98 protein-coding genes (2 of these 98 running past the window's edge) are annotated in these 115,343 nt (G+C 70.7%); 28 read left to right on the top strand and 70 right to left on the bottom strand.

What is annotated here, in order from left to right; genetic code table 11:
• The 14 genes from FB561_RS16625 to FB561_RS16560 all read right to left on the bottom strand — a co-directional run.
• Positions 1 to 2,298 carry the 5' end (the start) of an NAD-glutamate dehydrogenase gene (locus FB561_RS16625; protein ID WP_145807687.1) on the bottom strand. It extends 2,568 nt beyond the left edge of the window, so 2,298 of the gene's 4,866 nt are visible here — the first part of the coding sequence; it begins with the start codon at positions 2,296 to 2,298; the stop codon falls past the left edge of the window.
• A 132-nt stretch (positions 2,299 to 2,430) separates the two neighbouring features.
• Positions 2,431 to 2,634, bottom strand: coding sequence for a ferredoxin (locus FB561_RS16620; protein ID WP_145807686.1), 204 nt, complete (start codon positions 2,632 to 2,634; stop codon positions 2,431 to 2,433).
• A complete protein-coding gene (locus tag FB561_RS16615; RefSeq protein ID WP_145807683.1) occupies positions 2,627 to 3,859 on the bottom strand; it encodes an NADH-ubiquinone oxidoreductase-F iron-sulfur binding region domain-containing protein in 1,233 nt (410 codons plus the stop codon). The genes FB561_RS16620 and FB561_RS16615 overlap by 8 nt, the downstream gene beginning before the upstream one ends.
• Positions 3,856 to 4,428, bottom strand: coding sequence for a ferric reductase-like transmembrane domain-containing protein (locus FB561_RS16610; RefSeq protein ID WP_145807679.1), 573 nt, complete (start codon positions 4,426 to 4,428; stop codon positions 3,856 to 3,858). The genes FB561_RS16615 and FB561_RS16610 overlap by 4 nt, the downstream gene beginning before the upstream one ends.
• On the bottom strand, positions 4,428 to 5,336 hold the full coding sequence (locus FB561_RS16605; protein WP_145807677.1) for an FAD:protein FMN transferase: 909 nt from the start codon (positions 5,334 to 5,336) through the stop codon (positions 4,428 to 4,430). The genes FB561_RS16610 and FB561_RS16605 overlap by 1 nt, the downstream gene beginning before the upstream one ends.
• The gene (locus FB561_RS16600; RefSeq protein ID WP_145807675.1) at positions 5,333 to 5,653 is read right to left on the bottom strand and encodes a hypothetical protein; all 321 of its coding nucleotides are present in this window, start codon (positions 5,651 to 5,653) and stop codon (positions 5,333 to 5,335) included. Before FB561_RS16600 ends, FB561_RS16605 begins: the two co-directional genes overlap by 4 nt.
• Positions 5,654 to 5,744: 91 nt before the next feature.
• A complete protein-coding gene (locus FB561_RS16595; protein WP_145807673.1) occupies positions 5,745 to 6,236 on the bottom strand; it encodes a MarR family winged helix-turn-helix transcriptional regulator in 492 nt (163 codons plus the stop codon).
• A 53-nt stretch (positions 6,237 to 6,289) separates the two neighbouring features.
• Positions 6,290 to 12,145, bottom strand: a complete 5,856-nt coding sequence (locus FB561_RS16590; RefSeq protein ID WP_145807671.1) for a DUF7507 domain-containing protein — start codon at positions 12,143 to 12,145, stop codon at positions 6,290 to 6,292.
• 124 nt (positions 12,146 to 12,269) lie between these two features.
• Positions 12,270 to 13,577: a sensor histidine kinase gene (locus tag FB561_RS16585; RefSeq protein WP_145807669.1), complete on the bottom strand. Its 1,308-nt coding sequence runs from the start codon at positions 13,575 to 13,577 to the stop codon at positions 12,270 to 12,272.
• 1 nt (position 13,578) lies between these two features.
• A complete protein-coding gene (locus tag FB561_RS16580; RefSeq protein ID WP_145807667.1) occupies positions 13,579 to 14,265 on the bottom strand; it encodes a response regulator transcription factor in 687 nt (228 codons plus the stop codon).
• Between the two features lie 28 nt (positions 14,266 to 14,293).
• A complete protein-coding gene (locus tag FB561_RS16575; RefSeq protein ID WP_145807665.1) occupies positions 14,294 to 14,914 on the bottom strand; it encodes a hypothetical protein in 621 nt (206 codons plus the stop codon).
• Between the two features lie 55 nt (positions 14,915 to 14,969).
• Positions 14,970 to 15,890 (bottom strand): hypothetical protein, encoded by a 921-nt coding sequence (locus tag FB561_RS16570; protein ID WP_145807663.1) that lies wholly within the window; start codon positions 15,888 to 15,890, stop codon positions 14,970 to 14,972.
• Positions 15,877 to 16,461: a hypothetical protein gene (locus FB561_RS16565; RefSeq protein WP_145807661.1), complete on the bottom strand. Its 585-nt coding sequence runs from the start codon at positions 16,459 to 16,461 to the stop codon at positions 15,877 to 15,879. The genes FB561_RS16570 and FB561_RS16565 overlap by 14 nt, the downstream gene beginning before the upstream one ends.
• A 117-nt stretch (positions 16,462 to 16,578) precedes the next feature.
• The gene (locus tag FB561_RS16560; protein WP_238334852.1) at positions 16,579 to 17,424 is read right to left on the bottom strand and encodes a tryptophan 2,3-dioxygenase; all 846 of its coding nucleotides are present in this window, start codon (positions 17,422 to 17,424) and stop codon (positions 16,579 to 16,581) included.
• A gap of 140 nt (positions 17,425 to 17,564) precedes the next feature.
• Between FB561_RS16560 and FB561_RS16555 the strand changes: the two genes are divergently transcribed.
• Positions 17,565 to 19,409, top strand: a complete 1,845-nt coding sequence (locus tag FB561_RS16555; RefSeq protein WP_145807659.1) for a hypothetical protein — start codon at positions 17,565 to 17,567, stop codon at positions 19,407 to 19,409.
• Here the strand turns inward: FB561_RS16555 and FB561_RS16550 are convergent, their stop codons facing one another.
• On the bottom strand, positions 19,410 to 23,108 hold the full coding sequence (locus tag FB561_RS16550; protein WP_145807657.1) for a glycoside hydrolase family 2 TIM barrel-domain containing protein: 3,699 nt from the start codon (positions 23,106 to 23,108) through the stop codon (positions 19,410 to 19,412). It abuts the gene before it with no gap.
• 148 nt (positions 23,109 to 23,256) lie between these two features.
• Here FB561_RS16550 and FB561_RS16545 point away from each other — a divergent pair, with 148 nt between their 5' ends.
• Positions 23,257 to 24,639, top strand: a complete 1,383-nt coding sequence (locus tag FB561_RS16545; RefSeq protein ID WP_145807655.1) for a glycoside hydrolase family 76 protein — start codon at positions 23,257 to 23,259, stop codon at positions 24,637 to 24,639.
• Here the strand turns inward: FB561_RS16545 and FB561_RS16540 are convergent.
• From FB561_RS16540 to FB561_RS16520, 5 genes are read right to left on the bottom strand one after another with little or no spacing between them, the layout of a single operon-like run.
• Entirely contained in the window at positions 24,619 to 25,299 is a 681-nt protein-coding gene (locus FB561_RS16540) for a hypothetical protein (protein WP_145807653.1), read from the bottom strand. The two genes, FB561_RS16545 and FB561_RS16540, sit on opposite strands and share 21 nt — an antisense overlap.
• Complete coding sequence (locus FB561_RS16535; protein ID WP_145807651.1) at positions 25,299 to 26,189, bottom strand: carbohydrate ABC transporter permease; 891 nt, start codon at positions 26,187 to 26,189, stop codon at positions 25,299 to 25,301. Before FB561_RS16535 ends, FB561_RS16540 begins: the two co-directional genes overlap by 1 nt.
• Entirely contained in the window at positions 26,186 to 27,121 is a 936-nt protein-coding gene (locus FB561_RS16530; RefSeq protein WP_238334851.1) for a carbohydrate ABC transporter permease, read from the bottom strand. The genes FB561_RS16535 and FB561_RS16530 overlap by 4 nt, the downstream gene beginning before the upstream one ends.
• Positions 27,122 to 27,124: 3 nt before the next feature.
• The gene (locus FB561_RS16525) at positions 27,125 to 28,396 is read right to left on the bottom strand and encodes an ABC transporter substrate-binding protein (RefSeq protein ID WP_145807649.1); all 1,272 of its coding nucleotides are present in this window, start codon (positions 28,394 to 28,396) and stop codon (positions 27,125 to 27,127) included.
• A gap of 58 nt (positions 28,397 to 28,454) precedes the next feature.
• Complete coding sequence (locus FB561_RS16520) at positions 28,455 to 29,468, bottom strand: hydroxyacid dehydrogenase (protein ID WP_145807647.1); 1,014 nt, start codon at positions 29,466 to 29,468, stop codon at positions 28,455 to 28,457.
• A gap of 147 nt (positions 29,469 to 29,615) precedes the next feature.
• Between FB561_RS16520 and FB561_RS16515 the strand changes: the two genes are divergently transcribed.
• Positions 29,616 to 30,719, top strand: a complete 1,104-nt coding sequence (locus FB561_RS16515) for a LacI family DNA-binding transcriptional regulator (RefSeq protein WP_145807645.1) — start codon at positions 29,616 to 29,618, stop codon at positions 30,717 to 30,719.
• On the opposite strand, the gene FB561_RS16510 is transcribed toward FB561_RS16515, so the two are convergent.
• On the bottom strand, positions 30,716 to 31,309 hold the full coding sequence (locus tag FB561_RS16510) for a TetR/AcrR family transcriptional regulator (protein WP_145807643.1): 594 nt from the start codon (positions 31,307 to 31,309) through the stop codon (positions 30,716 to 30,718). The two genes, FB561_RS16515 and FB561_RS16510, sit on opposite strands and share 4 nt — an antisense overlap.
• Before the next feature lie 71 nt (positions 31,310 to 31,380).
• On the opposite strand from FB561_RS16510, the gene FB561_RS16505 reads away from it, so the two are divergent.
• Complete coding sequence (locus FB561_RS16505; RefSeq protein ID WP_145807641.1) at positions 31,381 to 32,181, top strand: SDR family NAD(P)-dependent oxidoreductase; 801 nt, start codon at positions 31,381 to 31,383, stop codon at positions 32,179 to 32,181.
• Here FB561_RS16505 and FB561_RS16500 read toward each other — a convergent pair whose 3' ends face one another.
• Positions 32,182 to 34,068: a DUF2264 domain-containing protein gene (locus tag FB561_RS16500; RefSeq protein ID WP_145807639.1), complete on the bottom strand. Its 1,887-nt coding sequence runs from the start codon at positions 34,066 to 34,068 to the stop codon at positions 32,182 to 32,184.
• Positions 34,061 to 35,905: a heparinase II/III domain-containing protein gene (locus tag FB561_RS16495; protein WP_145807637.1), complete on the bottom strand. Its 1,845-nt coding sequence runs from the start codon at positions 35,903 to 35,905 to the stop codon at positions 34,061 to 34,063. The genes FB561_RS16500 and FB561_RS16495 overlap by 8 nt, the downstream gene beginning before the upstream one ends.
• Positions 35,906 to 36,007: 102 nt before the next feature.
• On the opposite strand from FB561_RS16495, the gene FB561_RS16490 reads away from it, so the two are divergent.
• Positions 36,008 to 36,415, top strand: a complete 408-nt coding sequence (locus tag FB561_RS16490) for a hypothetical protein (RefSeq protein ID WP_145807635.1) — start codon at positions 36,008 to 36,010, stop codon at positions 36,413 to 36,415.
• Positions 36,416 to 36,487: 72 nt separating this feature from the next.
• Here FB561_RS16490 and FB561_RS16485 read toward each other — a convergent pair whose 3' ends face one another.
• A complete protein-coding gene (locus FB561_RS16485; protein ID WP_145807633.1) occupies positions 36,488 to 40,267 on the bottom strand; it encodes a S8 family peptidase in 3,780 nt (1,259 codons plus the stop codon).
• Positions 40,268 to 40,552: 285 nt separating this feature from the next.
• Between FB561_RS16485 and FB561_RS16480 the strand changes: the two genes are divergently transcribed.
• The 5 genes from FB561_RS16480 to FB561_RS16460 all read left to right on the top strand — a co-directional run bounded on the left by FB561_RS16480 (position 40,553) and on the right by FB561_RS16460 (position 43,769).
• Complete coding sequence (locus FB561_RS16480; RefSeq protein ID WP_145807631.1) at positions 40,553 to 41,023, top strand: hypothetical protein; 471 nt, start codon at positions 40,553 to 40,555, stop codon at positions 41,021 to 41,023.
• Between the two features lie 36 nt (positions 41,024 to 41,059).
• On the top strand, positions 41,060 to 42,202 hold the full coding sequence (locus FB561_RS16475) for a sensor histidine kinase (RefSeq protein WP_145807629.1): 1,143 nt from the start codon (positions 41,060 to 41,062) through the stop codon (positions 42,200 to 42,202).
• Positions 42,199 to 42,849, top strand: coding sequence for a response regulator (locus FB561_RS16470; RefSeq protein WP_145807627.1), 651 nt, complete (start codon positions 42,199 to 42,201; stop codon positions 42,847 to 42,849). The genes FB561_RS16475 and FB561_RS16470 overlap by 4 nt, the downstream gene beginning before the upstream one ends.
• 84 nt (positions 42,850 to 42,933) lie before the next feature.
• Complete coding sequence (locus FB561_RS16465; protein WP_238334850.1) at positions 42,934 to 43,431, top strand: DUF2505 domain-containing protein; 498 nt, start codon at positions 42,934 to 42,936, stop codon at positions 43,429 to 43,431.
• 137 nt (positions 43,432 to 43,568) lie between these two features.
• Positions 43,569 to 43,769, top strand: coding sequence for a hypothetical protein (locus FB561_RS16460; RefSeq protein WP_145807623.1), 201 nt, complete (start codon positions 43,569 to 43,571; stop codon positions 43,767 to 43,769).
• Between the two features lie 199 nt (positions 43,770 to 43,968).
• On the opposite strand, the gene pruA is transcribed toward FB561_RS16460, so the two are convergent.
• The 6 genes from pruA to FB561_RS16430 form a co-directional block, all read right to left on the bottom strand.
• Positions 43,969 to 45,597 carry an L-glutamate gamma-semialdehyde dehydrogenase gene (pruA, locus tag FB561_RS16455; RefSeq protein ID WP_145807622.1) on the bottom strand — a complete coding sequence of 543 codons (1,629 nt, stop codon included), beginning with the start codon at positions 45,595 to 45,597 and terminating at the stop codon, positions 43,969 to 43,971.
• Positions 45,598 to 45,826: 229 nt separating this feature from the next.
• On the bottom strand, positions 45,827 to 48,193 hold the full coding sequence (locus FB561_RS16450) for a FlgD immunoglobulin-like domain containing protein (protein ID WP_145807620.1): 2,367 nt from the start codon (positions 48,191 to 48,193) through the stop codon (positions 45,827 to 45,829).
• Positions 48,194 to 48,265: 72 nt separating this feature from the next.
• The gene (locus FB561_RS16445; RefSeq protein ID WP_238334849.1) at positions 48,266 to 48,766 is read right to left on the bottom strand and encodes a VOC family protein; all 501 of its coding nucleotides are present in this window, start codon (positions 48,764 to 48,766) and stop codon (positions 48,266 to 48,268) included.
• Positions 48,763 to 49,701 carry a non-homologous end joining protein Ku gene (gene ku, locus FB561_RS16440; protein WP_145807615.1) on the bottom strand — a complete coding sequence of 313 codons (939 nt, stop codon included), beginning with the start codon at positions 49,699 to 49,701 and terminating at the stop codon, positions 48,763 to 48,765. Before ku ends, FB561_RS16445 begins: the two co-directional genes overlap by 4 nt.
• Positions 49,702 to 49,727: 26 nt before the next feature.
• Positions 49,728 to 50,252: a DUF6912 family protein gene (locus FB561_RS16435; protein ID WP_145807613.1), complete on the bottom strand. Its 525-nt coding sequence runs from the start codon at positions 50,250 to 50,252 to the stop codon at positions 49,728 to 49,730.
• A complete protein-coding gene (locus FB561_RS16430) occupies positions 50,249 to 51,712 on the bottom strand; it encodes a WS/DGAT/MGAT family O-acyltransferase (RefSeq protein WP_145807611.1) in 1,464 nt (487 codons plus the stop codon). Before FB561_RS16430 ends, FB561_RS16435 begins: the two co-directional genes overlap by 4 nt.
• Positions 51,713 to 51,939: 227 nt before the next feature.
• Here FB561_RS16430 and FB561_RS16425 point away from each other — a divergent pair, with 227 nt between their 5' ends.
• Together FB561_RS16425 and FB561_RS16420 are read left to right on the top strand one after the other, a co-directional pair.
• On the top strand, positions 51,940 to 52,434 hold the full coding sequence (locus tag FB561_RS16425; protein ID WP_145807610.1) for a cupredoxin domain-containing protein: 495 nt from the start codon (positions 51,940 to 51,942) through the stop codon (positions 52,432 to 52,434).
• Between the two features lie 4 nt (positions 52,435 to 52,438).
• A complete protein-coding gene (locus FB561_RS16420; RefSeq protein WP_145807608.1) occupies positions 52,439 to 53,767 on the top strand; it encodes a hypothetical protein in 1,329 nt (442 codons plus the stop codon).
• A 24-nt stretch (positions 53,768 to 53,791) separates the two neighbouring features.
• Here the strand turns inward: FB561_RS16420 and FB561_RS16415 are convergent, their stop codons facing one another.
• Complete coding sequence (locus tag FB561_RS16415) at positions 53,792 to 54,262, bottom strand: MarR family winged helix-turn-helix transcriptional regulator (RefSeq protein WP_238334848.1); 471 nt, start codon at positions 54,260 to 54,262, stop codon at positions 53,792 to 53,794.
• Between the two features lie 126 nt (positions 54,263 to 54,388).
• On the opposite strand from FB561_RS16415, the gene FB561_RS16410 reads away from it, so the two are divergent.
• Positions 54,389 to 54,814, top strand: coding sequence for a Rid family hydrolase (locus FB561_RS16410; protein WP_145807604.1), 426 nt, complete (start codon positions 54,389 to 54,391; stop codon positions 54,812 to 54,814).
• 6 nt (positions 54,815 to 54,820) lie between these two features.
• Here FB561_RS16410 and FB561_RS16405 read toward each other — a convergent pair whose 3' ends face one another.
• The 5 genes from FB561_RS16405 to FB561_RS16385 form a co-directional block, all read right to left on the bottom strand.
• Positions 54,821 to 56,041, bottom strand: a complete 1,221-nt coding sequence (locus tag FB561_RS16405) for a glycosyltransferase 87 family protein (protein ID WP_145807602.1) — start codon at positions 56,039 to 56,041, stop codon at positions 54,821 to 54,823.
• Positions 56,038 to 56,694 carry an HAD family hydrolase gene (locus FB561_RS16400; RefSeq protein WP_145807600.1) on the bottom strand — a complete coding sequence of 219 codons (657 nt, stop codon included), beginning with the start codon at positions 56,692 to 56,694 and terminating at the stop codon, positions 56,038 to 56,040. The genes FB561_RS16405 and FB561_RS16400 overlap by 4 nt, the downstream gene beginning before the upstream one ends.
• Before the next feature lie 99 nt (positions 56,695 to 56,793).
• Positions 56,794 to 57,582: a DUF4097 family beta strand repeat-containing protein gene (locus FB561_RS16395; RefSeq protein WP_145807598.1), complete on the bottom strand. Its 789-nt coding sequence runs from the start codon at positions 57,580 to 57,582 to the stop codon at positions 56,794 to 56,796.
• Positions 57,583 to 57,660: 78 nt separating this feature from the next.
• The gene (locus tag FB561_RS16390) at positions 57,661 to 58,929 is read right to left on the bottom strand and encodes a CpaE/TadZ family protein (protein WP_145807596.1); all 1,269 of its coding nucleotides are present in this window, start codon (positions 58,927 to 58,929) and stop codon (positions 57,661 to 57,663) included.
• Positions 58,929 to 59,585 carry an SAF domain-containing protein gene (locus FB561_RS16385; protein WP_238334847.1) on the bottom strand — a complete coding sequence of 219 codons (657 nt, stop codon included), beginning with the start codon at positions 59,583 to 59,585 and terminating at the stop codon, positions 58,929 to 58,931. The genes FB561_RS16390 and FB561_RS16385 overlap by 1 nt, the downstream gene beginning before the upstream one ends.
• A gap of 223 nt (positions 59,586 to 59,808) precedes the next feature.
• Here FB561_RS16385 and FB561_RS16380 point away from each other — a divergent pair, with 223 nt between their 5' ends.
• Positions 59,809 to 60,057, top strand: coding sequence for a helix-turn-helix domain-containing protein (locus FB561_RS16380; RefSeq protein WP_145807595.1), 249 nt, complete (start codon positions 59,809 to 59,811; stop codon positions 60,055 to 60,057).
• A 269-nt stretch (positions 60,058 to 60,326) separates the two neighbouring features.
• On the opposite strand, the gene FB561_RS16375 is transcribed toward FB561_RS16380, so the two are convergent.
• Positions 60,327 to 60,881 (bottom strand): hypothetical protein, encoded by a 555-nt coding sequence (locus FB561_RS16375; protein ID WP_145807593.1) that lies wholly within the window; start codon positions 60,879 to 60,881, stop codon positions 60,327 to 60,329.
• 188 nt (positions 60,882 to 61,069) lie between these two features.
• On the opposite strand from FB561_RS16375, the gene FB561_RS16370 reads away from it, so the two are divergent.
• The 4 genes from FB561_RS16370 to FB561_RS16355 all read left to right on the top strand — a co-directional run bounded on the left by FB561_RS16370 (position 61,070) and on the right by FB561_RS16355 (position 64,752).
• The gene (locus FB561_RS16370) at positions 61,070 to 62,092 is read left to right on the top strand and encodes a LysM peptidoglycan-binding domain-containing protein (protein WP_145807591.1); all 1,023 of its coding nucleotides are present in this window, start codon (positions 61,070 to 61,072) and stop codon (positions 62,090 to 62,092) included.
• A 1-nt stretch (position 62,093) separates the two neighbouring features.
• Entirely contained in the window at positions 62,094 to 62,825 is a 732-nt protein-coding gene (locus FB561_RS16365; RefSeq protein WP_145807589.1) for an Rv3235 family protein, read from the top strand.
• A gap of 188 nt (positions 62,826 to 63,013) precedes the next feature.
• The gene (locus FB561_RS16360) at positions 63,014 to 63,703 is read left to right on the top strand and encodes a helix-turn-helix transcriptional regulator (RefSeq protein WP_238334846.1); all 690 of its coding nucleotides are present in this window, start codon (positions 63,014 to 63,016) and stop codon (positions 63,701 to 63,703) included.
• A gap of 77 nt (positions 63,704 to 63,780) precedes the next feature.
• Entirely contained in the window at positions 63,781 to 64,752 is a 972-nt protein-coding gene (locus FB561_RS16355) for an aminoglycoside phosphotransferase family protein (RefSeq protein WP_238334845.1), read from the top strand.
• Here FB561_RS16355 and FB561_RS16350 read toward each other — a convergent pair.
• From FB561_RS16350 to FB561_RS16290, 13 genes are all read right to left on the bottom strand, one after another.
• On the bottom strand, positions 64,733 to 66,757 hold the full coding sequence (locus tag FB561_RS16350; protein ID WP_145807585.1) for a hypothetical protein: 2,025 nt from the start codon (positions 66,755 to 66,757) through the stop codon (positions 64,733 to 64,735). The two genes, FB561_RS16355 and FB561_RS16350, sit on opposite strands and share 20 nt — an antisense overlap.
• On the bottom strand, positions 66,754 to 67,812 hold the full coding sequence (locus FB561_RS16345) for a glycoside hydrolase family 130 protein (RefSeq protein ID WP_238334844.1): 1,059 nt from the start codon (positions 67,810 to 67,812) through the stop codon (positions 66,754 to 66,756). Before FB561_RS16345 ends, FB561_RS16350 begins: the two co-directional genes overlap by 4 nt.
• 30 nt (positions 67,813 to 67,842) lie before the next feature.
• Positions 67,843 to 68,667: a carbohydrate ABC transporter permease gene (locus tag FB561_RS16340; RefSeq protein ID WP_145807583.1), complete on the bottom strand. Its 825-nt coding sequence runs from the start codon at positions 68,665 to 68,667 to the stop codon at positions 67,843 to 67,845.
• Positions 68,667 to 69,545 (bottom strand): carbohydrate ABC transporter permease, encoded by an 879-nt coding sequence (locus FB561_RS16335; RefSeq protein ID WP_145807581.1) that lies wholly within the window; start codon positions 69,543 to 69,545, stop codon positions 68,667 to 68,669. The genes FB561_RS16340 and FB561_RS16335 overlap by 1 nt, the downstream gene beginning before the upstream one ends.
• Entirely contained in the window at positions 69,542 to 70,834 is a 1,293-nt protein-coding gene (locus tag FB561_RS16330) for an extracellular solute-binding protein (RefSeq protein ID WP_145807579.1), read from the bottom strand. Before FB561_RS16330 ends, FB561_RS16335 begins: the two co-directional genes overlap by 4 nt.
• Positions 70,831 to 71,859, bottom strand: a complete 1,029-nt coding sequence (locus tag FB561_RS16325) for a LacI family DNA-binding transcriptional regulator (protein WP_145807577.1) — start codon at positions 71,857 to 71,859, stop codon at positions 70,831 to 70,833. Before FB561_RS16325 ends, FB561_RS16330 begins: the two co-directional genes overlap by 4 nt.
• Positions 71,860 to 71,961: 102 nt before the next feature.
• Positions 71,962 to 75,003, bottom strand: a complete 3,042-nt coding sequence (locus FB561_RS16320) for an ATP-binding protein (protein WP_145807575.1) — start codon at positions 75,001 to 75,003, stop codon at positions 71,962 to 71,964.
• A 33-nt stretch (positions 75,004 to 75,036) separates the two neighbouring features.
• Positions 75,037 to 76,224 (bottom strand): NAD(P)/FAD-dependent oxidoreductase, encoded by a 1,188-nt coding sequence (locus tag FB561_RS16315; protein ID WP_145807573.1) that lies wholly within the window; start codon positions 76,222 to 76,224, stop codon positions 75,037 to 75,039.
• Positions 76,221 to 77,471, bottom strand: coding sequence for an NAD(P)-binding domain-containing protein (locus FB561_RS16310; protein WP_145807571.1), 1,251 nt, complete (start codon positions 77,469 to 77,471; stop codon positions 76,221 to 76,223). The genes FB561_RS16315 and FB561_RS16310 overlap by 4 nt, the downstream gene beginning before the upstream one ends.
• Positions 77,472 to 77,545: 74 nt before the next feature.
• Positions 77,546 to 78,118: an OsmC family protein gene (locus FB561_RS16305; protein ID WP_145807569.1), complete on the bottom strand. Its 573-nt coding sequence runs from the start codon at positions 78,116 to 78,118 to the stop codon at positions 77,546 to 77,548.
• A 199-nt stretch (positions 78,119 to 78,317) separates the two neighbouring features.
• Positions 78,318 to 81,206: a preprotein translocase subunit SecA gene (gene secA, locus FB561_RS16300; RefSeq protein ID WP_145807567.1), complete on the bottom strand. Its 2,889-nt coding sequence runs from the start codon at positions 81,204 to 81,206 to the stop codon at positions 78,318 to 78,320.
• Positions 81,207 to 81,459: 253 nt separating this feature from the next.
• A complete protein-coding gene (locus FB561_RS16295) occupies positions 81,460 to 82,608 on the bottom strand; it encodes a winged helix-turn-helix domain-containing protein (RefSeq protein ID WP_420371358.1) in 1,149 nt (382 codons plus the stop codon).
• A 129-nt stretch (positions 82,609 to 82,737) separates the two neighbouring features.
• Positions 82,738 to 83,364 carry a ComEA family DNA-binding protein gene (locus FB561_RS16290; RefSeq protein WP_170284686.1) on the bottom strand — a complete coding sequence of 209 codons (627 nt, stop codon included), beginning with the start codon at positions 83,362 to 83,364 and terminating at the stop codon, positions 82,738 to 82,740.
• A 362-nt stretch (positions 83,365 to 83,726) separates the two neighbouring features.
• Here FB561_RS16290 and FB561_RS16285 point away from each other — a divergent pair, with 362 nt between their 5' ends.
• Positions 83,727 to 84,533 carry a S1 family peptidase gene (locus FB561_RS16285; RefSeq protein WP_145807561.1) on the top strand — a complete coding sequence of 269 codons (807 nt, stop codon included), beginning with the start codon at positions 83,727 to 83,729 and terminating at the stop codon, positions 84,531 to 84,533.
• A 69-nt stretch (positions 84,534 to 84,602) separates the two neighbouring features.
• Here FB561_RS16285 and hpf read toward each other — a convergent pair whose 3' ends face one another.
• From hpf to mtrA, 5 genes are all read right to left on the bottom strand, one after another.
• Positions 84,603 to 85,232, bottom strand: coding sequence for a ribosome hibernation-promoting factor, HPF/YfiA family (hpf, locus tag FB561_RS16280; RefSeq protein ID WP_202880633.1), 630 nt, complete (start codon positions 85,230 to 85,232; stop codon positions 84,603 to 84,605).
• A gap of 215 nt (positions 85,233 to 85,447) precedes the next feature.
• Positions 85,448 to 86,137 (bottom strand): ComF family protein, encoded by a 690-nt coding sequence (locus FB561_RS16275; RefSeq protein WP_145807557.1) that lies wholly within the window; start codon positions 86,135 to 86,137, stop codon positions 85,448 to 85,450.
• An 85-nt stretch (positions 86,138 to 86,222) separates the two neighbouring features.
• Positions 86,223 to 87,980, bottom strand: coding sequence for an LpqB family beta-propeller domain-containing protein (locus FB561_RS16270; protein ID WP_145807555.1), 1,758 nt, complete (start codon positions 87,978 to 87,980; stop codon positions 86,223 to 86,225).
• Positions 87,977 to 89,614 (bottom strand): MtrAB system histidine kinase MtrB, encoded by a 1,638-nt coding sequence (mtrB, locus tag FB561_RS16265; protein WP_145807553.1) that lies wholly within the window; start codon positions 89,612 to 89,614, stop codon positions 87,977 to 87,979. Before mtrB ends, FB561_RS16270 begins: the two co-directional genes overlap by 4 nt.
• 92 nt (positions 89,615 to 89,706) lie before the next feature.
• The gene (gene mtrA / locus FB561_RS16260; protein ID WP_130445425.1) at positions 89,707 to 90,384 is read right to left on the bottom strand and encodes an MtrAB system response regulator MtrA; all 678 of its coding nucleotides are present in this window, start codon (positions 90,382 to 90,384) and stop codon (positions 89,707 to 89,709) included.
• A gap of 217 nt (positions 90,385 to 90,601) precedes the next feature.
• On the opposite strand from mtrA, the gene FB561_RS16255 reads away from it, so the two are divergent.
• The 5 genes from FB561_RS16255 to FB561_RS16235 are packed head-to-tail and all read left to right on the top strand — an operon-like array spanning position 90,602 to position 95,697.
• The gene (locus tag FB561_RS16255; RefSeq protein WP_145807551.1) at positions 90,602 to 91,642 is read left to right on the top strand and encodes a hypothetical protein; all 1,041 of its coding nucleotides are present in this window, start codon (positions 90,602 to 90,604) and stop codon (positions 91,640 to 91,642) included.
• 5 nt (positions 91,643 to 91,647) lie between these two features.
• On the top strand, positions 91,648 to 92,286 hold the full coding sequence (locus FB561_RS16250; protein WP_145807549.1) for a DUF4129 domain-containing protein: 639 nt from the start codon (positions 91,648 to 91,650) through the stop codon (positions 92,284 to 92,286).
• Positions 92,283 to 93,431 carry a DUF4350 domain-containing protein gene (locus tag FB561_RS16245; protein ID WP_145807547.1) on the top strand — a complete coding sequence of 383 codons (1,149 nt, stop codon included), beginning with the start codon at positions 92,283 to 92,285 and terminating at the stop codon, positions 93,429 to 93,431. Before FB561_RS16250 ends, FB561_RS16245 begins: the two co-directional genes overlap by 4 nt.
• Entirely contained in the window at positions 93,428 to 94,405 is a 978-nt protein-coding gene (locus FB561_RS16240; RefSeq protein ID WP_145807545.1) for an AAA family ATPase, read from the top strand. The genes FB561_RS16245 and FB561_RS16240 overlap by 4 nt, the downstream gene beginning before the upstream one ends.
• Positions 94,405 to 95,697, top strand: coding sequence for a DUF58 domain-containing protein (locus tag FB561_RS16235; RefSeq protein ID WP_145807543.1), 1,293 nt, complete (start codon positions 94,405 to 94,407; stop codon positions 95,695 to 95,697). Before FB561_RS16240 ends, FB561_RS16235 begins: the two co-directional genes overlap by 1 nt.
• On the opposite strand, the gene FB561_RS16230 is transcribed toward FB561_RS16235, so the two are convergent.
• Positions 95,675 to 96,403 (bottom strand): ANTAR domain-containing protein, encoded by a 729-nt coding sequence (locus FB561_RS16230; protein WP_145807541.1) that lies wholly within the window; start codon positions 96,401 to 96,403, stop codon positions 95,675 to 95,677. The genes FB561_RS16235 and FB561_RS16230 overlap by 23 nt on opposite strands.
• Complete coding sequence (locus FB561_RS16225; protein ID WP_145807539.1) at positions 96,400 to 97,080, bottom strand: GAF and ANTAR domain-containing protein; 681 nt, start codon at positions 97,078 to 97,080, stop codon at positions 96,400 to 96,402. The genes FB561_RS16230 and FB561_RS16225 overlap by 4 nt, the downstream gene beginning before the upstream one ends.
• Before the next feature lie 157 nt (positions 97,081 to 97,237).
• Here FB561_RS16225 and FB561_RS16220 point away from each other — a divergent pair, with 157 nt between their 5' ends.
• Positions 97,238 to 99,658: an ATP-binding protein gene (locus FB561_RS16220; RefSeq protein ID WP_202880632.1), complete on the top strand. Its 2,421-nt coding sequence runs from the start codon at positions 97,238 to 97,240 to the stop codon at positions 99,656 to 99,658.
• Here the strand turns inward: FB561_RS16220 and FB561_RS16215 are convergent.
• From FB561_RS16215 to FB561_RS16185, 7 genes are all read right to left on the bottom strand, one after another.
• Positions 99,619 to 100,587, bottom strand: coding sequence for an ABC transporter ATP-binding protein (locus tag FB561_RS16215; RefSeq protein ID WP_145807535.1), 969 nt, complete (start codon positions 100,585 to 100,587; stop codon positions 99,619 to 99,621). The two genes, FB561_RS16220 and FB561_RS16215, sit on opposite strands and share 40 nt — an antisense overlap.
• Entirely contained in the window at positions 100,588 to 101,541 is a 954-nt protein-coding gene (locus FB561_RS16210) for an ABC transporter ATP-binding protein (protein ID WP_145807533.1), read from the bottom strand.
• Complete coding sequence (locus FB561_RS16205; protein ID WP_145807531.1) at positions 101,538 to 102,419, bottom strand: ABC transporter permease; 882 nt, start codon at positions 102,417 to 102,419, stop codon at positions 101,538 to 101,540. Before FB561_RS16205 ends, FB561_RS16210 begins: the two co-directional genes overlap by 4 nt.
• A complete protein-coding gene (locus FB561_RS16200) occupies positions 102,416 to 103,447 on the bottom strand; it encodes an ABC transporter permease (protein WP_145807529.1) in 1,032 nt (343 codons plus the stop codon). Before FB561_RS16200 ends, FB561_RS16205 begins: the two co-directional genes overlap by 4 nt.
• Before the next feature lie 25 nt (positions 103,448 to 103,472).
• The gene (locus FB561_RS16195) at positions 103,473 to 105,263 is read right to left on the bottom strand and encodes an ABC transporter substrate-binding protein (RefSeq protein ID WP_145807527.1); all 1,791 of its coding nucleotides are present in this window, start codon (positions 105,261 to 105,263) and stop codon (positions 103,473 to 103,475) included.
• A gap of 146 nt (positions 105,264 to 105,409) precedes the next feature.
• Positions 105,410 to 106,180, bottom strand: coding sequence for a DUF1206 domain-containing protein (locus FB561_RS16190; RefSeq protein ID WP_145807525.1), 771 nt, complete (start codon positions 106,178 to 106,180; stop codon positions 105,410 to 105,412).
• A 75-nt stretch (positions 106,181 to 106,255) separates the two neighbouring features.
• Positions 106,256 to 107,254 (bottom strand): stage II sporulation protein M, encoded by a 999-nt coding sequence (locus FB561_RS16185; RefSeq protein WP_145807523.1) that lies wholly within the window; start codon positions 107,252 to 107,254, stop codon positions 106,256 to 106,258.
• 135 nt (positions 107,255 to 107,389) lie between these two features.
• On the opposite strand from FB561_RS16185, the gene FB561_RS16180 reads away from it, so the two are divergent.
• Both FB561_RS16180 and FB561_RS16175 read left to right on the top strand, forming a co-directional pair.
• A complete protein-coding gene (locus FB561_RS16180) occupies positions 107,390 to 108,397 on the top strand; it encodes an RDD family protein (protein WP_238334842.1) in 1,008 nt (335 codons plus the stop codon).
• Positions 108,398 to 108,517: 120 nt separating this feature from the next.
• On the top strand, positions 108,518 to 109,270 hold the full coding sequence (locus FB561_RS16175) for a class I SAM-dependent methyltransferase (RefSeq protein WP_145807521.1): 753 nt from the start codon (positions 108,518 to 108,520) through the stop codon (positions 109,268 to 109,270).
• A gap of 83 nt (positions 109,271 to 109,353) precedes the next feature.
• Here the strand turns inward: FB561_RS16175 and ahcY are convergent, their stop codons facing one another.
• The gene (gene ahcY / locus FB561_RS16170) at positions 109,354 to 110,790 is read right to left on the bottom strand and encodes an adenosylhomocysteinase (protein ID WP_145807519.1); all 1,437 of its coding nucleotides are present in this window, start codon (positions 110,788 to 110,790) and stop codon (positions 109,354 to 109,356) included.
• Positions 110,791 to 110,911: 121 nt separating this feature from the next.
• Between ahcY and FB561_RS16165 the strand changes: the two genes are divergently transcribed.
• A complete protein-coding gene (locus FB561_RS16165) occupies positions 110,912 to 111,280 on the top strand; it encodes a MerR family transcriptional regulator (protein WP_145807517.1) in 369 nt (122 codons plus the stop codon).
• Positions 111,281 to 111,529: 249 nt separating this feature from the next.
• Here FB561_RS16165 and FB561_RS16155 read toward each other — a convergent pair whose 3' ends face one another.
• The 5 genes in view from FB561_RS16155 to FB561_RS16135 are tightly spaced (at most 48 nt apart) and all read right to left on the bottom strand, a layout consistent with a single transcriptional unit that may run on beyond the window.
• On the bottom strand, positions 111,530 to 112,489 hold the full coding sequence (locus FB561_RS16155) for a cation diffusion facilitator family transporter (RefSeq protein WP_145807515.1): 960 nt from the start codon (positions 112,487 to 112,489) through the stop codon (positions 111,530 to 111,532).
• Between the two features lie 48 nt (positions 112,490 to 112,537).
• A complete protein-coding gene (gene manA / locus FB561_RS16150; RefSeq protein ID WP_145807513.1) occupies positions 112,538 to 113,710 on the bottom strand; it encodes a mannose-6-phosphate isomerase, class I in 1,173 nt (390 codons plus the stop codon).
• Positions 113,704 to 114,780, bottom strand: coding sequence for an SIS domain-containing protein (locus tag FB561_RS16145; protein WP_145807511.1), 1,077 nt, complete (start codon positions 114,778 to 114,780; stop codon positions 113,704 to 113,706). The genes manA and FB561_RS16145 overlap by 7 nt, the downstream gene beginning before the upstream one ends.
• The gene (locus tag FB561_RS16140) at positions 114,777 to 114,977 is read right to left on the bottom strand and encodes a Trm112 family protein (protein ID WP_145807509.1); all 201 of its coding nucleotides are present in this window, start codon (positions 114,975 to 114,977) and stop codon (positions 114,777 to 114,779) included. Before FB561_RS16140 ends, FB561_RS16145 begins: the two co-directional genes overlap by 4 nt.
• Positions 114,978 to 115,343, bottom strand: the end of a protein-coding gene (locus FB561_RS16135; RefSeq protein ID WP_145807507.1) for a phosphomannomutase/phosphoglucomutase. 1,020 nt of this gene lie beyond the right edge of the window; only the last 366 of its 1,386 coding nucleotides appear in the window; its start codon lies beyond the right edge, outside the window; its stop codon occupies positions 114,978 to 114,980.

Genomic DNA, 115,343 nt, shown 5'->3' with positions numbered 1-115,343 from the left:
GAAGTTCGTCCGCAGGGTCGCCTTCATCACGGTCAGGTAGGACCGCAGGATCCGGTCCTCGTCCAGGCTCTTCACCGTGTCCAGCGCGGCGACGATCTCCTTCTCCAACTGGGCCACCGCGCTCACCCGGGCCGGGTCGTCGGCGGCACCGCGAGCCGGGTCGAAGCTGGTCTCGAACAGCTGCACCAGCAGGCTCGCCACGTCCACGTGGTTGAGGAACGTGGTCTGGATGTAGTCCCGGCTGAACGGCGTCCCGCCCTGCCGGATGTACTTCTGGTACGCCCGCAGGATCGACACCTGCCGCCAGCTGAGGTTGCCCCGCAGGACCAGCGCGTTCAGCTTGTCCGACTCGGCCCGGCCCTCCCAGACGGCCTGGAACGTGTCGGAGAACAGCTTGCGCAGTTCCTCGCGTTCCTCGTACTCGACCGGGGCGCGCAACCCGAAGTCGTAGATGTACGCGGATCCCCCGGCGCGGCGGATCTCGTACGGCCGCTCGTCGATCACCTCGACCCCCATGTGGGTCAGGTGCGGCAGCACGTCGGACAGCGACAGCGCGGACCCGGTCCGGTACACCTTGAACCGGCGCTCGCCCTCCCACTGCTCGTCGATCGGCGTGTAGAGCGACATCGCCAGACCGTCCTCGGTCGGCAGGTCGTCCAGCACCATCACGTCCCGGACCGCGACCCGGGCGTCGAAGTCCTCCTTGTACGCCTCCGGGAAGCCGTCGGCGTACTGGCTGTTCAGCCGGGTCACCGCCCGGTCACCGCCGAGCGCGTGCAGCGCCGCGCCGAAGTCGTCCTGCCAGGAGCGGGCCGCCTCGACCACCTTCTGCTCGAGCAGGTCGGCGTCGTAGCTGCCGACCGTCTCCCCCGCCTTCATCCGGACGACGAAGTGCACGCGGGCCAGGACGGACTCGGACACGGCCGCGGTGTACTCCACCGAGTCGGCGCCGATCGCGTCCTTGAGCAACTGCTGCATCTTCAGCCGGACCGCGGTCGTGTAGCGGTCACGCGGCAGGTAGACCAGGCAGGACAGGTATCGGTTGTAGACGTCGCGCCGGACGAACAGCTTGACCGCGCGCCGCTCCTGCAGGTGCAGCACCGTCTGGACGATCGGCAGCAGGTCCTCCACCGGCGCCTGCAGCAGCTCGTCGCGCGGGTAGGTCTCCAGCACGTCCAGCAGGCCCTTGCCGCTGTGGCTGTTCGCCTCGAAGCCGGTCAGCTTGAACAGCTCGAGCGCCTTGCGCCGCAGCACCGGGACCTGCATGACGCTCTCGGTGTACGCCGTGGAGGAGAGCAGGCCGATGAACCGCCGCTCCCCGACCGGCTCGCCGTTCTCGTCGAACTGCTTCAGCCCGACGTAGTCGAGGTACGCCGACCGGTGCACGGTGGAGCGGGAGTTCGCCTTGGTCAGGATGAGCAGCTTCTTCTCCCGGGCCTTCGCGCTCACCTCGGGCGGGAGCAGGCCGGCGTTCTCGTCCTGCTTCGGGTCCGGCCGGAGGATGCCCAGCCCGGTCCCGGGGACGCCGCGCAGGACGCCCTGGTCACCGCGCATCGAGAACGCGTACTCGCGGTAGCCGAGGAAGGTGAAGTGCTCGTCGGCGAGCCACTCCAGCAGCTCCCGGGCCTCCTCCACCTCGGTCGCGCTGACCGGCAGCTTCGCCGCGTCCAGCTCCTCGGCGATGCCGACGGCCTTCTCGTGCATCTTCGGCCAGTCCTCGACCGCCTCGCGCACGTCGCTCAGCACCTGCTGCAGCGCGCGCTCCAGCTCGCGGTGCTCGGCGGGGTCGGCGATCCGCTCGACCTCCAGGTGCATCCAGCTCTCCCGGACCAGGTCGTGCCCGTCCGCGCTGGCCGCGTCGTCGAGCACCTCCTGCAGGGTGCCGGCCACGTCCCGGCGGACGACGAACTGCGGGTGCACCAGCAGCTGCAGCTCGAGCCCGTGCTCGGTGATCACCATGGCCGCGCTGTCGACCAGGAACGGCATGTCGTCGACGACGATCTCGACCACGGTCCGGCCGTTCGCCGACCAGCCGTGCTCCTCCAGGGTCGGGGTGAAGACGTGCACCTTGGCGGTGCCCTGGGGGCGGGCCATCGCGGATTTGTAGTGGTGCTTCGCGGCACCGAGGCAGTCGGTCGGCTGCCGCTCGGCGACGTCTTCGGCGGCCACGTACCGGTAGTACCGCTCGAGGAAGCTCCGCAGCTTCGCCGGGTCCACCGACTTGTCGTGCCCGTGTGACCCTGCGGCCACGGCCTTCGCGAGAACATCCGCCTTCTGGACGTCCAGCTTGCTCTGCATTCCCCACCGTCTCCACGCGTGACTACGGCGCCGGTTCGCGCCGGGCCGCACGCCCTTGTGCGGTCACTCAGAGACTAGTCCACCTTTGTCACTGGTGTGATGCCGGGACGGTCCTTGCGGGTGCCTGACGGATCACCCGCCGCCGCGACCCAGTCGCAACGCCAGCGCGGGACAGGCGAGCACGGCCCGGCGGGCGTTCGGCACCTCGTCGGCGTCGATCCCGCGGCCCCGCAGGACGGGGAATCCCCACTCGTCCAGCGCCACGTCGTCCGGCAGCAAGGTCGCGCAGAGCCCGTGCCCGTCGCACCTCGTCCAGTCGATCTCCAGCTTAGCCACGGGAAGCCTCCGGGGACGAAGTGACGGGCAGGACACCCAGTACCGGACGCCCGCAGCTCCCGGTCCGCAGGTGCAGGCGCAGGTCCTCGGCGAAGATCCCGAGCGCGGACGTCAGGAACCGGGCCGAGCCGTCGGGGTGTGCGCAAGCACCACGACCCGGTACCAGTCCGAGGTGGCGTTGTGCGTCGTGCCAGCCGGCCTGGTCGCCGCGCAACAGCCGGCCGAAGTCGTCGGCGAGTGACCCCAGTCCGAGGACACACGGGCCGCACTGCCCCGCCGACTGGGCCGCGAGCCACCCGGCCACGCGGTGGACCTCGCCGAGTGGGCAGGTCTCCGGCCCGAGGGCGAGGACGATGCCGGTCGAGCTCTCCGGCCGGTTCAGCAGGACGCCGTCGGTTCGCGGCAGCCAGCGGCCGTGGTAGCCACCGAGCAGGACCGGACCCGGCTCCGCACCCGCGAACCGCAGGACCGCGTCGAGCGGGATCCCGGTCGGGGTCTCGACGACGCCCGGGCGCTCGACCGCGCCGGAGACGGTCAGCAACTGCGTCCCCGGCTCGGACGCGATCCCGGTGGCCGCGAATGCGCGGGCCCCGAGACGCGCGAGGACGGCGAACTGGGCGAAGGTCTCCACGTTCGACAGGAACGTCGGGCGCTGCTGGTAGCCCTTCCGGGTCGGCAGGATCCGGCGGCCAGGCGGTACCGCGCGGCCGCCGTCGAGCGAGTTGAGGACGGCCCGGGCCTCGCCGGCGACGAAGCGCCCAGGAGTGTCGTGGACGTGGATCTCCAGAGTGGCGGGGCCCCGTTCGCCGATCGCGGCGCGGACGGAGGCGGCGGCGTGCGCGTCGTGGACCGCGATGAGCAGCCTGCGGGCACCGAGCGCGTTGGCGAGTGCGGTGGCGCCGTCGAGAACCAGGTGCGGCGACTGGATCAGGAGGAGCCGGTCCTTGAGACTCAGCGGCTCACTCTCCGAGCCGTTGACGACGACGGTCTCGGCACCGCTCGCCGGGAGGTCCGCCAGCTTGAGCGCGACCGGGAAGCCGGCGCCACCGCGTCCCCGCAGGCCGACGGCCTCGGCGAGTTCGGTACACGCCTCGCGATTGAGCTCCGGCTGCGGACCGTGGATCCACAGGTGCCGCTGGAGGTCCACGCGTCCGCCGTCGAGGCCGGCGAGCACCCTTGCTTCGCCGATGACGCGGACGTGGGGTTCTGCTTGCAGGGTGGTCATCGGCTTCTCCCGGCCCGGGCGAGGTTGAGCGGAGTACCGGATCGGTCCGCGTGGCGCTTGAGCCGGACCGAGGCGGAGGTGGCGACCGCGGCGAGGCAGCCGAGGGTGATGGCGAGCATCCACGGCGTACCGCGGTCCGTCCCGGCCAGCAGGCTGTGGCCGATGGACAGCAGCCAGCCGACGGCCGCGGCGACGTGGATCGTGCGCCAGTGCTTGGTGAACGCCTCGGACCGAGCCAGCCGGCCCCGTGCCGCACCGACGACGGCAGCGAGGACCACGCCGTACAGGGCGAGGACTCCGACGAAGACGGCGAACGGGCGGTACCCCGAGGTGAACGGGAGGACCAGGACCGAGGCGCCGATGTCCACGTGGCCGTCGGTGAGTACCGCGATGACGTGGGCGGCGAGCAGGACCAGGCCGGTGACCGACGCGGAGCGGTGGACGTACTGCAGCCAGAACCGTTGTTCCGGTCGCCGTCCACCGGCCGCGAGCAGGCCGAGGCAAGCCGCGAGGGTGAACAGCACCAACGCCATCACCCCGGCCGCGCGAGCCAGGTACCACAGGGTCATCAGGCGGCCCTGCTTGCCGCGGGCCAGCCGGCCAGCTCCTTGACCTCGCCGTCCTCACCGACGAGTCGCGCCGGGTAACCGGCCAGCGTGAGGCGGCCGACCGCGGCCTCCCCGGTGGCGACGAGCGCGGTACTGAAGGTGTTGGCGCGGACCGCGGTGGGCGCCCAGACGGAGGCGGTTCGGTACGGGCCTTCCGCGGGTCGTCCGGTCCGCGGGTCGATCACGTGGTGCGCGGAGCCGTCCACGGTCTCCCACCGACGGGCGAGCCGGGTGGAAGTGGTGAGGCCGCCGTGCGCGAGCGTCACGGCGACTGCGGGATCACCTTGGCGCTCGGCGACCTCGATGACCCAGGGCGCGGCCGGTTCGCCGGCGGCCCGGAGGTCGCCGCCGATCTCGACCAGGACCGCGCAGCCGTGCCGCTTGCTGAGCACCAGGGCGGCCCGGTCCGCGGTCCACGCCTTCGCCGTCGCTCCGAGGTCGAGCGCGGTCTCCGCCGGAACGCCGATCAGCGCGAGCTTGCGGTTGAGCTGGACCTGTTGCCAGCCGGGGATCACTGGCGGCGGCGCCGTCGGACGCGGCGCGCGCCGGCGGACCACGTCGATGTCCTGGTCGTAGCCCGCGGCAACGACCGCGGCCCCGACCGTCGGGTCAACGGCGCCGCCGCTCATCGAGGCGGCGACCAGGCTGACGTCGACGAGGTCGACGAGCAACCGGGAGACCGGCACCATCGCACCGGCCCGCTGGTTGACCGCGGACAGCTCGGAGTCGGGCCGGAACCGGCTGGCGGCCTTGTCGACGCGATCCATCAACGCCTTCAGCGCACCACAGGCGGCACCGAGGACGGCGGGGTCGTCGACCGTGAGGCGTACCGTGCAGCTCCACGCGGTCCACGTGCGGGAGGCGGTCATGAGCCGTGACTCCCGCCCTGCACCGGCGACCCCTGCTGGGCCTGACCGAGCCCGCTGCCCTGATCGCTGCCCTGGTTGCTGCTGGAACCGCCGTTGTCGTCACTCGTACCGCCCGAGCCGTCACTGCTCCAGCTGTCACCGCTGGAGCTGGTGCCGGACGAGCCGGAGCCGGTGGTGGGCTGGCGGGCGGACAGCACCGCGACGGCCAGGCCCGTGCTGCCGATGCCGAGCACCGCGGTGGCGACGCCTGCGGCCCCCGCGCGGCGCAGCCAGCGGGTGCGGTCCGGGTGAGGATCGAACGCATCTGAGGTGACCATGCCGGAAGCTTCCCGGTGACCGCCTCAGCCGCACGCCAAGAGAACGTCAAGCCACGGTCAAGTCCTGCTGAAACTCTGCTGAGAGCCGCTCTCAGCAGCTGCCGCGGACCTCCGGCGGGCAGTTGGTCCGCTCGTGCTCGGCGATCGCGTCGACCACCTCGTCGGACAGCTCACCGAGCACGGCCATCCGGTCCCGGCCGAGCACGTCGACGAACAGCTCGCGGACCCGGGCGGCGTGCACCGGCGCGCAGGACCGGATCACGTCCAGGCCCTGCTCGGTGATGGCGATCTCCGGGTACCGCGCGTCGCAGGCGACCTTGGCGATCAGGCCGCGCTTCTCCATCCGGCTGAGGTGGTGCGACATCCGGCTCTTCTCCCACTGGGTCGCCTCGCCCAGTTCGAACGCGCGCATCCGGCCGGTCTCGGACTCGGACAGGTTGACCAGGATCTCGAAGTCCGGTGCGGACAGCCCGAACTCGCGCTGCAGGTGCCGGGTCAGGTGGGTCTCCAGCGTCTTGCGCATCAGCAGGTAGCTGCGCCAGGCCTTCTGCTCGTCCTCGTCGAGCCACGGTTCGTTCGCCACGCCGCCATCCTACCTGGCCGGGTTGACGCATCAACCCGACCAGGTGCAAGGGCCTACCGAAGCCGGTGGCCGCGCGTCAGCAGGACCAGGGCCGCGCCGGCGGCGACCAGGCCGAGCGCGAGCAGCAGCAGGGTCAGGTCGACCTGACTGCCGGTGTCGGGAAGCGGGTCGTCGGAGCCGGGCGGGACCGGGCGATCCGGTGGTGGCGGGGTGACCCGGACCGTGACCGAGCTGGTGTTGTCGGCCTGGTCGGGATCCGGGGTGGTCGACCGGACCGACGAGGTGTTCGTCAGCAAGGTCCCGAGGTACGTCGCGTCGACGGTCACCGTGATCTTCACCCGGACCGTCTTGCCTGGATCGATGCGGCCCACGTCGCACGAGAGCGTCCGCTCCTGCAACGTGCAGCCCCGGGGCGTACCAGCGAGCCGGACGCCGTCGGGCAGGTTGTCGGTGACCGTGACTCCGGCCGCCGACGACGGACCCGCGTTCCGGACGGCGAGGTCGTACGTCAGGTTGTGGCCGGCGACAACGGACGACGCCGACGCGGCCTTGCGGAGGCCGAGGTTCGCCGCCTGGGTGGTCCGGCCGGTCGCCTTCGCCTCGTTGTTCGCGATCACCGGGTCCGAGGTCGCCGCGCCGACCCGGGCGATGTTCTCCAGTTGGCCGGAGAACCCGGGCGCCACGGTCGCCGTGATCGTGACGGTGAGCGTCGCCCCTTCGGCGAGCAGCGCCCTCCCACACTCCACCACGCCGGCCTCGGGCGCATCACCGGAACTCGACCCGATCGGCGGCCGCAGGACACACGTGACCCCGGCGGGAGCCACGGTGCTCACCTTGGTCAGACCACGCGGCAACTCGTCGGTGACCATCACGTCGCGGGCATCGGACGGGCCGTTGTTCCGCACTACCAGCGTGTACTTCACAGTGCGGCCGGACACCGGGGCCGCCGGGGTCATCGCCTTCGTGATCGCCAGGTCGGCCAAGGCCGTCACCGGCGACTCCACCGTGCCGGCGTTGTTCTTCGGATCCGGGTCCGGCGTGCTCGACGAGGCGGTCGCGGTGTTGGTCACCGAGGCGCCGTCGTACCCGGAGGCCAGCCGGACCGTGACCGTGACGATCGTCTGCCCGATCGGCAGGTCACCGAGCGCACAGCGGACGACGCCGCCGTCGTCGGCCGGGCACGGTGTCCCTCCCGCCGACGCGGAGACCACCGTCAGGCCCGCGGGCATCCGGTCCGTGATGACGACGGAGCGGGCCGTCGCCGGGCCGGCGTTCGCCACCACGATCGCGTACTCGAACGTGCTGCCCGGTGTGACGCCTGCGGGATCGGACTGCTTGGTGACGCTGACGTCCGCCTCGGTCCGGACCGGGATCGTCACGGTCGAGCTGTTGTTGCTCTCGTCCGGGTCGGTCACCGGCGAAGCAGCCGTCGCGGTGTTCGCCAGCGAGGTCCCGCGGAACCCCGGATCCAGGCCCGCCGCGATCTTCACGGTCGTGGTCCCGCCGGCGGCGATCGTCCTGAGCGCGCACCGGACATCCTGGCCGGTCGTGGTGCACTGGCCCTGGCCCGCGTCGGTCTCGGTGATCGTCAGCCCGGCCGGCAGCGAGTCGGCCAGCTGGACCGCGGTGGCATCCGACGGCCCGTGGTTGACGACCGTCAAGCGGTAGATCACCCCGTTCCCCGCGACCGCGGAGGACTCGTCGCTGGTCTTGATCACTTCGACGTCGGCCATCCGCTCGACCTCGGTGGTGATCGTGTCCTCGTTGTTCGAAGGATCGGGATCAGGTGTCGTACTGGTCACGTTGCCGGTGTTGGTCACGTTCGCGGTCTGCGCCGCGGCAACGGCGACGCGGATCACGACCACCGCGGTACCGTCCGGACCGACAGCGCCCAGCGTGCAGCTCACCGAGGACCCGGAGACGGTGCAGGTACCGTCCGCGCTGGTTGCCCCGAGCAGCGAAACTCCGGACGGCAGCTCGTCGGCGATCTTCACGCCCTGCGCGGTGGACGGGCCGTCGTTGCGAACCGTCAACGTGTAAAGGCCTTCCGCACCGGCGACCAGCGGCGACGGCTTCACCGATTTCGTGATGGACACGTCGGCGGAGGCGCTCACCGTCGTCTCGGCCGAGGCGGCGTTGTTGCCGTCGAGCGGGTCCGGTGTCCGCGAGCTGACGGTCGCGGTGTTCGTCAGCTTCCCGGCGGGCTGGTGGGGTGCGACCTTCACCACGACGGTGACCTCCGCATCGTCCTCCGGCGCCAGGGTGCCGACGGGACAGGTCACCACGGGCTCGGACCCGGACGGGTCCTGGGTACAGGCGCCCGCCGGACCAGTGCCGCGGACGAACGTGGTCCCGGCCGGCAGGGTGTCGCTGACGAATCCGTCCACGGCGTCCGACGGACCGGCGTTGCGGACCGTCAGGCGGTAGGTCAGCTCGTTGCCAGCGACAACTGTCTCCGGCGCCACCTTGGTCAGCGCCAGGTCCGCCTGCGCGGTGACCGTGCTGGTCCCGGTCGAGGTGTTGTCCGAGATGGTCGGGTCCGTCGGTGTCCGGGATTCGACGGTCGCGGTGTTCGCGAGCTCGCCGGGCTTGGCGGACGGGGACACCGTCCCGGTCACCGTGACCACGATGCTCTCCCCGGCGGCCAGGGTCACGGCCGTACAGCGCACACTGCCGCCGGCGTCGGTACAGACGGCGCCGCCGGTCGCGGAGGCGGACACGTCCGTCACCGCCTCCGGCACGTCGTCCGTGATGGTGACGCCCTGCGCATCGGAGGGACCCGCGTTCGTCGCCGTCAGCTTGTAGGTGATGCTCCGGCCGGCGACCACCGGGTCAGGGCTGACCGTCTTGGTCAGCTTGAGATTCGCCTGCGCATCTGTGGTCAGCGTGTACGTCGCGGAGTTGTTGTCCGGCTCCGGGTCGGACGTGGGCGAGGAGACCGTGGCCGTGTTGTCCACGCCGTCCGGTGGCGTACCGGACGGGACGTTCGCCACCACGGTCACCGCGACAACGGCACCCGGCGCCACTCTTCCGACCGCGCACGTCACCGTGCTGTCTGCCTCGGTACAGCTCCCCTGTGACGATTCCGCCGACGCGTACCGGAGCGGAGCCGGTACCGGGTCGGTCACCTTCACGGACTGCGCCGCGGAGGGGCCGTTGTTGGTCACGGTGAGCGTGTACGTCACCGGGCGCCCGGCCTGAACCGGTACGGGCTGGGCGGTCTTGGTGATGGCCAGGTCAGCGCTGCCGGTCACCGGGTCCGTGGTCCGGCCCGTGTTGTTGTCCGGGTCGGGGTCACTCGTAGAACTGCTCGCCGTGGCCGCGTTGGTGATCGGCGCCGTCGCGGTCGGGTCCACTGTCGCGTTCACCGTCACGGTGGCCGTCGAACCCGTGGTCAGATCGCCGATCGCACAGCGGATCGCACCCTGGTTCACCGTGCAGGATCCGGCCGAGGTCTCGGCGGCGACCGCGGTCAGTGAGGCCGGTACATCGTCGGCCAGCTGGACCGAACGGGCGTCCGAGGGACCGTCGTTCCGGACCGTGACCTGGTACGTCACCGGCTGCCCGGCGACGACCGGCTTGGTGACCGTCTTCTTGGTGACGACCAGGTCCGCCGTCGGGGCGCTCGGCGTCACGGTGGTCTTGCCGGTGTTGTTCGCCGGGTCCGGATCGGGCGTCTCGCTCGCGACCTTGGCCGCGTTCGTCAGCGGGCCACCCTGGTACCCGGAGTCGAGCGTCGCCGTGACCCGGACCACCAGGGTCGCCCCACTGGCCAGCCGGGCTGCGGTACAGCTCACGTCCTGGCCGGCGGTCGTACAGCTCGCGGCCGGTTGGACAGAGGTGATCGTCAGACCTGCGGGGAGGGTGTCCGCGATCCGTACCTGCTCGGCGTCGGAGGGTCCCACGTTCTTTGCCGTGAGGGTGTAGGTGACCGACTCGCCCGGCGCTGGGCGCTCCGGTGACACGGACTTGGCCAGGGAGAGGTCGGCGGAGCGGGTCACCTTCGTGGTGACCGAGGCGCTGTCGTTGTCCGGGTTCGGGTCCGAGGTGGAGGTGGTGACCGTGGCGACGTTCGTCAGCCCGGTCGCGGTACTCGCCGACGAGACCCGGACCACGATCTTCACCGTGACGGTCGCGCCGGCCGCGACGGTCCCGAGGGCGCACTCGACGGTGGACGGCGGACAGGTGCCCTGCGCGGGATCGGCCGAGACCAGCTCGACGCCGTCGGGCAGCGTGTCCTTGACGGTGACGTCCCGGGCCGGGCTCGGACCGTTGTTCCGGGCAACCAACGTGTACGTGAGGTTGCCGCCGGCCGGGACCGGATCCGGTGTACCCGTCTTCGTCAGCGCCAGGTCCGCCTGGGCCGCCACCGGCGTGAGCACCTCGTCGGTGCGGTAGGTGTACGGCTTGTTCAGTGTCTCCGCCGTGTAGTCCAGCAGCCCCGTGTTCGCCAGGGTCGTCCCCGCGGACGCCGCGTCGACGGTGACCCGGAATCGGACCGTACTCTCCCGGCCCTTCGCCAGGCGGCCACCCACTCTCCCGTTCGCACCAGGCCCGATCCGGAACACCACCGCGCGCGAACCCGCGTCGTACTCCGCCTGGTCGTCACCGGCCGCGTCGGTCTTCCCACCAGCGGCCGTCCCCGACACCACCGACAGCGACCCGGGCACGTAGCTGGTGTTCGCCGGCAGCGCGTCGCGGACCATGGACCGGAGCGCGTCGTCGTCGCCGGTGTTGGCGAAACTCATCGTGTACTCGAGGGTGTCGCCCACCTTGGCCGGTTCGTTCCCGGCCAGGTTCCGGACGGTCTTGGTGCCGTGGATCGCCGGCGCGTAGAGGTCGATCTGGGTGGTCAGCGCGGCCGGGTAGTACACGTCGCCGGTACTGGCGAAGGTGAGCTGCGCACTGGTCGAGCTGTTCGGCAGGATCCCCGCGGCGTCGACCACCTTCGCGTCCATCCCGAGGGTGTTCAGGCTGGCCGGGTTACGGTCGGTCAGGTTCGCGCCGCCGTCGGTGATCCGGCTGCCGTAGAAGTTCGCCGACGGGCTCTCGGCGTCGGCGAGCCGGGTGCCGTTGACCGCGAAGTAGTCACCGGTGACGCCGGCGTCGCCCTCGTAGGTGACACTGCCGAACCGGGCGTTGACCGCGCCGCTCGGCGGAGCCAGGAAGCCGGCGATCTCGGTCCGGGCCACCTCGCCGCTGGTCACCCGGGCGTACCCGGTGAACACGGTGAGATCGCGCAACGGCTCGTTCGCCTGCTCGTAGGCGATCACCAGGCTCCACCCGGCGTACCGGTCGGCGCCCGTCCCGGTCGGTACGTCGGCGCCCCAGTACTGCCCGTTGCCCGACGCCCGCACCCGGTCCGTGACGTCGAGGTAGGACGAGTAGTCGTTCTTCGAACCCGCGTTCAGCAGGTCGGTCCGGCTCGCGGTCACCGTCTCGTACGCCGACTGCCCCGGCCGCCGGAGCTTCATCGTGGTGCCGTCGTCGGGTGACGAGGTGCCGCCCTTGCCCGCGCCCCGGGCCGCACCCCAGAACAGGCCGGCGTACAGGACCTTCGCACCGGGCGGCAGGTTCATCGTCGCCGCCGAGGACGACTGGGTCGACGAGTCCGAGTCGGCGTCGAGCAGTTGCATCGTCCACGAGTTGTTGTTCGCGTCGGCCGAACCACCGGCCAGGGCCGCGCGGCACCCGGCGTCGGCCGTGTCGCAGGTCAGCAGGGTGTTGCCGGTGATCCGGATCGCGCCGTTGGTCTGGGCGCCGAACACCTTCTCGAAGGGCCGGACCGTCTCCGCCCGGGCCGGCTGCTGGACCACCGTCCCAGGCACCAGCACGAGCAGCAGGCCGATGAGCAGCCCGACGCCCCGATTCCGTCGATTCCCGGCGCGTGACAGCAGCCCAGCGGCCATCCGAAGTCCCCGTTTCCGGCACCTGTCGGCAAGGCACCCGAACCTGCATACCACGGCCGACTTCACTCAGTGATCAAGCAAGTACGGTGCGTACCGTTACAGTTTCCCGGATTCGGCCGCCCGGTCAGAACGACGGGAGCGTCAACTCCACCGAGTTGCGGTGGATGCCGAGCCGGCCGCCCGCGCTCTCGGTGACCTGGCGGGCGATGTCGAGGCCGAGACCGGTCGAACCCCGGTCGCTGCGGCCGCGTTCCCCGGCGCCGAGCGGGATCCCGGGTCCCTCGTCGGCGACCACGATCCGCACCTCGGCGTCGGCGTGGGTGAGCGTGATCCGGGCCGGGGTGCCGTCGGGCGTGTGCGCGACGACGTTCTCCACCAAGGCGTCGAGGGCGGCGGCCAGGTCCTCGGACGCGGCGCGGATCTCGGCGGCGGATTCGGGCAGGTCGAGGGTGAGTTCGCGGCCCTGGTCCTCGAACAGCGGGGCCCAGAACGCGGCCCGCTGCCGGATCACCTCGACCGCGTCGGACCGCGGGACCCGGCCCTCGCGCTGTGGTCGGCGGGCGGCCCTGATCACCGCGGTGAGCGTGCGTTCCAGAGCGGTGACCTGGGTGTTCAGCTCCTCGGCACGATCCCGGTCGGGCAGTGCCTCGACCTGGAGCCGGAGGGCGGTGAGCGGGGTCCGGAGCCGGTGCGAGAGATCGGCGACCGCCTCGCGTTCGACCGCGATCACCTCGTCGATGCGGTCGGCGAGACCGTTGAGCGCGGCACCGACCTGGGCGACCTCGGCCGGTCCGGTCGTGGGGGCGCGCGCATCCATGTCACCGCGGGCCAAGCGTTCCGCGGTTCGCGCGGTCTCCTCGAGCGGACGGGCCAGCCGGCGCGAGACGAGTTCGGCGCCGACGATGCTGAGGATCAGGACGAGCGCGCTGCCCGCGGCCAGGACGACCAGCTGCGGCACCAGCCCGTCGTACAACTGCTGGGTGGTGAGGAAGAGACAGACCGCCGCGGGCCCCCTGATCGTGCCGACCACCACTTCGGTCGCCTTGCCACCGTCGAGCGACCGGACCGTCGCGGCCGCCACCTTCGGCGGTCCCCGGTGCTCGTCGCCGTCGTCATCGCCGTACCCGCCGGGGTTGCCCTTCGGTGCGCCGACTCCCCCGGGAGGCGGGTCGCCGAGGGTGGTGTCGCTGGGCAGCAGGACCGAGATCCGGCCGGGCCCGTTCCCGCTGACCTCGACGATGTACGCGCGGATCTCGTCGGTCGTACGGTTCTTGTCGCCCACGTAGTACGCGATTCCCTCGGCGCGGACCGAGGCCTTCTCCAGTGCGTCGTCGATCGCGGCGTTGCGCAGCAGGATCGCCAGTGGGATGGCGAAAGCGAGAACGACCAACGTGGTCATCCCCACCGACAACAGCAGGATCCGGCGACGCATGTCAGCCGCCCTCGGGTGCTGCGAGCTTCACCCCGACACCGCGAACGCTGTGCAGGTATCGCGGGTGCGCTGCGGTCTCACCGAGCTTCCGGCGCAACCAGGAGAGGTGGACGTCGACCGTGCGGTCTCCGCCTCCCCAGGGCAGCCCCCACACCTCGGCCAGCAGTTCCCGCTTGGTCACCACGGCACCGGGCCGACGGGACAACGCCAGCAGCAGGTCGAACTCCTTGCGGGTCAGGTCCACCGGCTTGCCGTCCACGGTGACCTCCCGGCTGCGCGGATCGATCTCCAGCGCCCCGAGGCTCACCACCTCGTGCTGCTGATCGGTACCGAGCCGACGCAGTACCGCGCGGATCCGGGCGTCCAGCTGAGCGGAGCTGAACGGCTTGATCACGTAGTCGTCCGCGCCCGCGTCGAGCAACCGGACCATGCTCGCGTCGTCGTCGCGGGCGGTGGTGACGATGACCGGTACGTCGCTGACGGCGCGCACCATGGCGAGTACGTCCCGGCCGTCGAGGTCGGGCAGTCCCAGGTCGAGCAGGAGTACGTCGGGCCGGTCCCGCGCGACCGCAGCGACCCCTTCGGCTCCACCGGCGAGGGCCGTGACGACATGCCCGGCCGCCGTGAGCGCCTTGCTCAGCGACGTCCGGATCGCGTCGTCGTCCTCGACCAGCAGTACCCGCGCCATGTCCCGAGCGTAGGCGGTCGGGCCCTGGTCAGCCCGACGGCAGCGCCCGCGGCGGCTTCAGCCCGGTAGTGCGCAGCTCCAGCTCGGCCAGTCGCCCGATCACCTCGGCATCGCCTTCGCGCCAGGCGGTGACCGGGTCGTCGGAGATCTTGGCCAGCTGGTGCATCGGCTGGTTCGCCATCGCCCGCAACGCGAACAGGTCCAGGTCGGCCGCGCTGTCGATGAACTTCTGCGCCGCCGTCGCCCGCCGGGAGAACCGGATCCGCCGCGGCAACCAGATCAGCACCGCGAACAACACCGGCAACCCGATCGTCACCGCGGCCAGCAGATACGCGAGCTGCTCCACGGCGTGCGCCTGATCCCGCCCGGCCTGCGCCAACCGCGCCGCCGCTCCCGCGGCCCCGTCGATCGGCGCGCGCAGCTCGTCCCCGACCGCGGGCACCTTCCCCACCGGCTCCGACATGCTCCGCAGATCCCCGGCCAGCCCGTCCCCCGCCTCGGCCGCCTTCCGCCCCGGAGCCCCGAGCGCGTTCGTGATCCGGAAGACCGCCAGCCCGAGCGCGGTACAGAAGAGCACCCACCCGACCAGCAGAAGATCCCCCAGCACCTGCCCGAACCGCTGCGCCCCGACCTCGGAGTAGACCTTCACACCCACACCCTTCCCTAGCCCACCCCCAGCGTGCCCGCTCCACGCCGGGTGGACACTAACGATCCTTCGGAACCCAATCGCCTGCTGCCCAGGCCGACAGATGGCCGGCGGCGAATCGGCGGATCTCAGGCCAGTGATCCTGTGGGCGTGCGAACCTCGGGCGGTCCTCGATGTCCAGAGCGTCCAAGGCGTCCTCGAGCGACTGCAGGATCCTGAACGACTCGACCATCAGGACGCGGTCCGGCAGATCGTGCGACGTGTTCTCCAGGCCCACAAAGGCAGCTGTCACCGTGAGCAGAGCCGACCAGGACGGCCGGATCGGCGCGATCTCACCGGCGAACTCTCGCAGCGCGTCAGCTCGGACCAGTGAGTACAGGTACCGGTTGCCGAGCTTGCGCCGTCTGAGTACGCCGGCCTTCTCCAGCGAATCGCACTCGATGTCGATGTTTCGTTTGGCGTACTGGGCGTGCTCGGCGATCAGGGCCGTGGAGCTGACCGTTCGACCGGACAGGAAGTACCGCAGGATCTCGGCCCGCGCGCCGACACCGAAGGTCGCCCGCAGCCGCAACCATGCCCGCGACGGCTGCTCCATGGAAGGCATCGACGAACGGCCGGTGATCTTGTACGGCATCGGGTCGGTCGCATTCGGCCAACGAGCGATGGAGTGCTCGTTGACGGTAGCGGCGAAGCGGCCCCACGCCTCGGCGGCTTCATCGGACCGTTTCCGCAGCAGGCCTCGTAACCGCGTGCGGGAGATGTACCGCCAGTAATGAATACACCAGTCGAGCGCCTCGTCCCGGAGCCGGGCGTCCTCGTCCGCGAGCTCTGCCGTCCGGATGATCAACGGTTCCGGGTCGATCGCCCAGTCGCCATGGGTCCGGCTCCACCCGGACACCCCCAGCTCACGCCAGGCTCCCGCCACCAGAGCCAGCTCGAGCTCAGCCAGCGACCGCTCGTCCTGCTCAGACCTGACCATCGGAGACCTCCAGGCCCAGGCTCGCCAGAATCTTGACCAGCTCGCCGCGAAACGCATCAGAGCTGTCGTGTGTCCGCGTCCACCGCGCCTCTGTCAGCAACTCCTCCCCGTTCGGGGCCAACGCCCGCAGGTCGTCGAAGTGCTTGCTCGTCCGGTATCCGGAGTGATCCACCGCCGCATAGAGCTTGAAGCAGAGCATGTCGAGACGCCCGGCGACGTGGACTTCCAGGGCTCCGTACCGACGCACCGTCACCCGTTGCTCGTACCCGTCCGGCAAGCCGAAGTCGAACAACGAGGCCGGTCCGTTGTTGAGCCAGCCATCAGGGAGCCCCAGCGCCGCACCGACATCCCGCACCGCCTCGGCCAGCGGCGGCGGAATCCGCTCGGCCTTCACGTACCCGCCCTCGATCGCGAGTCCGGCGACGTGGAGGTCGGCGGTCGGGCGGTCGACCACGCCGAGGAGCAGCAGACTGCTGCCACCCACCACCAGGATCCGGCTCTCGGTCCGACGGCTGCGCAGTACCGCGCCGAGAGTTCCGAGTGCTTCTTCCAAGCCCTCGAGAGCAAACATGGCTCTATGTTAATCACGCGATTCGCGCATGTAAACTGCGCGATTCGCGAAGGTAAGCTGACACCTCAGGCTCAGCGTCGCCGTACGCCCCCTCACATTCGGCGGGCCGGAAAGGCTCTACAGAGCGGTGCGGAGGTTCCAGAGGAGGGGGTAGTAGCGGAGGTCGAGGCGGGAGCGGAGGTAGCCGGCGCCGGAGGAGCCGCCGGTGCCTGGTTTGGTGCCGATCATCCTTTCGACCATGACGACGTGGCGGGCTCGCCAGGCGGCCGCGAGTTCGTCGTGCTGGACCAGGGCTTCGGCCAGTTCCCAGGCGGCGGCGTACCGGCCGCGGTCGGCGGCGATGGTCTGCAGGGCGACGCGGATCTGGTCCTCGTCGGTGGTGCCGAAGCCGGCCGCGTGGAGGACGGCGAGGAAGGCGTCCCACAGGGTCGGTTCTTCCAGGCGCTGCTCGAGCCGGGCGCGCTCGGTGTCGGTGAGACCGCGGAAGCGCTTGACGAACGACGGGTCCTTGGCGCCGGAGAGGAACTCGATCTCGCGGTACTGCACGGACTGGAAGCCGCTGGCCGGCGACAACCGGTGCCGGAACTCGCCGAAGTCCTGCGGGGTCATCGTCTCCAGGATGTCGACCTGCTGGATGAGGGTGCGCTCGATCGTGTGGACCCGGCGGAGCAGGTGCTCGGCGCGCCAGAGCTCGCCGGACAGCATCGCGTCGCGGGACGCGGTCAGTTCGTGCAGGACCTGCTTGAACCACAGCTCGTACACCTGGTGGATGGTGATGAACAGCAGTTCGTCGTGGGCCGGCGGGTCGGACTCCAGCCGCTGCTGGTCGAGCAGCGCGCCGAGCCGCAGGTAACTGCCGTACGTGAGCCGGCCGCCCTCCTCGCCGAAGTTCACCTGAACGCCGTCCCAGCGCCCGGTGACGGCGTCGGCCGACGGCTGGATCCCGCTCGATTCGCTGCTCACGAGGCCGAGGATAACCGCCGTGGTGGGCGCCGCCCCGGTCGTCGCGATCCGCAGCCGGGGCAATCCGGTGTGTGACTGGGCAGGAAGTCGCTCGTTGGGAGAGGGGTAGGACAACGGGCGAAGGATGTGACGGGGCGGTCATGACGGACGTTCAGACGCTGGAGCACAGGTCGATCGGTCCCGCCGAAGCCGAGACCGCGCTGCTGGAGAACTACGCCAAGCTGGTGCGGCTCGCGTACCTGGTGCTGCCACCCTCGCTGGGGCGGCACCGCCGGATCCTCGCGGCCCACGGCGTCGTCCAGCACGCGCTGCCGGACCGCCGCAAGATCGAACGGGAGACAGCGGACACCAGCGCGCTCTCGTTCCTGCGGCGGCGGGTCGTGCAAGGCGCGGTGCGGCAGTCGCGCAGCCGGACCCCGCTGCGGTTGCTGCCGCAGGTGTGGGGTCTGCGGCTGTTCCCGAAGTCAGGGGCCGCCGACGACCTCGCGCTCGACCACGCCCTTGCGGTGCGGTCGCCGGAAGCCCGTGCCGCTTGGGCGTTGGTCCGCGCCGAGCGCCTGTCGATCGCCGAGGTCGAGCAAGAGCTGCGTGCGGCCGGGGTGCGGCACCCGGAGCGGGCGATCGCCGAGGCGGGCGAGCTCGACGAGGCCGCCGTCGCGGGGATCCACGGGCCGTTGGACGCCGCGGTGTTCGACCCGTGTTCGGTGCGGTTGGCGCCGAGCGACCTGATGCGCCGGCGGGCCCGCGGTCGTGCGGTCACGATCTGTGTCACCGCGGTGCTCGTGCTCGCGATTCTCCTGTCCCTGTTGGTGTCCGGCGGCCGGGAGCGCGCCGAGACGACCCGGGTCCAGTCCGTCCAGGCGCCGACGCTCACGCAGACCACCAAGCTCAGCCCAGACGCGCTGCGCCGTACGGGTGCGACGCGGTGGCAGGACACGGCACGCGTCGACTTCACCGCCTGGCCGCCGCGCGGTGGACTGGTCAACGACAAGGCCCTGCTCGCCCGCGCCCTCGACACCTGGACGGCCGGCAAGGACGTCACCGCGGTCGTGAACACCTCCCTCGCGGCTCCCACCGAAGAACCCCAGCTCCTGTACGCCGGTGAGGTGGACGGGAAGGCCGTCGTGGTCCTGCACGACGGCCGCCGGCTGGCTCGGTACACCGAGGGCGACGGCCTGGTGGTCGCGCGGACCGACGACGCGGACGTCACGACCGCGGGCGCGGTGGCGCTGAGCCGTTCCGCACAAGGGATCCGGTACCTCACCGCGCCGTGGGTCGCGACCGCCGGGCTGCGTGATCTGAAGAAGCCGGACACGCCCGCCCGCGACCTGGGCCGGCAGGACGGGGTCACCGAGCCGGTCCAGCCACCGGCGGCGAACTGTTCGAGCTGGCCGGCCCTGCAGCTGCGGTCGTCGTCGGCCGTCGCCGAGAAGCACGCGTTCCTGCTCACCGACCTCGGCGGTCTGAGCCCGACCCACCTGACCTACATGCCGCCGCCGTCGGAGGGTGTCGCCCGGTCCCCGCGAGAGGCCACCGGCGGACCGGCGCTGGTCAGCTGGTCCCGGACGGTCTGCGGGCTGCAAACCCTGCAGGACAAGGGCATCAAGACCGCGAACAACTGGGTCTTCGCCGAGCAGACCCTGCCGGACCGGACCAGCGCGGACTGGGTCTGCACCCGCTCGGACAGCTGGGAAGGCAGCGGCTGGGCCTCGGTCCGCCTGCTCCCGGCGGGCCTGGTCGCCGGCCAGGCCACCAACACGGCCATCTGCAGCCGCTTCGACCAGAACGTGCTCGCCACCACCGCCTGGCACGCCCCGAGCGGCGGCGCGACGTACCTGCTCGCCGCCGGCAGCCGGCACGTCGACCGCATCGCCGTCGGCCCGCAGACCGTCCAGGGCCGCCTGGTCGCCATCCCGGGCCGCACCACCGCCAAGGTGAGCGCGCACCTCACCAACGGCACCACGATCAAGCCGCTGAACAAGTAGTTACCGCGGCGCTCCGGTGGCGGCTTCGGCGGCTGACAGGGGGCGCAGGGTGACCGAGTACGTCCGGGGCTGCCGTGGGTCGACGCGGTGTGGGGCGAGGACGCCGTTGGGTGTCTCGCCCATCCCGGTCTCGGCGTCCGCGACGTGCAAGGTCGACCAGCCCTGGTTGCGGACCAGTGGCAACTGGAAGTCGTACTCCGCCCGGTCCAACTGGTCGTACTGCGTGACGCTGACGTCCACCGCATCCCCAGGAGCAGCAGCAACGAGGACGCCGTGCCGGGTGTCCGACAGACTCGTCCAGCGCGTGTCGGTGTGGTTCCCGTGGGCCTGCGGACGCGAGTACCGGACGTACTGCTGTTCCACGGTGCTGCGATAGACACCGATCCGAGTACCCCGGGCGCGATCCGAGTACGACTCCTCCGGGCCGCGGCCGTAGTACGCGAAGCGGCTGAGGGAGTCGGGCACCTGCAGGGAGAAGCCGAGCCGCGGCAGGTAGGGCAGCGTGGTGAGCTTGGCACCGCGCGGCGTGACCTGGTGGGTGAGGGTGATCGCCCCCGTCCCGTCGATCGTGTACGTCATCGTCTGCGCGAACGCGAGCTCGTCCGCATGTCCCGGCGCGGCCGCCGTACTCGGGACGGCTACCTGGACGCGTCCGTCGGAAAGCCGTTGCACCGTGGGCGTTCCGGTGGTGGTGCGGAGGCGATCGAGGCCGATCGCGTTCCAGAGCTCGCGGTCGGCGGTGCCCCAGGTGTAGGTCTCGTTCGAGGTCGGCGGGCGCCACACGTCGAGCTCCGGACCACGCCGCAACATTTCCTTGCCGCGCGCAACCATGGAGACCAGCCGGCCCCCGTCGAAGGTGTACCGGAAGTCCCGCCCGGCCACGACCGCCTTCCCACCGGTCGAGGTCACCGCCGCTGCCCCGACGACAGGTGAGCCGACACCGGCCACCTGCTTTCCACCCAGCGCGAACTGGTCGCGTTGCAGGAGACCACGGTCGGCTACGGCATCCACGTCCAGGAAGCGTTCCCGGGCCGACACGGCGACCGGGATGCGCACGACCTGCCGGGAGTTCGGCGCCAGCGTCAGCGGGATCTTGCCGGCCTTGATCGTCACGCCGGCCTCACGAATCGCCCAGCGCAGCTCGAAGGTGAGCGGCGCGAACTGCTGCTCGTTCCGTACCTCGACCACCCCGGCGGCCGAGGACGAGAGGCGCACCGGCGACTGCGCCCACGCGAGCTCGGCCGTCTCGGGTTGGAGTCCGCGATCAGTCCCGACCAGACCGTCCGTGCCGGACAAGCTGATCCCGAGACTCGCGAAACGGCCGGCGTCCCCGGTCTCCTCGAAGTCCAACGCGAGCACCGCGTCGTCCCAGTCGTTCCCGGCCGCGAGGTCGGCCGCCGTCACCGCCCGCGGGAGGATCCGGACCTGGTCCACCACCCCATGGCCGAGGCGGGTCCGGGTGTGGTCCTGCTGGGTCTGCGCGTTGCGGCCCACGTTCACCTCCCACACCCCTGGTTCCACGATCCCGCGCGCCGCGGTCCGGCCGGCCTCGCGACCGTCGACGAACACCCTCAGCGCCGACCCGTCGTACGTGCCGGTGACCCGATGCCAGGTGTTCACCCAGTTCGCCGGGACCCGAGCGGTGACGGCCTTCTCCCGGCCGTCGAGGGTGACGCGGAACTCGACGGTCGACGCGTTCGGCTGTTGCAGGGCGTACTGGTTGCCTTTGGTCACGATCGGCAGGGATCCGGTCCAGGGGGACGGTTTCACCCAGGCGTCGACGGTGAGCGGGCCGGGGACGTCGAGCGCCGGATCGCGGAAGACGTTCACGTAGTCGTCGAGGCCGGACAGCTCGACCCCCTTGCCTTCCTGGCCGTCGACGAGCTGGGGTTTGCCGACGAAGAAGGTCTGCAGGTGATGGCGGCCCGAGTCGGGGGTGGTGACCAGGGGTTGTTCGAGGTTCTGCTCGGCCCAGTCCCAGACGAAGCCGCCCTGCACCGACGGGTACTTGCGGACCAGGGCCCAGAAGTCGGCGAAGTTCCCGAGACCGTTGCCCATGGCATGCGCGTATTCGCCCAGCACGATCGGCTTGGTCGTCGTCCGCGCCTTCTGCTCGAGCCCGGCCGGAGTCGGGTACCGCGGCCCGGCCACGTCGGCGTACGGGGCGTCGCCGTCGGGGCGGTTCGGCTGGTGGTAGAGCAACCGGGTCGGATCGTGCTTCCGCGCCCAGTCGGCCATCGCGAAGTGCGCGGTCCCGAGCCCGGCCTCGTTGCCGGTGTCCCAGAACACGACGCTCGGGTGGTTCTTGTCCCGCTCGATTAGGGCCGCGAATCGGTCGTGGAACGCGTCCCGCCACTCCGGCTTGTCGGCCAGGCAGTTCGTCGGACAGACATCGCGGGCATGCGTCTCGATGTCCACCTCGTCGACGAGGAGCAGCCCGTACCGGTCGGCCAGCTCGTACCAGGACGGGTCGCTCTCGTAGTGCGAGGTGCGGACCGCGTTGACGTGGAGCTGCTTCATCAGGCGGACGTCGCGCTCCATCGCCTCACGGGTCACGTGCCGCCCCGTCTTCGGATCGGTCTCGGCCCGGTTGACGCCGCGAAAGACGACGCGCTTGCCGTTGAGCCGGATCTGCCGGTCCTTCACCTCGATCTCGCGAAAACCGACGCGCTGGCTCGTCCGGTGCACGACCCGGCCGTCGCGATCGGCCAAGGACAGCACCAGGCTGTAGAGCGTCGGTGACTCGTCCGACCACTTGGCCGGGTTCGCCACGGTGCCGGACACCTTCAGCCGATCACCGTCGGCCGTCCCCTCGAGCGTGCTGACCACCTTGCCCCGTGGATCCCGCAGCGTCGCGGTCAGACGGTACCCCTCGGCATCGACCAGCTCCGTGTCGACGGACAGCGTGGCATCGCGGTACGACGCGTCGAGGTCCGTGGTCACGGTGGCGTCCTGGATCCGCTGCGCCGGGACCGAGTAGGTGGACACCGAACGGAAGATCCCGGCGTACCTCCACTGGTCGAAGTCCTCCAGGTAGGACCCCGATCCCCACCGGTGCACCTGGACCGCGAGCACGTTGCGCCCGGGCCGGACCTTGCCGGTGACGTCGAACTCGGCCGGGCTGTACCCGCCCTGGTCGTACCCGACGTACTCCCCGTTGACCCAGACGAAGGCCCCGCTGGTCATTCCCTCGAACCGGATCAGTTGCCGCCGGCCCTTGTCCGCGGCCGGGAGCTCGAACGACCGCAGGTACGCCCCGGTCGGGTTCACGTCCCGCGGCACCTTCGGCGGTGCGGCCGGCCAGAGCTCCTCCGGGATGTTCCGGAACATCGGATGATCCAGAAACATCCCCGAGGAGCTCTGCCAGGTGTGCGGCACCTGGACCGTCCGCCACCCCGAAGCGTCGTACCCGTCCCGCTGGAACCCGTCCGGTACCTCCTCCGGCCGATCCGCGAGCGCGAACCGCCACTCCCCGTCGAGCGACTGCACGTACGGTGATCCCTCGCCCCGCGCCGCGGACTCGTCATCGGCGTACGGCCACAGCCGGGTGTGCGGCGCGACCTGGCCCTCACCGACCTGCCGCGGATCGTCCAGGTAGGCGTGCACATCCAACGACCGAGCCGCCGGCAACTCCGCCCCGACTACCCCGGCCGCGCAGCAGGCCAGCACCAAGGCAAGCAGGTGCACGATCGAACGCATCCGCCGGCTCCTCACAGTCGACCAGGATTCCCCACCGCCGCCTCCACGTCTTCACTCGATGCGCGTGGCGGGTCGTTGGTTGCGCTGTCCTCCGTTTCCGTCACCTGATGTGTTGACCTTGTCACGGATGGCGGTCAGGCTCCGGTGAATGGCGACCCAGGGCACGATCAGCAACAAGTACCGTGACGGCCGAGACCCGGCGCTGGCGTCCGGGGACCGGTCACCGGACGCGGCAACCCTCTTCGGCCGGACGATCCGGATCCACTTCGACGACGCGGACGCGATGGGCTGGGCCTCGATCGAGGGCGGCAGTCCCGGCGACGAGGTCTGGCTGGACCGGTCCTTCGACGGCGGCCGGACCTGGACCTCCGCATCGTCGAACTCGAGCCGGCTCGGCAACACCGCGATCCCGGCCGGGCAGACCGGGTGGCGGACCCAGATGTACAACGTGGACGACTGGACCAACCACGGTGTCGGCGCCCTCCGAGCCTGCGGCAAGGCAGCTGACCGGCCGGACATCGCCTGTACGCCGTGGACGCGGACCACCTGGAACGCGAGCGACCGGCGAACCGCCGCGGCGACCGCTCAGATGCAGTACTACAACTACGAGACCGGGTTGTTCGACACCACCGGCTGGTGGAACTCGGCGAACGCCCTCACCGCGATCATCGACAACGCCAGGGTGACCGGGATGGACAGCTACGAGTACGCGATCGCCCGGACGTACGACCTCAACCTGACCGCGCAGCAGGGCCAGTTCCGCAACGACTACATCGACGACACCGGCTGGTGGGGTCTCGCGTGGGTCGCGGCGTACGACCTGACCGGGGACGCGCGGTACCTGCAGACGGCACGCATCGACGCGGACCACATGGCCGCGCACTGGGACGACACGTGTGGCGGCGGGGTCTGGTGGAGCCAGGCGAAGACGTACAAGAACGCGATCACGAACTCGCTGTACATCCAGCTCAGCGCGGCCCTGCACCGCCGGCTCCCGGGTGACTCCACGTACCTGCAGCGGGCGCAGAGCGGCTGGACGTGGTTCCAGCAGACCGGGATGATCAACGGCTCCCACCTGGTCAACGACGGGATCGACCTGTCCACCTGCAAGAACAACGGCGACACCGCGTGGACGTACAACCAGGGCGTCCTGATCGGTGCTCTCACCGAGCTCGCCAAGGCCAGCGACAACACCGCGTACCTCGACGACGCCCGGCAGCTCGCGGACGCGTCCACGACGGCGTCCTCGTTGCACACGGCGGACGGCGTGCTGCGTGAGCCATGCGAGTCCGGCGAGTGCGACGGCGACGCGCCGTCGTTCAAGGGTGCGTACGTCCGCGGACTCGGTCAGCTCAACGCGACGCTGTCCGACCACCCGTACACGGCGTACCTGCAGCGCCAGGCGGATCACGCGTACGCCTCCGACCGGACCGCGATGGACCAGTACGGGCTGCGCTGGTACGGCCCGATCGACAAGCTGGACGCCGCCCGGCAACAGTCCGCCCTCGACCTACTGAACGTGGCTCCGTGACGCGTCGAGCACCCCGCCGAGCTGGAACCGGGCGTTGGTGAGCAGCACCCAGACCGCACACCCGGGCACCGTGGCGAGGCCGGCCAGCGGGACCTGGTTGACGATCACCGCGGCCACGGCCAGGACCACCAGGGACAGCAGGCTCAGCGGCCACGTCCGGACCGCGGCATACACGGCGACCCGCAGGATCGTCCGGATCGGCAGCTCCGGCTTGGTTGCCACCAGCACCAAAGCGGCCAGCCCAGCAGCGAGTACGAGGACGGCGAGCACGGCAAGGAGTGGGACCACGGCCGCGCCCGGCATCGCGTCGTACAGGACGTGGATGTCGGCGAGCAGGACGCCGAGCAGACCGACCACACCGGACCACAGCAGGAGTGCGCGGACCGCCGGCGCACGGTACGCGCGGGTGAGGACCCGGAGCGACGGATCCTCACCCGCCAGGTAAGCGAAGGCGGCCGCGAGCGACGGGCCGAGCGGGAGGGTGAGAACGCCGAAGAAGACTGGGTACCGCCATGGCTCCGCGACCGTGGCCAGCGCCAGGAACAACGGCACCCCGCCGACCGCGAGACCGAGGTTCACCACCATCGTCCGGTGCAGGAACGACCAGACCAGGTCCCACGCGTCCGCGCCGACGTTGACGCGGGCCAGCGGGGACGCCATCACTTCATCCCGCTGGTCGCGATGCCCTGCACGAAGTACTTCTGGCCGAGCAGGAAGATCACCAGGATCGGCAGCACCGACAGCACCGAGCCGGTCATGATCATCGCGTACTCGGCGTCGTACAGGCCGACGAACGAGCGCAGGCCGAGCTGGATCGTCCAGAGCTTGTTGTCGGTCAGGTAGATGAACGGGCCCATGTAGTCGTTCCAGGTGTTCACGAACGTCAGCAGCGCCAGACTCGCCAGGGCCGGCTTCGACAACGGCAGCACGATCCGGGCCCAGATCCCGTACTCGCTGAGCCCGTCGAGCCGCGCGGCTTCGCTCAGCTCGTCCGGGATCGTCAGGTAGTACTGCCGCATCAGGAACACCCCGAACGCGCTGAACGCCTGCAGCAGGATCAGCGACAGGTGCGTGTTCACCAGGCCCGCCTTCTGCATGATGATGTACTGCGGCACCATGTACGCCTGCCAGGGCACCGCGATCGTCGCGATGTAGGCGAGGAACAACGCGTCCCGGCCGGGGAACCGCACCTTGGCGAACCCGTACGCCGCGAAGCTCCCGGTGAGCACCTGCAACGCGGTGATGGTCAGGCTCAGGAAGACCGAGTTGCGCAGGTAGGTGAGCAGCGGGATGCGCTCCCAGATCCGGGTGAAGTTGTCCCAGTGGAACTCCGCCGGGATCCACCGGATCGGCACGCTGAACACCTCGGCGTCCAGCTTCAGCGACGACGACACCATCCAGGCGAACGGCACCAGGACCGCCACCGAGAGCACCGTCAGCAGGACGTACGCGAACACCCGGCGGACCGAGAACAGTTGCCTGCGGCCACGAACCGGCGGGTCGGCCGGTGGCGGTGTGGTCCGGGTGGGCGGGGCCGCCGTCAGGGTCATCGCTCGCTCCTTCGCTGCCAGCGGAACTGCACCACGGTGATGGTCAGCACGATCACGAACAACACCATCGACACCGCCGAGGAGTAGCCGAACCGGCCCTGCGTGATGCCCTCGCGGAAGATCACCTGGGACAGCACCAGCGTCGACCGGCCCGGGCCGCCCTCGGTCATCACCTGGATCAGGTCGAACACCTTGAAACTCGAGATCGTCAGCATGATCAGCACGAAGAACGTGGTCGGCCGCAACGACGGCACGGTGATGTGCCAGAACCGCTGCCAGCCGCTCGCGCCGTCCACCTGCGCCGCCTCGTACAGCTCGGCCGGGATCGTCTGCAGCCCGGCCAGGTAGAGGATCATGTAGTACCCGAGGTCACGCCAGACGCTGGCCACGATCACGGCCGGCATCGCCCAGGTGGTCGAGGTGGTCCAGCCCGGCGGGTGGTCGATACCGAGGCCGCGGAGGAACTGGTTCACCGGGCCGAGGTCCGGGCTGAGCAGCATGTTCCAGACCACGGCCACCGCGACCAGCGAGGTGATGTAGGGGAAGAACAACGCGGTCCGGAAGAACTGCACGCCGCGGAGCTTCTGGTTCAGCAGGACGGCGAACCCGAGTGCCGCGGCCAGCGTCAACGGCACGTGCCCGACCGCGTAGTACGCGGTGTTGCGGAGCGCGGTCCAGAACGTGTCGTTGTGGATCATCCGCTCGAAGTTGGCCAGCCCGACCCAGCGCGGCGTGCTGTAGGAGTCCCAGTCCAGGAAGGACAACGCGAGCGAGGCGATCACCGGCACCAGGGTCAGCGTGGCGAAGCCGAGGAAGTTCGGCAGGATGAAACTCCAGCCGACCCATGTACTGGACCGCCGGCGCCGCGTCGCGCGGTACCGCCCGCCCCCGGAGACCCCGGGGGCAGGCAACGTGGTCGGCGTACTGGCCATGGCTCAGCCGACCTCGTTCTTGACCCGCTTGGACATCTCGGCCAGACCGTCGTCGAGCGACTTCTCACCGGTCATGATCAGCTCGTGCTCCTCGGTGAGGATCTGGTCCACGTCGGCCGACTTGTCCCCGACCGGCATCTCCAGCACGACCTGGTCGGGCTTGAACGCCTTCTTCGCGATCGCGTCGTTCGGCACGCCCGGCAGCGCGAAGTACGCGTCCAGGATCTTCTGGTCCTGCAGCGACGGCGTCACGCCCGCCTTCGCGACGGCGGTCGCGCCGGCCTCGCTCGACGCCCACTCGACGAACGTCTTGGCGGCCTCGGTGTGCTTGGAGTTCTTGTTCACCGCGAACGCGGTCGGCGACCCGAACGTGGTCACCTTGCCGTCGGCCGCGCGCTGCGGCAGCGGGGCCACACCCCACTCCACCTTCGTCTTGCCGGACTTGGTGTCGGCCAACAGCGTCGAGGCGTACCAGGTGCCCATCGGCATCAGCGCGGCCTTGCCGGTGGAGAACATTGTGTTGTACGTGACCTTCTGGCTGGACGCCGTGGCCCACGGCATCAACGCGCCGTTCTTCTGCAGGTCCAGGGTCAGCTGGTACTGGTCCTTGAAGAACCCGTAGTCGCCGCCGAGCAGGTCACCGCCGGTCTGGGCCGCGGCCGTCGCCTCGACCACCGAGCGCCAGGTGTGCTGGTACGCGCCGTACACCTTGGACCCGCCGTCGCCCTTGGTCAGGCTCTTGGCCAGCTCGGCGTAGCCCTGCCAGGTGAGGTTCTGCAGTTTCGACTCGGGCACGCCGGCCTGCTTGAGCAGGGTTTTGTTGTAGTAGAGCACCCAGAAGTCCTGGCGGTACGGCAGCGCGAAGTACTTGCCGTCCAGGTCGTACGCGTCCAGGCCGGAGTACTTGGTGGCGTCCAGCTTCTTCGCCTCGTCGGTGAGCGGAACGAGCTGGCCCCGGGTGCCGAAGCGGGAGTAGTCGATGACGTTCTTCATCGTCAGCACGTCGGTGCTGTCGCCGCCGGCCAGCATCGTGGTGACCTTCTCGGCGTAGTCGTCGGCGAGGATGTCGACCGGCTCGACCTTGATGTCCGGGTGGGTCTGCTGGAAGCCGTCGATGATCGCCTTGAACTCCGGTGTGGTGGCGTAGTTCCAGAGCGCCACCTTGAGCGTCTGCGGGCCGTCGCCGGCCTGGTCGGACGAGCCGCCGCCCCCGCAGGCGGTGAGCAGGGCCAGCGCCGCGGCGGCGGCGAGGGTGGGTACGAGGTGTCGCTTCACGACGATCTCCTTGGACTTCGTACTGCGGACAGGTGGTGCGTGCTTCGTCGCCTGCGGGTCAGGCGCTGAGTGGGAAGGTGGCGGCGGTGACCTGGCTGACCAGCGGCTCCCCCGCCAGCCACCGGGTCAGTTCGTCGAGGGTGTGGTCGGTGAGCCGGTGCACCTCGGTGCCGAGCGACCCGGCGATGTGCGGCGTGACCATCACGTTCGGGGCGGACCACAACGGCGACTCGGCCGGCAGCGGCTCGGGATCGGTCACGTCGAGGATCGCGAACAGCCGGCCGGCCCGGCATTCGGCCGCCAGCGCGACCGAGTCGACCAGGCTGCCGCGGGCCGTGTTGATCACGGTCGCGTGGTCCGGGAGCTGCGCCAGCTCGGCCGTACCGATCAGGTGATGCGTACTCGGGAGGGCGGGTGCGTGCAGGGACAACACGTCGACGCGGGGCAGCAACGCGTCCAGCTCGACCAGTTCGCCACCGGCCGCGGCCACCGCGCCCGCGTCGGCGTACGGATCGGCGACCAGCACGGTCGGCCCGTCGAGGGTACGGAGCAGCTCGACCACGCGGCGGCCGATCCGGGAGAAGCCGACGACCCCGATCGTGCGGCGGAAGTTCGACAGGTCGCCGTACCCGCGCAGGTGGCTCCAGCCCCGGTACGCCGTGCTCGCGTCGGCGGCGAGGAACGGGGCCTTCTTGCCCGCGAAGATGATCGCGGCCAGCGTGTACTCCGCGACCGGGACCGCGTTCGCGTCGGCGGCGCTGGTGACCACGAGGTCGCGGGTCCACAGGTGCTCGTCGTCGGCGAGCGAGCGGACGCTGCCGGCCGAGTGGAACACGGCCCGCAGGTGCGGCGCCCGGGCCAGCCGGTCCGCGGTCAGCCGGGGGACGCCCCAGGAGGTGACCAGGACCTCCGCGCCGGCCAACCGGGCCCGGGCGATCGGCGAGTCGAGCTCGTCGACCCAAACCGGGTCGGCCAGGGTCACCAGCTCCCGCAACCGGTCCAGCCGGGCCTGGTCGAAATGCGCCTGGAACGAGTCCCGGTTCATCACGACGAGCGCCGCGGGCGCGGTCATCCGCGCGCCCCCTGGCCGGGGCGACTGGTCCGGCAAGCGGTTACCGTTGCTGTCATGTGAACATGAGATGTCCTGGGTGTTCAGGACATCTACAGGTCGTACAGAATCAACCCGAAACGTTCAGACTCGTACATCGGAGGTGGCGGCGTGCCGGACGATCGCCTGTTCGGGCTGCAACGGCATGAGCGCGTGCTGGACGAGCTGCGCCGCCACGGCGCGGTCCGGGTGAAGGACCTGGCCGAGTTGCTCGGCGTCAGCGAGCTCACCGTGCGCCGCGACATCTCCGCATTGGCCGCGCAGAACCTGCTCACCAAGGTGCACGGCGGCGCCACGTTGCCCACCGACCTGGCCCCGGCCTCGACCCAGCGCCGGCGCGGGTCGGCGGCGCCGCGGTTCACGATCGGCATGGTGGTGCCGTCGCTCGACTACTACTGGCCGCCGATCGTCGGCGGCGCCCGGTCCACCGCGGCCGCGCAGGGCGTGGCGATCCAGCTCCGCGGGTCGACCTACGACTGGGCCGAGGACCAACGGCAGATCACCCGGCTGATCGAGGCCCAGCAGGTCCAGGGCCTGTTGCTCGCGCCGAACCTGGAGGGCGACGACGTCGGCGAGATGGTGCAGTGGATCGGCGACCTACCGGTGCCGGTGATGCTGATCGAGCGGCAGCCCCCGCGCTGGACGCCGACGAAGAGCCAGCTCGAGTGGGTCCGCAGCGACCACGCGCTCGGCGTCGAGCTGGCGGTCCGGCACCTGCACGACCACGGCCACCGCCACCTCGGACTGCTGCTGTCGAAGGGCAGCCCGACCTCGGCCCACCTGGCCCGCGGCTGGGACCTGGTCTGCGCGGACCTCGGGCTGGACGCGGGCATGGTGGTCCGCGAGTCGGTCCGGATGGACGAACCCGGGCACCGCGAGATCATCGCCCAACTGCTTGCCCGCTGCCGCGCGACCGGCACCACCGGGCTGGTGATCCACTCCGATCCGGACGCGATGTCGGTCGCGCAGTACTGCCTGGAACTGGGCATGGCGATCCCGGAGGACCTGGCGATCGTTGCCTACGACGACGAAGTCGCCCAGCTCGCGGAACCGGCGATGACCGCGGTCCGGCCCCCGAAGGCGATGGTCGGCCGCACCGCCGTCGAACAGATGGTCGCCCGCCTGGTCGAAGGCCGCCGCCGCCCGTCCCAACGCATCCTGATCACCCCCGAACTGGTCATCCGGGACTCCTCGATGCCCCTCACCCGAAGCTAGCGCGGGGAAGGTCGCGGGTCGACGACGACCGACAGCATCGCCGCCACCTGCTCGGTCAGCCGGGCCGCCGGAGTCTCCCGCAGGGCGGGCGTGCCGATCACGGTGCGCAGTAGCCAGACACCAGCCAGCAGGGACAGCCCGAGCTCGGCGCGCTCGCTCGCGTGCGGGCCGTCGAGAGCGGCGGCGAACCGCGCGCCCACATGCTGCTCGATGCCGGCCCGGATGATCTCCGCCGCCCGTGGGTTCGCCGCCGACCGGAGCATCAGGTCGAACGGACCGAGCTGTCCGGCCGCGGGATCGGTCCGGCCGACCAGCGCCTCGGCGGTGGACCGGGCCAGGCCGGTGGCCGGCCCGGGGTCGCCCGGGACCATCGTCGGCGGCGCGAACACCACGTCCACGACCTCGGTGAACAGGCCTTCCTTCGAGCCGAAGTACCGGTTCACCAGCATCGCGGTGACGCCGGCGTCCTTGGCGATGTCGCGGACCCCGATCCCGTCGTACCCGTGCCGGGTGAACCCCGCGACCGCCGACGCCAGGATCGCCTCCCGGGTCGCGGCGGCGTTGCGGGAGCGCGGCGAACTCTGATTCATGGCGACAAGTCTACGTGTGTATACTCAGATCGTAAGTCTACGACTGTAGACATTCTCTGGAAGGACCTGTCATGGATCTGCACCTGTCCGCCCGCCGCGCCCTGGTCACCGGCTCGACCTCGGGCCTCGGCGAGGCCACCGTCCGGATGCTCGCCGCCGAAGGCGCCGCCGTGGTCGTCCACGGCCGCAACGCCGAACGGGCCCGGGCGATCGCGGACGAACTGATCGCCGCGGGCGGCCGGGCCTCGGTCGCGGTCGGCGATCTCAGCACCGACGCCGGCGCCGACGCGGTCGCCGAGGCCGCTCTGGCCGGCGGTCCGGTCGACATCCTGGTCAACAACGCCGGCGCCTACGAGCACCTCGACTGGAGCGAGGCGACGCCGGCGGCCTGGGCCACCACCTACGACCAGAACGTGATCTCCGGTGTCCGGATGATCCAGCGCCTGGTGCCGGCGATGCGCGAGCGCGGCTGGGGTCGGGTGATCACCATCGGCGGCGGCCTCGGCGGCCAGCCGATGAACACCCACCCGCAGTACAACGCCACTCTCGCGGCCCGGCACAACCTGGCCGTGTCGCTCGCCCGCGAACTGAAGGGCACCGGGGTCACGTCGAACGTCGTCGCCCCCGGCGCGATCCTCGTCCCGGCCGTCGAGAAGCTGCTGACCGGGATCGCGGGCGAGCGCGGCTGGGGCGACAGCTGGGACGAGATCGAGGTGAACTCCGTGCGCGAGCTGGTCCCCAACGACGCGAACCGCTTCGGCCGTCCCGACGAGATCGCCGGCGCCGTCGCGTACCTGTGTGGGCCGCTCGCCGACTACATCAGCGGTGCGTCGCTCCGCGTCGACGGTGGAACGGTTCGCAGCGTCCAGTGATCAGGGGACGTCGAGGCGCAGTTCTTCGGTCGTGCCGTCGGACCAGGTGATGGTGACCGTGGTGCCGTCCAGGGCTGTGCGGGGGGACTCTTCGGGTGGGGCTCCTGCCAGGGTGACCACGGCTACGTACACGGTGCCTGGCTCGGGAGTCGTTCGGAGCAAGGGGATTGCGGTGTGGTTGCCGGTGGCACTTGCCTGCTCGACGTGACGTACTTCCGCGGTGGTGAAGCCGGTGCTGTTGGCAACGATGGAGGTGAGGTCGTCGGTATCGACGCGGGCGACCACGTCGGTGGTCGACGTGGGCGGGGTGTCGGCGGAGAGGGGCCAGCCGGAGAGTTCGAGGAGCCAGGTGGGGTCGAGTTCGGCGTCCGGGTGGATCCGGACCGCGCGGACCTCGTGGCTGCCGCGCAGGGCCGACGCGACCACGAGCTCCGGTCCCTCGATGACCGTGCCGCCTCGGCCCGAGCCGTGTTCCGGGCTGGTGTCCTCGGCCGTTCGGACCCAGTGGGACGACGTGACCGAGGCGTTGGGCGAGATCGTCCGGAACCCGTTGCGGTGTGAGGTTCCGAGCTCGGGATGGACCACGGTCACGCTGTTCTCCAGCGCCTCCGCCCAGAACGGCGTACTCATCGGGGGCATCGTGTGGGTCGAGTACGCGAGCCGGGCGTACAACGGGGAGTCCGCGCGCCGGTCGTCCTCGTTCGAGTGGTCGGTGCCGTGGTTGACGACGCGGACGATGCCGTCGGACCTGGTCCCGCTGACAAGCCAGCCCGGCTCCGGCAGGGTGATCGCGAAGTCGCCGGACTCGACCGGGAGCGGTTCCTCCTCGGCGGTCCAGACCGGGTGGTCGGCCGGGAGCATCAGGCCGAGCATGCCCTTCACGGCCCAGTACGGCGAGCCCGGCCCGGAGTACGACTGCGCGATCGCCGGCCACTCGCCGTACCAGCCGAGGTTGAGCAGCCCGCGCTCGTCGGGGACGCCACGGTCGAGGAAGTGGCCGAGCATTCCGGATGCGGCGCGACGCAGTACGCCGGGAGCGAGATCGGTCGCACCGGTGATCGCGCCCATCCACAACGGCGCCGCGGCAGCGAAGCGGTACGTGAGGCTGCGCCCTTGCACCAAAGGCGATCCGTTCCCGCCGACCAGGTGGACGTGGCCGTCGAGGAAGGTCGACAGCCGGTCCCGCCAGGCGGTTTCGAGCGCGGGGTCGCAGAGGCTCCTGTCCATCGATGCCCAGAGCAACGGATACACGTGCAGCGCCCAGCCGTTGTAGTGGTCGAACGCGCGCTCCGGCCCGTCCGCGTACCAGCCGTGGTCGCGGTAGAGCGCCTCGTGCACCGCCAGCCCGCTCTCGATATCGGCCGATGACCAGGGCCCACCGACCGACTTCAGGAACGTCTCCACCACGATCTGGAACCAGACCCAGTTGATCGGCGGGTACTTCTGACCGACCACGGTCGCGAACCAGGTGACGACCTGGTCGCGATCGGCGTCGGTCAGCCGGTCCCACAGCCACGGCCTGGACAGGTGCAGCCCGAGCGCGATCGAGCACGCCTCCACCTTCGCCTGGTCGAGCTGGTCCGGCCGGGGCCACGCGGTCGGCGAGCTGGGTGACGTCCCGGCGCGCAGGCCCTCGGCGTACCAGTCGGCGATGCCGTGCGGGTCCGCGCCGTTCTCACCGCGCAACCGGATCGCCGCGAGCAGGAAGGACCGGGCGAAGGCTTCGAGCGAATCGCTGTCCGGGCCGTACGCGCTGTTCGGTCCGGGCAGGTCGATGCGGGCGTGGTCAGGTGAGGACCACGGGCGCAGCGAGAGCAGCAGGCGATCGGCGGCGGCGCCCCAGTCGTCGCGGGTCAGTCCGGCTCGCAGGCCCTGGGTGTCAGTCACGGACGCTCTCCTCGAGCCGGGTCACGGTGAGTTCGAACCGCTGCCGGTCCGGACCGGCGTCGAGGATCAGCCGATGCACGACCGGTCCCCAGACGTCTTCGAGCAGGTCGTCGTCGACCTCGCGGCGTTCCAGCTCGCCGGGACCCAGCGCCGGGTCCCACGCCAGCCGCGCCGTAGCACCACCGAGCGTCTCGATGACAAGCGCCCCGGCCTCATGGACCGCCGGCTCCCCCGCGATCACGAAGTGCTCGGCGAGGCGGGTCCCGTCACCCCACTCGTCGACGATGCGGACCTCCCGCGCATCCCGGTCGAGCGTCGCGACCCGTCGTACCTCACCACTCGGGTAGGCGCGGGACAGGTCGACCGCAAGGGAATCCGCCGCATCCTGCCGTACCGCGAGGCCGGTGGCTCGCCATTGCGGACCCGGTGACTGCTCGTGCCCGTCGACCACGGGGACGTTGTGCCACTCGCTGCGGACCACCCACTGCTCGTACCGGCGCTCGGAGAAGGAGATCGCGGTGTACGTGGGCTGGCCGAGGTCGATCAGGACCGGGGTCGCGTCCACGGCCACGATGGCCGAGCCGATGTCGTTGTGGTTGTGGTTCTCGGCGTTGTGGCCGCCCTTGACCGCCAGCGTGAGCCCGTTGCCCCGGGCAACCAGGAGCTCGACGTCGGGAAGCCAGCTCGACGCCGGCAACGGGAGCGGCCCTGGCTCGGCGGACCACCAGGTGTCGTCGAACAGACCGACCACGGCGCGGCCGAGACCGTTCTCGGCGGACAGCGGCTGGTTCCGGTACGCGGCCGCCTGGGCCATCACCCCGGCATCGGCGATCCGGCGGCCCCAGCGATGCAGGTCGTGCCAGGGCTGCTCGGTCGACGGACGGGCGGGACCGTCACCGACGTTGACGTACCACCCGTCGCCCAGCGCCATCCGTTGCGGGTAGCGGGCCAGTTCGGCGAGCGGGGTACAGGTCCACGGGGCGAACTCGCCGTCCGTCACCCGGTCGAGCAGTTCGAGCGCCGCGGCGAGCCGGGCCGGGCCGTTCCACCAGTACGCGTACCCCTCGTCGCAGCCGCCGTCGTCCGGGAGCGCGGCCAGGTACCGGTCGAGTCCGTCGACGACCAGGTCCACCACCTCGGACTGGAGCTGCTCGTCGGTCTCCAGGAACAGCGCGGCGGCGAGGACATGGCCGTGGATCCACGGGTTCCAGTTGTGCAGGTGCCCGTCCAGGCCGAGCCAGTGCCACCGGCGATCGTCGAGGAACGGCCGTAGGACCCGGGTCCGTGCCTCCGCCCGCATCCGGCGCCGCAGTCCGGGAACGCGTTCGTCCAGCACCGGCCCCAGGACCAGGTCGGCCCAGGCAAGGATCTCCACGGTCTCGGCGGCCCCGAGATCGAGGTACGGCTCGGCCGGATCCGCGACCACCTCGTCCCGCGCCGCCGCGAACGACTCGTGCGCCGCCCAGCACCACGTGGTCTGTTCACACAGCAACATCAGCCCGTCGGCCGCGGCATCCACGTACTCCTGCTCCCCCGACACCGCGGCCGCGAGCACCGCCGTGGTCGTCCGCCGCCGCAGCCCACCAGCGGGACCCTCGTACGCGGTGCGAACGCCGTCACGCCAGTACCGGGCGAAGTCGGACAGCAGCGTGTGCGGCCACGGTTGCTCCCTGTCGGCGGCGGCCTCGGCCAGGATCGCGATGACCACGTGCTGATTCCGGGTCTGCCAGGCGGCGCGCTGTCGCGAGTCGGGGATGCCGGCCCGCTCCCGTGCGGAGCGGACGGCCGCTGCCCGGACGGTCGGGCTCAGGGCATGCCAGCGGTGAAGAAGGGACATCCGGACCACTCTCCCCCATCAACGGGCCGGTGCGACAGCCGCCGTCCAGAGTCGAACACGGCCGGTCCGATCCGAACTTGCGATCCCGACTACCGTGGCGACGTGGAACGGCGGGAGACCCTGGTCGAGGTACGGCGGACCCGGAACGACTGCGTCTTCGGGCTGCGCGTCACTCTCGAACCGGAGCGCGGCGACCACGGCATCGCCTTCGCCGAGAGCTACGACTACCTGCCGCTCGCGGGCGACCCTGGGCGCGAGTACATCTACTCCGTCTACGCCGCGTACGACGCCCTCGGTCCGCTCGTCGTCTACTTCGAAGGCAAGCTCGGCCAGACCTTCGCCGGCGACCCGGCGGACCAGCTCGTCGGCGCCTTCCACGCCCTGGTGGCAGCCGGCGAACTCGGCGACGAGCTTCCGCTGCAGGAGAACCACCGCCGCGTCGCCGAGTGGTGCGATCAGGCCGGCGTCCCGGCGGAGACGGAGACCTGGTTCTGGTTCAACGCCGACTGAGGATCAGGAAGTCTTGCCTGTGCCAGGTGCCCCCAGAGCACAGGCAAGACGTCTCCTCGGCGAGCCCGTGGGTCAGCGCAACCCGTAGGCCCGGTTGACGGTCTGCGTCACGGTGTTCCCGGCGGCGTCCCACGCCTGCACCCGCAGCCCGACGTACCCGTTGGTCTTCTTCAGCGCCGGATGATCCACCCGCGCGACCGCCGTACCGTCCGCGGCGAGCTTCATCCCGCGTGCCTCGGTCCAGGTCAGCCCGTCGTCGTACGTGGCCCACAGCCGGACACCGGCCGGTTTCGGCCCGGCCAGTCCGGTCTGGTGCCGAACCGTCAGACCGACCTGGGCCGGCCTGTTCGCCGCAGCGCGGTTCCAGCCGTCGGTGCCGATGCGGTAGTCGACCTGGAGCAGCGGCAGCAGGGCCTTACCGGACGCCGGCCGGGTCGAGCCGAACTTCCAGGAAGTCGCCGTGCGGGTCGAGAACTGCCAGTGCGGGCTGGTCCGCCGGACCTCCAGGTCCAGCCGGTAGTCACCGCTCGTCCCACCGGCCGCGAAGTTGCCCCACGCCCATTCGTCCTGGGTCAGCAGTTCCCCGTTGCGGTACAGGCGCATCAGGCCGTTGTCGGGCACGCCGACCATGTCCGCCTCGGCGTACCCGTAATGCGTCGGCGAGTCGTCGACGAACTCGGGGACCCGGAGCTGGAGGACGTCGCCTTCCCGGGTGGACTGCAGGTGCGGCATCGCCCGCGGGATCACCGGCCGGACCACCGGCGCCCACCAGGTCTCGGCGACCCGTTGCCCGGCGCCGTACGTCACGGGCAGGTGGGACATGCCGGTGAACAAGGGCTCGCTGTCGGACCAGATCCGTTGGTGGCTCACCTGCTGCTTCCACCAGGTCGAGCCGGAGCTCACGTACTCCGTCCGGGTCATCGGCGTGCGGACGGTCCGCTGTGTCTGGTTGATCGCGGCCTCCTGCCACGGCCGCCAGCCGAAGCGCTGCTCCTTGGTCCACTGCTCGCCACCGGCCTCGCGGTACTGCGCGGTCACGGTCGCTGTGTTGGTGGCGTTGACGTTGTGCACGACCTGGTTGGGGATCTGGCCGTTGACGGTCAGCATCAGGTCATAGAGGTACGAGCTGATCGGCACCCCGGTCAGGGTCAGTTTCACCGGGCCCTTGGCCAGCTGGTTCCGGAGCCGCTCGCCTTCGTCGTAGCGGAGCACGGTGGCCACGGTCGGCAGCCGGTCCCCGTTCGCGAGGTCCAGCCGGCCGTAAACGGCGTCGCCCTGGAGACCGATCATCGCGGCCATGGCGGCCCCGGCGTTCGCGGCGTCGGTGGCTCGGTCGGGTTCCATCCCCACCTCCACGCCGGAGACCAGCGCGATCTTGCCGCGCACGTTCTTCCCGGCGTAGTCGCTCGGTCTGCCCTGGCCGACGTCGACCAGTTCCAGGGTCTTCGTCCCGTCGATCGCGGGCGACTGCGCCTGGTACATCAGGTGGACCGGTCCGCCGTTGCGCGGAGTACTGATCGAGGTGGTCAGCGGCGGCGCGATCTTCGACCAGCGGGTGCCGAACTCGAACTCGCCGTCGGTCACCTTCGCGGTCGGGTTGATGTGGATCCGCTGGGTGATGTCGAAGGCGTTGCCGAAGTTCGAGATCCGGCGGCCGGCGAACTCCCGGCGGAACAGGTAGCTCCACGTCCCGTCCTGGACGGCCGGTCGCGGCGTGTTGACCAGGACCTCCTTGGTCGTCCGGGCGTCGAAGGTGACGTCGGTCGGCCCGGTCACCATCAGCCGCGGATGCACGACGGTGTGCAGGTCCCGGTCGCCGTTCGAGAACCCCATGAGCGCGAGCATGTAGTACGGGCCCGCGGGCAGCTCGACCTCGGCCGGCCCACCGAACAGCGAACCGATCACGTCGTACCGCCGGTCCTCACCGAAGACCATCAGGGCGACCGCATGCCCCGGGTTGCCGTCCTCCGCGACGACGCTCAGGTTCACCTTCTGCCGCGGAGCCTCCTTCAGCAGACCGAGGGTCGTGTGCACCACGACGCCGTTCGGTCCGGTGGCCTGGAGATAACCGGAGTAGTGACCCGCCGGAATCAGGGCCGGGTCCACGGTCACCGGCACCTTCGTGGTCGCGCCGGCCGGTACGTCGACGGTCGTGCTGCCGAGTTCCACCGCGTCGGCAGGCAGAGTGGTCCTGCCGTCGCGGCCGGTCAGCCGCAGGGAGAGCGCGAGCTGGACGGGCGCGTCGGTGGTGTTGGTGTAGCTCACGTCCTTCTGCGCCTGGGAGTTGGCCGGCTGATAGGTCCCGAGGTCGAGGGTCCCCGTCGAGTGGACGCCTTGCCGGACGGCCCGAGTGAGGTCGGTGCGGCCACCGCCCTGGTCCCAGACCTTCAGCTCGGCGTTGCGCTGCGCGGTGCTCACCAGCGCGTCCTTGAGCTCGGTGGCGGTCCAGTCCGGGTGCTGCTGGGCCAGGATCGCGGCCGCGCCGGCAACATGCGGGGCAGCCATCGAGGTACCGCTCGCCGCGCCGTAGTACTCGTCGACCGCGCCGCCGCCCATGTTCGTCCCGGCGGCCCGGGCGGCGACGATGTTGACGCCGGGGGCCGAGATGTCCGGCTTCAGCCCCTGGTTGCCGAGTCGCGGTCCGCGGCTGGAGAAGCTCGCGATCGACTCGTCGCGGTCGACCGCGGCCACCGTCAGCGCGGCGTCTGCGGACCCGGGCGCTCCGACCGTTTCCGGAGCAGGACCGGCGTTGCCCGCGGACACCACGAACAGCACACCGGTCCGGCTGGTGAGGTCGTTCAGCGCCTGGCTCATCAGGTCGGCGCCGTCCGTGGGACCCGCGCCCAGGCTCATGTTCACCACCTTGGCGCCGGAGGCCGCGGCCCACTCCATCCCCTCGATGACCCAGGACTCCTCACCGGACCCCTCGTCGGACAGCACCTTGCCGATGACCAGCCCGGCCCCGTGCGCGACGCCCTTGCGCAGGCCCTCGGAGGCCTGGCCGCTGCCCGCGATGGTCGAGGCGACGTGCGTCCCGTGACCGAACCCGTCCTGGACCTCCTCGCCCGGCACGAAGCTCTGGGACGCGGCGATCTTGCCGGCCAGGTCCGGGTGGGCCAGGTCGGCCCCGGTGTCGAGCACGGCGACCTTGACGCCCGCACCGTCGAAGCCGGCCGACCAGGCGTCCGGCGCACCGATCTGCCGGACACTGCGATCGAGGCTCGCGCGGACCTTCCGATCGAGGCGGATCTCCACCACCCCACCGGCCAGCTCCGGCGTCGACGCGGTCCGCGGCCGGTCGTCGTCGAGCGACTCCCAGAACCGTTGCGCGGTCGCCTTCTCGGCCTTCACGGCGCGCGCGTTGACGCTCTCGAGGACGGGACCGTTGCTGGCCCCCTCGATCGAGGCGGACCGGGCCGCGTTGACGCCGTCGCGGTAGCGGACGATCAGCGGGATGGTCGACCGCTGCGCGTTGTCGTAGCCGTCGGCAACGAGGTCGGTGATGTTGAACAACGCGGTGTCGAGCCGCTTCGCCCCGACGTACGGCAGCACGTCCATCGGGTAGACGTACAGCTCGCCGTCCACCTCCAGCTGCTGGAAGGTCACCTTCTCGCGGCCCTTGGCGGGAATGAAGTCGACCGCCTTCCGGCCACCGGGCTGGGATTCCAGCCGCACGGTGTCACCGGTGACCAGAGTGACCGAAGTAGTTGCTTTTGCCAACTTGTTGGCCGAGGCCGGCTCCGGCCCGTCCGAGCGGGCCGCGGCGGGTCCGGTGGGGACCACCAGCGCGGCGGTCGTGGCGAGAGCGGTCGCCAGACTGCCCCAGCGAAGGACCCTGGTTCGTTTCCTCACGTTTCTTCCTCTCTGTGTCCCCCACCCGCTGAGAGTGCAAGGCCGGACAGGCTCTCGTCACCCCCGCTCGGCTGCCCAGAAGGCGTCATGACGCAAAGCAGACAGTCCGGGCAGTCACCGCAACGGGAGCAGGACAGCGACCGCAAGCGCCGAGGAGCGACACTTTCGTCGCTTCTCGCGGGCATCGGTCCCGCCGGGCGGACCTGGAACGCACCTCTTTCAGGGGAACGGGTTGTCGCGTCTCGGGGACTGTGGGAGAGGGCGCGACTCCCTACCGTGGCGAGCATGTCGACTCGTTCTGAAACCCGCACCGACCGCAGCAAGCTCGGCCTGCCGGTCTGGGCACTGGCCGCGCTGGCCCTGCTGGCGGCTCCCCGGGTGGCACTGCACGACCTGGGCGTCGCGGTCACCGGTCCGCTGGCCGGGTTGCTCGCGATCGGGCCGGCGCTGATCTGGATCGTGGCCGCGGTGCGCTCCAAGGCGCTCTGGCCGTGGGCGACCGGGCTGGTGATCGGCGCGTTCTACGGCTGCATCCTGGCGATCGGCCACAACCTCTTCTGGGACAAGGCGTTCGCCGACGGACCACCCAAGCTCGGTGGCAATCTGGAGAACCGGATGCCCGCCGGTGCCGAGGAGGTGGTGATGCGGATCGCCGCCTCGTTCAGCAGCGTGTTCACGGGCATTGCCGTCGGCCTGTTGTGCGGTCTGGTGGCCACCGTGATCCAGCGAATCGCCGCTCGATCCGGGAAGCAGTGAGGTACCCGGTCGCAGGAGTCCGCTTACCATCGGCAGATGACCGGACGGCTGGTACCGATGACCCCGAGAGCCGCCGACATCGCGCTCGCCCTCGCGGTCACCGGGGTGATCTCCGCGGCGGTGGCGGCCGGCCAGGCGAGTACGGTCCCCGCGGGCCCGCTCCCGTACCTGTGGGCGATCTGCCTCGGTGCGCTGATGTTGCTCCGGCGGACGGCGCCGGTCCTCGTCCTCGTCCTCACCGCACTCGGGTACTTCGCGTACTACTCGGCGGGATTTCCCGCGATCGGCGTGGCCGTGCCCATCGCCGCAGCCGTCTACTCGGCCGCCGAGGCGGGGCATCTCCGCATCGCGATCGTCATCGCCCTGACGGTGTTGACGGTCTCGACCACGTACCGGCTGCTCATCGGGCAGTCCACCGGCTATGTACTCGGCTACGAACTGGTCGGCCACGCGGCGTTGATCGCAGCAGTCGTCGCGCTCGGCTCCAGTGTCCGTGCGCACCGGGCTCTGCGGGAGAGGACCGACCAAGTCGCGTCGCTGACAGCACACCAGGCGATCCTGCAGGCCGAGGGCAGGACGCGCGCCGAGCGGCTCCGCCTCGCCAGGGAACTGCACGACTCGATCGGGCACTGTCTGGCGGTCGCATCCCTGCACACCAATGTGGCCAGGGAAGCGAACTCCGAAACGGATCGGACCCACGCCCTCCGCCTGGTCCGGGAGGCGGTCGGTGAGGCGATGACGCAGCTCCGCTCGACGGTGACGTTGCTCCGCTCGTCGGCCTCCGAGCTCGACAGCGGCACACTGGCGGACATTCCACGCCTCGTCGACGCGCCGGGGGCCGCGGGGTACAAGGTCGAGCTGGACGTGGCCGAGGACCTCAGCTGCTCGGCGACCGTCGAGGCGACCGCGTTCCGCCTGGTCCAGGAGGCGATCACGAACACCCTGCGCCACGCCGACGCCGGCGCGATCACGGTCCGCGTCGTCGCCGAGGGCGAGGACCGGATCAAGGTCGCGGTGAGCGACGACGGAGTCCCAGCGCGACCGCCCAGCTGTCCCGCCGGACACGGTCTGGCCGGGATGCGCGAGCGGGTCGAGGCCGTCGGTGGCTCGCTCGAGGTCCGGGCCACGGCCGACGGCTGGCAGGTCACAGCGCTTCTGCCGAAGGAGGACCGGTCATGATCCGGGTGCTCGTCGTGGACGACCAGATGCTCGTCCGCGCGGGGTTGCGGCTGCTGGTCGACAACGCCGACGACCTCGAGGTGATCGGCGAGGCCGGGACCGGGCGGGAGGCGCTGGCGCTGGCCCGGGAACAGAAGCCGGACGTCATCCTGATGGACCTGCAGATGCCGGTGATGGGCGGCGTGGAGACGATCGCCGCGATCCGCGCGGACCCGCTGCTGCGCGACGTCCCGGTGCTCGTGCTGACCACCTTCGACGACGATGACGACATCGTCGACGCGATCCAGGCCGGCGCCTCGGGGTACCTGCTCAAGGACCTCGAACCGGACGAGTTGCGCGCGGCCATCCGGACCGCGCTCGCTGGCGACGCACCCGTCGCGCCGAGGATCGCGAAACTGATGATGCGGCAGATCGCGCGCCGGCCGGCCCGGCGGATTCGCGACGAGGCGCTGGCCGACCTCACCGCACGCGAGCTCGACATCCTCGCGCACGTCGGCCGCGGCCTGTCGAACGAGGAGATCGGGCAGGCGTTGTTCCTGAGCCCGGAGACCGCGCGGACCTACGTGAGCCGTCTGCTGACCAAGCTCGGCCTCCGGGACCGCGCCCAGTTGGTCGTCCTCGCGCACCAGGCGGGCCTGGTGGACTGACCCGCTGGAGAGGGCCGGTCGTGGCCGTTCGGGCGCCGTGGCGGGCCGTCATCGTGACCGGGCGGTAATGCCATGATGTCCGGCATGGAACTGAAGCTCTCCGCGTCGTACGACGCGACCCCTGAGGAAGTCTTCGCCATCGTCACCGACGCCACCTTCCGCGAGCAGGCCTGCGAGAAGACCAAGGCGCTGTCGTACGACGTCAAGGTCACCACCTCGGGCGCCGACACCGTCGTCCGGGTCCAGCGGGAGATGCCGTCGGACGACGTCCCGGACATCGCCCGCAAGTTCGTCGGCCAGACACTGACCGTGGTGCAGACCGAGACCTGGCACGCGGCGAACGCGGACGGGTCGCGGAACGCGGACGTCCAGGGCGAGATCGCGAACACCCCGGTCACGCTCAAGGGCAGCGCGACGATCAAGGCGCAGGGCGGTCAGACCGTGCAGGCGATCGAGCTGGACGTGAAGGTGGCCGTTCCGCTGATCGGGAAGAAGATCGAGCCGTTCGTCGTCGAGGCGATCCGGTCCGGCCTGGCCAAGGAGCACGAGCTCGGCCGCGAGTGGCACGACGGCACCAACTGACCCTGGACCCGTTGCCAGGAGACCGCTGACCCTGGATCCGGTCAGCGGACACCTCGTCGAACCGCCGTGTCGTTCCCCGGCAGGCTCAGCGGCCGGTGGCAGTCTGATCAGGACGAGTCACCGGAGGTGAGCCTGTCGTGCGAACCCAGCGCAGGAGCTTCGAGCAGACCGGCGAGGACACGCAGTACTGCGTGATCTGTGAAGCCGTCGAGCTCTTCGAGTCCGTCGAGGCCGGGGACCACCCGGCCGACGACCCGGCCGGCGAGTGGATCTGCGTGACCTGCGGATCCGCGCTGCTGATCGGACCCCCGGTCCAGCTTCTGGACCGCCCCGCCTGAGCTTTCCCAGAACTGGCTGACCTTCCCTGGACAGCCTGAGTCTCCCAGTTCAGGAAGCGCGGATGTCGGCTCCCCTGCTGTCGACATCCGCGTTTCCTCCGCCCGCGGCACCCGGTGCCCCGCGGCGGGGAATCGAATCCCTCCGGGCCGGAGAAATTTCCCCGGCCCGGAGGGCGAACGTCGAAAGGTGTTGCCGGGCTCAGCCCTGGTGCGGGTACCGGTAGTCGGTCGGCGGGGCGAAGGTCTCCTTCATCGACCGCGGGCTGGCCCAGCGGATCAGGTTCCACATCGAGCCGGCCTTGTCGTTGGTCCCCGACGCCCGGGCACCACCGAACGGCTGCTGGCCCACGACCGCGCCGGTCGGCTTGTCGTTGACGTAGAAGTTCCCGGCCGCGAACCGCAGGTACTCGGCCGCCTCGGCGATCACCTGCCGGTCCTGCGCGATCACCGCACCGGTCAGCCCGTACGGCGCGGCGCTCTCCATCTGCTGCACCACCTGGCCGTAATCGGCATCGTCGTACACGTGCACGCCAAGGATCGGGCCGAAGTACTCGGTCGTGAAGATCTCGTCGGTCGGGTCGTCGGACAACAGCAGCGTCGGACGAACGAAGTACCCCTCGCTGTCGTCGTACGTGCCACCGGCCAGCACCTCGACCGTGCCGGACTGGCGAGCCCGGTCGATCGCGGCCTTGTGCTTGGCGAACGCCCGGTCGTCGATCACGGCACCGATGAAGTTCGACAGGTCGCTGACGTCACCCATCGTGAGCGACTCGGTCTCGGCGACCAGGTCGTCGCGGATCCGGTCCCAGACCGAGCGCGGCACGTACGACCGGCTGGCCGCGGAACACTTCTGGCCCTGGTACTCGAACGCGCCGCGCACCATCGCGGTCTTCAACACCGCCGGGTCGGCCGACGGGTGCGCCAAGATGAAGTCCTTGCCCCCGGTCTCACCGACCAGCCGCGGATACGTCCGGTACGAGCCGATGTTCGCGCCGACCGTGGACCACAGCGACTGGAACGTCTTCGTGGAGCCGGTGAAGTGGATCCCCGCGAGCGCCGGGTGGGTCAGCGCCGCCTTGCTCACCTCGATGCCGTCACCGGTGACCAGGTTGATCACGCCGGCTGGCAGCCCGGCGGCCTCGAACAGCCGCATCGTCCAGTGCGCCGCGAACTGCTGCGTCGGCGACGGCTTCCACACCACCGTGTTGCCCATCAACGCCGGCGCGCTCGGCAGATTGCCCGCGATCGCGGTGAAGTTGAACGGCGTGATCGCGTAGACGAACCCCTCCAGCGGCCGGTAGTCGACCCGGTTCCACACCCCCGGGGACGAGATCGGCTGGTCGCTGACGATCTGCCGGGCGAACGCGACGTTGAAGCGGAGGAAGTCGATCAGCTCGCAGGCGGCGTCGATCTCGGCCTGCTGGACCGTCTTGGACTGGCCCAGCATCGTGGCCGCATTCAGCGTGTCCCGCCACGGCCCGGCCAGCAGGTCGGCCGCCTTCAGGAAGATCGCGGCCCGGTCGTCGAACGACAGCGCCCGCCAGCCCGGCGCCGCCGCGAGCGCGGCGTCGACCGCCGCCCGGCCGTCCGCCTCGGTGGCGTTGCCGAGCGTGCCCAGGACGTGTGCGTGCTTGTGCGGCTGGACCACCTGGACCGGCGCCCCGCCACCGAGCCGCTGCTCACCACCGATCGTGCAGGTCAGGTCGATCGCGCCGCCGGCGTTGAACTCCTTGAGCTTCGCCTCCAGGCCGGCTCGTTCGGCAGAGCCCGGCGCGTAGCCCTTCACGGTCTCGTTCACGGGCGTCGGTACGGCGGTGACGGCATCCATTGCTGCGGGCTCCTCGATCGGTGGTGGGTACGCCGGGTGATGCGGGCCACGGAGGCCCGATCGGGGTCTTCCGCGACACGTTCGCGGAACTCATGCTGCCACGCCCGAGCCCCGGACCACGAACCCGACTGGTCCGCTGCTCGAGCGTGTCCGACCCAGTACCGGCCACGTCGCCCGCAGTCACCGGACCCGGGCGACGTGACGTCCGGCAACCGACGACCCGACGGCCTCAGTCGATGCGGACCGTGCCGGTGATCGGGTGGGTCGCGCCGGTCCACCAGCGCAGCGTCCCGTCACCGTCCCGGCCGGCCAGGGTCCACGTGTACGTGCCCTTCGGCAGCAGGGTTCCGGCGGAGTCCCGGCCGTCCCAGCTCGCCCGGGCCGACCCGGTGGTGGTCGCGCACGGCAGGACCCGGCGGACCGTCGTCCCGGCGCTGATCGTCAGACTGCAGGTCGGCAGCGCCTTGCTGATCCCGAACTCCGGGTTCCAGGTCCGGGTCGCCGGCGTGAACGAGGCCGGGGCGTGGCCGTTGCCGAGGTACTTCGGGTAGGCGACGAACGGCGAGTTCGGCCCGATCCGGGCGATCCCGTCCGGCCCGACCCAGCCCAGCGTCTCGTCGTGCACGTCGAACTTCGTGCGCCACCACACGGACCCGACCACGCCGGTCGCCGACGTCCCCAGCCGCCAGACCTTGACGGTGCCGGTCGACGGTACGTGGCCGGCCTGCGGGTACGTCGAGTAGACGACGTGACCACCGGACAGCCGGACCACCTCGGTGTGCGCGCTGGTCAGCTGGATCGCGGGGGCCTGGGTCTGAAGGTTGCGATGCCCCAGCACGGACTGCGCGCACTGATCGCCACCGGACGCCTGACACGTCGCCCACGCGACCCAGTCGTCGTGCACGGCGACGCTGCGTACGCTCGCAGTCCCGGCGGCCTTCGCCTGCCGGACGGCACCGCTGTGCAGATCGCGGCGCCAGATTGCGTTCTGGGCGTCCGCCCAGGTGAGGAAGTTGCCCCACAGATCGACGGCCCGGTACTTCGTCGCGGGCAGGGCGAGCTCAGTACTGACCCCGGTGCGCAGGTCGTAGAGCATCGGGACGACGGTGCCGTAGACCGGGTCGCAGTTCGGTGGACCGTTCGGCGGTTCGCAGTGGTCGCGGGTGTACTTCGCCTTCCACCAGAGCAGCCGCGACCCGGACAGCCGGAGCTCGTTGCCCCCGAGGATCGCGACCCGGGTGGTCGACGTGAACACCTTGGTCCGGACCCCGTCGTCGCCGACCAGCCAGAGTCCGCCGGCATCGTCCGCATATGCCGTGCGCCGGCCCTCGCGGGAGACCTGGCGATAGTACGAGCCACCGTGGCCGAGCCGGGTCTGCTCGCCGAGGGTGATGGTGCTGCCGGACTGGGTGTAGAGACGCCGGTTGACCGACTCGGCCGGCGGCTGCCAGTCGACGTACGCGACGCCGCCGGCTCCCACGGAGACCTGCTCGGCCAGCGGGGTCAGCTTGCCGACGGACGCGATCCGGGTGACCGGCTCCGATCCTCCGAGCGTCGCGGCCACGTCCACTCCGGCTGGGGCGCCCTGGGTCGGGCCGCTGGTGTCGTAGACGAACTTGGTGCCGTCGCTGACCACCGATCGCGTCGTGCCGGTGATGGCCGTGCGGGTGCCGTCCGCGCGGACCGAACCGCTCTTCGTGACGCCGTCAAGGCCGCCGATCCAGCTGGTCGTGCCCCCGGCGATGGCGGTGTCGATCACGGACCCTTCGACCCGGGTGACCTGCGGTGCCTTGGATCCGTCGACCGATGAGCGGACCACGTACGAATGGGTGGTGGGCTGCTGGTCGTAGTCGAACTGCCGCCAGCTGACCGCGGTACCGGAGAGCGCGACGCCGTCGAGCCGTCGGTTGTACCCGCCGTCCGCGACGACGCGGGGCGAGGTGGGTGCGGCGTACGCGCGGTACGCCAGCGGGCGCTCCCCGTTCACCCCGCCGTACGGGTCGACGGTGAGGTAGCCGCGGTCGTCCATCGCGATCAGCTTCTCGGCGCCGATCGCCGGGTACCGCGCGGTGACGCGGCAGCCGGTGGGGCTCACCTCGACGCGCTCACCGTTCTCGCCCAGCCAACCGAACGAGGCGAACAGGGCGACCCCGTCGACCATGCCGAACTGGTGCACGGGTTGGGGGACCCCGGAGCAGGTATGCGTCTGCTGGCTGCCGATGTACTGGTACGTCGCCGTGCCGAACGGCTGCGCGCCGAAGATCTTGTCCCCGGCGAGCCGCTTGAACGACAGGTCGACCTGGTACGCCGGTCCGTCCGCCGGCTTCACCCAGGCGGAGTCCTCGACAAGGCGTTGCTCGTGCAGCCGGGAGACCCGGTAGAGCACGCCGGACGGTGACGCGCCGAGCACGGTGACGTAGGGCTCGACGACCGCGAACCGGTCGAGCTCGACGACGCCGGCCGCTTGGGCCTGGGTGGGCGCGCTTGCGAGCACGAGGACGAGCGCGAGCGCCAGCAGCAGGCGGCAACGGCGCGCGAGGTTCGGTGGATTGGGGGCGGGCGGTGAGGTGGTTGGCGGCAGGGCCGTCAGCGGCATGGTGATCACTCCTTCTGACCACCTCGATGCACCCCGCGATCAGAATGTTGCGGTGCGCATCCGTCCGCCCGGCTACTGCCGCCAGGGCATGTGCTGCACGGTCCAGGTGTTGCCGTCGGGATCGGCGAACCAGGCGTAGAAGACGCCGCCGAGATCCTCGGTCGGGCTGACCTCGATCCCGCGGCCGATCAGGTCCGCCCGGGCCGCCTCGATGTCCGCGACGACGAGGTGCAGACCGCGCAGCGTCCCGGCGGGCATGTCGAACTGCGCGATCCCCTCGGCCAGCAGGATCGAGCAGAACGAGCCGGGCGGCGTGACCTGCACGATCCGGACGCCCTCCGCCGGCGTCATGTCCACGTCGACGTGAAAACCGGCCCGCTGGTAGAACGCCTTCGACCGGTCCAGATCGGTCACCGGCACCGGCACAAGCTCGAGCAGGAACGCCCCCGGCAACACCGGCGCCGTCGCCGGCCCAAGCCCCTCCCCGGCCGATGTGTCCGCGGCTTGGGCGTCCACGGCCGGGGTGTCTACGGCCGGGGTGTCTACGGCCGGGTTCTGCGGCTGGTCGCTCATGCGGACTCCTTCGTGGCCTTCTTGGCCGGGGTCTTCTTCGCCGACGCCTTCTTGGCGGCGGCCGCCTTCTTGGCCGGTGCCTTCTTCGCGGCCGCCTTCTTCGCGGGAGCCTTCTTGGCCGGCTCCTCCTCGCCGGCACCGGAACCACCGGCCGCGCGCCTCGCCTTGGCGGCCTCGACCGACGCCCGCAACGCGGCGACCAGGTCGACCACCTCGGCGGTCTCGGTCTCCTCTTCCTCCGCCTCGGGCAGCGGGACACCGGCCGCCTTCGCCTCGACCACCTGCTCCAGCGCGGCCCGGTACTCGTCGTGGTACTGGTCCGGGTCGAACTCGCCACGCAGGGTGTCGATGTACGACTCGGCCATCGCCTTCTCCTGCTTGCGGATCTCGATGTCGTCCTCCGGCGCCGCGAACGAGGAGTCCCGCACCTCGTCCGGCCAGAGCATCACCTGCAGGACCAGCACGTTGTCGTGGGTGCGGAGCAGTCCGAGGCTCTCCCGCGACCGCAGCGCCACCTTGACCAGCGCGTACAGGTCGGAGCCCTCGAGCGCGTCCCGGAGCAGCACGTACGGTTTGCCGCCGGGGCCGCCGTCCGCGGCCAGGTAGTACGACTTGCCCAGGTAGAGCGGATCCACCTGGTCGGCCGGGACGAACTCCAGTACGTCGATGACCTTCTTGCTGGACAGCGGCAGGTCGGCGAAGTCGTCCGCCTCCAGCACCACCATCCGGCCGTCGGCCATCTCGTAGCCCTTGGCGATGTCCGAGTACGGCACCTCCTCGCCGCACTCTGCGCAGACCCGCTTGTACCGGATCCGGCCGCCGTCGGCGACGTGCACCTGCCGGAAGGAGATGTCCTTCTCCTCGGTCGCGGAGTACACCTTGATCGGGATCGTGACCATCCCGAACGAGATGGCTCCCTTCCAGATCGCCTGCATCGCCATCAGCTCCTGTCAGTCCGCCGTCAACCCTTGGGACCGCCGTGCGGACCCTCCGCGGCGAGGAGATCGGGGATCTCCTGCGTCGCGTACCACAGCAGGTCTTCACCCTCGCACGAGTCGAGGGCGAAAACAGCGTCTTCGTCACCCGCGATCGCCGCGTCCCACACCGCCGCCGCCTTGCCGACCACCTCCGCGGCCGAGCCGGCGTCCAGGTGGACCGAGGCCACCGCCGACCACGGGACCAGCACGTGCAGCTCCAGCTGGGCGTCACCGAGCTCCACCGTGCCGTCGGCCGGTGGCACCGCGCCCACCTCGCACGCGACCACCACCCGCCGCCGGGCCGCGTCCGGGTCAGCGGCCAGCAGCCCGACCGACGCGCGGGCCGCCTGCGCCATCGCGGCGTACTCCAGCTCCTCGTCGTCGCCGTCGGCGTACCACTCCCGCAGCGCCGGGGTCACGGCGTACGCGGTCAACGGGGCCGGGCCGAACTCGCCGGCGTGGCAGGCCGCGTCGAGCAGCGGCAAGGTACACGGTAGGTAGACCCTCATTGGCCCGCTTTCTTCGTACTCCGGGGTTGTTTCCGGCCGCGCGAGGCCCGGTTCCGGCTGCCCTTGGTGGTGTCCAGCAACTCGTCCAGCGCGTCGGTCACGCACTGGGCGAAGACCGCCAGGTCCGGCATCGCCGTCCGGTCCGCGTTCAGCCCGAACGACACCTTGCCGTCGTACGAGGTGACGCCGACGGACAGACTCTGGCCCGGCATCAGCGGGACCACCGGGTACGACGCCAGCATCTGCGCACCCTGGGCGTACAACGGGAACTGCGGGCCCGGCACGTTGGTGATCACCACGTCGTCGATCGGCCGCACGGTCGCCGTGGCCACCCGGGCGGCCAGCGCGTGCAGCGTGGTCGGGGCGAACCCGGCGATGCCGACCAGCGAGCGGGCGCTGACCGCGCGCCCGGTGTCCTTGTGCACCTTGGTCTGGTACGAGATCTGGTGCAGCCGCATGACCGGGGAGTTCTCCCCCACCGGCAGCGTCACGGTCGAGGCGATCACCTGGGACCCGAGCGACGTCGGCTCCTCGTCCTCGTCGTCGCGGATGCTGACCGGGACCACGGCGCGCACGCTCCGGGTCGGGCCGACGCCCTCACCGCGGGTCATCATCCAGGCGCGGAAGGCACCGGCGACGACGGCGAGGACCACGTCGTTGACCGTGCCGCCGTGCATCGCCCGGACCGCGCGGTAGTCCTCCAGGTCGGTCTGCACGGTGGTGAACCGGCGCTGCCCGGACGTCTTCACGTGCAGCGAGCTCTCCTGGACGTGCCGTTGCGCCACCAGCGAGCCGACCACGTCGCCGAGCACCTCGCGGACCGAGGCGGACCCGGTCAGGCTGGCCATCTCGGCCCGGGCCAGCTCCAGCACCGCGGCCGGGTGCCGGGTGGCGTCGGCGAACACGCCGGCCAGCAGCTCCAGCGCGGACGGTGGGTGCGCGGGCTGCCAGGTGTCGGTCGGGGTGTCCCGCGGATGCGCGGTGGCGTCCAGCACGACCTGGCCGATGTCGACCGTGCTGTTGCCGTCGACAAGGGCCTGGTGGGACTTGGAGATGATCGCGAACCGGTCCCCCTGCAGGCCCTCGACCAGGTACATCTCCCACAACGGGCGGGCCCGGTCCAGCCGGCGGGACATGATCCGGGCGACCAGCTCGAGCAGCTGGGCGTGCGTCCCCGGCCGCGGCAGCGCCGACCGGCGGACGTGGAAGGTGATGTCGAACTCCTCGTCGTCCACCCAGATCGGCCCGGCGAACCGGCCCGGCACCTGCTGGATCCGCTGCCGGTACCGCGGCACGAAGGCGATCCGGTCCCGGATCAGCGCGACCAGGCTCTCGTAGTCGAACCCGTCGTCGCCGTGCACCGGCGGCTCGAAGATGTCCACCGTGCCGACGTGCATCGGGGTCGCCGGGCTCTCGGTCTTCAGGAAGGTCAGGTCCAGCGACGACAACCGGTCCGGCATCCGCGGCCACCTCCCTCTCCAGGCTTGTCCGATCACCCTAGCGGTGACCGTCGACAGTGAGCTGCGACACTGCACAGTGTCGGGTACCGCGGCGGCATGCGGCACCCGGGCGATCGTGACACGATCGATGGTTCATCCGGGAACCTCGCGCGCGGGGTGTTCGTAGGGGCCTATGGGCGTGTTCGGCGCCCGACTCGAACCGAATCGTTGAAAGGCCCCTCGCAATCATGCGTTCGACGCTCTCCCGCGGTACCGCGCTCGCTCTCCTGCCCGCCCTCGGCATCCTGGTCCTGGCCGGCTGTGGCGGCGGTGACGCCGACAGCGGCGCGAGTCCGAGCCCGAGCGTGTCGGCGCCCACGTCGGCCCCGACCGACACGCCGGGCGGCACGCCGTCCGCCACCCCGAGCGGGCCGAACACCACCAGCCCGTCGAACACCGCCGACCCGTCCGGCGAGCAGGCCGACGTGACCATCAACGTCACCGTTGCCAACGGCAAGGTCAACCCGAGCGGCACCAGCATCAAGGTCAAGGCCGGCCAGACCGTCCTGGTCACCGGGGTGAGCGACGCCAAGGACGAACTGCACATCCACGGGTACGACAAGGAGGTCGCCCTGCTGCCGGGCAAGCCGGCCTCGGTGAAGTTCACCGCGGACCAGAAGGGCACCTTCGAGATCGAGACGCACGAGAGCGGCAAGCTGGTCGCCAAGCTGGTCGTGTCCTGACCCGATGAACGCTCTGCTGCTGCCGCTGCACGGGATCGGCGGGCGTCAGGACCTGCCCGTCCCGTTCGGCCTCGCCGTCGGCGGCGCCGCGGTCGCGATCGCGCTGTCGTTCGTGATCCTCGGCTTCGCCTGGCGGTCACCGAGGTACCGGGGCGACGCGTCCGGCAAGCCGTTGCCCCGAGCAATCACCCGGACGGTCGACGCACCCTGGTTCCGCTGGCTCGTCCGGCTGTTCGGGCTGGCCGTCTTCCTGTACGCGATGGTGTCGCTGCTGGCCGGGGTGGACCGGCTGACGAACCCGATCTTCGGCTTCGTCTACATCGTGGTCTGGGTCGGCCTGGTGCCGATCTCGCTGCTGTTCGGCCCGGTCTGGCGCACGCTGAACCCGCTGCGCACGATCCACCTGCTGCTCAGCAAGGTGCTCCGCCAGGTCCCGTCCAAGGGCCTGATCGAGCTGCCGCGCCGGGCCGGGATGTGGCCGGCCGCACTCGGCCTGTTCGCGTTCACCTGGCTCGAACTGGTCGCCCCGGACCGCGCCACGCTGCCGGTCCTGCAGGCCTGGCTCGCGTTGTACGTGGTGATCATGCTGTTCGGCGCGATCCTCTTCGGTGACCGCTGGTTCTCCAGCGCGGACCCGTTCGAGGTGTACGCGACCCTGATGGCCCGGCTGTCGGTGTGGGGCCGCCGGACCGACGGGCTGCTGGTGATCCGCCGTCCCCTGGAGAACCTGGACGGCCTCAAACCCCGGCCCGGCCTGGTCGGTGTGGTCGCGGCGCTGCTCGGCAGTACGGCCTACGACGGGTTCTCGAACTCGTCGGCCTGGATCGGCTGGGCGCAGAACCAGGACGTCTCGATGACCGTCCTCGGCACCTGTGCGCTGATCACGTTCATCCTGTTCGTCCTGGTCACGTACTCCGGGGCGACGCTGCTGGCCGGCCGGTTGTCGGACAGCCGGCGGACGTCGTTGCCCGGCTTGTTCGCGCATTCGGTGGTCCCGATCGCGCTCGGGTACGTCGTCGCGCACTACCTGACCCTGTTCATCCTGGAGGGCCAGCGGACGCTGATCTACCTCAGCGACCCGCTCAGCAACGGCGCGAACGTCTTCGGCACCGGACTGCTCGCGGTGAACACCGGGATCACCAACCACAGCACCACCATCGCGGTCCTCCAGGTCCTCGCCGTCGTCGGCGGCCACCTGATGGGCGTCGTCTCCGCCCACGACCGCGCGGTCGCCCTCTTCCCCCGGCACAAGGCCCTGCTCGGCCAGGTCCCGCTCCTCGTGGTCATGGTCGGCTACACGGTCGGCGGCCTGATCCTGCTGTTCTCGTCCTAGCCCATTGGTGTCTCCCGGCGGCCCTCAGCCGAAGTCCGCGGGCACGATGCGGAGCTTCTCGGCGACGCGGACGAGGGCCTTCTGGTCGGTGGGGTTGAGCGAGTCGAGGACGATCCGGCGGACGGCGCGCAGGTGGGTGGGGGCCGCCTCACGGACGATGTCGAAGCCCGCGTCGGTGAGTTCGGCGAGGGTGTAGCGGCCGTCGGCCGGGTCCGGGGTACGGACCACCCAGCCGCGCTGTTCACAGCGTTTGACGACGTTGGACAGGCGGGACAACGACCCGCTGGCGAGGAACGCGAGCTCGCCCATCCGCAGTTTGCGCCGCCGCGCCTCGGACAGGTGGCTGAGCACGAGGTACTCGAACAGCGTGATGCCGTGCTCCTGCCGCAGCGGCGACTCCAGCTTGCTCGGCAGCAACAGGACCAGGGAGATCAGCCCCGTCCACGCCGCCTTCTCCTGCTCGTCGAGCCAGCGCGGCTCGTCGTCCTCGCCCATGGGTCGTCCTGTCCTTCCGGTCGCGGTCATCACTTTGCGCTTGAAGTCATCGCGCGCTACTATCACTTTACGCGTGAACTCATCTCCGAGGAAACGCACTCCCTACCAACACGCAGAGGAACCATCATGAGCACTGTGACTTTCGGCGTCGTCCCGGGCTACGGCGAGAAGCTGCACGCGGCCCTCGGCTACAGCGGGGCCGTCCGCGTCGACGACCGGGTCGAGATCTCCGGCCAGGCCGGGGTGGACGACGACCTGGTCATCCCCGACGCGCTGGAGGACGAGATCGTCCGGGCCTTCGACAACGTGGAGCGCGCTCTGGCCACGGTCGGCGCGACCTGGAAGGACGTCATCCACGTGAACTCGTACCACAAGGTCGCCCCGGGCGAGGACGTGATCGGCGACGACCACAACAAGGTGATGGCCGAGCAGTTCCGGCTCCGGATGGGCGGTCGCGCGCCGATCTGGACCGAGACCGGTGTCACCGTCCTCGGCCTCGCCACCATGCGGATCGAGATCCGCGTCACCGCCATCGTCGGCTCCGGCAGCTGAACCAGGTCAGGCGCCCGCGGTCTGCCTGGCCCGGTCCGGTACCGGCGCCGCGTACGCCAGGACCGCGAACGCGACCAGGCCGAGGATCAGGTGGGAGTTGCCCGGGATCGACTGCCAGAAGGACCAGGACAGCTCCCGGTCGTCGCGGAACGGGACCCACCAGATCGAGCGGAGCACGAACAGGGCGTACCAGAGGGCGCCGCTGATCGTCGCGGCCCGGAAGCCCCACCGGCGGTGTACGGCGCGGATCAGGCTGATCCCGAGCGGGATGATCCAGACCCAGTGGTGGCTCCACGACACCGGTGAGGCGTAGAGCACCGCCAGCGCCATCACCGACAAGGCGGTGACACGTTCGCCGGCGAGCCAGTACCGGCGGGCCAGCCAGAGCACCGCGAGACCGAAGGCGGCCGACAGCACGAACCAGACGGGCTGGATCCAGCCCGCGTCGTCACCGAGGCGGCTGAGGAAACCCATGAAGGACTGGTTCGCGGTGTAGGCGAGACCGCCGACCCGGTTGGCGTTGCGGACCACGACGGTCCAGTACTCCCAGGACTGGTTCGGCACGACCGCGAAACCGATCGCCATCGTCGCGAGCAGGCCCAGGACCGCGTTCCGGAACGCGCGCCACTGCTTGGTGATCAGCAGGAAGGCCAGGAACGGCAACGGGGTCAGCTTGATCCCGATCGTGACGCCGAGCCAGAACCCGCGCCACCGGGCCGAGGCCGGCCGGACCAGGTCCAGCAGGATCATTGCCGTCAGCAACAGGTTGATCTGGCCGAACTGGATCGTCTGCCAGACCGGCTCGAGCAGCAACGACGCCAGGGTCAGCGCCGCGAGCACCACGAGCCGCCGGTCCCGCCACGGCTCCGGGAGCAGGCTCCACGCGTTCTCCGGCAGGCTGACCCGCCAGATCGCGGCGATGCACAGCACCGAGATCGTCGTCCACACGACCAGCGCGACACCCCACGGGACGGCGGCCAACGGCACCATCGCGATCGCGGCGAACGGCGGGTACGTGAACGGCAGCCCCGAGCCCGGCAGCTGCGCGTCGTACAGGGAGGCTCTGTCGAGCAGGACCGAGCCTCCCATCCGGTAGACGCGGAGGTCGATCATGCTGCCGAACAGGCCGTACGCCCACGCGCCCAGGGCGACGAAGGCAGCACAGCCGAGGATCACCAGGACGAGCTTGCGACGGTCGGTCGCCCGCGGTGCGGTCGTCGTACTCACGTCAGGTCGGCCCCGAACAGGGCTTCCAGCTCGCGCCGGGTCTCGTCGTAGGAGGTGTGGTGCACCGCGGTCATGCCGAGCTCGCGGGCACCCACGACGTTGGGTTCCATGTCGTCGACGAACACGCACTCGGCCGGCTTCAGCCCGAGCCGCTCGCTGGCCAGCAGGAAGATCTCCGGCTCCGGCTTGCGCAGCCCGACCTCACCGGAGATGACGATGTCGTCGAACATCCCGTCCCAGGTGTCGCGCGGATAGGAGTTGCCCCACGAGTTGGACAGCAGCGCGGTCCGGATCCCGTGCGACCGGGCCCGGCGGACCAGCGCGGACATCTGCGGCTGGTGCTCGAAGTGCGCGAACATCCGCTCGATCAGGCCCTCGGCCGGGACCGGGGTCCCGTCCCGGCGGATCAGGAGCGCGGCCAGCCGGCGCTCGAAGTCCGGTACCGCGATCTGCCCGCGTTCGAGCGCGTGGATCGGGTTCAGCTCGGCCTCGGCCGGGGTGGTGGCCAGCCAGTCCATCATCGCCCGGTAGTACGCCTCGTAGTCGAGCCCGTCGAGTTCGGCCCAGCGGCCGAGCGCGTCGTTCAGGCCGGAGGTGAGCACCCCGCCCCAGTCCACCAGCAGACCACGCAGTGCGGGCTTGTCGTCAGGCATGCGCGCAAGACTACTCAGCGCCGGTCACCCGCCCCGGGCGTACCGGTCGTTTCGCCCGCTCGTCGCTGCCGGTGACCGCGGTCGGGTGGTCGCGCTCGGTCAGCGGGTGTACTCGATCGTGACGTCACCGCTCGACGTCTTCGCCTTGATCGTGCGGGTGGCGGCCGGGTCGGACCGGACGTTGGCGGACTCGTCCCCGGAAGAGGTGTCGGTCTGCACCTGGTACGTCTCGGTGCCCTCCGGCACCTGAACGGTGACGTCGCCCGAGCTCGCCTCCGCCTCGACCGACTGCGGCGCGGTCTCGAAGCTCAGGTCCACGCTGCCGGAGCTGCTGTTCGTGATCACCTTGGTCGCGGTCAGCTCACTGGCCTCGAGGTCACCGGAGGACGAGTTCAGCAGCAGCTCGCCGCCGATCCGGCTCGCCTCGACCCCGCCGGAGCTGGTCTTCACCTTCGCGCCGCCGGGCAGATCGGTGATGGTCAGGTCGCCACTGGTGCTCTCCACGCTCACCGCGACGTCCTTGGGCACGGTGATCACGTAGTGGGTGGAGCAGCCGAACGAGAGGAACCCGCAGCTGGTGTCCCGGATCTCCAGCTTGCCGTTCTTGTACTTCTCCTTCGGCTCCGACCCGAACAGGTTGCGCTCGAACCGGCGGTCGATGGTGATGTCGCCGACGTCCCCGGACCGGATCTCGACGTCGGCCGAGCTGCTCTCGATCGCGACCGCGGTCCCCTGCACCGGGTAGTGGTCCTGGCTGGCCTTGGCCTCCTCGGTCAGGCTGGTCAGCGCCCAGTACGCCCCACCGAGGATCAGCCCGACCGAGATCGCGATCCCGTACCGGCGCTGCGCGCTGATGCTGCTGGCCGGACGACCTTGAACCTCGGACATGCTCACTCCCGTACTGGTGACCTGCTGCTCACCCTGACATATCCGCGGGGCGTTGTCGGTGGGGATTTCCCCCGGGAATCAACTGAGGTGATCCCTGATCACTCCGGTGGCCAACCCCTGCATCGCCTTGCGCAACTTGCTCGACCGGGCCGCCTCGGCCAGGCTCCGCCCGTGCGTGAGCGCGGCGTCGCAGGCCGCCTGGTCCAGCGGGAGCAACGCGGCCGCCTCGACCCCGGCGTACCGGCCGAGCGCCTCCGCGACCGAGTCGGCCGGGGAACTGCCGAGCGACCCTGAGCGGACCCTGTTGACCACGACGCGGGTGTTCGCCGACGGGACCGCGGCGCGGAGCTCGTGCAGGGACCGGATCAGCCGGGTGAGGCCGACCGGGTCGGCGGTCCCGACCACGACCACCTCGTCGGCCTCCTCCAGGGTGGCCAGGGTCACGCCGTTGCGGCGGGGAGCGAGCGTGTCGAAGGAGATCTCCTCGTCGCTCTCCAGACAGAAGCTGACGTCGACCACGGTGCACGGCGCGAGCTGCCGGGCCGTCGACCAGACCGACTCGACCGCCGCCGGCCGGAGCTCGGTCCAGCGGTCGGCGCGGCTGAGCCCGGTGAGGACGAGGAGATGGGCGGCGACCTGGCGCCCCTGCTTGGCGAGCACCTCGACGGTGAGCGATCCGCCGCTCGCCGACCGCGCGGCCGCCGCGAGCCCGGAGGTCTCGTCGAGCATGCCGAGCTGCTGGGCCACCGTCCCGCCGTACACGTCCGCGTCGGCGAGCAGCGTGGACACCCCACGCGCGGCCAGCTCGGTGGCCAGCCCCACCGCGACCGTACTGCGGCCCGGTGCGCCGGTGGGACCCCAGACCGCGATGAGGCGGCCGTTGCCCGAGGGGTCGTAGTGCCGCTGGACCGGCTCGGTGGATCCGGCAGGTTGGGGGACGAAGCCACCGGAGAAGTGGGAGACGGTCGCGGGTGGGCCGGAGTCCACGGCGTCGGTGATCGCGCGGCCTAGGTCCTCGCCGCTGACGTCGGCCGGCAGGATCCGCTCGATCCCCATCCGGCTGAGCCTGTCCTCGCCGCCGGCGGGCTCACCGTTGTCCGACGGGTCGACCAGCGCGACCACGACGATCCGGCGGGCGTGCAGGGCAGCGACCGCGTCGGAGCTGAGCCGCGGCAGGTCCTCGGCGAGCAGCACGGCCCGCGCCTGCCCCGCGGTCGCGGCCGCCATCACGTCGGCGATGTCCACACAGCGCCGCACGATCCGGATCCCGGGGGCACGCTCGGCCCGGCGGACCACGTCGGCCTCCCACGGCGCCCCGGTCACCGCGAGCAGGACGGGAACCGACATCAGCGGCCCCGCCGGACGAGGACGGGCTCCCCGGTACCGGTCGCGGCGAGCGCGGCCGGCAGCTTCGGGAGGTCGGCCGGCTCGAGCCCGATCAGCACCTGACGCCGCGAACTACCGCCGGCGACCCCTTTCACGGCGTCGATCTGGACCACGCGGACGGTGTCGTAGAGCTTGCGGGCCGGCTGCTCGGGATCCTTCGGGACCACCCAGATGTCGACCTGGTCGCCCGCTGCCGTGTCCGCCGGGAGCCGGCCACTGGCGACCGACAGCGGGAGCTCGGTGCGGTCGTTGTCGGCCTGGTTCACAGCTGCCTGCCGCGGGACGAACTCGCCCGCCTTGACCGCGCGGACCACGATCAGGCCCTTCAGGTCGGCGTCGGCGGCGACGTACTGGTTCGCCTCGTCGGTGCCGGTGAAGCGGACCCGGACCGTGGTCAGGTCGTCGGCGGTCAGCCTGGTCCCGGCCGGGAGGTCCCGCTCCGCCGCCCAGATCGAGGTGGTGTCGTCGGCCGACGACAGCACCTTCGCACCGGCCAGCGCGGTCACCGCGACCAGCAGCACCCCGAGCAGCAGCCGGCCGTCCTTCCACCGGGCCCGGCGACTGCGCTGCGCCGGCACGGACTGCGCCGCGAACCCGCTCCGGACTGGACTCTCCACCACCACGATGCCGACTCTCCCCTGTGACGAACCGAACGCGCTCCGAGAACGGCATTGTGCCAACTCCCGGTTCTTTCCGTGCTCCGCCGTCCACAGGTCCGCCGGGCTGGGGACAAACTCAATCGTCCGAAGGCCAACCGTGGCAAACTGAAGGAAGTGCCGTTGCAGGAAGCTGCAACCGTCACCGCAGCGGACCGTCGACCAGGGAAAGGGCGCCAGGCGTATGCCGCAACCACGCTTCCTCCAGCTCTCGGACGTCGCCGAGGTGCTGAACATCTCCGCCAACCAGGTCTACGCCCTGGTCCGCCGCGGCGACATCCCCGCGGTCAAGATCGGCGGCCGCGGCCAGTGGCGAGTAGAAGCCACCGAGCTGGAGAAGTACATCGAGCGCCTCTACACCGAAACCAAGCAGTTCATCGACACCCACCCCTTCGGCGAAGAAGCCGACCAACCCGAAGAACTTCACCGCTAACCCCCACCCAACCGCACACCCCCAGGACCGGCACGGCACCCACCCGCGAACCCGCGCCGCGTCCGGCCTCCCGCCCACCTCGCCGTAACACCAGCCCGCTCCGCACCCGCACCCGCCCGGTAGCGCCCACCACCTGCCCGCGGACCGCGCCCCATGCAGGCGCACCCCGGGCCACTCACCTCGCAGTAACGCCAGCCCCACGCCAACCTCGAGCCGGGTGTGTTCGCTTGTCCGGCACCCAGCGCACCCGGGAGTACCGGCTGGGTGGTTCAGCGGCGGCGGAGGGCTGAGAGGGCTTGGGTGGGGACCAGACGGACGTTCTGGACCTCGCTGCGCCGGCGGGGAGCATCGAGGGGATGCTCCGCGAGCTCGAGGAAGTCGGCGCCGACCCGGTCGATGGTGCCGGTGATCGGGTGACCGTTGTGGCCGGCGCAGAAGAGCGTGACGGGTGAGCGATCCCGCGCGATCCCCCGCAACAGGTACGCCAGCCCCAGCTTGGCCGCGATCGCGCCGACGGCCGGCTCCGCCCACGGCCCGATCCGGTGGATCGCGGTCAGCGCGGCGACCGGGATCAACCACTCGTCGAAATGCTCGCCCTCCAGCAGCAGGCAGTCGTTCCCGACGCGGGTGAGCTCGCCCTGGACCGGCTCGGCGTGGGTCAGCTCGACCCGGATCACGGTCCCGACCGCCCCGCGCAACCGGTCGAGCAGCGTGATCTTGCCGACCTCGGCCCGGATCCGCTCCGCCACCTCGCCGTACAGATCGCCGTCCTGGAGCGCCGCGAACTGCGACTCCAGGTCCTCGAACAGAGCATCCCAACGCATGCCGAGAACCTACCCTCCGTCGCGCTCGCCGGCACTCTTCGTGGTCGTCCAGGACCCTGCGTAGCGACACGTCGACGCTTTCGACTTGCCAAAGCCGACCCAACCAGGGATATCCTGGCCAAGCCAACGCAAACTAACGCAAACTCATAGATCAGCGACGAAGACGGGTGAAAGCGATGATCCGGGCAGTGAAAGCACTCCTGGCACTCGGCGCACTGACCGCCCTGGGCCTGCTGCTCCGTTGGATGACCGGCGGCATGCTCGACGCAGCCTCCGTCGAGGACCTCCCCTCGATGGCCTTCGTCACCGTCGGCGTGGTCGCCTGGTTCGCGTACGCCTGGCTCCTGCTCGCCGTCCTCGCCACCGTCCTCGAGCAGCTCCCGGGCGCCCTGGGCAGCGCCGCCTCGGCCATCGCCGGCACCATCACCTCGCACGGCTCCCGCGCCCTCCTCCGCTCGGCGTTGGGCGTCGCCGCAGTCACCCCACTCACCATCGGGGTGGCCCACGCCACCCCGGCCGACGCGCCGAACCACCGCGCGTGGGGCCCCGTCGAGTCCCCCTCGACCCTCGCCCTCGGCGACTCCACCCAGAGCGCCGCGAACTGGCGCACCACGGAGCAGTCCTCGACGATTCGCCTGACCGACTCAGCCCGTACGCCCGGCGCGACCTCGGCCAACTGGCGAACCACCGAGTCGCCGTCCACGGTCCGCCTCACAGAGCCGGCCCGTAGGTCGACGGCGAGTCCCGCCGACTGGCGGGCGCAGGAGTCCGCTTCCACGGTGCGCCTGACAGAGACGCCCACCGCGCCGGACCCGAAGAAGAGCCGAGTCGCGATCCCCGCTCCGACCCGCCCGACCGAAGGCGATTCCACCAAGCCCACGACCCCGGGACGGGGCGACAAACCGTCCACGGCACGACGGGTCGGGGTACCGGATCGGCCGACGGTGGGGGCTCCCACCCGGTACACGGATCTCGGGACCGGGCGAGTGGCCGGCCGGGTCGTCGCCACCGGGGAGTCGCTGTGGTCCATCGCCGCCGGGGAACTCGGGCCCCAGGCAACCAATTCGCAGATCGACGCGCGCTGGCGGCAGTGGTACGCCGCGAATCGCGCCGTCATCGGGTCCGACCCCGACCTCATTCGTTCCGGACAGGTGCTCCGTACCCCGGCGCCTGCCGCTCCCGCCGTGCCGCAAACCCACGAGGAGAAGTGACATGACCAAGCACCCGAAGCTCGTCGCCGTCCGCCGCTCCCCGGGGACCCCACCCATCCCACTCCACCAGGCACCAGCCAGCCGCGCCCAGCTGGAACGAGCCAACGCCCAACTCATGACGTACGGCGCCCTGGCCCTCCCCGGCATCGACCCGTCCGCCGGCACCATCCCGGCCGGGCGACCCGACGCACAGCACGGCGGGCCGAAGGCCGTTTGCGATCCTGCGGGCGCCACCACCCAGCTGAGAACGGCGGACACCGCGGCAGGTGCTGCGCGGACCGGAACCGCTGGGAAGGGTGGCGCCGGGCAGGTGGAAGGTGGTTCGGCGGTGGGTGCTGTTGTCCAGTTGAGCGTTCTGGACCCGGATGTGCCGGTGAAGGCTCTGGTGCGGCCGCGGGTGCCGGATGCGCAGGCTTGGGGCACCCGGCTTGTGCAGGCGGTGGCCGAGGTGCTGGCCGGGGACCGGCCGCTGAATCAGCTGGTGCGGTGGACGGACTCGACGGTGTTCATGGACCTGAGCCGGCGGGTGCGACTGCTCGGCCTGACCACGACGGCCGAGGCACGGAGTACGAAGGAGCGGTGCTCGGTCCGGTCCGTCCACGTTTCCTCCCCGGTCGAAGAGGTCGCCGAGATCGCCGCCCACGTTCGCTACGGCCAGCGGTCCCGGGCAATCGCCCTGCGGCTGGAAATCCACCGCGGCCGCTGGGTCTGCACAGCCCTCGAACTCGGCTGAGCCCACCACCCGGTCCGGACGGCGCCGACCTGCTCCAGCTGCTCCGGGACGCCGACACCGTGAACAGGTACTCGGGGGCGCGGACACGCTATTCCTTGTTCACGGTCCCGGGATGGTGTCCCCGCGGAGCCCCGGCACCCGGCCCGAGGCGGTCCGAGGTTGTCGGTGGGGGTTGGCACACTGGGGGGATGAGTGTGGGCGTTCCTTATCGCGAGTGGCCGGCCGTGCTGCCGGGGGCCGTGGTTTGGACGCGGACGACGGACGGGTCACCCGGCTTGGTCCTGCCGGACGGGTGCATGGACCTGATCTGGGCCGAGGGCGAGCTCTTCGTCGCCGGGCCGGACACGCGCGCGTTCGTGAGTGCGGCCGAGGCGGGCACCAGGTTCGCCGCGGTGCGGTTCTCGCCGGGGACGGCGCCCGCGTTCCTCGGGATCCCGGCCCGCGCGTTGCTCAACATCCGGGCCCCGCTCGCCGAGATCTGGTCACCGGCCCGGGCTCGCCGGCTCGCGAACGAGGTCGGTACAGCGGCCAGTCCCGAGCTCGCGTTGGAGGAAGCCGTCGCCAGGTTGTACGACGTGCGCCCGGACGGGGTGGTGCGGCAGGTGCTGCGCGGGGTTCGGCGCGGGATCGGCGTGCCGATGCTGGCCGGGAGTGTGGGCCTGAGCGAGCGGCAACTGCATCGCCGGTGCCTGGACGCGTTCGGCTACGGACCGAAGATGCTCGACCGCGTCCTCCGGATGAACCGCGCCCTCGAATACGCCCGTACCGGTCTCTCCCTGGCCGACGTCGCGGTCCACACCGGGTACGCCGATCAGGCCCACTTCACCCGCGACGTCAAAGCGCTCACCGGAGTGCCACCCCGAGCCCTACTGACCTGATGAGCTCCACGAACCGAGCCGAACCAGCGCCAGCGCGTGTCACCACCCTGCGACACAACCCCAAGAACGCCGTCACCGTGACCGTCGAGCGGATCGTGAACACCGACGGCAGCACCGTGATCCGCAAAGAACTGCGTCGCCCCTCCGGCGCCAAAGACAGCTGGGCCGCCTCCATCGATCCGCGGCACTGGAACTACTGGCATCGCGAGCTCGACGTCTATCAGGACCACGAGCTCCGCCACCAACTCGCCGCTGCTGGACTCGAGCTACCGAACGCCGAGATCGAGGAGACCCCGACCGGCGCCGTCATCCACCTCGAAGACATCCACGGCGTACCGGGCCCCGAGTTCACCCTCGACGACCACGCCGAGCTCGCGCGAGCCGTCGGGCGTTGGCAGGCCGTGCCCGCGCCGGACCGGCCGTGGACCTCGATCGGGTTCCTCCGCGACTACTCCACCACCCGTGACGTCCGGTGGGACCTGCTCGACGACGACGCCGCCTGGCAGCAGCCGTTGATCGTCGAGACCTGGCCACCCCACCTGAGAGCGGCCTGGCGGCGGCTGGTCGACCACCGCGAGGACCTGCTCACCCTCACCGAGAAGTTGCCCAGGGCAAGGTGTCACCTCGATCTCTGGGTCAGCAACGTGATCCGCCGGCCGGCGGGCGGGATGGCCGCGCTGGACTGGGCGTTCACCGGGGACGGCGCACTCGGTGAGGACATCGGCAACCACATCCCCGACGCGGTGTTCGACCTGTTCTGGCCGGCTGAGCGGATGCCCGACCTCGCCGAGACGTGCGTCGAGAGCTACCTCGACGGACTCCACGAGGCCGGGTGGACCGGCGACGACACGCAGGTGCGGCTCGCCGTGATGGCGTCCGGGGTGAAGTACGCCTGGTTGTTGCCGTTGTTGCTGGCTCGTGCGTCGGACGAGCAGCACCAGGCGTACCACCGGGAGGCCGACGGGCCGTACCTGTTCCGCCAACGCGGGATCGCGCTCGCGTTCGTCGCCGAATGGTGTGCGGAAGCGCTCAGCCGCGGACGACGGTGAAGCCGCCTGGGACGACGAGTGCGCCGGCGGACAACGGACGACGGGAGTGCAGCGCGCCCGTCGACGTGTACGCGTAGGCCACCGCGCCGGCCGGTCCGTCGACCGACACGCGCCGTGGATGCGAGTCCACGCTCACCAGCAACGTCGCATCGCCGAGGCGGACAGAGCTGACCAACGGCAGCAACAACAACGCATCCACCCGCACGCTCGCACCGGACGACGTCACGGCCACCTTGTCGGTACCAGGAGCGAGCAGCCCCGACAACGTCACCGGCAGGAGGGCGCCCGGTGCAGCGGACACACCTTGTGCTCCCCCGCTCCCGTGGTCGATCGCTCCGAGCCGACGACCCCCGCTGCTCCACGTACTGCGTCCCGCGCGGCGGTCGGCGACCAGGTCGACCACGGGCAGTACCAACCGGGACTCCGAGGCGGACGAGACGATGGACCAGGACGCCGTGGCTCCAGCAGGCAGCGATACGTACGAGCCGTTGCTCCACTGCGATTCACCGGTCCACGCGGACGGCGGCGTGACCACCGAAGCTCCACCGCTGAGCTGCGCCGTCTCCGCTTCGACAACGGTCAGCCCGCTCCGCTGTATCGCCCCGGCGCCAGCACCAGCACCAAGCCGTTGCGCCTCGCCGGCCAGGGACTCGTCCAGCGCGAGCATCGAGAGCAGGCCGTGGATAGTGGACTCGGCGCCCGAGTTCCGGTTGACCACGCCGTCGCCCGAGATGCCGTCGTAGGTCCGGCCGGTTGCCGGGTCGTACATCGCCTCCCCGGCGCGGTTCGCCCCGAAGTACCAGGCGGCGACGAACGCGGCGACCTGGCGCAGGCCCGGCCGATCAGCGGCCGCACCGACCGACAGGAGTCCCTGCAGTCGCGCGTCCACGCCGTACGCGATCTGCGTGCGATCGGCGGGGACTGGGAGCCACCCGTTGTCCGGTCCCCCGGCAGTCAGCAGCAACGGCGTGAACCCGGCTGTGTCGCCCACCGCCGGAATCAGCAATGACCGATCGCCCAGAGCGGTCGCCGCAGACGCCAGCGCGGTGGGCATCTGCGCACCCCACGCGTGCCAAAACGAGATCGACTCGCCCCACGGCAGCAGCGCGCGGAACGGCCACTCCCGCACGTCACCTGCGCTCATCGCGCCGACGGCCTCGGCGAACCGGACTAGGGCCCGCCGCGCTGCCGGGGAACCACCGGCACGCACATACGCGGACAACCCGAGCACCGCTTCCGACGTGGCGTCCGCACCGGCGACGATGAGCCAGGCGGGGACGCGTCGTCCGTCCACCACGTTCCACTGGCCGTACCGGACGAGCACCTGCCGCTCCAGTGCCCGCAGCGCCAGCTCCAGCCGCGTCTTCAGGAACTCCGCGAACCCCGGGTCGACCCGGCGGAACACGGCGTACCCCTCGCCCAGCGCCCACACGGTCCGAGCGAGCCAGTACGACGGACCGGAGTCGGACGGGTCGGGCAGTTCGACCGGCTCGGCGCTGGGGTTGAGCGTGCCGTCCGGCTGCATCCACAGGACCACGTTGCCGTCGTTGGGACCGCCGACGGTCTGCAGGTATGTCACCGCCCGGAGCAGCCCGTACGCCGCGGCCCGGCTGTGCGCATCCCCGCGCGCCTGGAAGTGCCGCAGGTACACCACGGCCGCCCGGGTCAGGTCGTCCGTGTTGAACGCCCCCTGCCCGTACGTGTTGGTCGCGGCGTCGTACGGACCGCCACCGATCCGCGCGTACGACCCGTCGGCCCGGCGGTCGGCGTACGTCCACAGCACACCGAGCGGACCGGATCCGTACCTCGAGTGGCCCGGGGTCGCGGGTGGCGTGACGGTGTCGCCCAGGTAGTCCAGGTGGGCGAGGTTCACCAGCCGGCCGGAGCCCGAGGACGCGGACGTGGCCGACGACGCGGCGGCGGGCCAACTGGTGCCGGTGGTGATGCCGGTGGCGGCGGCGAGAGCGACAGACCCACCGAGGACGGTACGGCGGGAGACGGTCATGACTGCCGGTCCAGCCGGGCCACACCGATCTTGGCGTCGGCCATGCCGTAGAAGACGTAGTGCACGCCGTCGACCTCCTCGATCGCGGTCGGGAAGACGACGTTGCCGACAGTTCCGATCCGCTCCTCCTCGGTCTCGGGGACCAGGATCGGCTCCACCGTCCGGTCGATCACCTTGGTCACATCGTTCGCGTCGAGCAACAACGCACCGGCGGCGTAACTCACCTTCTGCGTGGTCGGGTCGAACCCCTCCGGCTGCTCCCCGGTCACACCGTGGTGGATCACCAGCCAGCCCTCGGGGACTCGCAGCGGGGCCGGGCCCGCGCCGATCTTCAGCTCCTCGAACGGGTGCTCCGACATCGCCACCAACCGGTGGTGCCGCAGGTGCACGAGATTCCGGACATCGGCCTCCACCTCGGCGACCGGGACGAACGAGATCCAGATCCCCGGCCGGTCGTCGGTCACCCCCGCCGGCAGGTGCACGCCCTCGCCCTCGCGGAACCAGCCGAGGTCCCACATCGGGCGGTGCAGCATCGCGTACGCCGGTTCGCCGTCGGGACCGGTGACCGGTTCGGGGAAGAACACAGTGTCCTTGTTCGGGAACAGGTTCAGATCGGTGTCCAGGTCGGGCTGGTACTCGAAGTGCAGCGGGCCCAGACGGCGCCAGGTTCGCAGGTCCTCCGACACGGCGAGCGCCGGCTTCGGGCCGAGCGGTCCGTACGCGACGTAGGTCATCACGTGGGTGTTCAGGGACGGGATCCAGGTGACCCGAGGATCCTCGACACCGGCGTTGTTCAGGCCGCGCTCCCAGCCCTCGTCGGGCTCGAGGACGACCCCTTCGCGGCGGACTCCGGTGGGGACGCCGTCGGTGAGTTCGACCTCGGCCAGGCCGACCCGGGAAACGTTGCCATCAGCAACCAGGCGCGGGAGCAGGTACAGGGTGCCGTCCGGGGTGTGGCCGGTGGCCGGGTTGAGTACGCCCTCGACCTCCAGCGCGTTGCCGGGCTCGGGCGTCATCAGCACACCGACACGGGTCAGGGTGTACGGAACAGTCACGACAGAAGACCTTTCTTGGCAGAGTGAGCGTCAGCCCTTGACGCCGGACTCGAGGCTCGAGGAGATGAAGCGGCGCTGGAACACCAGGAACAGCACCACCGCGGGCGCGGCCAGCACACACGCGCCGGCCAGTACGGCACCGAACGGGTTCGCCGCCCGGGCCGCCACCGTGGTCAGGTAGTTGGACAGCGACACGGCCAGCGGCTGCAGGTCCTGCTGCTTGGTGATCAGGAACGGCCAGAGGAACTCGTTCCACGGACCGATGAACGTCAGCAGCACACCGGTCAGCAAAGCCGGCTTCACCAGCGGGATCGCGATCCGGACCAACGTGGTCAGCTCACCGGCACCGTCCACCCGCGCCGCGTCGAACAACTCCTGCGGCAGCTGCAGGAAGTACTGCCGGAACACGAACACCGCGGTCGAGTTGATCGCGAACGGCAGGATCATGCCCAGGTACGAGTCGGCGAGCCCGTACCCGCGGACGATCATCACGTACAGCGGGATCGTCAGCAGCTGGAACGGGATCACCTGCACCAGCAGCATCAACGCGAACACCGCACCGCGACCGCGGAACTGCAGACGGGCCAGCGCGTACCCGGCCAGGACGCCGAACACCATCGTGCCGAGGATCACGCCACCGGTGAAGATCCCCGAGTTCAGCAGGGACCGGCCGAGGTTGATCGCGGCGTTGATCTCCGCGTAGTTGTGCCCGGTCAGGTTGTCCGGTGACGGGAACGCCCCGCGCACGGTCGAATCCGGCTCGGTCTGCAGCGAGCCGATCAGCATGTAGTAGAAGGGGAACAGGAACACGAACGCCCCGACGAGCAGGAGCACGAACCGGACGGCCTTCGGCATCAGCTCTCCCTCTCCAGCAACCGGCGCTGCAACAACGCGAGCAACAGCACCCCGATCACCAGCAGCACGCCGATGGCGGCGCCGATGTCCGGATTACCTTGCTCGATACCGCGCTGGTACATGATCAGGACCGGCGACGCGGACGCGCCGTCCGGTCCACCGCCACCGGTCAGCAGGTACGGCTCGGTGAACAGGTTCGCCCCGGTCACCGTGGCCAGCAGGACGACCAGCGTCGTGGCGGGTCGGACGCCGGGGACGGTGACGTTCCAGAATGACTTGGCCTTGCCCGCGCCGTCCATCGACGCCGCTTCGTACAGGTCCTTGGACACGTTCTGCAGCGCGGCCAGGTAGAGCAGGATGAAGAAGCCGAGCTGTTTCCAGGTCACGTAGACCGCGATCGTCGGCATCGCCAGCTTGGAGTTCACCAGCCAGGACGGATCCGGCGCGAGCGGGCCGAGGATCGAGTTCACCAGGCCGTTCTCGTTGAACAGGAACAGCCAGACCCCGACCAGGGCGACGCTCGCGGTCACGTACGGCACGTAGTACGAGACCCGGAAGAACGTCCGCCACCGGATCGCCGTGTTCAGCGCCGTGGCGAGCAGCAGCGCCAGCACGACGGTGAGCGGGACGTTGATGAGCAGGAAGATGCCGACGTTGAGGAACGAGCGGCGGACCGCCGGGTCCGAGAGCACGGTCACGTAGTTCTCGAACCCGACGAACGGCCGGTCCACGATCGCGCCGGGGGCGGCGAAGAAGTAGTCGTGGAAGGACATGTACACCGCGAACCCCAACGGGTACGCGAACACCGCGGCCAGGAAGACGACGTACGGCGTGACGAACGCCGTCCCCGCCGGCTGCTTGCCGAGCAACCACCTCATGACTGCGAGGCGAGCTGATCGACCTTCTCCACGGCGCCGTCCAGCGCCTCGCCCGGATCCTGCTGCCCGAAGATGACCGACTTGGAGTACGCGTCGCGGAAGGTCTGCCAGATCGTGATCGAGTTCGGCACGTTCGGCACCTCGACCGTCCGTGCGGCCTGGTCGGCGAACACCTTGTAGTCGGCGTTCTTCGCGAAGTAGTCCGGGTAGGCCGCCGCGACCCCGTCCCGGATCGGCATCTGCCCGGTCGAGGTCAGGAACTTGCCGTCCTGCTCCTGGCTGGTCGCGAACTTCAGCACGTCCCACGCCGTCCCGCGGTTCTTGCACGCCGAGTACATCGCGACGTTCTTCGCGTCACTGAAGGTGTACGTCTCGGCGGCCGGCTTGCCCGCCGACGTCGGTACCGGCACGACACCCCAGTCGACCTTGTCCTTGTACGTCGCGATCGCCCACGGACCCACGATCGCCATCGCCGCCTTGCCCTCGACGAACGAGTCGCCGGTGTACTTCTCCTGCGCCGCCAGCTTCTCCGCGTACAGCGTCCGCCAGAACGCGGCGACCTTCTTGCCCTCCTCGGAGGCGAACTGCGCCTTGCCGTCCTGGACCAACTGCTTGCCACCGGACTCGGCCGCGAACAACGGATAGAAATCGAACCAGGACTGGAAGAACTCGTTACTCGGCGCCGGATAGATCGCGAACGGCGCCCCCTTCCCGGCGACCACCTTCCGCGCCGTCGCCAGGAACTGGTCATAGGTCGCCAGCTCGGGCTTGTCCGGATCCAGGCCCGCCTTGGCGAACGCCTTCTTGTTGTAGAAGATCATCACCGGGTTCGACTTCCACGGCAGCTGGTAGTACTTGCCGTCCGTCGACCTGTACTGCTCGGCGACCTTGCCGCTGCGCTCCTCGACGTACGACTTGCCGTCCTCGAAGCTGTCGAGCGCCACCAGGCCACCCTGCTTCTGGAACTGCGACACCGAGGCCGGCGAGGTGTTGAAGATCAGGCAGGGCGCGTTCCCCGCCGTGATCGCAGCCCCGATCACCTCCTCCGAGCTCTTGCCCGCCGGGATCTCCTGAGCCGTCACCTTCTGATCCGCGTGCGCGGCGTTCCACGCCGCCACCATCTGCTTGCCCCAAGCAACCTCTTCCGGGTTGTTCGAGAGCCAGATGGTGATCTCGCCGCGGGCCTTGGCCGCGGCGTCGGCGTCACCACCGCCACCGCCGCCGCCACAGGCGGCCGTGGTGACTGCGAGCCCCAGGCCGAGCAGAGCGGCTGTCAGTTTGTGTTTCACTTCTCCTCCAAACGGGCGGTCGAGCGCCGTACTACGAGCCGGGCGGGCGGGAGTTCGGTGTCCGCGACCTCGCCGGGTCCGTCGATCAACTGGTTGAGGGCTTGCGCGGCGGCCTCGCCGAAGGCGTACGGATCCGCGCGCACGGTGGTCAGGCCGGGGTGGACGAACTCGGCCAGCTCGCTGTCGTCGAAGCCGGCCATGCTGATGTCGTCCGGCACCGTCAGCCCGGCCTGCTGGGCGGCGCCGAGGCCGGCGATGGCCATCCGGTCGTTGGCATAGACGATCGCGGTCGGCCGGTCCGGCCGCGCGAGCAACCGCTGGGTGGCCGCGATCCCGCCGGCCGCGGTGAAGTCGCTGACCTCGATCGCGGCCGGCTCGAGACCGGCGTCGGCCAGCGCCCGCACGAACGCGGCGGTCCGGGCGGTCGCGTGCACGAAGGTGGGCGGACCGGCGACGTGCGCGATCCGGCGGTGGCCGAGACCGACCAGGTGCTCGACGACCGCGATCGTGCCGGGCCGGTCGTCGAGGACGACGGCCGGGAACGGCGAGCCGCCGTCGGGCCGGTTCAGGGTGACCGCAGGCAGGCCGAGCTCGGTCAGCAGGTCGATCCGGGGATCCTCGTGCCGCAGGTCGGACAGGAAGACTCCGTCCACCCGGCCGTCGCTCGCCAGCCGCCGGTACCCGTCGGCCTCGGACTCGCCGGGCGTCACCACCTGGAGGACGAGTGCCTGGCCCCGCGGCCCGAGCACGCTCTCCACTCCGGCGATGAACGCGGGGAAGAACGGGTCCGAGGACAGCACGGCCGGATCCCGGGTGATGACCAGGCCGAGCGCGAACGCCTTCGACACCGACAGCGAGCGGGCCCGGTTGCTGGGCCGCCAGCCGAGCTCGTCGGCGGCCGCCAGGATCCGGTCGACGGTCGCCTGGGCGAGCCCCGGCCGGCCGTTGAGCGCGAACGACACCGAGCCCTTGGACACCCCGGCCCGCTGCGCCACGTCCGCGATCGTGGGTCGCTCTTTCGACATTCAGGGACCTCTCGAGGAGTGTTTAAACCGGTTTAAACAGCCACTAAACCGGTCCAAACGCGCCACGTCAAGACCTCGGAGCGCACTGGTCTTACAGCTGGGTCAAACGGCGGGCAGGGTGGCGACCGCGCCGAGAGCCGCGAGGCGACGGTGCCCCTCAGCCCGAGCCGCGGACGTCGGAGCCCGCGCCAGGACGACGGCCTGCTCGTACTCGTCACCGTGCGCCGCCCACGCGGCCACGGCCTCCCGCCAGCGACCGGCGAGCGTCGGCGCCCACGGTCCTGGTGGGTCGGTCGGCCCAGGGACGTCGAGGCCGGCTCGCTGCAGGTACACGGCCAGCTCGGCCTGGATCGACCGGTGCCCGGTCGCCGCGGCCAGGTCGAGGGCACGCTGTGCCTCGTCGGTCAGGTCACCCAGCGAACCGTCCAGCCAGCCGAGCTCGACCTGCGCGATCGCGAGCGGCCCCGCGATGTACGTGTCGTCGGCGCCGATCGGATCCGCGAGTGCCGGCGCCAGGACGTCGGCGGCTGCGGGGTCGCCGCGACGAGCCAGCAGGCGGGCAAGAACGCTGCGGGCCAGGGCGGCCATCAACCCTGGTTCACCGGGGCTGGCCAGAAGTTCGCGGAGACCGGTGATCGCCTGGTCCCACTCACCACGGCATGCCTGCACGGCGGCCGCGGTGAGGCGAAGCCGGTACTGGCCAGCGAAGAACTCGCCGTCGGCGGCCGCGCGCAGACCAGCGGCGACGTACCGCTGCGCGTCGTCCAGCCGGCCAGTGCGATGTGCGCCCCCGGCCGCGTTGACGTAGCAGCGGACGCGGTTCTCCGCACGACTGTCCGAGGCGGCCAACGTGATCGCTCGGCGGAGATCCGCCTCCCCGCGCGCATCTCCACGAGCCAGCCGGGCGTCGCCGACGTAGCAGAGCGCCTGGGCCTCGAGCTCCTTGCGTTGAAGGGCTTCCGCGATGGTCAACGCGCGCTCGGCGTACTGTTCGGCCAGCTCGCTCGGCTCCGCGACGCCGCCGACCGTCGCGAGATTGCCGTGGGCGCGAGCCACCTCGGTGAGGGCGGCGGCCAGCCGGGCATCGTCGCCACCGGAGTCGAGCAGGTCGACGGCCCGCGCAGATGCCCAGCGAGCGAAGAGCGGGCCACGGGCGAACAGCGCGACGCGGGACAGCACGATCAACGCGTCGGCCTGCAGCACCGCGTCCCCTTCGGCCGCGGTGACAGCGGACTGCGCGCAGTCGAGCGCCGCCTCGTACTGGTTCACCAAGTAGAGCGAGTACGCGCGCCTCGTGTACAGGTCAGCGGCTTCAGCTGGTTCGAGCAGGTCGTGGTGACGCAGGACGACATCCAGAATCTCGGCGGCCTGGCGGTGTGCGCCGAGGCGGGCCGCTTCGCGGGCGGCGGCCGGGCCCTGGGCGAGGATGACGTCGGTCCGGCCACAACGGTCGGCGTGGTGGACCAAGCGGGACGGCTCCACCTCCGGGTGACCGAGCAGAGCGTCGACCACGACCCGGTTGGCCTGGACCCGTTCACCCGCGGTCAGCGCGGACTCGATCGCCTGCCGGGCCAGCTCGTGCCGGAACGCCACGGTGCTCTCCCCGCCGACCAGCATGCCGGACCGTTCCGCTTCGACGAGCAGGTCCGCATCACCGGAAGCGAGCGTCTCGGCCAGCCACCGTTCCGCCCGCGTCGGAATCACGGACAGCCGCTCGACCACGGTCCGGGCCGGCACCGACAACGTCCCCAGCCGCGCGAGGACCGCGTCGCGGACGGTGTGCGGTACGCCGGTCCCGCCGGCGGCCAGCACCTCGGTGACGAAGAACGGGTTGCCCTGGGTCACCCGCTGGATCTCGACCGCCTGCGCCGACGAGGTGGCCCCGAGCCGGCGGACCGCGTCCACGCTGAGCGGCGGCAACGTGACCCGGCGGACGGCCGGACCGGTCAGGGTGCCGAGGAGTTGCCGCAGCGGGTGCGCCGGATCGGTACCGGTCTCGCGGAACGTCAGCACCAGCGCAGCCGGGATCCCGGGGACCCGGCGAGCCAGGAAGCGGATCGCGTCGAGCGTCGCGTCGTCCGCCCAGTGCACGTCCTCGACCACGACGACCGACGGACGGGCGGCGAACACCCGGAGCAGTCCGGGCAGCGCATCCTCCGGCCGGTCCAGCGCTTCCGCTATCTGCGGATCCACCGCGGCCATGTCCCGGAACGGGCCCAGGCTCCTCGGCGCCAGCAGGTCGTCGCAACCACCCAGAGCAACTGCGATCCGCTGGTCCAAGCCACCGACGAACGCCCGCACCAACGCCGACTTCCCGGCCCCGGCCTCACCGGACACGAGCGCCACGACGCCCCGACGTTCCTCGACCACCGAACGGATCGCCGTGCTCAACGCGGCCAGCTCCTCGTCCCGCTCGACCAGCTCGGCCGACAGCTCAACCACCTCATCGGGAGACGAGACAGCGGCCAACGCGCGATCCCGCAGTACGACGGCCTCGGGGCTCGGCGTGATCCCGAGTTCGGACTCCAGGGCTTCCCGCATCCGGGCGTACCGGCGGAGTGCCGTGGTGCGGTCACCGGCGAGGACGGCTTCGCGGAGGAGTTCGAGATGCGCCTCCTCGTTCGCGAGGTCGAGGCGGAGCAGGTCCTCCCAGCGGTGCGCGCCTCGGAGGAGCTGGGTGACGCGAAGACGGAGGCGTTCGCGAGGTTCCTCCAGCCAGGACTCGGCCAGGTCTTCGGGCAACAGCTCGCCCGCCAGCTTCAACGCGTCGGCGCAGGCGGCCGGCGACGGTGGGTCCGAAGCGAGGGCGAGATCCGCGGCGGTCTCGAACGCCAGCGCGTCCACCTCCACCGTGATTCCGGGGAAGAAGGCAACCACTTCTCCCTTCAGGACAACGGCATCCCGGTGTCCCAGCGCGGTCCGGGCGTAGTGGGCCGCCTTGTGCAACCGAGGCAGCGCGAGGTCGAGGGTGACGTCGGGCCAGAGCGCGTCGACCACGCGATCACGGTGGAGCCGGCTCTCCGGCGAGAGCGCGAGCAGCTTGACCAGGGCACCGGCCGGGCGGCGTCGCCAGGTCGGCGCGGGAACCGGGACGCCGTCCACGGTCACCGCGAAGCCGTCGAGCAATCTGATCCTGACGGTCATCGCCGCCCCGCCCCTCCCCTGACGACCACCACGCTACGCGCGCCGGTCTCCGGTCAGAAGCGGTGGAGCCGGGTGGGTCTGCAGGTGCTCGACCTCGTCGCTCATGGCCGAGCTGACCTCACGCAACAGGACGCGGACCTGGTCGAGGTCCCAGGTGTACGCCGCAACCGCCTCGGTAGCCCCGATCATCGCGCGCGACAGGTGTTCGCGGATCGCCTGGTACCGGGTGAGGGCCACCGACTCGGGCACCTGGCCGCCGAGGACGGCGACGAGCTGGTCGGCGAGGAGTTCGGCGTCCCGGAGTCCGTCGGTGATGCCGTGCATGGTGATCGGGTCCTTGAAGTAGCCCGCGTCCCCGACCAGCGCCCACCCCGGTCCCCCGGAGCGGCGGACGAAGTTGGCGACGCCGGCCCATCCGGTCAACCGGCTCTCGGGATCCGCCGCCGCGATCCGGTCCGCGAGGTGCGGTGCCGTGTCCGTAAGCAAAGCGCTGAAGGCCTGGTCGGCTCCATCGCGGCGCAGGGTTCGCAGGTGGTCCGGGGTGGTCGCCACGAACACGCAGGTCTGGCCGTCGTTGGTGGGGATGAAGCCTGCCGCACTGCCCACGGAGTACGCGAGCTCGTACCCGGCGGGACGCGCTCCGGCGTAGTACCGGTAGAGGACGGCGCTGCGAGTGCGGCCGCGTTCGACGACCTCGGCCCCGGCCAGGCTCGCCACGGTCGAGCGGAGGCCGTCGGCGCCGACCGTGACGGTGGCGTGGAGCTCGATGTTCCTCCCGGTGCGGTCCTGTCCGCGGACACCGAGTACGCGTTCGTCCTTGTTTTGCAGGAGTTCCGTGACCTTCACCTCGTGGTGTACGTGGACTCCCGCCTTCGCTGCAGCGTCGACGAGGATCCGGTCGAGGACGTGGCGCCGTGGTGCGTACAGTGCGTCGACGCCGGGGGTGGCGCGGATGGCGACCTGCTCGGGATCGCTGTCTGCGTAGTGGAAGAGCGTCCGCTCGATCCGGGGTGTCCCGGCGCGCACCACCTCGTCCAGCAGGCCCCAGCGCGACAACTGCAACACGGCCCCGCGCATCAGGCCGTGTGTGGAGATCGTGTCGCTGCCGTAGGCGTTCCGATCGACCAGCGCGACGCGGGCGCCTGCTCGGGCCAACAGGAGCGCGGTCGCCGCACCAGCGACGCGAGCACCGACGACAACCACGTCGTACTGCGCGCTCATGCGGCCGGCTCCGCTCCGACGCTGCCCGCTGCCGATCCGGTGAGGTGCCGGACCACGTCCGCAGCGTCGTACCGAGCACCGTCGATGAACGCTGAATCCCGCCGGTACTGGAACCGCTGGCCGACCACGTACACCCCGGGTGCGGGCGTGACGCCCCGCCGTTGCCGGACCGCGCCGTCGGGACCGGTGATGGGTAGCCGGATCCACCTGGTGTCGGGCCTGTACCCGGTTGCGACGAGGACGGTACCGATCCCCTCCCGCGCCAGGTCGAGCCGCTCCACGGGTGCCGGTACGTCGAGCCGTCGTGGTCGCGTGATCGGCAGGATCTCGGTGCCCAGGCCGGTCCACGCCGCGTACCAGTCGATCGAGTCGAGCAAGTGGGTCAACCGCTTGTCGGCGACGGCCGCCTGCTCGGCCAGGTCCGGGCGGAAGCGAGCCCTGGTCCCCTCCAGCCTGGCGAAGTGGCCGACGAGCCGGACGCCTTGGTCCTGCAGGGTCACCAGGTCGAGGTCGCGGGGTGCGCTGTCGGTGCCGACGAGTTGCATCGACGGTTCGTGCCGCGCGGCCACGGGATCGGGGACCTCGTCGATGGTCCGGGCCAGCTTGCCGGTGATGTCGAGCCACCTGAAGATGTCCATCCCGCGATAGCGCCGCGGCAACCGGGTGTGCCGTCCGACGGCGAGGACGACGTCCCGGCCCGCGCGGTTGAGCTCGTCGGCGAGTTGCACGCCCGACGACGAGGCGCCGACGACCAGGACTCCACCGGGCGCGAGCTGACCGGGATTGCGGTACCGGTTCGCGGTGACGACCTCGAGGCCGGTGGCGGCGAGTCCCGCGGGCACCACCGGTACGGCGTGCGGGCCGGTCGCGATGACGACGTTCGCTGCCCGCCAGGTACCGCGGTCGGTGATCAGCAGGTAGCCGTCGCCGAAGGCGCGGAGCTCGCGGACCGTGGTCCCGCCGAGGACGGGGGCGTCGAAGGACGTCGCGTACCGCTCGAGGTGACGGACGAACCGGGCGGCGGTCATGAACCCGTCCGGGTCCGCGCCGCCGTAGGGCCACCCGGGCAAGCGGGTCAGCCAGTTCGGTGAGAGCAGGCGCAGCGAGTCCCAGCGCTCGGTCCGCCAGCGTTCGCCGATCCGGCCGCGGTCGAGGACCACGTGGTCCCGTCCGGCCAGGCCGAGCAACCGGCTGACGGCGAGACCGGCGTGCCCGGCGCCGACCACCACGGTGTCGATGGAGTGCATGACATTCCTCCTCCGGCCGATCCCGGACCGGCGGCGCTCACGGCCACCGGTCCGGGTCCGCGGGTGCAGTGCGGTCAGCCGGTGACCACGTCGATGGCGACGGCAGTCGGGTTGGCGAGGACGTCGTACACGGCCGAGCGGCGGCGGGACTGCTCGACGATGCCGCGCAACGTCTCGTCGTCGGCGTCGCCCTCGACGTGCAGGGTGACCCGGATCTGCTCGTAGCCGTTGCGGACCGAGCCGTCCGACAGGCCGAGGATGCCGAGCAGGTCGATGTCGCCCTCGACCGTCGACGTGACCCTGGTCAGCTCGACGCCCCGGGCCGCGGCGATGTTGGCGATTCCGGCGGTCAGGCAGGCGGCGATCGCGTGCAGCAGGTACTCCACCGGCGTCGGCCCGTGGTCCGTACCGACGAGGACGACCGGGTGGTCGAAGTCGAGCACGGTGTCCTCGGTGTGCCGCTGCTCCTGCAGCGCACCGTGGAAATCGGCCGCGGTCGACCGGCTGTGGGTGCCCGTCACCCAGGTGTTGCTCGCCCGGAACTGGAACGCGGCCAGCTCGGGCTGCGCCTTGACGGCGTCGCGGGTGGCGAACAGCGTCGCGGTGTCCACGCCGTTGCGGCGCGGGCTCTCGGTGGTGGTGGTCATCGGTACTCCCCTGGGTCCGGCCGGGTCGGCCCGGCGCGCTGTGCTGTCCTCCGGACGCTAGGAGCCCCGCCTTCCCCGAACCTTCCACCGACCTTCCCCCTGACCTTCCACCCCGCCGTTTCCACCCGTCGATTCCGCCCGGAAAAGGCGGAGGCCGCCCGCGGGGATCAACCCCGGGGCGGCCTCGGCGCGGTACGGCTCAGTGCTTGTAGGCGTCCGACTGCGGATCACCGTGGCACCGCTTGTACTTCTTGCCCGAACCACACGGGCAGGCGACGTTGCGCGGGGTCCCGGCGTACTCGAGCCCACCGGCGGCCGCGTCGCCGTCGGTCCGGACCGCGACCTCCTCGTCACCGTCGATCGTCGGCGCGGAGTACGACAACCGCTGCGGCCGGGACTCGGTGCTCAGGCCCTTGGCGCGCAGCCGCGGGGTGTCCTGCGGGCGCTCCTCGTCGGAGTCCCGGTTCCGGAACTCCGACAGCGGGGTGCCCGGCATCAGCAGGTCCTCGGCCTCCTCGACCACCTCGGCAGCCGCGGCCATCTCGGCCTGCATCGCCTCGACGTCGACCTCGACGTTGAAGACGAACGCGACCGATTCCTCCTTGATCGACTCCATCATCGCGGCGAACATGTCGTAGCCCTCGCGCTGGTACTCGACCAGCGGGTCGCGCTGCGCCATCGCGCGCAGCCCGATGCCCTCGCGCAGGTAGTCCATCTCGTACAGGTGCTCGCGCCACTTCCGGTCGAGCACGCTCAGCACCACCCGGCGCTCCAGCTCGCGCATCGCCTCGCTGCCGAGCAGCTCCTCGCGGCGGGCGTAGGCCTCCCGGGCGTCGGTGACGAACCGCTCGACCAGGAAGTCCTGGGTCAGCCCGGCCCGGTCGCCGCCGGCCTCCTCGACCAGCTCGTCCTCGGTCAGCTCGGTGCCGTACAGCGTCTTCAGCGCGGTGAACAGCGGGTCCAGTTCCCAGTCCTCGGCGAAGCCGTCGGCGGTCGCGCCCTGGACGTAGCCGGTGACGGTCTCGTCGAGCATGTCCTGCACCTGCTCGTGCAGGTCCGCGCCCTCGAGCACCCGGCGCCGCTCGTCGTACACGACGTGCCGCTGCCGGTTCATCACGTCGTCGTACTTGAGGATGTTCTTCCGGGTCTCGAAGTTCTGCGCCTCGACCTGGGACTGCGCCGACGCGATCGCCTTGGTGACGACCTTGTTCTCCAGCGGGACGGTGTCGTCCTCGTTGCGCGACATCGCCCAGTCGACCATCTCGCGCTTGAACAGCCGCATCAGGTCGTCCTCCAGCGACAGGTAGAACCGGGACTCGCCCGGGTCACCCTGCCGGCCGGACCGGCCGCGGAGCTGGTTGTCGATCCGCCGGGACTCGTGCCGCTCGGTGCCGAGGACGTACAGGCCGCCCGCCTCGCGGACCTCCTTCTGCTCCTCCTTCACCTGCAGCTCGAACTTCTCCAGCACCTTCGGGAACTCGGCCTCGTACTCCTCCGGCGTCTCCACCGGGTCGAGCCCGCGGGCGCGCAGGTCCTTGTCGGCCAGGAACTCCGGGTTGCCGCCGAGGATGATGTCGGTGCCACGACCGGCCATGTTGGTGGCCACCGTGACCGCGCTGCGGCGGCCCGCCTCGGCCACGATCGCGGCCTCCCGGGCGTGCTGCTTCGCGTTCAGCACCTCGTGCGCCACGTTGCGCTTGCGCAGCTGGGCCGAGAGCCGCTCGGACTTCTCCACCGAGGTGGTGCCGACCAGGATCGGCTGCCCGGTCTCGTGCCGCTTGACGATGTCCTCGACCACCGCGTCGAACTTGGCGTCCTCGGTGCGATAGATCAGGTCCCGCTGGTCCTCGCGGATCATCGGCTTGTTGGTCGGGATCGGGACCACGCCGAGGCTGTAGATCTTGGAGAACTCGGCCGCCTCGGTCATCGCCGTACCGGTCATCCCGGCCAGCTTGTCGTAGAGCCGGAAGTAGTTCTGCAGGGTGATCGTCGCGAGGGTCTGGTACTCCTCCTTGATCTCGACCTTCTCCTTGGCCTCGATCGCCTGGTGCAGACCCTCGTTGTACCGGCGGCCGTGCAGGGTCCGGCCGGTGTGCTCGTCGACGATCAGCACCTCGTTGTCGACGACCACGTAGTCCTTGTCGCGCTTGAACAGGTCCTTGGCCTTCAGCGCGTTGTTCAGGTAGCTGATCAGCGGGGTGTTCGCCGACTCGTACAGGTTGTCGATGCCGAGCCGGTCCTCGACCTTCTCGATCCCGCGCTCGAGGATGGCGACGGTGCGCTTCTTCTCGTCCACCTCGTAGTCGGCGACCGGGCGCTGGTCCTCGGGCACCTTGTCGTCGGCGAACCGCGGCTTCAGCTGACCGGCGATGTTCGACATCTCGACGTACCAGCGCTGCGAGTCCTCGGCCGGGCCGGAGATGATCAGCGGGGTCCGGGCCTCGTCGACCAGGATCGAGTCGACCTCGTCCACGATCGCGTAGTTGTGCTCGCGCTGGACGCAGTCGTCGATGTTCGACGCCATGTTGTCGCGCAGGTAGTCGAAGCCGAACTCGTTGTTCGTGCCGTAGGTGATGTCCTTGCCGTAGGCGATCCGGCGCTCGGCCGGGGTCATCTCCGGCAGGATCACGCCGTAGTCGAGGCCGAGGAAGTGGTACACCCGGCCCATCCACTCGGCCTGGAACTTGGCCAGGTAGTCGTTCACGGTGACCACGTGCACGCCCTTGCCGGACAGCGCGTTCAGGTAGGTCGGCAGGGTGCCGACCAGGGTCTTGCCCTCACCGGTCTTCATCTCGGCGATGTTGCCCAGGTGCAGCGCGGCGCCGCCCATGATCTGGACGTCGTAGTGACGCTGGTGCAGGGTCCGCTTGGCGGCCTCGCGGACCACCGCGAACGCCTCCGGGAGCAGCGCGTCGAGGGACTCCCCGTTCTCCACCCGCTGCTTGAACTCGTCCGTCTGCCCGCGCAACTCCTCGTCGGACATGCCGACGAAGTCGTCCTCGATGGAGTTGACCAGCTTGGCGATGCCCTCGAGCCGGCGCAGCGTCTTGCCCTCGCCGATCCGCAGGACCTTGTCGATCACCTTCATGGTGGGGAGTTCTCTCCTTGCTGCTGAAGCCTGATGGGCGGGTCGTACCGGAACGCCGCCGCCGGCCCGATCCGGGAACGGCGCGGTCAACCCGCCGGGCGGGCGCCACCCATGGTACGGGGCTCGGTGAGTCAAGCCACCTCCCGTGCGTGCCCCGCCCCTCAACTAAGGCACGACCGGCCGGCCGGAAAAGTTCCGCCCGGGCGCCTCGCGTCGCTCCGCACCGCTCCGGACAGCGGCGAGCAGGCGACTGTCAGTGGCCGATCAGCGCGTGGCTCAGGGCCGGGGCCAGGTCGCCCGGTCCGGCCACCCGGACCTGGTCCAGGCCGAGCCAGCCGGCCAGCTGGACCAGCTCGGCGGCCAGCTCCCGCGGGGTCTCGGCCGGTGCGCCCGGCTCGGCGTGCGCGGACTGGACCAGCAGCACCCCACTGGCCCGGTCCGCCTTCAGATCCACCCGGCCCACCAGGCGGTCCCCGAGCAGGAACGGGAGCACGTAGTACCCGTGCACGCGCTTCTCGGCCGGCACGTAGATCTCGATCCGGTACCGGAAGTCGAACAGCACCTCGGTCCTGGTCCGCTCGAACACCAGCGAGTCGAACGGGCTGACCAGGGCGCGCGCGTTCACCCGGCGGGGCAGCCGGGCGTCGCGGTGCAGGTACGCGGGCCGCTTCCAGCCCTGGATCGTCACCGGCAGCAGCTCGCCCTCCTCGACCAGCTCGGCGATCGCCTGGGCGGTCGGCGCCGGGGAGGTGCGGAAGTAGTCCTTCAGGCACTGCGCGGTCGACACCCCGTGCGCCCGGGCCGCGATCGACACCAATCCGCGGTGCGCCTCGTCCAGCGATGGCGTCGGGGTCGCCACGACCGCCTTCGGCAGCACCCGCTCGGGGAGGTCGTAGAGCCGCTCGAACTGCTGGTTCCGCCGGGCCACGGTGATCTCCCCGGCGAAGAACAGGAACTCCAGGGCCCGCTTCACGTCGGACCAGTTCCAGCCCCAGTGGTTCCGGTCGCGCTCCACGTCGTCGTCGATCTGCCGCGCGGTCAGTGGGCCGTGGTCGCGGACGTCGGCGAGCACCTGCTTGACCAGGTCCGGCCGCTCCACCGCGATCGCCCGCGGACCGCCCCACGCCTCGGTGGTCGCCCGCTCCATCCGCCAGCGCATCAGCGGGTGCGTCTCGACCGGGATCAGCGACGCCTCGTGCGCCCAGTACTCGACCAGGCGGCGCGGCGCCTTCCCGGCGGCCCGGTCGAGCAGGTCGCGTGGGTACGGACCGAGGCGCGAGTACAGCGGCAGGTACTGGGCCCGGCTGAGCACGTTGACCGAGTCGATCTGGATCAGCCCGATCCGGCCGAGTACCCGGTTGAGCATGCGCAGGTCGGCGACGCCCTTGGGCCGGGGATCCATGAAACCCTGCGCGGCCAGCGCGATCCGCCGAGCCTGCGCCTGGGACAGCACCTGGGTCGTAGTCACCTCAGGCATTCTGCCGGTCCGCACCGACAGAACCCGGCGGACCTGCTGACCGGGCGGGCGTGCTCATCGCGTCAGCGCAGGTGGTGTGTCGCCGGGCCGGATCACGACCAGGCGCTGCTCGACCTCCGGCGGGAGGGGCAACGGCATCAGGCCGCGATGGACCAGGTCGGCGACCGAGCCGTACCGGCCCCAGGTCCGGCGGGCGGTGACGATCGCGTCGGCCTGGGCCGGACCGATGCCGACCACGGTGCGGAGGTGCTCGGTCGAGACCTCGTTCAGGTCCAGGAGTCCGCCGTCGCCGAGGGCCCGCGGCTGATCCGGCCGCCCGATGCACAGCTCGCGCGCGACGGCCGGGTAGCGCTCGGCCAGTCGGCGGGCCTGCTCCCGACGGACCTCGACCGGCAGCGCCGGGACCGCGGGCCGCGCCGACCGCGACGGCGACCACGACCGCAGCCGCGCGGCCGGAGCGGGCACGATCAGCGCCGCGTGCGCGGCAGAGGTGAACACGAACCCGAACAGCAGCAGGACACCGGCCGTCGACATCCAGCTGTCTTCGGGCGCACCGATGAGCAACGCGAAGGACGTGACGGTCCCCGCTCCGTAGACGACTGCGGTCACCCCGAGTTCCCGGCTCCGCCGTTGGGCGGCCAGCACGCCGAACAGCGGCGCGGCACCGAGGCCGAACGTCACCAGCGGTACGGCGTAAACCAGCGCTTTCGTCCCCCACCGCCGCAACCGCGGGCCCCATCCCGACGGGTCGGGAGCGGCCTGCGAGCCTGCGGAGGTCGGGGGCAGCGGCGCGGATCCGGCCGGCGGCGTCCAGTTCTGCGCAGTCCATGACTGAGGTGGTGGTGACGGCTGCACAGTGACTCCAGCGTTCGGTGGGATGAGCCGCATAGTAGTCAGCGGTCGGCTCGGTGCCCGCTCCGTCGAAGTGAGTGGTCATAACTCCGGAGTTACCATAAGTGAGAGGTGCGCTACTCCTGGTGTTCAAGGGACTCTGCGGTGGTAGGCCACGCCGCCCGTGTGGCCCTTGACCTGTGGAGTGAGGCATGACAGGAAAATTCCAGCTGGTCCGTGCTGTCCTCGCGGCGGGCGCTCTCGCCACCGCTTCCCTCGGCGCTGTCGCCGTCACCGCGTCGGCCGCACCGGCGCCCGGTGGGCCGCAGACCCGGATCGTCGGCGGTGAGCTCGCCAAGACCGCCGACGCCCCCTGGGCCATCGCGCTGAACAACAGCAACTCGCCCGTCCCGAGCGGCCAGTACTGCGGTGCCACCCTCGTCGCGCCGACCAAGATCGTCACCGCCGCGCACTGCGCGACCGAGGCCGCGGGCACCTACACCGCGGTCCAGGGCCGCGACAAGCTGTCCGACTCCGGTGGCCAGACCTCGAAGATCACCAGCATCTGGGCCGACCCGGACTACGGCAAGGAAGGTGGTCACGACGTCGCGGTGATGACACTGGCCACGCCGTTCGAGGGCGTCGAGACGCTGGCGCTGGAGACCGACACCGCCGCGGACGCCGAGGGCGCGCAGTCCACGGTGTACGGCTGGGGCTCGACCGAGGGCACCGGCCCGGCGGACACGTTCCAGAAGGTGCTCGTCCCGGTCCTCGGTGACGCGTTCTGCGAGTCGGCGTACGCCAGCGAGGGCTTCACCGCGAACGGCGAGATCTGCGCCGGGTACGAGGACGGCGGCAAGGACTCCTGCCAGGGTGACTCCGGTGGCCCGCTGGTCCTGAACGGCCGGCTCTTCGGCGTCGTCTCCTGGGGCGTCGGCTGCGCGGACGCGGGCAACCCCGGCGTCTACGCGGAGGTCGCCACGTACGCCGCCCAGCTGCAGGCCCAGATCGACAGCTGACCCACTCCGCACAGCAAGCGGGGCCCGGGATGATCCCGGGCCCCGCTTGCGTGTGCTCCTCCCGAAGACTCAGACGGCGAGCCGGATGACGCCGTAGTCGTAGCCGCGCCGCCGGTAGACGACGCTCGGCTGGTTCTCGTCGGCATCCACGAACAGGTAGAAGTCGTGCCCGACCAGCTCCAGTTCGTAGAGCGCCTGGTCGAGCGACATCGGCTTGGCCGTGTGGGTCTTCTCCCGCATCACCAGCGGACCGTCGCCGGTGACCGTGAGGGGTCCGACCTTGCGCGTCGCCACCTCGTCCTCGGTGGCGTTGTCCTCCACTACCTCGGGCTCGTTGCCGTTCATCGTCTGCTTCGCGTTGACGTGCCGCAGCCCCTCCGGGGTGCGGTCGCCACGGTGGACCCGGCGTCGGTCGGCGGCTTTGCGGACCTGGGCCCGCAGCCGGTCCAGGCTGACGTCGAACGCCGCCTGCTTGGTCTCACCGCACGCCTCGGCCCGGACCACCGGGCCCTTGGTGTACATGGTGAGCTCGACGCGCATCGCCCGATCGTGCTGTCGCGGGTTCTTCTCCTGACTGACTTCCACCTCGCAACGCAGTACCCGGTGATCGACCTTCTCGATCCTGGCGAGCTTTTCCTCGACGTACTGCCGGAAGCGGTCACTGACCTCGCAGTGATGACCCTTGACAACGACGTCCACGGAAACCTCCATCGATCGGCGACTTCTTTACGTCTCCGGACCCCCGTTTCCAAGGAAGGGGCGCCCGAAACGACGACACCCGCCTCCGAACCGGTCGGACTCCGCGGCGAGGAATCCGGCTGATCCGGTCCTCGACCACTTCACTGCCCGACAAGCCCTGGCGGGTGTCATAGGCCAACGCTAATCGGCTTCGGCGAAAACCGGTAGGGAAGTTCTCATGAAGGGTGTGTCGCAGTCCGAGCGGTGGCGGCCACGACGGCGCAGCCGAGCACCCCGATTCCGGCCGATTCCAAGGCCCGGCAGGCTTCCGCGAGCGTGGATCCGGTGGTGAGCACGTCGTCCACGACCAGGACCGGTTGATCCGTCAGCGGTTCAGCCCAGCGCGAACGCGGCCCGAAAGCCCCGGCCAGGTTGGCCGCACGGGCCTGTGCCGACAGGCCGGACTGGTCCGCGGGCCGCCGGAGCACCCGCAGCGCGTCGGCCGCACGGACGTCGTACCCCTGTCGCCGGAGGTGGCGGACGGCAACTATCGTCAGCCGCCGGAGCGGGTCGTGGCCGCGGCCCCGGACCGTGGTCCACGAGGACGGCACCGGGCACAGCCATGCGGCCCGGCCGTCGCCCAATCCGGTCCGGACCGCCTCGGCCAGCAGCCGCCCGAGCGGACCCGCGAGCCGGTACCGCGCGTGCTCCTTGTGCTCGAGGATCACCCGCCGCACCACCCCGTCGTACGCAGTGGCCGCGGTCGGCGGGCGGAGCCGGTCGGGCACCGGAGCGGGCCAGGCGCGAAACGGTGCGACCGTAGTCAGTTCGGTCCGGCACGCGGCGCAGAGCGTGCGGCCGGGGCGCCCACAGCCCGCGCACGTCCCGCCGAGGACGAGATCGGCGAACGCGTCCCCCAGCGGCACCCCGGCAACACTGCGGGATCCGCCCACCCGGCCGCAACCGGATCCGCGCCCGGCTGTGGACAACCGGACCAGGTGAACCCAGGAATCAGCCCGGGTAGACCGGGTCGATCGGGGCCGGCGGGTCCTCCTCCAGGGTGAACCAGCTCAGGTCCTTGGTCTGCCAGTGCAACTGGCCGGACTGGTCCTGGACCGCGGGCAGCGTGTCGATGTTCGGGTTCGCGGCCAGCTTGTCGGCCTGGAACTCGTTGCTCACGCCCGGGATCGGCCGTGGCTGGGACCCGTCCACGTTGACCTGCCACGGCTGCCGCGCCGCCCCGGCCCGGGCCCGTCCGGCGACCAGCAGGCCGCTCTGGTACCAGGTGGCGTCGCTGATGTCGGTCAACGGCAGCTCGAGCGGGCGGTAGTTGCCCAGCACCAGCTGGTTCTGCGCGTTCGGGCCGATGGTCGCGGTCTGCACCGTGACGGTGCCGTTCTTCCGCAGCACCAGCAGCACCCGGACCCCGTCCGGCGCGATCCGGAACTGCACCGGGGTGAGGCCGCCGAAGGTGGTCTGGATCTCGGTCAGCTTGCCCTCCCGGGACCGGATCCGCAGTCGCGGGGCCGGACTTTCGGCACGGTCGACGACCCAGAGGTTGCCGGCGTTGTCGTAGCTTGGCCGGAGCACCGTCCCGGCCGTCGCCAGCGTCTCCACCTTGCCGTCCTTGTCGCCGGGATCGAGCCGGTCCACCGCGATCACCCGCTCGCCGTCGATCCGGGTGACGATGGCGCCGAACTCGCCGCGCAGGTCCACCGCGAACGACTCCGCCGGGAACTGGTACAGCTGGCTGTTGTTCAGCGGGTTCGCGCCGATCGTGGCCGAGCCGTCCTGGGCGATCCGCTGGATCTTGCCGGCCCGGACCCCGTACAGGTCCTTCATCTGGTTCGCCGGGACGGACGGGTCGAAGTCCAGGAAGTCGCTGTAGGAGACGATCTCGGACTCCTGCAGCAGTTTCGCCCCGTCGACGGTGATCCGGACCCGGGTACTGATCGGGCGCAGCGTCCAGGCGATCTGCGCGGCCAGGGCCCGCCGGTCGCTCTCGTTCAGGCCCGCGACCGCGTCGTTCAGCGTCACCGTGGCGACCCCGACGTCGACCGGGACGGACACGTTCATCTGCGTACCGGCCGGGGCCGCGGTGCCGACCGCGCTGCCCAGGCGGCTGGTCTGGCCGTTCAGCAGGCCCTGGATCAGCAGGGTCGCGCGCTGCCCGGGCGGGAGGTTCAGCGGCAGGTAGATCGGGTCCGGGACGAGCATGTTGCGCTCCCGGTTGAGGAAGTACAGCGCGACCGGCTGCAGCTGCGGCTCCAGCTGGTTGCTGCCCAGGAACACGCCCGGCGGCACGCTGGAGACCCGGTACTGGCCGTCGGCCTCGGAGATCTTGAACACGAACTGCACGGTCTGGCCACGGGCCGCCGGGGTCCAGGAACCGCGTTCGTCGATGGTGCCGATCAACGGTGCGCGCAGCTCGATCCGGCTGTTGTCGAGCGCCGACAGCGACTTGGTCGAGCTCTGGTCGTAGACGTAGGTCTTGGTCTCCGGCTTCCAGGCCGCGGCCGCGTCCGGGGTCATGTACTCGCGGGCCACGTTGAAGGCGCGCGAGTCCGACATCGCCTCCAGGAAGCCGTTCACGATCACCAGCGGCTTGGCGTTCTTGCGCGGCGACTGGGCCTCGATGACGACACCGTTGACCTGCTGGACCGGGCCGTCCGGACTCCCGTTGCGGATCGGGCCCTGCGTCGGTACGGCCGCGCACCCGGTCAGCAGCAGCACGGTGATCACCGCGGCGGCCAGCAGCTTCGTCCTCATCGGTCCTCACCACCGGTGAGCTTCTGGTACGGCGCGCCGACGTCGACCAGGGACAGGTCGGGCACCACCCGCCGGGCATCGGTCGGCCGGGACGGCAGCGGGGAGCCCGACAAGGTGATGTCCGGACTGCGCGGCAGGGTCAACCGGAAGTACGCGCCGTCGCCGGGCGCGCCCCACGCGTCCAGCCGGCCGCCGTGCAACCGGGCATCCTCGAGCGCGATCGACAGGCCGAGCCCGGTCCCGCCGGTCGTCCTGGCCCGGGCCGGGTCGGCCCGCCAGAACCGGCTGAACACCATCTCGGCCTCCTCGGCGCGGAACCCGACCCCGTGGTCGCGGACCGCGACCGCGGCCGCGTCGTCGTCGGTCGCCGTGCTGATCCGGATCGGCAGGCCCTCGCTGTGCTCGATCGCGTTGCCGACCAGGTTGCGCAGGATCCGTTCGATCCGGCGCGAGTCGACCTGGGCGCGGCACGGTACGGGCATGTCCAGTTCCACCTCGCAGCCCTTGCGCTGCAACAGGGTCTCGTGGTTCTCCAGCACCCGGGCGACGATGTCGCGCAGGTCGACGTCCTCCAGGTCCAGCGCGGCGGCGCCCGCGTCGAACCGGCTGATCTCGAGCAGATCGGCGAGCAGTTCCTCGAACCGGTTGAGCTCGTTCTGCAGCAGCTCGACGGACCGGCGGCTGATCGGGTCGAACTCGTCGCGGGACTCGTGCAGCAGGTCGGCCGCCATCCGGACCGTGGTGAGCGGGGTGCGCAGTTCGTGCGACACGTCGGACACGAACCGGCGCTGCAACCGGGACAGCTCCTCCAGCCGGCGGATCTGCTGCTGCAGGTTGCTGGCCATCTTGTTGAACGAGACCGCCAGCCGGGCCAGGTCGTCGGACCCGCGGACCTGCATCCGCTCCTCGAGCTTGCCGGCCGCGAGCCGCTCCGCGATCCGGCGGGCCATCCGGACCGGGGTGACCACCTGCCGGGTGACCAGCCAGGCGACCGCGCCGAGCAGCAGCACCAGCAGCAACCCGGCGGTGACCAGGGCCCGCTGGACCACGTCGAGGATCTCCTGCTGTGCGGTCAGCGGGAACAGGAAGTAGACCTGGTACCGCTCGCCGGTGGAGTTCACCCGGACCTTCGAGCCGATCACCAGCCCGGGCTCGCTCGGCCGGCCGTCGTACTTGATCAGCGTGTACGTGTCGTAGAGCTTGCTCTCGTCGCTCGACACCGACGACTGCAGCTGCTGCGGGATCGACGAGGACTCCACCAGCCCGGTACTGCGGATGTTGGTGGAGCCGGACGAGTCGGTCGGCACCAGCACCACGTCGTACAGGCCGGCCCGGTTGGAGCCCTGGACCAGCTGGGACAGGTTCTGGCTGATCGCGGCCGGGTCGGCCGCGTTGATCGAGTTGCTCAGCGTGGTGAGCTGGGCGGCCGCCTCGGCCTGGGCGCTGGTCCGGCGGGACTCCAGCACGCCGTCGGTGACCTGGCTCATCATCACCCAGCCGACCAGGATCACCACCACCGCGGACATCAGCAGCGTGCCGGTGACGATCCGGGCCTGGATCGAGCGCCGCCACAGGTCCGGCCAGTGCTTGGGGTGGGTCCGCCAGAACGGTTGCGGCAGGGCGTGCCAGTCCACCCCGGCGGCGGTGAGCTCGATCTCGGTACCGCGGGGTTCCGGTTCTTGGTCCGGTTTCTCCGCCGGCGACGTCTCGTCGCGGCCGTACTCGATCAGTCCGCACCCGCCTTGTAACCGACGCCCCGGACCGTGACCACGATCTCGGGGTGCTCAGGGTCCTTCTCGATCTTCGACCGGAGCCGCTGCACGTGCACGTTCACCAACCGGGTGTCCGCGGCGTGCCGGTAGCCCCAGACCTGCTCCAGCAGCACCTCACGGGTGAACACCTGCCAGGGCTTGGAGGCCAGGCAGACCAGCAGGTCGAACTCCAGCGGGGTCAGCTGGATCGTCTCGCCGGCCCGCTTCACCGAGTGGCCGGCCACGTCGATGGTCAGGTCCCCGATGGTCAGCGACTCCGGCCCGGGCTCGTCCATCCGGCGCAGCCGGGCCCGGATCCGGGCCACCAGCTCCTTCGGCTTGAACGGCTTCACCACGTAGTCGTCGGCGCCGGACTCCAGGCCCAGCACGACGTCCACGGTGTCGCTCTTCGCGGTCAGCATCACGATCGGTACGCCGGACTCGGCCCGGATCGCGCGGCAGACGTCGATTCCGTCCATCCCCGGCAGCATCAGGTCGAGCAGCAACAGGTCCGGCTTGAACTCACGGAAGGCCGGCACGGCCTTGTCCCCGGTGGCGACCAGGTACGTGTCGTAGCCCTCGTTGCGCAGCACGATGCTGAGCATCTCCGACAACGCGGTGTCGTCGTCGACGATGAGAATGCGGCCCCGCATCGTCCGGTTACCGTCTGCCACGCCGTTGCTCCTTGCCGGTTCGAGTCCAGTGCGCTGCCGTACGCACTACGGATAGTGTCCCATTCCCGGGGTAATGCACACGCCGGATCGCCGGAGGGCGCCCAACCAGGGCGGCCGGTGACCGTCCGGGGGGAGATCATGGTGCACAGCGCGGGCCGGGGACAACCCGGTGACCCGGCGAGCGAGCGGAGGCGGCGTGCGGGACGACCTGGGAGTCCGGGAGACCGTTGCCGAGCCGTTGCGCCCGTGGCTGCCCGCCGACCTGCTGGACAACGCGGCCCGGACCATCTCCGAGAACAAGACGATCATGCTCGGCCTGCCGGTGCTGGCCGGGATCGCGCTGGCCGCCGTCCAGGCCGCGCTCACCCAGGTGGCGGTACCGGGCGGCATCGGTGGGTTCTTGGAGGCCGATGATCCGCTGGCACAGGCGGGTGCCGCGCTGTTGCTCACGTACGCCGTGCAGCTGGTGCTGTTCGCGGTCGTGTCGAGCATGCTGGCCGGGATCATCGCGCTGGCGGCGATCCGCAGCCAGCTGGCGCACCGGCTCGGCCCGAAGGAGCTGCTCCGCCTGGTCCGGCCGGCGTTGCCCGCGCTCGCCGCGGTCGGGCTCGCGCAGTCGTTGTCGTTCGTCTTGCTCATCGCCGGGTGGCTGCTCGCCGTGGTCGGCCTGGGCAGCGGAGCGGACGCGGCGATCTCGTCCGAGGTGGCCGGCGGGCTCGCCCTGGTGCTCATGCTGGTGGGCGGTCTGCTCGTGCTCTTCGTCGGGATCCGGCTGGTCCTGGCCGGGACGGTGGTCCTGCTGGAGGGCAAGCACGCGCCGGACATCGGGCTGTACATCCCTGTCCGGGTGGGGATCTGGGGCGCCCTGAAGCGTTCGTGGGAGCTGGTTCGCGGCCGGTTCTGGCGGGTCTTCGGCATCCTGCTCTTCGGCGGCCTGGTGGTGAACGTGGTCAGCTACGCGCTGCAGTTCGGCATCACCACTCTGGTGTTGACCCTCGGTGCGTGGGCGGACGGCAGCAACAGCGACAGCGCGGTCGTGGTGGCCGTCGCGGTCGGTGCCGCCGCCGGTGTCGCCACGGTGCTGACGCTGATCGCGAGCCTGGCCTTCATGTCCGCGGTCCAGGCCCTGATCTACCTGGACCTCCGGGTCCGGCGGGAGGGCCTCGACCTGTGGCTGCGGCCCGCGCTCCGGCCGACCGAGCTGCCGGCCGGACAACCGACCGGATCGGGGTGGTGATCGCGATGTTCCCGTCCGAACCACCGGTGGACATCAGCCGCGACGACGCCGCGGCCGAGGCGGCCCGCGAGCTGTCGAAGCCGGTGTACGGCCAGGCCGGCGACTCGCTGATCTCCCGGGCGATCCAGAAGGTGCTGGAGTGGATCTACGACCTGTTCGACGGCCTGGTGGACCCGGCGAGCGGCGGCAACGGTGGGCTGTACATGCTCATCGGCCTGATCGCGCTGGTGGTGATCGTCGTGCTCTGGCGGGCCGGGGTGCTTCGTACCACGCGGTCCACGAGCACCGAGGCCGTCTTCGACACCGCCAGGCCGCTGACCGCAACGCAGTATCGGACACAGGCCGAGCAGGAGGCCGCTGCCGGCGATTACGCGGCCGCTGTCCGTAGCCGGTTCCGCGCCTGTGTGGCCGAGCTGACCGAGCGCACCGTGCTGGACGAACGGGCCGGCCGGACGGCGTACGAGGCGGTGGCCGACGCGGCGCAGGTGGTACCGGAGCTGCGGCAAAGGTTGCAGCCGGGGGCGGACGTTTTCACCGAAGTTGTCTACGGCAATCGTCCTGGGACGCCCGAGCGGTACGCCGCCGTCGTCGCCGCAGACGAGGCCGCCCGCAAGGTGAGCACCAGGGCGCTGGTGCGCGGATGAGCACGAGTACTCCGGTCGGCCGGAGCGCCGCCGAGAGCTGGCGCGTCCTGCGGATGCCGCTGCTGATCACCGGGCTGCTCGTCCTCGGGGTGTTCGTCGTGATGATCGCGACGACGGCCCGGACCACCGGACCGTTCAGCCCGGACTCCGCCGAGCCGACCGGCGCGCGAGCCCTCGCGAGCCTGCTGCGTGACCACGGGGTGGAGGTGACCGGTACGGAGAACGTGGATGACGCGCAAGCCGATGGGGAGGGCCGTGCGCTGCTGATCACGCCCGGAGGTGCGCTGAGCAGGAGCGACTGGCAGCGGATCGGCTCGGCTGGCTGGGACCACGTGATCCTGGTCCGGCCGGACGAACGCGCCCTGGAAGTCTTTGCCCCAGGCATCGAAAGCGTGAGTGCCGGTCTGTCCGAGGAGAGCCGTCAGCCCGGCTGCGACCTGCCGGCCGCGGTGAAGGCCGGGACCGCCACGGTGGCCGGGACGTCGTACTCCGCACCGTCGGAGGCGCAGACCTGTTACGGCGACGGCATCAACCACACCGTGATCCGGCTGGAGAACGGTGACCGGACCGTCGACGTCATCGGCACGCCCCGCTCCTTCACGAACTCCCAACTGGCCGAGGACGGCAACGCGGCCCTCGCGCTCAACCTGATCGGCACCCACGAGGAGCTGGTCTGGTATCTCCCGCAGTACGACTCGACGGCGTACGGCAAAGCAGGTGACGAGGACGTACCGGTCGTCCCGCCGGGCGTCCGGTACGTCGCCTGGTCGCTCGCGTTCGCCGCGTTCGTCATCGCGCTGTGGCGAGGTCGCCGGCTCGGCCCCGTCGTCCCCGAGCCGCTGCCCGTCATCGTCCACGCGGCGGAGACCACCGAGGGCCGCGCCCGGTTGTACCGTCGCTCCCGCGCCCGGGACCGGGCCGCCGCCGCGCTGCGCGAGTCCGCCCTCGGCAAGCTGCACAAGGCCCACGGCATCCCCCGCCGGGCAGACCCGAACGCGGTGGTGGCGACCGTTGCCGCCCGCACCGGTCGCGACCCGGCCATGCTGTACGAACTCCTGTACGGCATGGCACCCGCGGACGACGCGGCCCTGATGTCCTTGTCGTACGAGCTCGATCGGCTTCTCCAGGAGGTAGAACACCCGTGACAACCACGAGCGCTGACGTGACTCCCGAGCGGGCCCGGCAGGCGCTGGTCGAGCTGCGGACCGAGATCGGCAAGGCGGTGGTCGGCCAGGACACCGCGGTGACCGCGTTGGTGCTGGCGTTGCTGTGCAAGGGACACGTCCTGCTCGAAGGCGTGCCCGGGACGGCGAAGACGCTGATGGTGCGGGCGCTGTCGACCGCGCTGCGGCTGGACACGAAGCGGGTCCAGTTCACCCCGGACCTGATGCCCGGTGACGTCACCGGGTCGCTGGTCTACGACGCGAAGACGAGCGAGTTCGAGTTCCGGCCCGGGCCGGTGTTCACCAACATCCTGCTCGCCGACGAGATCAACCGGACCCCGCCGAAGACGCAGGCCGCGCTGCTCGAGGCGATGGAGGAGCGGCAGGTCACCGTCGACGGCGTCCCGCGCAAGCTGCCGGAGCCGTTCGTGGTGGCCGCCACCCAGAACCCGGTCGAGTACGAGGGCACGTACCCGTTGCCCGAGGCCCAGCTGGACCGGTTCCTGCTCAAGGTGACCCTGGACATCCCGCCGCGGGACGCGGAGATCGCCGTCCTGGCCCGGCACGCGCAGGGCTTCGACCCGCGCGACCTGGCCGCGGCGGGGCTGCGTCCGGTGGCCGGCCCCGAGGACCTGCGCGCCGGACAGGCCGCGGTCCGCCGGGTCGCGGTCCGCGAGGACGTCCTGGCGTACGTCGTCGACCTCTGCCGGGCCACCCGGCAGTCGCCCTCGTTGCAGCTCGGGGTGTCGCCGCGTGGTGCGACGGCGCTGCTCGCGGTCGCCCGGGCGTGGGCGTGGTTGTCCGGGCGCGACTACGTGATCCCGGACGACGTGAAGGCGATGGCGCGGCCCTGTCTGCGGCACCGGGTGCAGATCCGGCCGGAGGCGGAGCTGGAAGGGGTCACCGCCGACGCCGTGCTGGAGAGCGTGCTGGCCACGGTCCCGGTCCCCCGCTGATGGTCGTCACGGGCCGGGCCGGGCTGCTCGCGGCGCTCGGCGTCGTCCTCGTCGCCCTGGTCCTGCCGAACTGGTCCGGCGTCGGCCTGGTCGTCGCCGTCGTGCTGGTGGTCTGCCTGACCGACGTCCTGCTCGCAGGTTCGCCCCGGCGGCTGCAGTTCGGCCGGGAGGGGGACAACGCGGTCCGCCTCAGCGAGCGAGCCACGGTCACCCTCCTGGTCGCGAACCCTGGCCGCCGGGTCCGCGGGCTCCTCCGGGACGCCTGGCCGCCGTCCGCGGGGGTCCAGGATCCGCCGCACCGCCTCGACCTGCCGACGGGCGAACGCCGCCGGTTCACGACGACCCTGGTACCGACGCGGCGCGGCGACCGGCAGGCGTACCGGGTGACGGTCCGGTCGATCGGTCCGCTGGGCTTCGCGGGCCGGCAGGGATCGCACCGGGTGCCGTGGACGGTGCGGGCGCTTCCCCCGTTCACCAGCCGCAAGCACCTGCCGTCCCGGCTGGCCCGGTTGCGCGAGCTGGACGGGCGTACCGCTCTGCTCGTCCGGGGCCAGGGCACCGAGTTCGACTCCTTGCGGGACTACGTTCCCGGCGACGACGTGCGCTCGATCGACTGGCGAGCCACCGCCCGCCGCGGCAACGTCGTGCTGCGGACCTGGCGTCCCGAACGGGACCGGCAGGTGGCGATCGTGATCGACTCGGGCCGGATGTCGGCCGGCCGGGTCGGCGACGCGCCTCGGCTCGACCACGCGATGGACGCGGCTCTGCTGCTCGCGGCCCTGGCCACCCGGGCCGGTGACCGGGTCACGCTGCTGGCCTGTGATTCCGCGGTCCGCGCCGACGTCCGCAGGCCGGCCCCCGCCGACGTCCTGCCGTCGTTCGTGAACGCGCTCGCCACCGTCGACGCGGAGCTGGTCCAGACCGACTTCCGGGTGGTGGTGTCGCAGGTGCTCGAACGCCTCGGCCAGCGCTCGCTCGTCGTCCTGCTGACCGGGCTGGACCCGGCCGTGATCGAGGAGTCGCTGCTGCCGATCATCGGGCCGCTGCTGCGCCGGCACCTGATCGTGCTGGCCTCCGTCGCCGACCCCCGGCTGGACGAGCTCGAAGCCGCCCGCGGCGACCTGATCGAGGTGTACGGCGCGGCCTCGGCGGCGCGCTCCCGCCTCGACCGGGAACGCGTCACCGCGGTCCTCACCCGGGCCGGTGTCACCGTCGTCGACGAGAACCCGGACCAGCTGGCGCCGGCGCTGGCCGACACCTACCTGGCGCTCAAGAAGGCTGGTCGCCTGTAGCTGCCCGGCGGACGATCTCGGCCGCCACCTGGGCAGCCGGCCGGTCCTGCTCGGCGGCCATCGTCAGCAGCTCGTCGAACGAGGCGTCCATCTGCAGCCCGCGTTGGTAGGCGAGCACACCCTTGGCCTGTTCGATCACGGTCCGCTCGGCCAGCGCCGCCTGGGTCTGCTCGATCACCTGGTCCGCGGACACCGTGCCGGCGTGCACGATCGTCAGTGTCGCCATGTCCGCGAACGCCTGGGCGAGGTCGTCGATCCCCTCGGCCGCGGTGCCGTCGGCGAAGAACAGTCCCAGCGCGCCCAGTGCCTCACCGCGCCAGCGCAACGGTGACGCGTGCGCACCGGTGAAGTCGTTCTTCAGGAACACCCCGACCAGCTGCGGCCAGCGACCGGTCACCTCGGCCAGCCCGGTGGCCGACCTCGGCGCGTTCTCCTGGATCGCCTCGATACAGGGACCTTGGTCGGTATGCAGCTGGTAGAGCTCGAGCTCCGCGGCGCGATGGCTGGTCGACGCCAGCAACTCCAGCGAACCAGGTGCCGGTCCCTGGACCAGCAGTCCGGCCGCCTCTGCCCGGGTCACCCGGGCACAACCGACCAGCAACTGGGTGAGAGTACCGACGACGTCGTGGTCCTCGGTCAGCGCAGTCGTCGCGGCGGCCAGCTCCCGGACGACACCCGGAGGCAGCTGCTGACTTGCCTCGGTCATGTTTCCTCCCGAAAGTCGAGGCGGCGCTGCACGACCTCCTCGGCGATCTCGGCCAGTGTCGTCCCGTGGGCATAGGCGTGCGCCCGCAGGATCGCCAACGCGTCGTCGACGCCGACCTGCAACTGAGCGACCACCATGCCGGTGGCCTGGTGAACCGTCGCCCGGATCGACCAGGTGCCGTCCTCCTGGGTCGCCGGGTCGTACAGGACCGCCGCGCCGAGCGCGTCGGCCAGGAACTGCGTCTCCTCGGACACGGCGTGCAGGCCGTCGCCCTGGACGTAGAGGCTGAACACCCCGAGCGGCACCATCGCCGGCCGCATCGGGTAACAGAGCAGGGTCAGGTCGTCGGCACTTTCCAGCGCGGCGCGGGTGAACTCCGGCCACCTGGCGCTGACGGTGTCGTGCAGGTTCGTGACGACCGGCTGGTTGAACCGGTAGGCGTCCCGGCAGGGCCCCTCGCCGAGCACGTCCTGCAGGTCCTCGAAACGGTTCGACAGGTCGTCGGTGGCGGCCAGGGTGAGGCGGTTGACAGTCGTCGTGTGCACGCTGATGGAACCCCCGTCGACGCCAAGGATCTGACAACTGGCCTCGCAGAGCCGGTCGGCCAGTCGACGTTCCCTGCCGCGCGCAGCCGTGAGTTGCGCAAGGCGAGCCAGCAACGCCGCGCGATCGATCATGCCCAGTGGTCCCCGAGTGACTATGAGTATCCGACCCGGTGGTTCGGGCCGACCCAACGGCTTTGAAGGCACTGGAAACTTTACCCTTCCTGCGGCTGAATCATGTGTACCCTGCGGCTCCGACGAGAACGAGTCGCCAGGGGGACGAGGAGAAAGTGTGTCGGTGACGGCCGAGGAGCTGTTCCGCGGGACGGGAACGACGCGGAAGCTGCTCCGCGAACACGCATGGGAGTCGACGCCACTGGGCCCGGTGGACCAGTGGCCGCCGGAGCTCCTGGCGGCGGTCCGGACGGTGCTCGCGTCCGAGGTGCCGATGCTGATCTGGTGGGGACCGGACCTGCTGCAGCTCTACAACGACGCGTACACGCCGGTCCTCGGCAGCAAGCACCCCGCGTCGATGGGGCAGGCGGCCGCGGTGTGCTGGGCCGAGGCGTGGCCGGAGCTGCGGCCGATGGCGATGCAGGTGCTGTCCGGCGCGGGGGCGACGTACTCGGTCGAGCAGTTCCTGCTGCTGAACCGGCACGGGTACCGCGAGGAGACGTACTGGACGTTCTCGTACAGCCCGATCACCGACGCGGAGAACGCCGTCCGCGGCGTGTTCGTGGCCACCACCGACGTGTCCGCCGCCGTGGTCGGACGACGCCGCCTGGTCACGCTGAATCAGCTCGGTGGACTCTCCGCGGCGGGGACCACCGTGCTCGCCGCGGCCCGGTCCGCGCTCGACGTGCTCGGAGACAACCGCGCCGACGTACCGTTCGCCGTGCTGTACGACGAACGGCCGGACCAGGGTGAGCCGGTCACGGCGTACGGCGTGACCGGGTCGCCGGCGGATCAACCGGGCCTGAGGGAGGTGGTCGAGCGGGTCCGGTCGACCGCGGTCGCCGAGCACGTCACCGGGCTCCCGCCGAACGGGATCACCCCGAGCTTCGTCGGGCCGGGAACGCCGTCGGAAGCGCTCGTCACCCCGCTCACCGGTCCGTCCGGGCCGCTCGGGGTGCTGGTGCTCGGGATCAGCCCGCACCGGGCGTTCGACCGGGAGTACCGCAACTTCCTCGACGTCGTCGCGCGGCAGGTGACGACAACGCTCACCGACGCTTGGGCGTACCAGGCCGAACGGCGCCGGGCCCAGTCGCTGGCCGACCTGGACGCGGCGAAGACCCGGTTCTTCCAGAACATCAGCCACGAGTTCCGGACGCCGCTCACGTTGCTGCTCGGCCCGTTGAAGGAGCTGTCCTCCGGCGAACCGTTGCCGGCCGGAAAGCAGCACCAGGTGGAGACCGCGCGCCGGGCGGCCGTCCGGTTGCGCCAGCTCGTGGACGGGCTGCTGGACATCTCGCTGGCCGACGCCGGGCAGTTGCGGGCCCAGCCGGAGCCGACCGACGTCGCGGAGCTGACCGTCGAGACGACGAGCATGTTCCGCTCCGCCGCCGAACGGCACGGCCTGGAGCTCACGGTGGCGGTCCCGGATCGGCCGGTGGTGGCGCTGGTCGACCGGGAGATGTGGGTGAAGGTGCTGTCCAATTTGCTGTCCAACGCGGTGAAGTACACCCCGTCCGGCCGGATCGACGTGACCCTGACGACGACCGCCGACGAGGTCGTCTGCGCGGTGACCGACACCGGGATCGGGATCGCGGCCGCGGACACCGAGCACGTGTTCGAGCGGTTCCACCGCAGCGACGACCCGACCGCGCGGAGCGCCGAAGGGGCCGGGATCGGGTTGCCGTTGGCCACGGAACTGGTCCGGCTGCACGGCGGGACGATCGCGGTCGCCAGCGAACCGGGCAAGGGCAGTACGTTCACGGTGCGGATGCCGGTGACCGCCGAGAAACTGGCCCCGCCCGCGCCGCTGGAATCGGTCCGCGCGCTCACCGAGGCGCATCTGAACGCGGCCGGACCCACCAAGCAGTTGTCCGAGGCAACGACCACGCCGCCGCGGGTGGAACTGGGCCGGCTCCTGCTGGTGGAGGACAACACGGACATGCGGGAGTACCTGGTCCGGCTGCTGTCCACCGACGGCTGGACGGTCGACGCCGTCGGTGACGTGGACAGCGCGCTCACCGTGCGGGAGCCACCGGACCTCGTGCTGAGCGACATCATGCTGCCCGGCCGGGACGGGATCGCCCTGCTGCAGACGATCCGGGCGTACCCACCGCTGGCCCGGACCCCGGTCGTCCTGCTCACCGCGCGGGCCGGGGCGTCCGCGGCCGTCGACGGTCTGACGGCGGGCGCGGACGACTACATCGTGAAGCCGTTCGACGCGGCCGAACTGCTGGCCCGTCTGCGGGTCCACCACGAGCTCCACCAACTGCGCGAGCACGTCCTGAGCACGTCCGCGCAGGAGTCCGCCGAGCTCCGCAAGGCGCTTGCCTCCAACCGCCGGATCGGCACCGCCCTGGGCGTCCTGATGACCCGCCTCCACCTCACCGAGGCGCAGGCCTTCGACGTGCTCAGCGCGGCCAGCCAGCGCAGCAACCGCAAACTCCGCGACCTCGCCGACGAGATCATCCTCACCGGCGACCTGCCCGCTGACCGCGCGGACTACGTCGGCTCGGAGGGAACGCGGGTGTCGATCAGGTGACAGGCGACCTCGGCCACCGGGTCGGCGGTGAGGACGGGGAGCGCCTTGCCGCTGCAGTCCTGTTCGATGCCCGCGGCGGCGGCCCGCCCGGAGGCGACCACCTGGCAGCGGGGGTGGAAGCGGCAGCCGGCCGGGATCCGGGTCGGGTCCGGGGGCTCGCCGGTGAGCACGATGCGTTCCGGTGACTCGGGCAGGACCGAGAGCAGCGCCTGGGTGTACGGGTGCCGGGGTGCCGTCAGGACCTGCTCGACCGGGCCCGACTCGACGATCCGGCCCAGGTACATCACGGCGACCCGGTCCGCGATGTTCCAGGCCAGGCCGAGGTCGTGGGTGACGACCAGCGCGGACAGGCCGAGATCGGCGCGGAGGCGGAGCAGCAGGGCCAGGATCTCGCCGCGCACCGAGGCGTCCAGGGACGCGACCGGTTCGTCGGCGATCAGCACCTTCGGATTCAGGGCGAGCGCACCCGCGATCACGACCCGCTGCCGCTGACCGCCGGAGAGCTCGTGCGGGTACCGGAGGAAGAACCGTTCCGGCGGTCGCAGTCCGGCCCGGGAGAGCGCGTCGGCGACGACCTGCTCCTCGTCCGGCAGGCCGTGGATCCGCGGCCCTTCGGCGACCGCCTCGTACACGGTCTGCCGGGGATTGAGCGAGCCCATCGGATCCTGCAGGACCAGCTGCACCTGACGCCGGTACGCCTTCAGTGCCCGGGGCCGGTACCCGAGTGGGGACCCGTCGTACACGACCTCGCCGGCCGTGGGGCGTTCCAGGCCGAGCAGGGTCCGGGCGAGCGTGGTCTTGCCGCAGCCGGACTCGCCGACCAGGGCGACGATCTCGCCGGCGCCGACGGTCAGGTTGACCCCGTCGACAGCCCGGGCGCGCCGGCCCCGGGAGGCAAACTCGACCGCCAAGTTCCTTGCCTCAAGCATCTATGCCTCCCCGGCCAGCACACAGGCCGCCGTCCGCCGGTCACCGGCCGGACGCAGGTCGATCTCCACGGTGGAACAAGTGTCGAGCGCGACCGGGCAGCGTGGATGGAACACGCACCCCGTCGGCAGCTGCAGCGGATCGGGCGGATCGCCGCCAAGTCCCTGGGGTGCCAGCCGGGACGCGGGATCACCGATCGTCGGGAACGCCGCGGCCAGCGCCTTGCTGTACGGGTGGGTGAACCCTTCACCCGCGGGCGCCGACTCGACCACCCGCCCGGCGTACATGACGACCAGCCGGTCGCAGAGATCGGCCAGCACGGACAGGTCGTGCGAGATCATCAGCAGCGCGATGTCCTCGGCGGCGACCAGCTCGCGGATCAGCGTCAGCACCTGCGCCTGCACCATCACGTCGAGCGCGGTGGTCGGCTCGTCGGCGACGATGAGACGTGGTTCGCAGGCCAGCGCCATCGCGATCATCACCCGTTGCCGCTGGCCCCCACTCAACTCGTGCGGGTAGCTCTTCGCCCGCCAGGCCGGCAGGCCCACCTGGTCGAGCAGCTCGGCCACCCGCCGCCTGGCCCGATCCGGGTCCGCGAGCTTGTGCACGAGCAGCGGTTCGGCGATCTGCTCGCCGATCCGGCGGACCGGGTTCAGGCCGTGCTGGGCGCCCTGGAAGACGATCGAGGCCTGCGCCCAGCGGACCGCGCGGAGCCGGCCCCACTTCATCGCCAGCACGTCCTCGCCGTCGAGCCGGACGCTCCCGGTGACCCGGGCGTCCTTCGGCAACAACCGGAGCAACGCCATCGCCAGGGTGGACTTGCCCGAGCCGGACTCCCCCACCACGCCGAGCGCCTGGCCGGCGTCCAGGGCCAACGACACGCCGCGGACAGCGGGCAGCTCGCCGTCGGCCAGCCGGTACGTGATCGAGACGTCGTCGAGTTCGAGCAGGCTCATCGGGTCGCTCCCCGGAGTCGCGGGTTGAGCACGGTCTCCAGCGCGCGGCCGCACAGCGTGAACGCCAGCACCACCACGACGATGCACAGACCGGGCACGAGGATGTACCACCAGGCGCCCGACGTCGCCGCGCCCCAGTCGTACGAACCGCGCAGCATGGTGCCCCACGAGGTCTTGTTCGCACTCACCCCGAGGAAGGCCAGCGTGGACTCGGTGACGATCGCGCTCGCCACCTCCAGCGTGGTACTTGCCAGCAGCAACGGTGCGACGTTCGGCAGGACGTGCCGGGTGGTGATGTGCCAGTGTCCACCGCCGAGCGCTTGGGACCGCTCGATGTAGGGCCGTGCCTCCACCGCCAGCGTCTGGGCCCGGATCAGCCGGGCCGTCGACGGCCACGAGGTGACGCCGATCGCGATGATGATGGTCGCCGTGCTGCCGCCGAGGATGGCCGCCAGCACCAGCGCCGTGACCAGCGACGGCAGGACCAGGAACCAGTCGGTCACCCGCATGATCACCGCGCCGATCCAGCCGCGGAAGTGGCCGGCCGCGATCCCGAGCACGGTGCCGATCACCATACTGAGCAAGGCGGCCAGAAAACCGATCAGCAGCGACGTCCGCGAACCCCACCAGATCAGCTGCAGGATCGACCGGCCGGACTCGTCGGTGCCGAGCGGGTTGTCCAGGCTCGGCGGTGCCAGCTTCTCGCCGGTCCCGCGGACCACGTTGGTCACGCTCTCGTCGATGAACAAAGGCGCGATCACCGCGAGTACGACGGCGACGACCAGGATCGCGAGCCCGGTCACCCCGGCCCGGTGGGTCCGGAAATCCGACCAGAACCGCCGCAGCCCGCGCTTGCGCCGGGTCCAGGTGACACTCATGCGGACCTCACCCTCGGGTCGAGCACGTGGTAGACGACGTCGGCGAGCGTGTTCATCAGGATCACCGACACCGTGATCAGCAGGAACGTGCCCTGCATCAGGGTGAAGTCGGGCACCCGGATCGCCTCGTAGAACAGCTGCCCCAGTCCCGGCCAGCTGAAGATCGCCTCGACCGTGACGGCCCCGCCGACGACGAACCCGATCCGCATGAACACCAGCGTCACGGTCGGCAGCAACGCGTTCGGGACGGCGTGCTTGCGGCGTACCTCGTCGTCGCGCAGCCCCTTGGCGCGGGCCGTGGTGACGTAGTCCTGCCCGACCTCGTCCAGCACCGACGACCGCATCACCAGCAGGTACTGCGCATAGACCACCGCCACCATCGTCAGACAGGGCAGCACCATGTGTTTGGCCACGTCGAGCACGTACCCGAACCCGTCCGGCGCGTCGACGCTCTCGATCCCCCGGGTCGGGAAGATGCCGGGGATCGGGCCGACGCCGGCCGCGAACACCATCAGCAGCAACAGGCCGAGCCAGAACGTCGGCACCGACCAGAGCACCAGCGAGATCGCGGTGGAGAACCGGTCGAACCGGCTGCCCGGCTTCCACCCGGCCCGCGCGCCCTGCCAGACGCCGAGGCTGACCGCCATCACCAGCGCGGTCCCGGTGAGCAGCAACGTCGACCCGATCCGCTCACCGATCAGGTCGAGCACAGGCCGCTTGTACTCGTACGAGACGCCGAGGTCGAACCGCAGGGTCTGACCGACGAAGTGCACGAACTGCTCGGGCAGGGACTTGTCCAGCCCGAGCCGCGCGCGTTCGAGGTCCAGCTGCTCGGGCGTCATGTTCCGGCCCTGCGCGAGCGCCCGGACCGGGTCGCCCGGCAGCAGCCGGAACGCGAAGAACGTCGCCACGATCACCATCGCGATGCTGAGCAGGGCCCCGCCCGCCTTGGCCGCGGCGTACCGGGCCAGGCCGTGGCGGGCGGGGCGCTCCTCGATCGCGTCGACGGCCGACTGGGTCACCGTCATCGCGGTACTCCTGGACGAACGGCCGTCATTCGCGCTCGTCCGCGACGCCACGCTTGCGCCGGGCAACAAACAGACCGGCCGCGGCGAGCACCACGACAGCGGCCACGACACCGACGATCACGCCGGTGTTCGAGCCCTCGTCGGACTCGCCGTTCGTGCTCACCGCCTCGAGCGTGTAGAACGGCCAGTAGCCGCTGCCGCCGTACAGCATGCCCTTGTCCTCCGGGATGGAGGTGACGCTGGCGATCCGGTCACTGCGGTAGCCCTCGAGGTTGTTCGGGTAGTACAGCGCGATCACCGGAGCGTCGGTGTAGAGCCGCTGCTCCATCTTCTTGATCACCTCGGCCCGCTTGCCGCGGTCCAGCTCCTTCTGCTGCTGGGCGTACAGCTGCTCGAACTGCGGGTCGCAGTAGAACGACTCGGTCCCGCCGCCCTCGCCGGACGCGGTCGGCCGCCGGCTGCACAGGTGCGTGGCCAGCACCTCCTCCGGGTCCGGGTTCACCGACCAGCCGCTGATCGCGATGTCGAACAGCGCGGTGGTACCGGTCTCCTCGGTGAACTTGCTGGAGTCCAGCCGCTTGGTGGTCAGCGTGATCCCGAGCTCCTTGAACCAGCCGGTCAGGTACTCGGCCAGCTTGTCCTCGATCGGGGTGTCGGTGTGGATGCTGAACCGGAACTGCAGCTTGCGGGACCCGTCGGGCATGGCCCGGATGCCGTCGGCCCCCTTCTTGTACCCGGCGTCGTCGAGGATCTTGTTCGCCTTGGCCAGGTCGAACGACACCTTCTCGGCCCCGGTGGCCTCCCAGAAGAAGTCCTTGTACATCGGCGGGACGATCGAGCCGTCGGCCGGCCGGGCCAGCCCGTTCTGCACCTCGTCGACCAGCTTCTGCTTGTCGATCGCGGTGTGCAGCGCCTGCCGGACCCGCGGGTCCTTCAGCGCCGGGTGCCCGTCCCCGATCGGCTTGTTGTCGCTGGTGGTGGCGCCGTGGTTGATCTGCAGATACGTCGACCGCCGGCCCTCGGTGTTCCACTGGACGATGGTGTCGGTGCCCTTGAGCGCCTCGAAGTCCGGCGGTGCGAGCCGGCCGATCAGGTCGATGTCGCCCTTCTTCAGGCCGACCACCGCGGCCGCCGGGTTGTCGTAGAAGATCATCTGCAGCTCGTCGATCTTCGGCCGGCCGCGCCAGTAGTCCGGGTTGGCCTTCAGCTTCACGTACTGGTCCTTCTTGTGCTCCACCGCGATGTACGGCCCGCTGGTCACCGCGGGATAGTCGTCGGCGTCGTACTTGGCGATGTCGCCGACCTTCTCCCAGACGTGCTTGGGCATGATCGGCACCGGGTTGTCCAGCATCGACGCCTGCGGGGCCTTCAGCTTGATGGTCAGCTCCTGGCCGTTCGCCGTCACACTGGCGAAGTTCTCCACCGCCGGGCCGTTCGCCGTCTTCGCGCCGTCGTCGGTCATCATCTTGGTGAAGGTCCAGGCCGCGTCCTCGGCCGTCACCGGCTGCCCGTCGGACCACTTCGCCTGCCGGATCTTGAACGTCCAGGTCAGCCCGTCCGGCGACGTCGTCCAGGACTCCGCCAGGTCCGGGCTCGGCTGGAGCGTCTTCGAGTCCGGCACGGTGAGGAACCCGTACATCCAGCGGTGGATCGACGACGACACCAGCCGGACGGCCAGGAACGGGTTCATCGAGTCCATCGCCTGGGTCGCACCGACCCGGATCACCTTCGGGCTGTCCGGCTCGGCGGCTTGTGCGGGCAGGATCCCCACCGCCGCCATCCCCAGTGCAGCCAGTCCTGCCAGCCACTTCCTCATCGCCCCACGCACCTTCCGCCCTCGCGCGTTGTTTCCCTCGCGCGTTGTTTAGAGAGAAAGCCACACCAGAAGGACCGTGGGTGTCAACGATTTACCGATCTTTGTCATACTTCCGTTCCCTGGCCCGCGGCGGCGACAGGACGTGCTCAGTGCTTGGCGTTGCGGGACCAGACGAAGCAGTACAGGCCGAAGCAGGCGATGCCGATCGCCATCACGGTGAGCAGGAACGTCCCGAACGGCTGGCCCTTGATGGTCTGCAGGGCGGTGTCGAGGCCGCCCGCCTTCTTCGGGTCGTAGTCGATCGCGGCCCAGGTGAACAGCGCGCCGACGACCAGGAAGGCGACGCCCTTGGCGGTGTACCCGAGCCGACCGAGCAGCAGGGTCGTGGTGGAGATCCCACCGACCAGGTCCTCGGTGAACTTCTTCGTCACCGCCTTGTACACCTGCCGGACGCCGATCCCGACGATCACCAGGCCGATGATCACCACGACCACCCGGCCGGCGCCGTTGGCCATCAGCTTGGCCGTCAACGACTGCTCGCTGCCGCTGCCCGAACTCCCCGAACCGAGGGCGACCTTGATCGCGCTGAACCCGAGCACCAGGTACACGGCGCCCTGCCCGGCCGCGGACAGCTTCTTGCCGGTGTCCAGTTGCCCGTAGGCGAGCGAGAGCGCCTTCCACACCACCAACGCGAACAGGCCGAAGGCGACCACCCAGAGCAGGACCCCACCGAGTGGCTTGTCCGCGAGCTCACGGAGCGCGCCCTGTTGCGACGCCTCCTGATCCGAGTTGCCCCAGGCGAGCTGGAAGGCGATCCAGGCGACCAGCAGGTAGACGACGCCGTACGCGATCAGTCCGACCGTGATCGACAGGTCGTACACCTTGCTGTTCTGGGCCTGGCGTGCGGCGGTCCTCATCCTGCTCCCTCACGACACGAGTGGCGGTCCCCAAGTCGTCAGAACCCGTACCCAACCGCAAACGGTGCCGCGGCGTCAGGCCGAGACCGGTGCTGTCGCCTCGCGATCGACGGCCTCGACATCGCCGTACTCCCCGGCGCGTGCCGCCCGGCGGCCGAGGGTCCAGACGTAGACGAAGAAGCCCACCTCGGCGAGGACGCCGATGCCGACCCGGATCGCGGTCGGCAGCGGCGACGGGGTCACGAACGCCTCGATCAGGCCGGTGGTCAGCAGGATCACCGCGAGCCCGATCGCCATCCCGACGGTCGCCCGGCCGGTCTGCGCGAGCGCCTGCATCCGGGTCCGCGGGCCGGGCGCGATCCAGGACCAGCCGAGCCGCAACCCGGCCGCGGCCGCGACGAACACCGCGGTCAGCTCGAGCAGGCCGTGCGGCGTGATCAGGCCGAAGAACACGTCGCCGCGGTCGTGCCCGATCATCACGCCGGCCATCACGCCCAGGTTGAGCGCGTTGCTCCAGAGCACGAACACGGCCGGCAGCAACAGCACCCCGACCGCGAGCACGGCGGCCGCGATCGTCGCGTTGTTGATCCAGACCCGGAGGGCGAAGTCCTGGGCCGGGTTCTCCGAGTAGTACGCGGCGAAGTCCTTGTCGACGAGCTGCTGGATCTGCACCGGCGTCGCCACCGAGTCGAGGATCTCCGGCCGGCTGATGATCCGCCACGCGACCCAGGCCGCGACCAGGTAGAACAGCAGCCCGATCGTCAGCCACCAGCGCCGGGTCAGGTAGAGCGCGGCCGGGAAGCTCACCAGGAAGTACCGCGAGATGTCCCGCCAGACCGGTGCCTGCGCCCCGGTCACGGCCCCGCGCGCGTCCGCGATCAGCCCGGACAACCGCCCGACGGTGACGGGATCGGCACCCCCGGCCCGAAGCGCGGCCAGATGCGTACCGACCCGCTGATAGAGCAACACGAGCTCGTCGGCCTCGGCCCCACTCAGCCGGCGCTGCCGCCGGGTCAGCTCGGCCAGCCGGTCCCACTGCGGCTGATGAACCGACACGTACGCCTCGACGTCCACCCGCCACCTCCCGTCCTGGTCCCTGCTCGAGTCTCCCGCATCCTAGGGTCGCCGGTTCGGCCCGCGCCCGCAGGCCCGGGAGGACCTGGCATGAGCGAGACTGACTCTCACGGATCTGTCGGGAGGAGGTACGGGTTGTCGCAGCTGGTGACGGGAGAGGCGGTTGTCCTCCAGGTCCGCATCGCCCGGATGCCGACCCGGGCGCTGGCCTGCGCGATCGACTTCACCCTGCAGATGATCGTGCTCGGCGTACTGCTGGCTTCCCTGTTCGGCTACCTGATCTCCGGGGCCAGCGAGGCGCTCGGGGTGGCGCTGGTGTTCATCTCGCTGCTGCTGGTCCTGGTCGGGTACCGCGTGGTGATGGAGACGCTGACCCGCGGCCGGACGCTGGGCAAGCTCGCGCTCGGACTCCGAGTGGTCCGCGACGACGGCAGCTCGATCCGGTTCCGGCACGCGCTGGTGCGGTCGCTGCTGTGGGTCTTCGTGGACTTCGCGCCGTGGTTCGCGGCCAGCCCGGGCATCGTCGCGAGCCTGATGAACAAGCAGGGCAAGCGGATCGGCGACATGGTCGCGGGCACCGTGGTGATCCGCGAACGCCACCAGCCAATGGCGTCGCCGCCGCTCTTCGTCCCCGGCCACCTGGTCCAGTGGGCCCAGTCGCTCGAGTTGTCCCGGCTGTCCGACGACCTCGCCAACACGGCCCGCGAGTACCTGGCCCGCTACCGCGACCTCGAACCGCCGGCCCAGGTCGCGCTGGGGGACGCGCTGGCCGCCCGCGTCGGCGCCGTCACGGCTCCCGCCCCACCGGTCCCGATCTCGTCACCGGCCTTCCTCTCCGCCGTCCTGGCCGAACGCCGCCGCCGCGAAATGGCCCGCCTGGCCGCGCGCCCGGCCCTCACCCCCAACCCGTTCGCCAGCTCGTACAGCACGCCGACCGGCCCGTTCGGCTCGTCGTACAACGGCAGCTCTTACAGCACCCCGACCGGACCGTTCGGGCCGCCCAGCCCGTACGCGCAGACCCCCGCGATCGCGCCTGCTCCGGCGTACGGAGCCCCGGCCACGGTTTGGGGCCCACCGGCAGCACAGGAAGCGCCCCGCTCGACCGTGAACCAGCAGGGCTGGCACGCCCCCGGCACCAACTAGCCGGACCGCCACCACTCATCAACCCCCGCCTCCCCGCTCTTCCCCGCTCACGTAGGCCTGGGAAGAGCTCTGACGAGGGGGTTGGTGAGTGCTGCGGGTCCGGCGCCTATTCTTGCGACCATGTCGCATCTGCAAATTGACTGGACCGGCTGGCTGAGGCGCTGGGACGACCAGCAGGCGGGGTACCTGCCTGATCGCGAGGAGCAGTTCGCCCTGATGCTCGATATCGTCGAACGCCTCACCGGCACGCCTGGCCGCTTCATCGACCTCGCTTGCGGGCCCGGCTCCATCGCCACCCGGGCGCACGCGAAGTTCCCGAGCACGGAGATCGTCGGCGTCGACCTCGACCCGTTCCTGCTGGAGCTCGCCCGCCAAGCAGTCCCCGGTGTCATGTTCGCCGAGGCCGACCTCCGCGCGCCGGACTGGGACGAGGTCCTCGGTGCCGACCCGGTCGACGCAGTCTGCTCGGCGACCGCCCTGCACTGGCTCGACCCGGCCGACCTCACCACGCTCGCGCAGACTCTCGCCACCCGGATCCGTCCCGGCGGCGTCTTCCTCAACGCGGACACGATGCGCCTCGGCCCGACCGAGGTCCCCCGGCTCGACGAACTCGCCGTCGCCCTCCGCGACCAGATCTGGACCGACTCCCACGCGGCCGGCGTCGAGGACTGGGCGACCTGGTGGAACGCTGCCGCCGAGGAGCCCGCGTTCGCCGGCCTCCTGGCCGAACGCGAGCGCCGCTTCGCCGATCGGCACAAGGGCCGCGCCATCACCCTCACCGATACCCAGAACGCCTTCCACAAGGCCGGCTTCGCCGAGGTCGCCGTTCTCGGTCAGGTCGCCGACAAGCACCTGTTCGCCGCCATCCGCTGACGGTCCCGCAACGACGAAGGCGCCGCACCCCCGAGCGGGATGCGGCGCCTTCGGTACGTACCGGGAACTCAGTACCGGGGAACTCAGTACCGGTAGTGGTCCGACTTGTACGGGCCCTCGACGGGGACGCCGAGGTACTCGGCCTGCTCCTTGCTCAGCTCGGTCAGCTTCACGCCGAGCGCGTCCAGGTGCAGCCGGGCGACCATCTCGTCCAGGTGCTTCGGCAGCACGTAGACGTCGGTCGGGTACTCGGCGGTCTTCACGAACAGCTCGATCTGCGCCAGCACCTGGTTGGTGAACGAGTTCGACATCACGAACGACGGGTGCCCGGTCGCGTTGCCGAGGTTCAGCAGCCGGCCCTCGGACAGGATGATCACGGTGTGCCCGTCGGCGAACCGGAACTCGTCGACCTGCGGCTTGATCGTGACCCGCTCGATGCCGGCGGTCTTGTACAGGCCGGCCATGTCGATCTCGTTGTCGAAGTGGCCGATGTTGCCGACGATCGCCTGGTGCTTCATCCGCGCCATGTGGTCGGCGGTGATGACGTCCTTGTTACCGGTCGTCGTGATGAAGATGTCGGCGGTCCCGACGACGTCGTCGAGGGTGGTGACCTGGTAGCCGTCCATCGCGGCCTGCAGCGCGCAGATCGGGTCGATCTCGGTGACGACGACCCGGGCGCCCTGGCCCCGCAGCGACTCGGCGCAGCCCTTGCCGACGTCGCCGTAGCCGGCCACGACCGCGACCTTGCCGCCGATCAGGACGTCGGTGGCGCGGTTGATGCCGTCGATCAGCGAGTGCCGGCAGCCGTACTTGTTGTCGAACTTCGACTTGGTCACCGAGTCGTTGACGTTGATCGCCGGGAACAGCAGCGCGCCGGCCTTGTGCATCTCGTACAGCCGGTGCACACCGGTGGTGGTCTCCTCGGTGACGCCCTTGATGCCGGCGCCGATCGTGGTCCACTTGCCCTTGCTCTGCTCCAGCGAGCGGGTGAGCAGGGACAGCACGACGCCGTACTCCTCGGACTCCGCGGTCGACGGGTCCGGCACGACGCCGGCCTTCTCGAACTCGGTGCCCTTGTGGACGAGCATGGTGGCGTCGCCGCCGTCGTCCAGGATCATGTTCGGGCCGTCGGCGCCCGGCCAGGTCAGCGCCTGCTCCGTGCACCACCAGTACTCCTCCAGCGTCTCGCCCTTCCAGGCGAAGACCGGCACACCGGCCGGCGCGTCGGCGGTGCCGTCCGGGCCGACGACGACCGCGGCGGCGGCGTGGTCCTGGGTGGAGAAGATGTTGCAGGACACCCAGCGCACCTCGGCGCCGAGCGCCGTCAGCGTCTCGATCAGCACGGCGGTCTGGATGGTCATGTGCAGCGAGCCCATGATCTTCGCGCCGGCCAGCGGCTTGCTGTCGCCGTACTGCGCGCGCATCGCCATCAGGCCGGGCATCTCGTGCTCGGCGAGCCGGATCTCCTTGCGACCGAACTCGGCCAGCCCGAGGTCTGCCACCTTGTAGTCGAACGTCATGCGGTTGCCGCTCCCTTGAGGGTGTCGGTGTGAAGTCTTCGGAGACGAGGCTAGCGGTGTGGGGCGGCCGGGGTGGGTACTGGGTAGGCATTCCTGACACCGAAATGTCAGGATGAACCTCATGCGCATCACCGAGGCCGCAAAACAGCTGGGGACGACACCCCGCATGCTGCGCTACCGGGAGGCGCTCGGCCTGCTGCCCCGGACGCGCATCGGCCGCACCTCACAGCGCCAGTACGACGACCGCGATCTCGCCGCGGTCCGGCTGGCCCTCGAGCTCGAACGCCGCTACGACGTGACCCCGGCCGCCCTCGCCTTCGCCCTCAAGGCCCTGGCCGAACCGTCCGTCGCCGCGGACCTGCGCAACCTCGGCTACCGCACCGGCCGCCTCACCGCACCCCCGAGCCCGGCCGAGATCGACCGCGAACGGGCACTGCACTGGCTCGGCCGCTCCGGCGTCCTGCCCCCACCACCCCAACGCCCCCGCTGAACCACCACCAGCCACCGCCGCCCCGTCCCCGTCCGGCCCGGTCCCCGTCCGGCGGTCCGGTCCGCCGGCCCGGTCCGGTCCGCGTTTCATGGGTTAACCCGGCGGATGCAGGGTTGGCCCACGGAATTTTGGTGGGTGAACCCTGCACCTGGTGGGTTAACCCATGAAACGCCGACGGCCGACGGCGAGCGGGGGCGGGGGCGGGGACGGGGGTGGGGGTGGGGGTGGGGGTGGGGACCGGGGGGTGGGTTAGTGGGAGGGGGCCTCGGGGACGGCGGGGCGTTCTTCGCGGACGTAGCCTTCGACGTAGATGTCGGGTTCCAGGTAGATGTGGACCGACATCGGCTCGGCTTCGCGGACCGCTTGCTCGGCGGCGTTGATCGTCTGCGCGACCACGGCCGCGTCGGTGGTCGGCTCGACCCCCAGCTTGGCGGCGACCAGGACCTCTTCCGGGCCGAGGTGCAGGGTCTTGATGTGGATCAGCTTCTGCACGCCCGGGGTGTTCTCGATCGCGGCGACGATCTTCTGCTGCGCCTCCCGGGTGGCCGACTCGCCGAGCAGCAGCGACTTCATCTCGATCGCGAGGAAGATCGCCACCACGACCAGCAGCGCGCCGATCGCCATCGAGCCCACGCCGTCCCACACACCGTTGCCGGTGACAAGCGTCAGGACCACGCCGATGAGCGCCAGCACCAGACCGGTGAGCGCGGCGAAGTCCTCGAGCAGGATCACCGGCAGCTCCGGCGACCGGGCCTGCCGGACGAACTTGGCCCAGCCGACCTGACCGCGGACCTTGTTCGCCTCGACGATCGCGGTCCGGAACGACAGCGTCTCCATGATGATCGCGGCCACCAGCACCACGACCGGGACCCACTTCCAGTTCTCGATCGGGTGCGGGTCGTGGATCTTGTGGTAGCCCTCGTACAGCGCGAACAGGCCACCGACGCTGAACAGCACGATCGCGACGATGAACGAGTAGACGTACCGCTCCCGGCCGAAGCCGAACTGGTGCAGCTCGTCCGCCTCCCGCCGGGCCCGCTTGCCGCCGACCAGCAGCAGCACCTGGTTGCCCGCGTCGGCGACCGAGTGGATCGCCTCGGCCAGCATCGAGGCCGACTGGGTGAGCCCCCAGGCGGCGAACTTGGTGACCGCGATTCCGGTGTTCGCCAGCAGTGCCGCGACGACGGCCTTGGTACCGCCACCAGCCATGTTGGTTCGTCCTCTACTGTTTCGGGGGGCCTCGAGAGCTCGCCGGAATCAGCGAGCGGACACGACGAACGCCGTGCCGGAACCACGCAGGGTACAGGGTCCCTCGGGTCCTCGGACGAACGCGGACTGCCCGGCGGACAACGACTCGGTCACCTCGATGCCCTCGGCACCGACCGTGACGGTTCCGTCCACCACAGCGACGATCCGCGGACCCTCGGCGTTCACGGTGAGCGGTTCCGCGCCGACGTCGGCCCGGCGGACCGCGAAGTACGCGCAGCCGGTCTCGTACCGGGTGATGCCGGCCGCCTCCGCGGTGCCCTCGAGGACCGGGTCGGCCAGCGCTTCGAAGTCGACCACGGAGACGAGCTCAGGGACGTCGATGTGCTTGCGGGTCAGGCCGCCACGGAGCACGTTGTCCGAGTTCGCCATCACCTCGAAGCCGGTCCCGCGCAGGTACGCGTGCACGTTGCCGGCCGGGAGGTAGACCGCCTGGAACCGGTCCAGCCGGACCCGGTTGAGCAGCAGGGCAGCGAGTACGCCCGGGTCGTCGGGGAAGTCGGCGGCCAACTGGTCCAGGGTCGCGGCCTCCACCGCGAACGCGTCCCCGGCATACCGGCGGCAGGCTTCACCGAGGGCGGTGACCTGCGGACGGATCGCGTCCCGGTCGCTGCTCATGAACGCCGTGAAGGCCTCCCGGAGCTTGCCGTCGCGCAGCAGGTCGGTGAGGCCGGACAGCTCCTCGGCCGCCAGCGCGTCCAGGAATGCCACGGTCCGCTCCAGCGGCCGGAAGCCGACCAGCGCGTCGAACGGCTCGAGCGCGATCAGGATCTCCGGCTTCGGCCAGGCGTCCTTGTAGTTGCGGTCGGCCGCGTCCTTCGGGATGCCGGCCGCCTCGTCCCGGGCGTACCCCTCCACGGCCTGCTCGGGCGACGGGTGCGCCTGGATCGACAACGGCTGCGCGGCGGCCAGGATCTTGGCCAGGAACGGGAACCGCCCGTCGAAGCGCAGCGCGGTCTCCTCCCCCAGCGTCTCTGTCGGCTGCGAGCTGACCACGTCGTACAGCGCCTCGCCGCTCGGCAGGATGGAGGACGCCGACTCGTGCGCCCCCATCCACAGCTCGGCCTGCGGCTTGCCGTCCGGCGTGCTACCGGTCAGCGCCGGGATCGCGGTGAGCGACCCCCAGGCGTAGTCGCGGATCGTGTTCGAGAGTTTGGCTACCACGCCGGATCCACCGCCGGGTTGCCCGGAGCGGCCGGGGTGTCGGCGACGGCGGTGCCGTACCGGCCGAGACCGATGCCGAGGTACGCCGCGGCGTACCGGCCGTGCTGGGTGAGCGCTGCGTACCGCGCGATGTCGGTCCCGCTGGCCTGCCGGACGATGTGCACGCGGACGTCGTGCCGCTCCGCCTTCTCCTCCAGCTGGCGACGGTGCTCGGCCACGCCCGCGTCCTCGACGCCGTCGTCCAGGATGACCAGGCCGGGCCGCAGTTCCTCCGCCTGGTCGAACGGGTCGGCGAACAGGTCGCGCGGCGGCTGGTTCAGGACCGGCAGCAGGTGACCCGCGTCGGCGGCGAGTGCCGGGCGACCGCTGGCCAGCCGCAGCGCCTCGACCACCCGCCGGGCGGCCCGCGCGGCCAGGACGGAACCGCCCCAGACCAGCGGCAGCGCGTCGGCGAGCATCAGGGACAGGTCCTTGGCCGGGTTCGACGCCACGTCGTTGTTCGGCGAGCACTCGATCGCGACGTCGTCCAGCAGGGTCGCGACCGCCTTGGCGTCGACGACCGGGCCGAGCTCCATCTGGTGCAGGCCCTGCAGGACCGCGACCGCCGCGGCCAGCTGGTCGTCGGACTGCGACGGCAACCGGATCGCGTGCCGGGACCCCGCCGACGCCTGGGCGACCGGCGAGTTCTCCGGACAGGCGACCATCAGGCCACAGCCGCGGCGGACCGCCTCGGACGCGGCGGACGTCGCCTCCGGGTCGTCGGTGCTGCCACCGAGCACGATCACCAGGTCGAGCGGGCCGGTCCAACCCGGCAGACCCGGACCGGGCCAGGCCACGAACGGCACCGGGCAGACCGGTTCGAGCACGGCGCGGACCAGCCGCGCGTCCCGGCCGGCGGCCACGACCGCGCGGGGCCGGAAGCCGTCCGAGTCCAGCCCGGCCAGCACCTCCTCGGCCGCGTCGATCTCGGCCCGGACCCGGGCTCCGGCGCCGGCCAGCCGGCGCAACAGGTGGTCGGTCGCCTCGAGCGCGGCCGGGTCGTCCAGCCGCGAGTCGTCGAAGGAGCTCATCGGTGGTCGTCGGCCTCTTTGGTCTCACGGGCTTCGTCGATCAGCAGTACGGGGATGTCGTCCCGTACCGGGTAGGCCAGCGCGCAGCCGGCGTTGGTGCAGACCAGTTCGCTCGCCTCGTCGTCCACCCGGAACTCCGACCGGCACTTGGGGCAGACCAGGATGCTGAGCAGGTCCGGGTCCAGATTGACTGCCATTCAGTTCTCCTCCACCGGTGCGCCGGTGATCAGGGCCAGTACTTCGTCACGGACACGTGCCATCGTGGCAGCGTCCCCGGCCTCGACGTTCAGCCGGAGCAGCGGCTCGGTGTTCGACGCGCGCACGTTGAACCACCACTCTTCCGCGTCCACGGTCAGGCCGTCCAGGTGGTCCACGGTAACGCCGTCGCGGCCCGCGTAGGTGTCCTCGATCGCCGCGACCGTCGCGGCCGGGTCGTCCACCCGGTTGTTGATCTCGCCGGAGGCCACGTACCGCTCGTACTTCGCGAACACCTCGCTGGCCGGCCGGTCCTGCTCACCGACCGCGGCGAGCACGTGCAACGCCGCGAGCATGCCGGTGTCGGC

Origin of the sequence: Kribbella amoyensis (assembly GCF_007828865.1) — a bacterium.
Lineage (GTDB): Bacteria > Actinomycetota > Actinomycetes > Propionibacteriales > Kribbellaceae > Kribbella > Kribbella amoyensis.
The sequence above is the reverse complement of the archived record's forward strand: the minus strand, read 5'-3'. Positions and strand labels throughout refer to the sequence as shown.

Bases quoted from the DNA above. Each gene is read 5' to 3' on its own strand.
- FB561_RS16380 (WP_145807595.1), top strand. From the start codon at position 59,809: ATGCCGCAACCACGCTTCCTCCAGCTCTCGGACGTCGCCGAGGTGCTG.
- secA (WP_145807567.1), bottom strand. From the start codon at position 81,206: ATGAAGGTGATCGACAAGGTCCTGCGGATCGGCGAGGGCAAGACGCTG.
- FB561_RS16225 (WP_145807539.1), bottom strand. From the start codon at position 97,080: ATGATCGATCGCGCGGCGTTGCTGGCTCGCCTTGCGCAACTCACGGCT.
- FB561_RS16165 (WP_145807517.1), top strand. From the start codon at position 110,912: ATGCGCATCACCGAGGCCGCAAAACAGCTGGGGACGACACCCCGCATG.
- FB561_RS16340 (WP_145807583.1), bottom strand. From the start codon at position 68,667: ATGCCGAAGGCCGTCCGGTTCGTGCTCCTGCTCGTCGGGGCGTTCGTG.
- FB561_RS16395 (WP_145807598.1), bottom strand. From the start codon at position 57,582: ATGTCCGAGGTTCAAGGTCGTCCGGCCAGCAGCATCAGCGCGCAGCGC.
- FB561_RS16400 (WP_145807600.1), bottom strand. From the start codon at position 56,694: ATGCCTGACGACAAGCCCGCACTGCGTGGTCTGCTGGTGGACTGGGGC.
- FB561_RS16140 (WP_145807509.1), bottom strand. From the start codon at position 114,977: ATGGCAGTCAATCTGGACCCGGACCTGCTCAGCATCCTGGTCTGCCCC.
- FB561_RS16245 (WP_145807547.1), top strand. From the start codon at position 92,283: ATGAGCACGAGTACTCCGGTCGGCCGGAGCGCCGCCGAGAGCTGGCGC.
- FB561_RS16445 (WP_238334849.1), bottom strand. From the start codon at position 48,766: ATGAGCGACCAGCCGCAGAACCCGGCCGTAGACACCCCGGCCGTAGAC.
- FB561_RS16435 (WP_145807613.1), bottom strand. From the start codon at position 50,252: ATGAGGGTCTACCTACCGTGTACCTTGCCGCTGCTCGACGCGGCCTGC.
- FB561_RS16585 (WP_145807669.1), bottom strand. From the start codon at position 13,577: ATGCGTCGCCGGATCCTGCTGTTGTCGGTGGGGATGACCACGTTGGTC.
- FB561_RS16305 (WP_145807569.1), bottom strand. From the start codon at position 78,118: ATGACCACCACCACCGAGAGCCCGCGCCGCAACGGCGTGGACACCGCG.
- FB561_RS16555 (WP_145807659.1), top strand. From the start codon at position 17,565: ATGACGGACGTTCAGACGCTGGAGCACAGGTCGATCGGTCCCGCCGAA.
- FB561_RS16320 (WP_145807575.1), bottom strand. From the start codon at position 75,003: ATGACCGTCAGGATCAGATTGCTCGACGGCTTCGCGGTGACCGTGGAC.
- FB561_RS16365 (WP_145807589.1), top strand. From the start codon at position 62,094: ATGACCAAGCACCCGAAGCTCGTCGCCGTCCGCCGCTCCCCGGGGACC.
- FB561_RS16415 (WP_238334848.1), bottom strand. From the start codon at position 54,262: ATGGGCGAGGACGACGAGCCGCGCTGGCTCGACGAGCAGGAGAAGGCG.
- FB561_RS16580 (WP_145807667.1), bottom strand. From the start codon at position 14,265: ATGGCGCGGGTACTGCTGGTCGAGGACGACGACGCGATCCGGACGTCG.
- FB561_RS16315 (WP_145807573.1), bottom strand. From the start codon at position 76,224: ATGAGCGCGCAGTACGACGTGGTTGTCGTCGGTGCTCGCGTCGCTGGT.
- FB561_RS16210 (WP_145807533.1), bottom strand. From the start codon at position 101,541: ATGAGCCTGCTCGAACTCGACGACGTCTCGATCACGTACCGGCTGGCC.
- FB561_RS16430 (WP_145807611.1), bottom strand. From the start codon at position 51,712: ATGCCGGACCGGTTGTCGTCGCTGGACCTGACCTTCCTGAAGACCGAG.
- FB561_RS16510 (WP_145807643.1), bottom strand. From the start codon at position 31,309: ATGAATCAGAGTTCGCCGCGCTCCCGCAACGCCGCCGCGACCCGGGAG.
- FB561_RS16360 (WP_238334846.1), top strand. From the start codon at position 63,014: ATGAGTGTGGGCGTTCCTTATCGCGAGTGGCCGGCCGTGCTGCCGGGG.
- FB561_RS16375 (WP_145807593.1), bottom strand. From the start codon at position 60,881: ATGCGTTGGGATGCTCTGTTCGAGGACCTGGAGTCGCAGTTCGCGGCG.
- FB561_RS16190 (WP_145807525.1), bottom strand. From the start codon at position 106,180: ATGAGGACCGCCGCACGCCAGGCCCAGAACAGCAAGGTGTACGACCTG.
- FB561_RS16310 (WP_145807571.1), bottom strand. From the start codon at position 77,471: ATGCACTCCATCGACACCGTGGTGGTCGGCGCCGGGCACGCCGGTCTC.
- FB561_RS16145 (WP_145807511.1), bottom strand. From the start codon at position 114,780: ATGAGCTCCTTCGACGACTCGCGGCTGGACGACCCGGCCGCGCTCGAG.
- FB561_RS16470 (WP_145807627.1), top strand. From the start codon at position 42,199: ATGATCCGGGTGCTCGTCGTGGACGACCAGATGCTCGTCCGCGCGGGG.
- FB561_RS16175 (WP_145807521.1), top strand. From the start codon at position 108,518: ATGTCGCATCTGCAAATTGACTGGACCGGCTGGCTGAGGCGCTGGGAC.
- FB561_RS16615 (WP_145807683.1), bottom strand. From the start codon at position 3,859: ATGACCACCCTGCAAGCAGAACCCCACGTCCGCGTCATCGGCGAAGCA.
- pruA (WP_145807622.1), bottom strand. From the start codon at position 45,597: ATGGATGCCGTCACCGCCGTACCGACGCCCGTGAACGAGACCGTGAAG.
- FB561_RS16475 (WP_145807629.1), top strand. From the start codon at position 41,060: ATGACCGGACGGCTGGTACCGATGACCCCGAGAGCCGCCGACATCGCG.
- FB561_RS16350 (WP_145807585.1), bottom strand. From the start codon at position 66,757: ATGACCGTCTCCCGCCGTACCGTCCTCGGTGGGTCTGTCGCTCTCGCC.
- FB561_RS16535 (WP_145807651.1), bottom strand. From the start codon at position 26,189: ATGACCCTGACGGCGGCCCCGCCCACCCGGACCACACCGCCACCGGCC.
- FB561_RS16270 (WP_145807555.1), bottom strand. From the start codon at position 87,980: ATGAGGACGAAGCTGCTGGCCGCCGCGGTGATCACCGTGCTGCTGCTG.
- FB561_RS16545 (WP_145807655.1), top strand. From the start codon at position 23,257: ATGGCGACCCAGGGCACGATCAGCAACAAGTACCGTGACGGCCGAGAC.
- FB561_RS16610 (WP_145807679.1), bottom strand. From the start codon at position 4,428: ATGACCCTGTGGTACCTGGCTCGCGCGGCCGGGGTGATGGCGTTGGTG.
- FB561_RS16390 (WP_145807596.1), bottom strand. From the start codon at position 58,929: ATGTCGGTTCCCGTCCTGCTCGCGGTGACCGGGGCGCCGTGGGAGGCC.
- FB561_RS16230 (WP_145807541.1), bottom strand. From the start codon at position 96,403: ATGACCGAGGCAAGTCAGCAGCTGCCTCCGGGTGTCGTCCGGGAGCTG.
- FB561_RS16215 (WP_145807535.1), bottom strand. From the start codon at position 100,587: ATGCTTGAGGCAAGGAACTTGGCGGTCGAGTTTGCCTCCCGGGGCCGG.
- FB561_RS16425 (WP_145807610.1), top strand. From the start codon at position 51,940: ATGCGTTCGACGCTCTCCCGCGGTACCGCGCTCGCTCTCCTGCCCGCC.
- FB561_RS16450 (WP_145807620.1), bottom strand. From the start codon at position 48,193: ATGCCGCTGACGGCCCTGCCGCCAACCACCTCACCGCCCGCCCCCAAT.
- FB561_RS16195 (WP_145807527.1), bottom strand. From the start codon at position 105,263: ATGAGGAAGTGGCTGGCAGGACTGGCTGCACTGGGGATGGCGGCGGTG.
- FB561_RS16530 (WP_238334851.1), bottom strand. From the start codon at position 27,121: ATGGCCAGTACGCCGACCACGTTGCCTGCCCCCGGGGTCTCCGGGGGC.
- FB561_RS16550 (WP_145807657.1), bottom strand. From the start codon at position 23,108: ATGCGTTCGATCGTGCACCTGCTTGCCTTGGTGCTGGCCTGCTGCGCG.
- FB561_RS16285 (WP_145807561.1), top strand. From the start codon at position 83,727: ATGACAGGAAAATTCCAGCTGGTCCGTGCTGTCCTCGCGGCGGGCGCT.
- FB561_RS16505 (WP_145807641.1), top strand. From the start codon at position 31,381: ATGGATCTGCACCTGTCCGCCCGCCGCGCCCTGGTCACCGGCTCGACC.
- FB561_RS16465 (WP_238334850.1), top strand. From the start codon at position 42,934: ATGGAACTGAAGCTCTCCGCGTCGTACGACGCGACCCCTGAGGAAGTC.
- FB561_RS16600 (WP_145807675.1), bottom strand. From the start codon at position 5,653: ATGGTCACCTCAGATGCGTTCGATCCTCACCCGGACCGCACCCGCTGG.
- mtrA (WP_130445425.1), bottom strand. From the start codon at position 90,384: ATGCGGGGCCGCATTCTCATCGTCGACGACGACACCGCGTTGTCGGAG.
- FB561_RS16200 (WP_145807529.1), bottom strand. From the start codon at position 103,447: ATGACGGTGACCCAGTCGGCCGTCGACGCGATCGAGGAGCGCCCCGCC.
- FB561_RS16205 (WP_145807531.1), bottom strand. From the start codon at position 102,419: ATGAGTGTCACCTGGACCCGGCGCAAGCGCGGGCTGCGGCGGTTCTGG.
- FB561_RS16495 (WP_145807637.1), bottom strand. From the start codon at position 35,905: ATGTCCCTTCTTCACCGCTGGCATGCCCTGAGCCCGACCGTCCGGGCA.
- FB561_RS16565 (WP_145807661.1), bottom strand. From the start codon at position 16,461: ATGTTTGCTCTCGAGGGCTTGGAAGAAGCACTCGGAACTCTCGGCGCG.
- FB561_RS16590 (WP_145807671.1), bottom strand. From the start codon at position 12,145: ATGGCCGCTGGGCTGCTGTCACGCGCCGGGAATCGACGGAATCGGGGC.
- FB561_RS16250 (WP_145807549.1), top strand. From the start codon at position 91,648: ATGTTCCCGTCCGAACCACCGGTGGACATCAGCCGCGACGACGCCGCG.
- FB561_RS16235 (WP_145807543.1), top strand. From the start codon at position 94,405: ATGGTCGTCACGGGCCGGGCCGGGCTGCTCGCGGCGCTCGGCGTCGTC.
- ahcY (WP_145807519.1), bottom strand. From the start codon at position 110,790: ATGACGTTCGACTACAAGGTGGCAGACCTCGGGCTGGCCGAGTTCGGT.
- FB561_RS16325 (WP_145807577.1), bottom strand. From the start codon at position 71,859: ATGTCGAAAGAGCGACCCACGATCGCGGACGTGGCGCAGCGGGCCGGG.
- FB561_RS16155 (WP_145807515.1), bottom strand. From the start codon at position 112,489: ATGGCTGGTGGCGGTACCAAGGCCGTCGTCGCGGCACTGCTGGCGAAC.
- FB561_RS16540 (WP_145807653.1), bottom strand. From the start codon at position 25,299: ATGGCGTCCCCGCTGGCCCGCGTCAACGTCGGCGCGGACGCGTGGGAC.
- FB561_RS16410 (WP_145807604.1), top strand. From the start codon at position 54,389: ATGAGCACTGTGACTTTCGGCGTCGTCCCGGGCTACGGCGAGAAGCTG.
- FB561_RS16480 (WP_145807631.1), top strand. From the start codon at position 40,553: ATGTCGACTCGTTCTGAAACCCGCACCGACCGCAGCAAGCTCGGCCTG.
- FB561_RS16420 (WP_145807608.1), top strand. From the start codon at position 52,439: ATGAACGCTCTGCTGCTGCCGCTGCACGGGATCGGCGGGCGTCAGGAC.
- FB561_RS16570 (WP_145807663.1), bottom strand. From the start codon at position 15,890: ATGGTCAGGTCTGAGCAGGACGAGCGGTCGCTGGCTGAGCTCGAGCTG.
- FB561_RS16295 (WP_420371358.1), bottom strand. From the start codon at position 82,608: ATGGATCCCCGGCCCAAGGGCGTCGCCGACCTGCGCATGCTCAACCGG.
- FB561_RS16520 (WP_145807647.1), bottom strand. From the start codon at position 29,468: ATGACCGCGCCCGCGGCGCTCGTCGTGATGAACCGGGACTCGTTCCAG.
- FB561_RS16335 (WP_145807581.1), bottom strand. From the start codon at position 69,545: ATGAGGTGGTTGCTCGGCAAGCAGCCGGCGGGGACGGCGTTCGTCACG.
- FB561_RS16605 (WP_145807677.1), bottom strand. From the start codon at position 5,336: ATGACCGCCTCCCGCACGTGGACCGCGTGGAGCTGCACGGTACGCCTC.
- ku (WP_145807615.1), bottom strand. From the start codon at position 49,701: ATGCAGGCGATCTGGAAGGGAGCCATCTCGTTCGGGATGGTCACGATC.